This is a genomic window from Pseudogemmobacter sp. TB195 (genome assembly GCF_058313095.1).
The window spans coordinates 1-115,343 of record NZ_JBZEGG010000006.1 but is presented as its reverse complement, the minus strand read 5'-3'; the positions used below and the strand labels follow the sequence as shown (position 1 = coordinate 115,343).

The 115,343-nt window shown below is 62.3% G+C and carries 97 protein-coding genes, 1 tRNA gene and 1 pseudogene (1 of these 99 running past the window's edge); 54 read left to right on the top strand and 45 right to left on the bottom strand.

The window, feature by feature from the left end:
• Positions 1–419, top strand: the end of a protein-coding gene (locus AC4FS3_RS08240; RefSeq protein WP_491020136.1) for a LysR family transcriptional regulator. The gene continues 472 nt to the left of window position 1, outside the view; the window shows 419 of its 891 coding nt (coding positions 473–891); its start codon lies beyond the left edge, outside the window; it ends in the stop codon at positions 417–419.
• Between the two features lie 267 nt (positions 420–686).
• Here AC4FS3_RS08240 and AC4FS3_RS08235 read toward each other — a convergent pair.
• From AC4FS3_RS08235 to AC4FS3_RS08215, 5 genes and pseudogenes are all read right to left on the bottom strand, one after another.
• Positions 687–1,116, bottom strand: a pseudogene (locus AC4FS3_RS08235) (transposase); the annotation flags it as partial.
• A 122-nt stretch (positions 1,117–1,238) separates the two neighbouring features.
• On the bottom strand, positions 1,239–1,451 hold the full coding sequence (locus tag AC4FS3_RS08230) for a hypothetical protein (RefSeq protein WP_283176157.1): 213 nt from the start codon (positions 1,449–1,451) through the stop codon (positions 1,239–1,241).
• A gap of 29 nt (positions 1,452–1,480) precedes the next feature.
• Positions 1,481–3,256 carry an acyl-CoA dehydrogenase C-terminal domain-containing protein gene (locus AC4FS3_RS08225; RefSeq protein ID WP_491020135.1) on the bottom strand — a complete coding sequence of 592 codons (1,776 nt, stop codon included), beginning with the start codon at positions 3,254–3,256 and terminating at the stop codon, positions 1,481–1,483.
• Between the two features lie 50 nt (positions 3,257–3,306).
• Positions 3,307–3,717 carry a MerR family transcriptional regulator gene (locus AC4FS3_RS08220; protein ID WP_283176155.1) on the bottom strand — a complete coding sequence of 137 codons (411 nt, stop codon included), beginning with the start codon at positions 3,715–3,717 and terminating at the stop codon, positions 3,307–3,309.
• A gap of 230 nt (positions 3,718–3,947) precedes the next feature.
• Positions 3,948–5,930, bottom strand: coding sequence for a response regulator (locus AC4FS3_RS08215; protein ID WP_491020134.1), 1,983 nt, complete (start codon positions 5,928–5,930; stop codon positions 3,948–3,950).
• Positions 5,931–6,978: 1,048 nt separating this feature from the next.
• Here AC4FS3_RS08215 and AC4FS3_RS08210 point away from each other — a divergent pair.
• Both AC4FS3_RS08210 and pbpC read left to right on the top strand, forming a co-directional pair.
• The gene (locus tag AC4FS3_RS08210) at positions 6,979–12,441 is read left to right on the top strand and encodes an alpha-2-macroglobulin family protein (RefSeq protein WP_491020133.1); all 5,463 of its coding nucleotides are present in this window, start codon (positions 6,979–6,981) and stop codon (positions 12,439–12,441) included.
• 4 nt (positions 12,442–12,445) lie between these two features.
• Positions 12,446–14,497, top strand: coding sequence for a penicillin-binding protein 1C (gene pbpC, locus AC4FS3_RS08205; RefSeq protein ID WP_491020132.1), 2,052 nt, complete (start codon positions 12,446–12,448; stop codon positions 14,495–14,497).
• A 180-nt stretch (positions 14,498–14,677) separates the two neighbouring features.
• On the opposite strand, the gene AC4FS3_RS08200 is transcribed toward pbpC, so the two are convergent.
• Positions 14,678–15,415: a metallophosphoesterase gene (locus tag AC4FS3_RS08200; RefSeq protein ID WP_491020131.1), complete on the bottom strand. Its 738-nt coding sequence runs from the start codon at positions 15,413–15,415 to the stop codon at positions 14,678–14,680.
• A 186-nt stretch (positions 15,416–15,601) separates the two neighbouring features.
• Here AC4FS3_RS08200 and gnd point away from each other — a divergent pair, with 186 nt between their 5' ends.
• Entirely contained in the window at positions 15,602–17,011 is a 1,410-nt protein-coding gene (gene gnd, locus AC4FS3_RS08195) for an NADP-dependent phosphogluconate dehydrogenase (protein WP_491020130.1), read from the top strand.
• 136 nt (positions 17,012–17,147) lie between these two features.
• Here gnd and serA read toward each other — a convergent pair whose 3' ends face one another.
• The 3 genes from serA to AC4FS3_RS08180 form a co-directional block, all read right to left on the bottom strand.
• Complete coding sequence (gene serA / locus AC4FS3_RS08190; protein WP_491020129.1) at positions 17,148–18,743, bottom strand: phosphoglycerate dehydrogenase; 1,596 nt, start codon at positions 18,741–18,743, stop codon at positions 17,148–17,150.
• A 76-nt stretch (positions 18,744–18,819) separates the two neighbouring features.
• Complete coding sequence (locus AC4FS3_RS08185; RefSeq protein ID WP_491020128.1) at positions 18,820–19,974, bottom strand: phosphoserine transaminase; 1,155 nt, start codon at positions 19,972–19,974, stop codon at positions 18,820–18,822.
• Between the two features lie 113 nt (positions 19,975–20,087).
• On the bottom strand, positions 20,088–21,068 hold the full coding sequence (locus AC4FS3_RS08180) for a GlxA family transcriptional regulator (protein ID WP_491020127.1): 981 nt from the start codon (positions 21,066–21,068) through the stop codon (positions 20,088–20,090).
• A gap of 86 nt (positions 21,069–21,154) precedes the next feature.
• On the opposite strand from AC4FS3_RS08180, the gene bcoG reads away from it, so the two are divergent.
• From bcoG to AC4FS3_RS08150, 6 genes are all read left to right on the top strand, one after another.
• Positions 21,155–22,069, top strand: a complete 915-nt coding sequence (bcoG, locus tag AC4FS3_RS08175) for a 3-dehydrocarnitine:acetyl-CoA trimethylamine transferase BcoG (protein WP_491020126.1) — start codon at positions 21,155–21,157, stop codon at positions 22,067–22,069.
• Between the two features lie 107 nt (positions 22,070–22,176).
• Entirely contained in the window at positions 22,177–23,643 is a 1,467-nt protein-coding gene (locus AC4FS3_RS08170) for a carnitine 3-dehydrogenase (RefSeq protein WP_491020125.1), read from the top strand.
• Between the two features lie 4 nt (positions 23,644–23,647).
• A complete protein-coding gene (locus tag AC4FS3_RS08165; RefSeq protein WP_491020124.1) occupies positions 23,648–24,811 on the top strand; it encodes an acyl-CoA dehydrogenase family protein in 1,164 nt (387 codons plus the stop codon).
• Positions 24,812–25,129, top strand: coding sequence for an Rdx family protein (locus AC4FS3_RS08160; protein WP_283176146.1), 318 nt, complete (start codon positions 24,812–24,814; stop codon positions 25,127–25,129).
• 295 nt (positions 25,130–25,424) lie between these two features.
• Positions 25,425–27,416: an acetate--CoA ligase family protein gene (locus AC4FS3_RS08155; protein WP_491020123.1), complete on the top strand. Its 1,992-nt coding sequence runs from the start codon at positions 25,425–25,427 to the stop codon at positions 27,414–27,416.
• Positions 27,416–28,219, top strand: a complete 804-nt coding sequence (locus AC4FS3_RS08150) for a carnitinyl-CoA dehydratase (protein ID WP_283176143.1) — start codon at positions 27,416–27,418, stop codon at positions 28,217–28,219. Before AC4FS3_RS08155 ends, AC4FS3_RS08150 begins: the two co-directional genes overlap by 1 nt.
• Before the next feature lie 62 nt (positions 28,220–28,281).
• On the opposite strand, the gene AC4FS3_RS08145 is transcribed toward AC4FS3_RS08150, so the two are convergent.
• From AC4FS3_RS08145 to AC4FS3_RS08115, 7 genes are all read right to left on the bottom strand, one after another.
• Positions 28,282–28,797: an SOS response-associated peptidase family protein gene (locus AC4FS3_RS08145; RefSeq protein WP_491020122.1), complete on the bottom strand. Its 516-nt coding sequence runs from the start codon at positions 28,795–28,797 to the stop codon at positions 28,282–28,284.
• A 19-nt stretch (positions 28,798–28,816) separates the two neighbouring features.
• Positions 28,817–29,509, bottom strand: coding sequence for an SOS response-associated peptidase (locus AC4FS3_RS08140; protein WP_491020121.1), 693 nt, complete (start codon positions 29,507–29,509; stop codon positions 28,817–28,819).
• Positions 29,510–29,843: 334 nt separating this feature from the next.
• The gene (locus AC4FS3_RS08135; protein WP_491020120.1) at positions 29,844–31,628 is read right to left on the bottom strand and encodes a TniQ family protein; all 1,785 of its coding nucleotides are present in this window, start codon (positions 31,626–31,628) and stop codon (positions 29,844–29,846) included.
• Positions 31,625–32,572, bottom strand: a complete 948-nt coding sequence (locus AC4FS3_RS08130) for a TniB family NTP-binding protein (RefSeq protein ID WP_491020119.1) — start codon at positions 32,570–32,572, stop codon at positions 31,625–31,627. The genes AC4FS3_RS08135 and AC4FS3_RS08130 overlap by 4 nt, the downstream gene beginning before the upstream one ends.
• Before the next feature lie 2 nt (positions 32,573–32,574).
• Positions 32,575–34,725 carry a TnsB C-terminal domain-containing protein gene (locus AC4FS3_RS08125; protein WP_491020118.1) on the bottom strand — a complete coding sequence of 717 codons (2,151 nt, stop codon included), beginning with the start codon at positions 34,723–34,725 and terminating at the stop codon, positions 32,575–32,577.
• Positions 34,722–35,210, bottom strand: a complete 489-nt coding sequence (locus tag AC4FS3_RS08120) for a TnsA endonuclease N-terminal domain-containing protein (RefSeq protein WP_491020117.1) — start codon at positions 35,208–35,210, stop codon at positions 34,722–34,724. Before AC4FS3_RS08120 ends, AC4FS3_RS08125 begins: the two co-directional genes overlap by 4 nt.
• 239 nt (positions 35,211–35,449) lie before the next feature.
• Entirely contained in the window at positions 35,450–35,686 is a 237-nt protein-coding gene (locus AC4FS3_RS08115; RefSeq protein ID WP_491020116.1) for a helix-turn-helix domain-containing protein, read from the bottom strand.
• A 183-nt stretch (positions 35,687–35,869) separates the two neighbouring features.
• Between AC4FS3_RS08115 and AC4FS3_RS08110 the strand changes: the two genes are divergently transcribed.
• Positions 35,870–36,376 (top strand): hypothetical protein, encoded by a 507-nt coding sequence (locus AC4FS3_RS08110; protein ID WP_491020115.1) that lies wholly within the window; start codon positions 35,870–35,872, stop codon positions 36,374–36,376.
• Between the two features lie 103 nt (positions 36,377–36,479).
• Here AC4FS3_RS08110 and AC4FS3_RS08105 read toward each other — a convergent pair whose 3' ends face one another.
• Positions 36,480–36,728: a hypothetical protein gene (locus tag AC4FS3_RS08105; protein WP_491020114.1), complete on the bottom strand. Its 249-nt coding sequence runs from the start codon at positions 36,726–36,728 to the stop codon at positions 36,480–36,482.
• A 285-nt stretch (positions 36,729–37,013) separates the two neighbouring features.
• Between AC4FS3_RS08105 and AC4FS3_RS08100 the strand changes: the two genes are divergently transcribed.
• The 9 genes from AC4FS3_RS08100 (at position 37,014) to AC4FS3_RS08060 (ending at position 45,072) form a co-directional block, all read left to right on the top strand.
• Entirely contained in the window at positions 37,014–37,895 is an 882-nt protein-coding gene (locus AC4FS3_RS08100) for a hypothetical protein (RefSeq protein ID WP_491020113.1), read from the top strand.
• Positions 37,896–38,003: 108 nt separating this feature from the next.
• On the top strand, positions 38,004–38,423 hold the full coding sequence (locus AC4FS3_RS08095) for a hypothetical protein (RefSeq protein ID WP_491020112.1): 420 nt from the start codon (positions 38,004–38,006) through the stop codon (positions 38,421–38,423).
• A 693-nt stretch (positions 38,424–39,116) separates the two neighbouring features.
• On the top strand, positions 39,117–40,049 hold the full coding sequence (locus tag AC4FS3_RS08090; protein ID WP_491020111.1) for a hypothetical protein: 933 nt from the start codon (positions 39,117–39,119) through the stop codon (positions 40,047–40,049).
• Between the two features lie 572 nt (positions 40,050–40,621).
• On the top strand, positions 40,622–40,969 hold the full coding sequence (locus AC4FS3_RS08085; protein WP_491020110.1) for a hypothetical protein: 348 nt from the start codon (positions 40,622–40,624) through the stop codon (positions 40,967–40,969).
• Positions 40,970–41,132: 163 nt separating this feature from the next.
• Positions 41,133–41,927, top strand: a complete 795-nt coding sequence (locus AC4FS3_RS08080; protein ID WP_491020109.1) for an HNH endonuclease signature motif containing protein — start codon at positions 41,133–41,135, stop codon at positions 41,925–41,927.
• Positions 41,928–42,489: 562 nt separating this feature from the next.
• Entirely contained in the window at positions 42,490–42,762 is a 273-nt protein-coding gene (locus AC4FS3_RS08075) for a hypothetical protein (RefSeq protein WP_491020108.1), read from the top strand.
• 47 nt (positions 42,763–42,809) lie between these two features.
• Positions 42,810–43,919, top strand: coding sequence for a radical SAM protein (locus AC4FS3_RS08070; protein ID WP_491020107.1), 1,110 nt, complete (start codon positions 42,810–42,812; stop codon positions 43,917–43,919).
• Positions 43,910–44,503, top strand: coding sequence for a 3'-5' exonuclease (locus tag AC4FS3_RS08065; RefSeq protein WP_491020106.1), 594 nt, complete (start codon positions 43,910–43,912; stop codon positions 44,501–44,503). Before AC4FS3_RS08070 ends, AC4FS3_RS08065 begins: the two co-directional genes overlap by 10 nt.
• Entirely contained in the window at positions 44,500–45,072 is a 573-nt protein-coding gene (locus AC4FS3_RS08060) for an AAA family ATPase (protein ID WP_491020105.1), read from the top strand. Before AC4FS3_RS08065 ends, AC4FS3_RS08060 begins: the two co-directional genes overlap by 4 nt.
• A gap of 205 nt (positions 45,073–45,277) precedes the next feature.
• Here AC4FS3_RS08060 and AC4FS3_RS08055 read toward each other — a convergent pair whose 3' ends face one another.
• Positions 45,278–47,785 (bottom strand): S8 family peptidase, encoded by a 2,508-nt coding sequence (locus AC4FS3_RS08055; protein ID WP_491020104.1) that lies wholly within the window; start codon positions 47,783–47,785, stop codon positions 45,278–45,280.
• Positions 47,778–48,983, bottom strand: a complete 1,206-nt coding sequence (locus AC4FS3_RS08050; protein WP_491020103.1) for an AAA family ATPase — start codon at positions 48,981–48,983, stop codon at positions 47,778–47,780. Before AC4FS3_RS08050 ends, AC4FS3_RS08055 begins: the two co-directional genes overlap by 8 nt.
• 751 nt (positions 48,984–49,734) lie before the next feature.
• Here AC4FS3_RS08050 and AC4FS3_RS08045 point away from each other — a divergent pair.
• Entirely contained in the window at positions 49,735–51,399 is a 1,665-nt protein-coding gene (locus tag AC4FS3_RS08045) for an IS630 family transposase (RefSeq protein WP_491020102.1), read from the top strand.
• Positions 51,400–51,966: 567 nt separating this feature from the next.
• Here the strand turns inward: AC4FS3_RS08045 and AC4FS3_RS08040 are convergent.
• Positions 51,967–52,042, bottom strand: a tRNA-Ala gene (locus AC4FS3_RS08040).
• Between the two features lie 697 nt (positions 52,043–52,739).
• Positions 52,740–54,398, bottom strand: a complete 1,659-nt coding sequence (gene ettA, locus AC4FS3_RS08035) for an energy-dependent translational throttle protein EttA (RefSeq protein ID WP_491020101.1) — start codon at positions 54,396–54,398, stop codon at positions 52,740–52,742.
• 407 nt (positions 54,399–54,805) lie between these two features.
• Here ettA and AC4FS3_RS08030 point away from each other — a divergent pair, with 407 nt between their 5' ends.
• The 3 genes from AC4FS3_RS08030 to AC4FS3_RS08020 all read left to right on the top strand — a co-directional run bounded on the left by AC4FS3_RS08030 (position 54,806) and on the right by AC4FS3_RS08020 (position 56,953).
• Complete coding sequence (locus AC4FS3_RS08030; RefSeq protein WP_491020100.1) at positions 54,806–55,738, top strand: alpha/beta fold hydrolase; 933 nt, start codon at positions 54,806–54,808, stop codon at positions 55,736–55,738.
• Positions 55,739–56,148: 410 nt separating this feature from the next.
• Positions 56,149–56,319, top strand: coding sequence for a hypothetical protein (locus tag AC4FS3_RS08025; protein WP_491020099.1), 171 nt, complete (start codon positions 56,149–56,151; stop codon positions 56,317–56,319).
• Positions 56,320–56,746: 427 nt separating this feature from the next.
• The gene (locus AC4FS3_RS08020) at positions 56,747–56,953 is read left to right on the top strand and encodes a cold-shock protein (RefSeq protein ID WP_092899358.1); all 207 of its coding nucleotides are present in this window, start codon (positions 56,747–56,749) and stop codon (positions 56,951–56,953) included.
• Positions 56,954–57,065: 112 nt separating this feature from the next.
• Here AC4FS3_RS08020 and AC4FS3_RS08015 read toward each other — a convergent pair whose 3' ends face one another.
• Positions 57,066–57,497: a hypothetical protein gene (locus AC4FS3_RS08015; RefSeq protein ID WP_491020098.1), complete on the bottom strand. Its 432-nt coding sequence runs from the start codon at positions 57,495–57,497 to the stop codon at positions 57,066–57,068.
• Positions 57,498–57,694: 197 nt separating this feature from the next.
• Between AC4FS3_RS08015 and AC4FS3_RS08010 the strand changes: the two genes are divergently transcribed.
• A complete protein-coding gene (locus tag AC4FS3_RS08010; protein ID WP_283176133.1) occupies positions 57,695–58,441 on the top strand; it encodes a class II aldolase and adducin N-terminal domain-containing protein in 747 nt (248 codons plus the stop codon).
• Between the two features lie 48 nt (positions 58,442–58,489).
• Here AC4FS3_RS08010 and AC4FS3_RS08005 read toward each other — a convergent pair whose 3' ends face one another.
• The 4 genes from AC4FS3_RS08005 to AC4FS3_RS07990 are packed head-to-tail and all read right to left on the bottom strand — an operon-like array spanning position 58,490 to position 63,522.
• On the bottom strand, positions 58,490–60,163 hold the full coding sequence (locus AC4FS3_RS08005; RefSeq protein WP_491020097.1) for an ABC transporter ATP-binding protein: 1,674 nt from the start codon (positions 60,161–60,163) through the stop codon (positions 58,490–58,492).
• Complete coding sequence (locus AC4FS3_RS08000) at positions 60,160–60,972, bottom strand: ABC transporter permease (RefSeq protein ID WP_491020096.1); 813 nt, start codon at positions 60,970–60,972, stop codon at positions 60,160–60,162. Before AC4FS3_RS08000 ends, AC4FS3_RS08005 begins: the two co-directional genes overlap by 4 nt.
• Positions 60,969–61,925, bottom strand: a complete 957-nt coding sequence (locus AC4FS3_RS07995; protein ID WP_283176131.1) for an ABC transporter permease — start codon at positions 61,923–61,925, stop codon at positions 60,969–60,971. The genes AC4FS3_RS08000 and AC4FS3_RS07995 overlap by 4 nt, the downstream gene beginning before the upstream one ends.
• Positions 61,926–61,935: 10 nt before the next feature.
• On the bottom strand, positions 61,936–63,522 hold the full coding sequence (locus tag AC4FS3_RS07990) for an ABC transporter substrate-binding protein (protein ID WP_491020095.1): 1,587 nt from the start codon (positions 63,520–63,522) through the stop codon (positions 61,936–61,938).
• A gap of 666 nt (positions 63,523–64,188) precedes the next feature.
• On the opposite strand from AC4FS3_RS07990, the gene betC reads away from it, so the two are divergent.
• Entirely contained in the window at positions 64,189–65,694 is a 1,506-nt protein-coding gene (gene betC / locus AC4FS3_RS07985) for a choline-sulfatase (protein ID WP_491020094.1), read from the top strand.
• Positions 65,695–65,822: 128 nt separating this feature from the next.
• Positions 65,823–67,313 carry a D-alanyl-D-alanine carboxypeptidase/D-alanyl-D-alanine endopeptidase gene (gene dacB, locus AC4FS3_RS07980; RefSeq protein WP_491020093.1) on the top strand — a complete coding sequence of 497 codons (1,491 nt, stop codon included), beginning with the start codon at positions 65,823–65,825 and terminating at the stop codon, positions 67,311–67,313.
• Positions 67,314–67,383: 70 nt separating this feature from the next.
• Here dacB and AC4FS3_RS07975 read toward each other — a convergent pair whose 3' ends face one another.
• Both AC4FS3_RS07975 and AC4FS3_RS07970 read right to left on the bottom strand, forming a co-directional pair.
• A complete protein-coding gene (locus AC4FS3_RS07975) occupies positions 67,384–69,513 on the bottom strand; it encodes a vWA domain-containing protein (protein WP_491020092.1) in 2,130 nt (709 codons plus the stop codon).
• On the bottom strand, positions 69,510–70,049 hold the full coding sequence (locus AC4FS3_RS07970; RefSeq protein ID WP_491020091.1) for an RNA polymerase sigma factor: 540 nt from the start codon (positions 70,047–70,049) through the stop codon (positions 69,510–69,512). Before AC4FS3_RS07970 ends, AC4FS3_RS07975 begins: the two co-directional genes overlap by 4 nt.
• Before the next feature lie 189 nt (positions 70,050–70,238).
• Here AC4FS3_RS07970 and AC4FS3_RS07965 point away from each other — a divergent pair, with 189 nt between their 5' ends.
• On the top strand, positions 70,239–72,263 hold the full coding sequence (locus AC4FS3_RS07965) for a hypothetical protein (RefSeq protein ID WP_491020090.1): 2,025 nt from the start codon (positions 70,239–70,241) through the stop codon (positions 72,261–72,263).
• A gap of 230 nt (positions 72,264–72,493) precedes the next feature.
• On the opposite strand, the gene AC4FS3_RS07960 is transcribed toward AC4FS3_RS07965, so the two are convergent.
• The 5 genes from AC4FS3_RS07960 to ubiA form a co-directional block, all read right to left on the bottom strand.
• Positions 72,494–73,063, bottom strand: coding sequence for a peptidoglycan-binding protein (locus tag AC4FS3_RS07960; protein WP_491020089.1), 570 nt, complete (start codon positions 73,061–73,063; stop codon positions 72,494–72,496).
• Positions 73,064–73,336: 273 nt separating this feature from the next.
• Positions 73,337–74,815, bottom strand: a complete 1,479-nt coding sequence (locus AC4FS3_RS07955; RefSeq protein ID WP_491020088.1) for an NAD-dependent succinate-semialdehyde dehydrogenase — start codon at positions 74,813–74,815, stop codon at positions 73,337–73,339.
• Between the two features lie 230 nt (positions 74,816–75,045).
• A complete protein-coding gene (locus AC4FS3_RS07950; RefSeq protein ID WP_249499193.1) occupies positions 75,046–75,375 on the bottom strand; it encodes a hypothetical protein in 330 nt (109 codons plus the stop codon).
• Positions 75,376–75,447: 72 nt separating this feature from the next.
• Entirely contained in the window at positions 75,448–77,658 is a 2,211-nt protein-coding gene (locus AC4FS3_RS07945) for an OmpA family protein (protein ID WP_491020087.1), read from the bottom strand.
• 102 nt (positions 77,659–77,760) lie between these two features.
• Positions 77,761–78,690, bottom strand: coding sequence for a 4-hydroxybenzoate octaprenyltransferase (gene ubiA, locus AC4FS3_RS07940; RefSeq protein WP_491020203.1), 930 nt, complete (start codon positions 78,688–78,690; stop codon positions 77,761–77,763).
• Between the two features lie 141 nt (positions 78,691–78,831).
• Here ubiA and AC4FS3_RS07935 point away from each other — a divergent pair, with 141 nt between their 5' ends.
• From AC4FS3_RS07935 to AC4FS3_RS07925, 3 genes are all read left to right on the top strand, one after another.
• A complete protein-coding gene (locus AC4FS3_RS07935; RefSeq protein WP_491020086.1) occupies positions 78,832–79,557 on the top strand; it encodes a 16S rRNA (uracil(1498)-N(3))-methyltransferase in 726 nt (241 codons plus the stop codon).
• Positions 79,554–80,099: a hypothetical protein gene (locus tag AC4FS3_RS07930; RefSeq protein WP_491020085.1), complete on the top strand. Its 546-nt coding sequence runs from the start codon at positions 79,554–79,556 to the stop codon at positions 80,097–80,099. Before AC4FS3_RS07935 ends, AC4FS3_RS07930 begins: the two co-directional genes overlap by 4 nt.
• A gap of 131 nt (positions 80,100–80,230) precedes the next feature.
• Entirely contained in the window at positions 80,231–81,577 is a 1,347-nt protein-coding gene (locus tag AC4FS3_RS07925) for a glutamate--cysteine ligase (RefSeq protein ID WP_491020084.1), read from the top strand.
• Here AC4FS3_RS07925 and AC4FS3_RS07920 read toward each other — a convergent pair.
• The 8 genes from AC4FS3_RS07920 to AC4FS3_RS07885 all read right to left on the bottom strand — a co-directional run bounded on the left by AC4FS3_RS07920 (position 81,566) and on the right by AC4FS3_RS07885 (position 87,376).
• The gene (locus AC4FS3_RS07920) at positions 81,566–82,120 is read right to left on the bottom strand and encodes an NYN domain-containing protein (RefSeq protein WP_491020083.1); all 555 of its coding nucleotides are present in this window, start codon (positions 82,118–82,120) and stop codon (positions 81,566–81,568) included. The two genes, AC4FS3_RS07925 and AC4FS3_RS07920, sit on opposite strands and share 12 nt — an antisense overlap.
• Before the next feature lie 6 nt (positions 82,121–82,126).
• Positions 82,127–82,777 (bottom strand): glycerol-3-phosphate 1-O-acyltransferase PlsY, encoded by a 651-nt coding sequence (gene plsY / locus AC4FS3_RS07915; protein ID WP_491020082.1) that lies wholly within the window; start codon positions 82,775–82,777, stop codon positions 82,127–82,129.
• Between the two features lie 65 nt (positions 82,778–82,842).
• Positions 82,843–84,120, bottom strand: coding sequence for a dihydroorotase (gene pyrC / locus AC4FS3_RS07910; RefSeq protein ID WP_491020081.1), 1,278 nt, complete (start codon positions 84,118–84,120; stop codon positions 82,843–82,845).
• Complete coding sequence (locus AC4FS3_RS07905) at positions 84,117–84,776, bottom strand: hypothetical protein (RefSeq protein ID WP_491020080.1); 660 nt, start codon at positions 84,774–84,776, stop codon at positions 84,117–84,119. Before AC4FS3_RS07905 ends, pyrC begins: the two co-directional genes overlap by 4 nt.
• Before the next feature lie 345 nt (positions 84,777–85,121).
• Positions 85,122–85,733: a hypothetical protein gene (locus tag AC4FS3_RS07900; RefSeq protein ID WP_491020079.1), complete on the bottom strand. Its 612-nt coding sequence runs from the start codon at positions 85,731–85,733 to the stop codon at positions 85,122–85,124.
• Between the two features lie 3 nt (positions 85,734–85,736).
• Positions 85,737–85,862: a hypothetical protein gene (locus tag AC4FS3_RS07895; protein WP_491020078.1), complete on the bottom strand. Its 126-nt coding sequence runs from the start codon at positions 85,860–85,862 to the stop codon at positions 85,737–85,739.
• Positions 85,859–86,404, bottom strand: coding sequence for a hypothetical protein (locus AC4FS3_RS07890; RefSeq protein ID WP_491020077.1), 546 nt, complete (start codon positions 86,402–86,404; stop codon positions 85,859–85,861). Before AC4FS3_RS07890 ends, AC4FS3_RS07895 begins: the two co-directional genes overlap by 4 nt.
• Before the next feature lie 9 nt (positions 86,405–86,413).
• On the bottom strand, positions 86,414–87,376 hold the full coding sequence (locus AC4FS3_RS07885; RefSeq protein WP_092899310.1) for an aspartate carbamoyltransferase catalytic subunit: 963 nt from the start codon (positions 87,374–87,376) through the stop codon (positions 86,414–86,416).
• Positions 87,377–87,504: 128 nt separating this feature from the next.
• Between AC4FS3_RS07885 and AC4FS3_RS07880 the strand changes: the two genes are divergently transcribed.
• From AC4FS3_RS07880 to moaB, 3 genes are all read left to right on the top strand, one after another.
• Positions 87,505–88,404 (top strand): uracil-DNA glycosylase, encoded by a 900-nt coding sequence (locus AC4FS3_RS07880; RefSeq protein WP_491020076.1) that lies wholly within the window; start codon positions 87,505–87,507, stop codon positions 88,402–88,404.
• A gap of 328 nt (positions 88,405–88,732) precedes the next feature.
• A complete protein-coding gene (locus AC4FS3_RS07875) occupies positions 88,733–89,362 on the top strand; it encodes a LysE family translocator (RefSeq protein WP_491020075.1) in 630 nt (209 codons plus the stop codon).
• Positions 89,359–89,889 carry a molybdenum cofactor biosynthesis protein B gene (gene moaB / locus AC4FS3_RS07870; RefSeq protein ID WP_283176107.1) on the top strand — a complete coding sequence of 177 codons (531 nt, stop codon included), beginning with the start codon at positions 89,359–89,361 and terminating at the stop codon, positions 89,887–89,889. The genes AC4FS3_RS07875 and moaB overlap by 4 nt, the downstream gene beginning before the upstream one ends.
• 162 nt (positions 89,890–90,051) lie before the next feature.
• On the opposite strand, the gene AC4FS3_RS07865 is transcribed toward moaB, so the two are convergent.
• Both AC4FS3_RS07865 and AC4FS3_RS07860 read right to left on the bottom strand, forming a co-directional pair.
• Positions 90,052–90,975 (bottom strand): dimethylarginine dimethylaminohydrolase family protein, encoded by a 924-nt coding sequence (locus tag AC4FS3_RS07865; RefSeq protein WP_491020074.1) that lies wholly within the window; start codon positions 90,973–90,975, stop codon positions 90,052–90,054.
• A gap of 17 nt (positions 90,976–90,992) precedes the next feature.
• On the bottom strand, positions 90,993–92,591 hold the full coding sequence (locus tag AC4FS3_RS07860) for a zinc-binding metallopeptidase family protein (RefSeq protein WP_491020073.1): 1,599 nt from the start codon (positions 92,589–92,591) through the stop codon (positions 90,993–90,995).
• Positions 92,592–92,772: 181 nt separating this feature from the next.
• On the opposite strand from AC4FS3_RS07860, the gene AC4FS3_RS07855 reads away from it, so the two are divergent.
• The 6 genes from AC4FS3_RS07855 to AC4FS3_RS07830 all read left to right on the top strand — a co-directional run bounded on the left by AC4FS3_RS07855 (position 92,773) and on the right by AC4FS3_RS07830 (position 99,346).
• Positions 92,773–93,657 carry a LysR substrate-binding domain-containing protein gene (locus AC4FS3_RS07855; RefSeq protein ID WP_491020072.1) on the top strand — a complete coding sequence of 295 codons (885 nt, stop codon included), beginning with the start codon at positions 92,773–92,775 and terminating at the stop codon, positions 93,655–93,657.
• Between the two features lie 172 nt (positions 93,658–93,829).
• Positions 93,830–94,858 (top strand): ABC transporter ATP-binding protein, encoded by a 1,029-nt coding sequence (locus AC4FS3_RS07850; protein ID WP_491020071.1) that lies wholly within the window; start codon positions 93,830–93,832, stop codon positions 94,856–94,858.
• A 75-nt stretch (positions 94,859–94,933) separates the two neighbouring features.
• Positions 94,934–96,046 carry an ABC transporter substrate-binding protein gene (locus tag AC4FS3_RS07845; protein WP_491020070.1) on the top strand — a complete coding sequence of 371 codons (1,113 nt, stop codon included), beginning with the start codon at positions 94,934–94,936 and terminating at the stop codon, positions 96,044–96,046.
• A 69-nt stretch (positions 96,047–96,115) separates the two neighbouring features.
• Positions 96,116–96,928: an ABC transporter permease gene (locus tag AC4FS3_RS07840; RefSeq protein ID WP_491020069.1), complete on the top strand. Its 813-nt coding sequence runs from the start codon at positions 96,116–96,118 to the stop codon at positions 96,926–96,928.
• The gene (locus tag AC4FS3_RS07835; RefSeq protein ID WP_283176100.1) at positions 96,925–97,734 is read left to right on the top strand and encodes an ABC transporter permease; all 810 of its coding nucleotides are present in this window, start codon (positions 96,925–96,927) and stop codon (positions 97,732–97,734) included. Before AC4FS3_RS07840 ends, AC4FS3_RS07835 begins: the two co-directional genes overlap by 4 nt.
• A gap of 10 nt (positions 97,735–97,744) precedes the next feature.
• Entirely contained in the window at positions 97,745–99,346 is a 1,602-nt protein-coding gene (locus AC4FS3_RS07830) for a 5-guanidino-2-oxopentanoate decarboxylase (protein ID WP_491020068.1), read from the top strand.
• Between the two features lie 64 nt (positions 99,347–99,410).
• Here AC4FS3_RS07830 and AC4FS3_RS07825 read toward each other — a convergent pair whose 3' ends face one another.
• Positions 99,411–101,006: a phosphoenolpyruvate carboxykinase gene (locus AC4FS3_RS07825; RefSeq protein ID WP_491020067.1), complete on the bottom strand. Its 1,596-nt coding sequence runs from the start codon at positions 101,004–101,006 to the stop codon at positions 99,411–99,413.
• A gap of 347 nt (positions 101,007–101,353) precedes the next feature.
• Here AC4FS3_RS07825 and AC4FS3_RS07820 point away from each other — a divergent pair, with 347 nt between their 5' ends.
• From AC4FS3_RS07820 to AC4FS3_RS07755, 14 genes are all read left to right on the top strand, one after another.
• Positions 101,354–102,055 carry a response regulator transcription factor gene (locus AC4FS3_RS07820; RefSeq protein ID WP_283176097.1) on the top strand — a complete coding sequence of 234 codons (702 nt, stop codon included), beginning with the start codon at positions 101,354–101,356 and terminating at the stop codon, positions 102,053–102,055.
• A complete protein-coding gene (locus tag AC4FS3_RS07815) occupies positions 102,052–103,794 on the top strand; it encodes a sensor N-terminal transmembrane domain-containing protein (RefSeq protein WP_491020066.1) in 1,743 nt (580 codons plus the stop codon). Before AC4FS3_RS07820 ends, AC4FS3_RS07815 begins: the two co-directional genes overlap by 4 nt.
• Positions 103,736–104,224, top strand: a complete 489-nt coding sequence (locus AC4FS3_RS07810) for an HPr kinase/phosphorylase (RefSeq protein ID WP_491020065.1) — start codon at positions 103,736–103,738, stop codon at positions 104,222–104,224. The genes AC4FS3_RS07815 and AC4FS3_RS07810 overlap by 59 nt, the downstream gene beginning before the upstream one ends.
• A gap of 3 nt (positions 104,225–104,227) precedes the next feature.
• Positions 104,228–105,181 carry an RNase adapter RapZ gene (rapZ, locus tag AC4FS3_RS07805; protein WP_491020064.1) on the top strand — a complete coding sequence of 318 codons (954 nt, stop codon included), beginning with the start codon at positions 104,228–104,230 and terminating at the stop codon, positions 105,179–105,181.
• Positions 105,178–105,573 (top strand): PTS sugar transporter subunit IIA, encoded by a 396-nt coding sequence (locus AC4FS3_RS07800; protein ID WP_092899282.1) that lies wholly within the window; start codon positions 105,178–105,180, stop codon positions 105,571–105,573. Before rapZ ends, AC4FS3_RS07800 begins: the two co-directional genes overlap by 4 nt.
• A gap of 21 nt (positions 105,574–105,594) precedes the next feature.
• The gene (locus tag AC4FS3_RS07795) at positions 105,595–105,864 is read left to right on the top strand and encodes an HPr family phosphocarrier protein (RefSeq protein ID WP_283176093.1); all 270 of its coding nucleotides are present in this window, start codon (positions 105,595–105,597) and stop codon (positions 105,862–105,864) included.
• 74 nt (positions 105,865–105,938) lie between these two features.
• Positions 105,939–106,817, top strand: coding sequence for a lysophospholipid acyltransferase family protein (locus tag AC4FS3_RS07790; RefSeq protein ID WP_491020063.1), 879 nt, complete (start codon positions 105,939–105,941; stop codon positions 106,815–106,817).
• A 78-nt stretch (positions 106,818–106,895) separates the two neighbouring features.
• Positions 106,896–107,573, top strand: a complete 678-nt coding sequence (locus AC4FS3_RS07785; protein WP_491020062.1) for an HAD family hydrolase — start codon at positions 106,896–106,898, stop codon at positions 107,571–107,573.
• 10 nt (positions 107,574–107,583) lie between these two features.
• Positions 107,584–108,540 carry a sugar-binding transcriptional regulator gene (locus AC4FS3_RS07780; protein ID WP_491020061.1) on the top strand — a complete coding sequence of 319 codons (957 nt, stop codon included), beginning with the start codon at positions 107,584–107,586 and terminating at the stop codon, positions 108,538–108,540.
• A 129-nt stretch (positions 108,541–108,669) separates the two neighbouring features.
• Positions 108,670–109,983 carry an ABC transporter substrate-binding protein gene (locus AC4FS3_RS07775; RefSeq protein ID WP_491020060.1) on the top strand — a complete coding sequence of 438 codons (1,314 nt, stop codon included), beginning with the start codon at positions 108,670–108,672 and terminating at the stop codon, positions 109,981–109,983.
• Positions 109,984–110,064: 81 nt separating this feature from the next.
• Positions 110,065–110,937, top strand: a complete 873-nt coding sequence (locus tag AC4FS3_RS07770; RefSeq protein ID WP_198838073.1) for a carbohydrate ABC transporter permease — start codon at positions 110,065–110,067, stop codon at positions 110,935–110,937.
• Between the two features lie 3 nt (positions 110,938–110,940).
• Complete coding sequence (locus AC4FS3_RS07765) at positions 110,941–111,771, top strand: carbohydrate ABC transporter permease (protein WP_491020059.1); 831 nt, start codon at positions 110,941–110,943, stop codon at positions 111,769–111,771.
• Between the two features lie 8 nt (positions 111,772–111,779).
• Positions 111,780–112,775 carry an ABC transporter ATP-binding protein gene (locus AC4FS3_RS07760; protein ID WP_491020058.1) on the top strand — a complete coding sequence of 332 codons (996 nt, stop codon included), beginning with the start codon at positions 111,780–111,782 and terminating at the stop codon, positions 112,773–112,775.
• A 38-nt stretch (positions 112,776–112,813) separates the two neighbouring features.
• Entirely contained in the window at positions 112,814–114,232 is a 1,419-nt protein-coding gene (locus AC4FS3_RS07755; RefSeq protein ID WP_491020057.1) for a mannitol dehydrogenase family protein, read from the top strand.
• A 19-nt stretch (positions 114,233–114,251) separates the two neighbouring features.
• Here AC4FS3_RS07755 and AC4FS3_RS07750 read toward each other — a convergent pair whose 3' ends face one another.
• Positions 114,252–115,127: a 3-hydroxybutyryl-CoA dehydrogenase gene (locus tag AC4FS3_RS07750; RefSeq protein WP_198838076.1), complete on the bottom strand. Its 876-nt coding sequence runs from the start codon at positions 115,125–115,127 to the stop codon at positions 114,252–114,254.
• Between the last annotated feature and the right edge of the window lie 216 nt (positions 115,128–115,343).

Sequence of the window (115,343 nt, the reverse complement as noted above, 5' to 3'; positions counted from 1 at the left end):
AAATCCGTCCCGCCGATGTCGTGCTGTTTCGTGAGGGGCTGCACTGGGTGAAATCCCGCGAACTGGCGCTTGCGCCTGATGGACCGGTTCCATTCCTGTCTTTTGATGATGAGTGTTTCTATCGCCAATGGGCGCTCGATATCGGCCAGGATGGCGGCGCGATGCTGGAAACCGTCTTCGAATGCTCAAGCGCGGCGGGGATCATGGCAGCGGTCAATGCCGGGCTTGGGGTGGCACTGCTGAGCGACCGGTATCTGCGCGCTGAGATGGAGGTGATCGCGGACCGATTGCCCGCTCCGCCGGCGCTTGCCTATGTCATTCGGCGCGCGCGGAAGGCCAGAAATCCGGCGCTGGACAGCCTGATCGCTGAAGTGACCACCGAAATCAGTCGCAATGGCGGCCTGTCGCTCGCCGCCTGAGCTGCAGGCACGTATGGTGGGCCACAGGGAGAGCTTGCTTCAGGGAAAGCATGACGGCGCTGGGCGAGAATGAGAATGGTGGCGCGAAATTCGTCCACGGCAGCGGCGGCATGATGCGACTGCGGTTGGCGTGAAAGTCGCCAGATTTTCCCTTGCTGCGCCAGCAGGGAGGGTGTGGGGCTCTCCGGCGTGGAGCTATATCTCAGAGAGCGTCAGGCTTATGCGGAGGGCATGAGCCAGGGGGAAGCGCCGCGTGTATGTAACGTGTCGCGGGACAGGGTTCGGAAAAACATGCCGTTCTTGGTTACGCCAGGCTACCGGCGGCAGGCGGATATCTGGCGGATCGCCCGGATCGTCGTCCCCGTCCGAGGTCACTCGTTCCTTCGGCTGGAAACGCTTCATAGATGCGCGGGGTGTCATCGACCGGGACGGGATCGTCCGACAGCAGCGGTGCCACATCACGAGGCGCCAGAATAGCAGCCTTGTCCCGACGGGACACATCCGTGATCAGCAGCCGGTCGCGGTTTTTCGTGAACACAGTTGGGACCCGGGCAGCGTTGCCGACCCCAGGGCCCACGAACCAGAGAAACAGCAGGTTGCAATCCATCTGCTCCAGGAGCTGTCGCCCGGACCGGATCGGGCAGCGGATCCTCAGCAGGCTGGCCCGTATCAGCCGTTCGGGCGCGATGGAGGGGCGTCGGGGCCGGAATTGTTCAGCGACCTGCTAAGGGTTCGGGGCGGGAAGACTTGATGAGACATCTTCTCATGATTCACATCGCCCACCGCAGGCGGCGTTCATCGGCTGACGCCCGCGGGCGGTTACCGTTTGCGCGCGTCGAGCTCCGAGTTGAACAGCCGCAGCCGATGGGTGAGCTTTTCACTCTCGATGACCGAGTCGAAATTTTCGAAGAGGAAGGACAGGGCCTCTCCTTCATCAAGGCCTGCATCGAAGGCGAAGCGCTTCAGCCGGCGATAGCCGTCTTCGGTCATGGCGACAGGAAAGCGGCGGGTCAGGCGAAAACGTTTCGGCATCAGTCTCTCCAAAGCGGTCTGGCGGCAGTCTAGAACGCCTCGGCAGTCAATGCCATGACCGGATCGGCACCGCTCTCGATCCGGGCCAGATGCGTCGCGCAGTTGGGCAGCTGGCGGGCCATATAATAGCGACCGGTGGCGATCTTGGCGTCAAGATACTCCTGGTCCGCCGCGCCGGCATCAAGTGCGGCAAAGGCGGCGCCGGCCATTTTCGTCCACATCAGGCCAAGGCAGACATGGCCGGCCAGATGCAGAAAATCAGTGGAACCCGCCAGCGCCGCATTCGGATTTTTCACGCCGTTTTGCATGAAATACATTGCCGCGGCCTGAAGCTGTTTCGACGCGGTTGTCAGCGCGTCAGCGAAAGGTTTCATCCGCTCATCACCGTCATGGGCGCGGCATTCGGCCTTCACCAGGTCGAAAAACGCCATCACATGATTGCCGCCATCCGCCGCGAGTTTGCGCCCGACGAGGTCCAGCGCCTGTACGCCATTCGCGCCCTCATAGATCATCGCGATCCTTGCATCGCGGACGAACTGGCTCATGCCCTGTTCTTCGATATAGCCGTGGCCGCCGAAAATCTGTTGCGCCCCGACCGTCGATTCAAAACCCTTATCGGTCTGGAACCCCTTTATGACCGGCGTCAGCAACCCGATCAGCCCGTCAGCTTCGGCATCGGAATTGCGATGCGCGCGGTCGATCAGCGAGGCGCCCCAGAAGGTCAGCGCCCGTGCGCCTTCGACAAAGCTCTTCTGATCCATCAGCATACGGCGGATATCGGGATGCACGATCAGCGGGTCGGCGGCGCCTTTCGGGTTCTCCGCCCCGGTCGCGGCGCGGCCCTGGAGGCGGTCTTTCGCATAGGCGACCGCGTTCTGATACGCTGCCGCGGCCAGGGCATAGCCCTGGAGACCGACCCCCAGCCGCGCCTCGTTCATCATTGTGAACATGGCCCGCATCCCCTTATGGAGATCGCCCAGCAGCCAGCCCTTCGCGCCATCATAATTCAGCACACAGGTCGCGTTGCCGTGAATGCCCATCTTCTCTTCGATCTTGCCGGTCGAGATGCCATTTCTTGCCCCGAGAGAGCCATCATCGTTCACGAGAAACTTCGGCACGATAAAAAGCGAGATGCCTTTTGTGCCCTCGCCACCACCTGGCGCGCGGGCCAGAACCAGATGGATGATGTTCTCCGCCAGATCATGATCGCCTGCCGAAATGAAGATCTTCTGGCCGGTGATCAGATAAGAGCCTTCCTCCTGCGGTTCGGCCTTCGTGCGCAAAAGACCCAGATCGGTGCCGCAATGCGGCTCGGTCAGGTTCATCGTGCCGGTCCAGTCGCAGGCGATCATCTTCGGGAGATACTGCGCCTTTTGCGCCTCGGTGCCATGGGTATGGATCGCCGAGACCGCGCCATGCGTCAGGCCCTGATACATGTTTAAGGCCATATTGGCCGAGACGAAGATCTCGCCTACCGCGCAATTGATCAGATAGGGCAGACCCTGGCCGCCGTAATCCGGATCGCAGTCAAGCGCGGTCCAGCCGCCCTGTTTCATGGTCTCGAATGCGGCTTTGAACCCATCGGGCGTGCGCACAGTGCCATTTTCCAGCACGCATCCCTGGCGGTCGCCAATGGGATTCAGCGGGGCGAGTATGGCCGAGGCAACCTTGCCGGCCTCTTCCAGCACGGCGCCGGTGAAGGCACGGTCGAGATCCGCGTAGCCTGGAATGTCAAAGCCGGAGATCCCGAAAACATCATGCAAAATGAACTGCATATCCTTCACCGGGGCGGTATAGCCGGTCATCGTTTTCTCCCTTCGGTTCTGTGCCGCTGGGCCTCCTGGCCCGGCAGTGGTCATTTGCCTGGCGGGTCGGCATTCTGGTTGCGGGCGGCGGCGATCAGGCCGGCACCGGTCTCCAGCTCGGCCTTCAGATCGCCTATCGCAAGCGTCAGTTCGTCGCGCTGCTGCTCCATCGCGCGGAGCCGTTCCTGGGCCAGATCCCAGGTGCGTTCCATCTGCGCGAGGTTCGAGCCGTCGCGGGCATAGAGGTTCAGGACCTGGCGGATGTCTTCCAGCGAGAAGCCAAAGCGTTTGCCACGCAGGATGATGGTCAACCGTGCCCTTTCGCGCCTGGTGTAGCGCCGTTGCGACCCGATGCGGACCGGCGAAAGCAGCTCCTTCGCCTCGTAAAAGCGCAGCGTCCTCGGGGTGACGTCAAAGGCGTCGCACATCTCGCGGATCGTCATCTGCTCGTCGTTGGGCATTGTCCTCTTTCCTGGATAGTGGCCCCGGCGGCGGACCAGTGGGTTGGTTAAGACATGTGCTGTCATCTGCGGCGATACAATTGAGCTTACGTAAACGTCAGGATGACGTCACGTCACGCCTGCGGTATTGGCAGAGTGCTGCCTGTGGGCCGGGGCTGTCGACCCGGCGGAGCGGGCAATAGTGACCGTCTCGGGCCGCCATCGGGGAACGCGCAATCCCGGGAGACGGGTCAGCCCTGTCCGCCGCTCTCGGGCGGGCGGCACGCTTCGGCGGCAAAGGCCAGAACGGCAGCGCTGATTTCTGATTTGCGCAGCGGTTTCGTCAGATAGCGGTCCATGCCCGAGGCGGGAATTCCTCCCTCTTCCGCCTCCATCGCATGCGTGGTCAGGGCAATGATCGGAACCCGCTTCAGCCCGCGCGCCGCCTCGCTTTCGCGGATCGCCCGTGTGGCTTCGTGCCCGTCCATCCCAGGCATCGAGATATCCATGAAGATCAGGTCGGGCTTGTAGCTTTCCCATTCGGTCAGCGCTTCATGGCCATTTCCGGCGAAGCGCAGCTCGACATCGAGGCAGCGCAGCATTTTCTGCAAGACCAGCTGATTGGTCCTGTTGTCTTCGGCGGCAAGGATGCGCATGGCCCGCTGGCTCTGCGCGGCAGGGGGTGGGGCCTCGGGCAAGGCGGATTCAGGTGCAACCGGCAGCGTCAGGCTGGTCAGCAATCGATAGAGCTCCGCCCGGAGCACCGGCTTTTGCAAGATCGCATCGACCGCCGCGCCGCCCGCCTCCCGCGCGGCCAGCGGACTGGACGAGAGCAATACCAGCGGCTTGTCATAACCGGCCTCGCGCAGCTTTTTGGCAAGGACTGCCCCGTCCATGCCCGGCATTTCGTGACCGGCCAGCACGACATCCGGGACCATCCCGCCAGTGACATGATCCAGCGCGTCCTGACCCGAACGGCAGAGCAACACCTCTGCCCCACAGGCGGCGAGCTGGCGTTCGAGGATGGTGCGGTTGATGAACTGGTCCTCCACCACCAGCGCTTTTCCGATCGGGACGGGCAACCTCCCGGCCCCGCTCTCCTCGGCCAGAGGCAGGGCGAGCCGGAAGCCGAAGACCGAGCCCTTGCCATAATCGCTGTCGACCCAGACCGCGCCCTCCATCCGCTCGATCAGGCGCCGCGTGATCGCGAGGCCACGGCCGGTGCCTTCGAATTCGCGGCTCCGGTCATCATTGACCTGTCTGAATTCGCTGAACACATGGTCGAGCAGGTCTGCGGGAATGCCGATTCCGGTATCTTCGACCGTGACATGCAGCTGGTGGCGCCCGCCTTCGGCCTCCATGCCGACGACGCGGGTGAGCACATGGCCTTTGGTGGTGAATTTGACCGCATTCCCGATCAGAATGGTCAGCACCTGCCGGAGACGCGCCGGATCACCAGTGAAACGGGTGGGCAGGAAAACATCGTAATCAATCATCAGATCGATGCCCTTTGCCCGCGCGTGCGGCTGCAACAACATCACCACCTCATGGATGAGGCGCTCAAAATCGAAATCCCCGGGGCGCAGCGACAGCTGGCCGGCATCGATTGAGGAATGGTCGGGGATATCGTTGATGATCACCAGAAGCGCCTCGCCCGAGGACCGGATGGTCTCGGAAAAGAGGCGCTGCTCATCCGACAGAGCGTTGTGGCATAACAGATCCGCCATGCCGGCGACCCCATTCATCGGTGTGCGGATCTTATGGCCCATATTGGCAAGGAAGGCCGGTTTCGCCCGGCTCCCGGCTTCGGCGGCGAGGCGGGCGGTCTCGAGCGCCACTGCCTGTTCGCGCAGTTGCGTGATGTCGACACGCAGGCCGACGCGGCCGCCATCCGGGGTTTCCTTGCCGATGGAGCGCAGCCAGCGGCCGTCTTTCAGCTGATGTTCCCCTTCGGCCGCAGGGCCGCGATGTTCCGACATCCTGGCATTGACCGATTCCACTTCGCGTCCGCACGCCTCGGGGTACCCGCCCAGAGCGAGGCCGTAGCGCAGGATATTCTCGAAAGACACGCCCGGGGGCATCATCGGGGCCGAGGTCTTGTCAATATCGCGGTAGCTCTGGTTGCAGGTCATCATTCTGTCCTCGCTGTCGAAAAATACGAACCGATCGGGAATTGCCTCGCTTGCGGCGCAGATCCGCATTTGCCGGGTGATGTCGACCAGCTGGCAGAGCATTCTATCCTGGGCGTCGATTTGCGCGGCCAACCGCCTCCAGCCGCCATTGGCTAGGTGCAGCAGCAGGTCCGGAGGAGGCAGGAGCGCTGCCTTGAGCAGGTCCGGCGCATCCGGGAAGGGTGCTGCTGCGATCTGCTGTACCGATGGGAACGGGGCTCCGGGCCACGGTCTGTCGTCTTCGGGGCGCGATATGCCCGGAGCGCGCAGGCCGTTGGTCAGAAGATCGGGAGCCTCAGGTAGAGCTGTCAGAGCCGCCGATGCGCTGCGGGCGCGCGGCGGGGGCTGCGCCTCACTGAGCGCGTCTTCGGTGGTTTTGTCCGGCGCACACTCCCTTGCCTCCTCTGGCCCCGGGACATCAGATTGTGCTCGGTTCCGGGGGATATGGATGAAGGTCGCAACGGTATCCGATTTCTCGTCAGAGGCTGGTTCCGCAAGCCCTGGCCCGGTGTGATTCCCCGATGGGACCGGGGCGCCAGGCGGAGCGACGGCTGCCTGTGGGGTGGCTCTGGATGGTGGTGCCACGGTTGACAGGACATCGGAAGAAGGCGCCGGGGCCGAAATGGCCCCGGCCTGTGTGACAGACACCGCAGGGGATGCGCCGGGGGATAGGGAGGATGCGCCGGCGGCAGCGTTAAGGGCAGTTTGTTCGGACCTTGCCACATTGGGGGAGGTCAGGCGCGGGGCCCTGACGACGCTGCGGTTCTGGCGCGCCAGCCGCTCTTCGGCGGTGGCAAGGTCGCGGGTGCGCCGGGCCAGCAGACGCTCTGCCGCCAGCCTTGCACGCCTTTCCTTGGTCGGTCGTTCTGACAGATCCATCCCCGTCATGATCCAGGAACCAGTTTTTGCCGCGCCGGATCTGAGATTCTGCCCAGAAGTCCGGTATTCCGGACCACCTTCTCCGGTCAAAATGAAGCAGGAGTTAACAGGGGAGAAGTTCCTTTCTCCCGCATGCTTATTCGCGCCCGCCTGACCTGCCCGGCACTTGCCCGGGGGCCGGACGCGTGCGAAGCTGAAGTGGCGCCATGGCGGGCGGAACGGGAGTATTGTGATGCGTAATTTCGTCAGAAGTCTTTTGATGGCGGCCGCGATCGCCCTGCCTGGAATGGCCTCGGCCCAGGATCTGATCCCCGAGCGGCGCTCGGTCGTGATGGTCGATTCCGATCTTGTGGGCGGCGATATCGGCTCGGTCTTCGACACGACCATCCAGGCCTGCGAGCGCGCCTGTGTCACCAATACCCAATGTGACGCCTGGACCTTCAACAGCCGCAATGGCAGCTGTTTCCTCAAATCCGATCCCGGTGCCCCTGAAAGCTTTGTCGGCGCGCAATCCGCCTGGGTGGTCGCAGCGGCGCCAGGCGCCCAGACCCGGGCAAAAGAGCGGCGTGCCGAGCTGAGCTTCCTGCCGGATGACGAATTCACCACCGCGTTCAATCTTGCTACCGGGATTGGCCGGACTCACCCGACCGGCGACCAGAGCGCTGATGATCTGCTGCGCGAGGCGGCAGGAGATGAGGCGCGGTCCAGCTTTGCCGCAGCGGTCGACAAGACCGGCGCGGCGCTTGCCATCATCGATGATGCCGACACATGGGCGGAATATGCCCGTCGCGCCAAAGCCGCAGCGGATCAGCAGAATACGAGCGACACGGGCTGGTACAGATCCCAGGCTTTTTATGGGGCGCTGAACGCCTATCTGCGCGCCGAAAGCAAGGCGCAGCGCCATTCGATCCTCGTCTTTGCCGCGCGGCTGATGGAAGAACGCGGCAATGGGCGCGAAATGGTGCAGGCGTTGCGCCTCGCACAATCGCTCCAGTCGCGGGATGACACCGCTGCGATGCTTGACGAGGCGATCAGCAAATACGGCTTCCGGATCGAGGAGCATCAGGTCGAAGCCGATCTGGCCCGTCCGCGCATCTGCGCCGTCTTTACCGAAGACCTGAAACCTGTTGATGTCGATTACGGCGACTATGTGCGCCTGCCCGCCGGCGGCACTGCGGTTGAACTTGCCGATCAGCGCCGGCTTTGCGTCACCGGTCTGACCCATGGCGAACGCTATACACTGACCTTCCGCGAGGGTCTGCCGGCGGCTGATGGCCAGACGCTGGCCAGGGATATCGAGATCAATGCCTATGTCGGCGACCGCACGGCGGCGGTGCGCTTCCCCGGGCGCGGCTATGTGTTGCCGAAATCGGGCGATGCGGCGCTGCCGGTCGAAACCGTCAATCTCGATACGCTGGAATTGCAGCTCTACCGCGTCAGCGACCGCAACATGCTGCGCGCCATCCAGAACGACTATTTCGGCACGCCGATCAATTACTATTCGGAATGGTCCTTCACCGATGAGATCGGTGAGATGGTCTGGGAAGGCACCGCCTCGATGAAGATCGAGGTGAATAAGGATGTCACCACCCGTCTGCCGATGGTCGAGGCGCTGCAGGGCCGCGAGGCCGGGATCTATGCGTTGCGCGCCGCGATGCCGGGCAAGGATGCCTATGATTTTCCGCCGGCCTGGCAATGGTTCGTGGTCTCGGATCTGGGCATTACCAGCATGACCGGCGTCGACGGGCTGCATGTGTTCGTGCGCAGCCTCGGGACGGCCGGCGCCAAAGAAGGCGTGAAGGTACAGCTTCTGAACCGGGCGAACAGCCCGCTGGCCGAGACCGTGACCGATGCTCAGGGCTATGCCATTTTCGAGCCTGGCCTGATGCGTGGCACCGGCAGCGCGGCTCCGGCTTTGCTTGTGGTGACGGAAGGCGAGAAGGATATCTCGTTCCTGTCGCTCACTGATCCGGAATTCGATCTGTCGGATCGTGGCGTCGAAGGCCGTGAGGCCGCGCCGCCGGTTGATGTCTTCCTGACCACCGACCGCGGCGCTTACCGCGCGGGCGAAACCGTCTATGCCACCGCCATTGCGCGCGACCCGAAAGCCGAGGCTGTGGCCGGCCTGCCGCTGACCGCGATCCTGACCCGTCCCGATGGTGTCGAGTATTCCCGCAACCTGATCTCGGATCAGGGCGCGGGCGGCTATGTTTTCCAGCTGCCGGTTGCCGGCACGGCTCCGCGCGGCACCTGGTCGCTGGCGATCTTTGCCGATACCAAGGCGGAAGCGCTGGTGTCGAAAACCTTCCTCGTCGAGGATTTCCTGCCCGAGCGCATCGATTTCACCCTCGATGCAGGCGAGTCCGATCTGTCGCTGGCAGATCCCTGGATGAATATTGACCTGACCGCGAAATACCTCTTCGGGGCACCTGCCTCGGGGATGGAGATCGAGGGCGAGATCTATCTGCGCGCGGCCCAGGGGCTGAAATCCTGGCCGGGCTATGTCTTCGGCCGCTATGACCAGCCCTTCGACTCGCGGATGGACAGCTACCAGAGCGGCACGACCGATGACGAGGGCAAGGCGCGGCTCGACCTGGCACTTCCCGGCGCCGAGGGGCTGGAAGCCGACCGCCCGCTGACCGCGACCGCCGTGGTTCGGGTTGCCGAAGGCTCGGGCCGCCCGGTGGAACGCCGCGTCGAGAAGAACGTGACGCCTGCCAGCGCGATGATCGGCATCAAGCCGGAATTCGACGGTGTGGTGGGGCAGGGCTCTGAGGCGCGCTTCCTCCTGCAAGGCATTGGCCCCGATCAGAAACCGGCCCCGATGGAGGTCAAATGGACCCTCACGCGACTGGAGAATGACTGGCAGTGGTACCAAAGCTATGGCAGCTGGTATTGGGAGCCGGTGAGCACCCGCAGCCATGTCTCGGAAGGCTCCGCCACGCTGGGCGGCAGTGATCCGGTGGCGATCTCGATGCCGGTGAACTGGGGCGAGTATGAGCTGAAGGTGGAACGGATCGACGGCGAGACCGCTGTGACCTCCACCAGCTTCTGGTCGGGCTGGTATGCGCCCGCCGATGTGTCCTCGACGCCCGACACGCTGGAGCTGTCGCTCGACAAGCCCGCCTATAAATCGGGCGAGACCGCGCAACTCAGGATCGTGCCGCGCGCCGCCGGCACTGCGCTGATCACCGTGCTTTCGAACCGCCTTGTCCATATGGAAGCGGTCGAGGTGAAAGAAGGCGAGAACCTGATCCCGCTGAACGTGACCGATGAATGGGGTGCAGGCGTCTATGTCACCGCCTCGGTGCTGCGTCCGATGGATGTGGCGGCGGGACGCGTGCCGTCGCGCGCGCTTGGCCTGTCTTACGCCTCGGTCGATCCGGGCAAACGGGCGCTGACCACCACGATCGAGATGGCCGATGAGGTCGATCCGCGCGGCCCGCTGGATGTTGCCGTCAAAGTCGAGGGTGTTGAGCCGGGCGAGACGGCCTATGTCACCATCGCCGCCGTGGATGAGGGTATTCTGAACCTCACCGGCTTCAAGGCGCCGGATCCGCAGGGCTATTACTTTGGCCAGCGCAAGCTCGGCATCGGCATCCGGGACGTCTATGGCCGTCTGATCGACGGGCTGAACGGGGCCGAGGGCGAGGTGCGTTCTGGGGGCGATGCGGGCGCGCAGGCGCGGCTGCAAACACCGCCTCCGACCGAAGAGCTGGTGGCCTATTTCACCGGCCCGGTCGAAGTGGGCGCCGATGGCTATGCCCGCACGACCTTTACCCTGCCATCCTTCAACGGATCGGTGAAGGTGATGGCCGTGGCCTGGTCGAAGACCGGCGTGGGACAGGCCGACAAGAATGTCCTGGTGCGTGACCCGGTTGTGGTGACCGCTTCGGTGCCGCGTTTCATGGCGCCTGGTGACCAGAGCCGTCTGTTGCTGGAAATCGTCCATGCGACCGGCCCCTCGGGCGAGATGAAGCTTGCGGTAACCTCGGAGGATCTGACGCTTGGCGAGGTTCCTGCAACCCTGACCCTTGCCGATAAGGGCAAGGCGGAATTCAGCGTCGATGTGATCGCGGGCGGGGTTGGCCTCTCGGAGATCCGGGTTGCCCTGACCACGCCGGATGGCAAGGAACTGATCAAGGATCTGAAACTGCCGATCCAGGTCAATGACCCCGAGATCGCGAAAATCTCGCGCTTTGATCTGAAAGCGGGCGAGACTTTCACCTTCGACGAAGCGGTTTTCGCCGATATGGTCAGTGGCACCGGCAAATCGGTCATGGCCATCGGCCCGCTGGCGCGTCTGAATGCGCCGGGGCTTTTGGCATCGCTCGACCGCTACCCTTACGGCTGCACCGAGCAGATGACATCGCGCGCGATGCCGCTGATCTACTTTGATCAGGTGGCACGGGTGATGGATCTGAAACATGCCGCAGATATCCAGAAACGGATCGATGAGGCGGTGGCAGAGATCCTGATGAACCAGGGCTCGGGCGGCGGCTTCGGCCTTTGGGGTCCGTCATCGGGCGATCTGTGGCTGGACAGCTATGTCACCGATTTCCTCAGCCGGGCGCGGGCCCAGGGCTATGCGGTGCCGGATCAGGCCTTCCGCAATGCGCTGACCAATCTGCGCAATCGCGTCAATTACGCTTCGAATTTCGACGCCAATACCCAGGGCGGTGGCACCGATCTGGCCTATGCGCTGATGGTTCTGGCGCGTGAAGGGGCGGCGGCGATCGGCGATCTGCGTTACTATGCCGATGTGAAGGGCGATGATTTCGCCACGCCGCTTGCCCAGGCGCAGCTTGGTGCGGCTCTGGCCTCTTACGGCGACCAGACCCGGGCCGATGCGATGTTCCGCAAGGCGGGCGCGCGCATCCTCGCGCTGCCCTCGGATACGGCGACCCAGGTGCTGCGCGCCGATTACGGCACCAATTACCGTGACACGGCAGCGATCCTGACCCTTGCGGTCGAGGCTGGCAGCACGGCGATTGACCGGGAGGAACTGGTCAACCGTATCGCCATCGCGCCGCGCTATCTTTCGACCCAGGAAGCGACCTGGGCCTTGATGGCGACGAATGCGCTGATCGACGCGCCGGATGTCTCGGGCGTCACGCTTGACGGCAAACCGGCTGAAGGGCCGCTGGTCAAAGTGATCCAGGACGGCGCCGCGCCTGTCGTGGTCAAGAACGAAGGGCGTGACACCTATCTGACCGTCACCACTTTCGGCGTGCCGTCAGAGCCTGAACCCGCCGGCGGCAATGGCTACACGATCACCCGCAGCTACTACACTCTTGATGGCGAAGCGGTGGAACTCGACAAGGTCGTCACCGGCAATCGCTATGTGGTCGAGCTGGAAGTGACGCCCTGGGATTACTCGGATGGCCGCCTGATCCTTGCCGACCCGCTGCCCGCAGGGTTCGAGATCGACAACCCGAACCTGATCTCGGGCGGCGATACCTCGCAGCTGAGCTGGCTGAATGTGCTGGGGCAGACCGCGCATTCCGAATTCCGCCAGGACCGTTTCATCACCCAGGTGGACTGGTCGTCGCGCGATGCCTTCCGTGTGGCCTATATTGTGCGGGCGATCAGCCCCGGCAGTTACCACCACCCGGCGGCCTCGGTCGAAGATATGTATCGGCCTGACTTCCGCGCCCGCACCGACAGTGGCCGGCTGACGGTCAACGCCGAGTAACAACATGCGCGCGCGCTGGATCTTTGCGCTTGCGGCGGGCCTCTGGCTCGCCGCGGGTTCCCGCGATGCCTTTGACGGCTGGATCGATGCGACCGTGCTGCCGCCGCTGGCGCTGGCCACCTCGGTGGAGGTCAAGGACCGCGATGGCGAGTTGCTCAGGGCCTATACCGTGTCGGATGGGCGCTGGCGGCTGAAAGTCGATCTGGCAGCGGTCGATCCGCGCTATATCGACATGCTGCTGAATTATGAGGATCGCCGCTTCCGCGATCATGCCGGCGTTGATCTCCAGGCGCTGGCACGGGCGGTTTTGCAGGCCGCGCGGTCTGGCCGCGTTGTTTCGGGCGGCTCGACCCTGACGATGCAGGTGGCGCGGCTGCTGGAGGAAGGCACCACCGGCCAGGTTGGCGGCAAGCTGCGCCAGATGCGGGTCGCGCTGAAACTGGAGCGCGAGCTTTCAAAGGACGAGATCCTGTCGCTTTATCTGCTGCTTGCGCCTTTCGGGGGCAATCTCGAAGGGGTGCGGGCGGCATCGCTGTCTTATTTCGGCAAGGAACCGACCCGCCTGACCCCGGCCGAGGCGGCCCTGCTGGTCGCGATCCCGCAAAGCCCGGAAAGCCGCCGCCCTGACCGCGCAGCGGACCGTGCCGAGGCGGCGCGCGACCGGGTGCTGGACCGCGCGGTGCGCTTCGGGCTGATCGAGGACGAAGAGGCCCGGGCCGCCCTGACCGAAGCCGTGCCGGGGATCCGCAAGCCTTTCCCGGCCTTCGCTCCGCATCTCGCCGACCGGGCCCGGTCCGCAGATCCGACGCTGGGCGAACATATCCTGACGATCGACAAGGATCTGCAAAAGCGGCTTGAGACCCTTGCGGCGGAAACTGTCCGCGCGCGCGGCAGCCAGATGCAGATCGCGATCGTGGTCGCCGATCACCGTTCGGGCGAGATCCTCGCCTCGGTCGGCTCCTCGGGCCTTCAGGATGAAAAACGCCAGGGCTTTGTCGATATGACCCAGGCGCTGCGCTCTCCGGGATCGACGCTGAAGCCGCTGGTCTATGCGCTGGCCTTTGACGAGGGCCTCGCCCACCCCGAGACGGTGATCGACGACAGGCCGATGAGTTTCGGCACTTACGCGCCACAGAATTTCGACCGGCAGTATCGCGGCGAGGTGCGGCTTCGCGAGGCGTTGCAGCTTTCGCTGAACATCCCGGTGGTGGCGCTGACTGATGCACTCGGCCCGGCCAGGCTGATCTCGGCGATGGGCAAGGCGGGGATGAAGTATCGTATCCCCGGCGATCAGCCGGGGCTCGCGGTGAGCCTTGGCGGCGTGGGGGTGAGCCTGCAGGATCTGGTGCAGCTTTATGCCGCCCTGGCGCGCGGCGGCGTCGCGCTTCCGTTGGTCTGGCGTCTTGACGGCGAACGAGGCGAGGGCGCCCGCGTGGTCTCGACCGTAGCGGCCTGGCAGGTGGGGGACATCCTCGCAGGCCTGGCGCCGCCGCCTGGCGCGCCGGCGAACCGTCTGGCCTATAAGACCGGCACTTCCTACGGCCACCGGGATGCCTGGGCGGTCGGCTATGACGGGCAACATGTGGTCGGGGTCTGGATGGGGCGCGCCGATGGCACCCCGGTGCCGGGCGCTTTTGGTGCCGATGTGGCGGCCCCGGTGCTGTTTCAGGCCTTTTACCGTCTGAAAGCGGCCCTGGCCCCGCAACCGCCTGCGCCGCCGGCGACTTTGCTGGTCGCGAACCGCCAGCTGCCGCCGCCGCTGCAACGGTTCCGGCCCCGAAATGCGGCTTTTGCTGAAGTGAATGCACCGAAAGTCGATTTCCCGCCCGATGGGGCCGAGGTGGAGCTTTTGCGCACGAATGCGGATCAGTCAGGCCTGAAGGTGAAAGTCTCTGGCGGCACCGCGCCCTTCACCTGGCTGATCGACGGCGCGCCGATGGCCGTGGGCTCGCGGGATCGCGAGATCATCCTCGCGCTGTCCGGCACCGGATTTGTGACGCTGAGCGTCATTGATGCCGAGGGCCGCTCCGCCCGCTCGAGAGTGCGGCTCTGGTGACCCGCTCCGCCCGCGCCGGAATTTTTTAAAATTCCGGGCCGGTTTCCGGATCGGAAACCGGGGGCGCCGGTCACAATGTGCATTGCGGAAAGAAAACACCCTGGTCATCGGGGCATGCCGTTTCGCGGCCTTTCCGCAGTGGGGCATGGCGACCGGGCAGTGCCAGGCGGAAGACCGCGTTCAGGTGCGCTCTGGTCGCAGCGGAACGCGGCCCTGATCGGTCAGCAAAAACACCTCACGCCCGTCAATCGCAATGGCGGTGAGCGGCCCGCCATAGGCGGCAGAACTGTCGATATTCACCCGGTTGCCGTAATGTCTGGCCTGATCCAGTGCAGTATGGCCATGGACGATCAATGGCCCGTGATCGCGGTTGTCGTCGAGAAAGCCCTTGCGGATCCAGACGAGGTCATCCTCGGCCTGATCCTCCAGCGCAATTCCGGGCCGGATGCCGGCATGAACAAAGAACACATCCCCACGGCGAAGCGAAGTCGGGCGGCTTTCCAGAAAGGCCAGATGTGCGGGGTCGACGCTGTCGACCGCCTCGCGATGCACCGGATCGATCGGGCGATCCCCGGCGGCACGGATGCCGTAAGAGCGCAGCGTCTCAGCCCCGCCAACCGCCGGATGCAGCCAGTTATAGGGGTTTGACAGCGCGGGATCCGCCCACCAGGGATCATGGATGAACTGAGTGAAGAGCCGGTCGTGATTGCCCTTGAGCACCACCCAGTCCTCACCCCGTTCCATGCCGGTCTTCAGCCAGTCGATCACGCCGCGACTGTCCGGCCCGCGATCCTCAAGATCGCCCAGATGCACCACCGGCGCCGGACCGTGCTGCGCGATATCCGTCGCGATCCGCTCATGGGCGCGTTTCAGAAGGTCAAGGTGGCCATGTATATCGCCGATTGCATAGCTGCGCATGGGGGGGCTCCTGCATCCGTTCCGCATGCCCGGCATTGCCGCAGGCTGCGGGATCGGGCAAGGCTTAGGCCGACAACCCTCTCGCCGCAAGCCAATCCTGACCTGCACCGACAAAGATCCGCAGGGAGTGTTTGCGCTAACACTGCGCGGCAGCTAAACGGGGGCAAATCAGTTCAGGAGGCTCAGATGGCGCTTGCAGAAATCGGTCTGGTCGGGCTCGGGGTGATGGGCGCGGCCCTCGCACTCAATATCGCGGAAAAGGGACATCGGATCGCGGTCTGGAACCGCAGCCATGATGTGACCCAGAAATTCCATGCAGAAGCCGGGGATCTGGCCGCGCGTCTCACCCCGGCCGAGACGCTGGAAGATCTGGTGGCGGCGATTGCCGTGCCGCGTGCGATCATCCTGATGGTGCCTGCGGGCGATGCGGTCGATCAGATGATCGCGGCGCTGCGGCCGCTGCTGGGGCCCGATGATTTGATCATCGACGCCGGCAATGCCAATTTCCACGACACCGAACGCCGCGCCGCCGAGGCGGTCGCGCAGGGTGTGCCCTTTATCGGCATGGGGGTCTCGGGCGGCGAGGAGGGCGCCCGTCACGGCCCGGCGATCATGGGCGGGGGGCCGCGCGCCGCCTGGGACCGCGTCGCCCCGATCATGGAGGCGATTTCGGCGAAACATGACGGCACGCCCTGCGCGACCTGGATGGGGCCGGGCGGGGCGGGGCATTTCGTGAAAACCGTCCATAACGGCATCGAATATGCCGATATGCAAATGATTGCCGAAGTTTACGGCCTCATGCGCGACGGTATGGATATGGCTGCCCCTGGCATCGCCGCCGTGTTCGACGCCTGGAATGAAGGCGCGCTGCGCTCTTACCTGATCGAGATCTCGGGCAAGGTCGCCCGCGCGACCGATCCGGAAACCGGCGCCGCCATGCTCGATGTGATCCTCGACGCCGCCGGCCAGAAAGGCACCGGGCGCTGGACCGCGATCGAGGCGCAGCATCTCAGCGCACCTGTCCCGGTGATCGAGGCTGCCGTGATGGCGCGCAATGTCTCGGCGCGGCGAGATGAGCGCCAGGCGGGTGAGGCGGTCTTCGGCGCCGGGCCGCAGCCGCTCGGCGATGCGCTGAGCCTCAAGGATCTTGAAGGCGCGCTGATCGCGGGCAAGATCCTGTGTTACGCCCAGGGCTTCACCATGCTGGATGCGGCGTCGAAGACCTGGAACTGGGGCGTGCCGCTGCCGGAATGCGCTAAGGTCTGGCGCGAAGGCTGCATCATCCGCTCGGCGATGCTTGACCAGATGGCCCAGGCCCTGAGCGAAGACCCCGCACGCAACCTGATCCTCGCACCAGGTTTCACCGCGCTTCTGAAACAGCATCACGAGGCGCTGCGCCGCGTGGTCGCGACCGCCGCGCTCAAAGGCCATAGCCTGCCCGCGCTTTCCGCCGGCCTCGCCTGGTTCGATCTGATGCGCACCGCGCGCGGCACCGCCAATATGCTGCAGGGCCAGCGCGACTTCTTCGGCGCCCATGGCTTTGAACGGCTCGACAGAAAACCGATCCATCATGGTCCCTGGGGCAACCACGCCTGAAAAGGAAAAGGGAGCCAGAGCGGCTCCCTTTTTATTTCATCTGTCTTTAAATATCCCACGGGCAAGCCGACGGAGACGCCACCGGTTCAAGGCACCGGTGGCTTACGGGGGTGTGAAACCCCCGGCGCCAGCCGGTTCAGGCGACGTCGAACACCAGCGGCTTGACCTGCTGGAACATGCCCGTCGCCTCCAGCGTATCGACCACTTTCGCGTCAATCGGCCCGTCGAGATACAGAAGCGCGATCGCATCCTCGCCCACTGCCGACCGGCCGAGGGTGAAGTTCGCGATATTGACGTTGTTCTTGCCCATGGTCATGCCGAGAAGACCGATGATCCCCGGCACGTCGTCATTGGTGGTGTAGAGCATATGCGCCCCGATCTCGGCGTCGATATTGATGCCCTTGATCTGGATGAACCGCGGCTTCCCATCCGAGAACACCGTCCCCGCGGCCGAGCGCTCGCGCTTATCGGTCACCATCGTGACCTTGATATAGGCGTCAAACGAGCCCGACTTATCCTGACGCGTGGTCGAGATCTGGATCCCTTTGTCCTTCGCCACACTCGGAGCCGAGACGAGGTTCACATCCGGATTATGCGCCTTCAACACGCCCGCGATCACCGCCTGGTTCAGCGCCGGCAGGTTCATCTCCGCCACGCGGCCGTCATAGAGGATGTTCACCGCCTTCACCGGTTCATCGGTCATCTGCCCGATGAACGACCCGATATGCGAGGCAAGCCCGATCCAGGGCCCCATAACGGTGGCCTCTTCGGCGGTCACATTTGGCATGTTCAGCGCGTTTTGCACCGCGCCGGTCAACAGGTAATCCGACATCTGCTCGGCGACCTGCAGTGCGACATTTTCCTGTGCCTCGGTGGTCGAGGCCCCAAGATGCGGCGTCACAACCACATTCGGCAGGTTGAACAGCGGGCTTTCGGTCGCCGGCTCGGTCTCGAAGACGTCAAAGGCCGCGCCCGCGACATGGCCCGATTTCAGAGCTACGGCCAGCGCCGCCTCATCGACCAGCCCGCCCCGCGCGCAGTTGATGATCCTGACGCCCGGCCTGGTTTTCGCGATGGTCTCGGCGTTCAGAATGCCCCGGGTCTTGTCGGTCAGCGGCACATGCAGCGTGATGAAATCGGCCCGTGCAAGCAGCTCATCCAGTTCGACCTTGGTCACACCCAGCTGTTTCGCGCGCTCTTCTGACAGGAAGGGGTCAAAGGCCACGACCTTCATCTTCAGACCCACCGCGCGATCACAGACGATGCCGCCGATATTGCCGGCTCCGATCACGCCGAGGGTCTTGTTGAACAGCTCAACCCCCATGAATTTCGACTTTTCCCATTTGCCGGCATGGGTCGAGACGCTCGCCTCGGGCAGCTGGCGCGCCACCGCAAACATCATCGCAATCGCATGTTCGGCGGTCGTCACCGAATTGCCGAACGGCGTGTTCATCACGATCACGCCCTTTTTCGACGCGGCCGGAATATCGACATTGTCGACCCCGATCCCGGCGCGGCCCACCACTTTCAGCCGGGTGGCCAAAGCCAGCAGCTTCTCGGTCACCTTGGTGGCCGAACGGATCGCCAGACCATCATACTGACCGATGATCTCGGCCAGCTTTTCCTTGTCCTTGCCAAGCTTCGGCAGGTAATCGACCTCGACGCCACGGTCGCGGAAGATCTGGACAGCGGTTTCACTCAATTCGTCGGATACGAGAACGCGGGGGGCCATTGTGGGGCTCCTTGAATGGGGGTCTCAGGGGGAGAGAATTGTGAAGGGCGGGGGCGCGGACGCCCCCGAAGACCAATCAGGCTGCGACAGTCAGCGCCGCAATCTCGACGTTGAATGCGTATTCAACCCAGGGCATCAGCGCGCGCACATCGGCCTGTTCGACCGTCGCACCACACCAGATCCGCAGGCCCGGAGGCGCATCGCGATAGGCTCCGGCATCCAGCGCCACGCCTTCAGCCTCCAGCCTTTTTGCAACATTTTTGGCGAAAGCGGCGCCATCCGTGATGCGCAGATCTGTGAATTTCACACATACGCTGGTGCAGGAGGCCGTTGCCGGATCCACCGCCAGATTGGCGATCCAGTCCTTGTCTGCGATGAAGCTTTTCACCTCATTCGCATTGGCTTCCGACCGGCCGATCAGACCTTTCAGCCCGCCAATTGTCTTCGCCCATTTCAGCGCGACCAGATAGTCTTCGACGCAGAGCATCGACGGCGTGTTGATGGTCTCGCCAACAAAGATCCCTTCCGAGATCTTGCCCTTGGAGGTGAGGCGGAAAATCTTTGGCAGCGGCCAGGCCGGGGTATAGGTTTCCAGCCGTTCCACCGCGCGCGGCGAGAGGATCAGGACGCCATGGCCGCCCTCACCGCCCAGCACTTTCTGCCAGGAGAAGGTGGTCACATCCAGCTTCGCCCAGTCCATCTCCATCGCGAAAGCCGAAGATGTGGCGTCGCAGATGGTCAGGCCCTCGCGGTCGGCAGGGATCACATCGGCATTGGGCAGACGCACGCCCGAAGTGGTGCCGTTCCAGGTGAACACCACGTCCTTATCGAAATCGACTTCGGCAAAATCAACGATCTCACCATAAGGCGCCTTGCGCACAGTGGCGTCGAGTTTCAGCTGCCTGACCACATCGGTCACCCAGCCTTCGCCAAACGACTCCCAGGCGAGCATCTCGACGGGCCGCGCACCAAGCAGCGACCAGAGCGCCATTTCGACAGCGCCGGTATCGGAAGCGGGGACAATCCCGATGCGGTAATCCGCAGGGACGCCAAGAATCTCACGGGTAAGGTCGATGGCTTCTTTCAGCTTTGCCTTGCCAACAGCGGCACGGTGCGAGCGGCCCAAAGGCGCATCAGCAAGCATATCGAGGGAGAAGCCGGGGATCTTCGCGCAGGGGCCCGAAGAAAAACGCGGATTGACCGGGCGCGCGGCCGGGGCGGTGAGTGCCATATCTGGTATCCTTGCAGATAAATGCCTCTCGTTGGGGAGAGGTGTCCCACCGCCGGGATTACGCCTCTCGCAGGGGTGACGCAAGAGAAATCTGAAGTGCCGGTTTCAGACCTTTACGTCGTCGATTTGCGGGACTTTCTCAGCGCACCCGGGGCCTCGCCCCAGGCGTTGCGGAAGGCGCGGGACAGGGTGGAGGGGCCGGAAAACCCCGTGCGCAGGGCCACTTCCGCCAGGGGGTGCTGTGTATCCGTCAGCATCCTCCGCGCGGCCTGGAGCCGAAGCGTCAGGCACCAGGCCGCAGGGGTGGTGCCCAATGAGTCGCGAAACAGGATCTCCAGCCGGCGTGGCGAAAGACCGACGGCGCGGGCGGTCGCGGCGGCGGATTCGGGCTGGTCGATCCGCTCCTCCATCCGCCGCACGGCTGCGGTGACGCGCGGGTCGAGCGCAGGGTCGCGGCGCAAAGGCGCGATTTGTGGCTCATGGCCAGGGCGGACGCCGGTCAGAAAGCTGTTCGCGACCTGGCGCGCGAGGCCTGCGCCATGGCGGGCGCGGATCAGATGCAGCATGAAATCCTGCGCCGGTGCCGCGCCCCCGATCGTCACGCGGTTGCGGTCGATCACGAAGCGGTCCGGCACGACCTCGATCTGCGGATGGCGGGCGGCGAGATCTTCCAGATCTTCCCAATGAACGGTGGCGCGGTAGCCGTTCAGCAGGCCCGCGCGGGCGAGCACCCAGGGGGCGCTGTCAACCCCGCCGACCAGCTGGAACCGGGGCGCGATACGGGTCAGTTCGCGGATCAGGGGGCGGGTTGCAACCTCGTCAAGCCGGTAGCCCGAGATCACGATCAGCGCATCGGCACCGACCGCATGGCCGGGTGGGCCGTCAGAGGGCAGCGATAAGCCGCAGGTCAGGGGCACAGGCTGGCCATCCGGCGAGACCACGCGCCAGCGAAACAGCTCACGCCCGAGCTGGCGGTTGGCGTTGCGAAGCGGATCAAGCGCCGAGGCGACCTCGAGAATCGAGGCCTGGGGCAGCACAAGGAGCGCAATGGTCAGCGGGCCGCGTGCTGATGAGAAGATAGCATTTTCCGTCATGAAAAATTCGTAAATCGCAAAGCGTGCGCGGGCAAGCCGGATAATCTCGGGCGCAACAGGCCCCATGCTACAGGAAAGAGTCTCCCATGCCGCTGACCATGAACCGCGAGGTTTTCATCACCTGTGCCGTGACCGGGTCGGGGGGGACGCAGGATCGCAGCCCGCATGTGCCGCGCTCGCCGGAACAGATCGCAACTTCGGCGATTGATGCCGCCAAGGCCGGTGCGGCAGTGGTGCATTGCCATGTCCGCGACCCGGAGACCGGCAAACCGTCACGTGACCCGGCGCTCTATCGTGAAGTGACCGAACGCATCCGCGATTCGGGCACCGATGTGGTGCTGAACCTGACCGCCGGCATGGGCGGCGATATGCTGTTCGACGGCACCGAGACCATGAACCGCATGGCGGCGAATTCCGATATGGCGGGCGCTGCCGAGCGGGTGGCGCATGTGGTCGAATGCCGCCCCGAGATCTGCACGCTTGACTGCGGCACGATGAATTTCAACGAGGCCGATTATGTGATGGTCAATACGCCCGGGATGCTCCGGGATATGGCGAAGCGCATGGTGGCCTCCGGCACGAGGATCGAGATTGAGGCCTTTGACACAGGGCATCTCTGGCTCGCGAAAGCGCTGGCAGATGAGGGGATCATCCCCGATCCGGTGCTGGTGCAGCTGTGCATGGGTGTGCCGTGGGGCGCGCCGGATGACCTGAACACTTTCCTGGCGATGGTGAACAATGTGCCGAAATCCTGGCACTGGTCGGCTTTTGCGCTTGGGCGCAACCAGATGGCCTATGTGGCGGCGAGCGTGATCGCGGGCGGCAATGTGCGGGTCGGGCTTGAGGATAATCTCTGGCTCGACAAGGGCGTGCTCGCGACCAATGCGCAGCTGGTGGAGCGCGCGGTGACGATCATCGAAAATCTCGGCGCGCGGGTGATCACGCCGGCAGAGGTGCGGGCGCGGCTGAAGCTGGAGAAGCGGGCGCCTTTGCCGAAGTGAGGCGCCTCTGGCCGGGTGCGGATGCCTCCGGCGGGGATATTTAGAGACAGATGAAAAGGCTCTCCCGCAGCAATGGAGTGCCGGGGTCAGGGAAGGGAGCGCGTGCTATGGCGCGTAAGGCGGCGATTATCGGTGGCGGCGTCATTGGCGGAGGCTGGACGGCGCGGTTTCTGCTGAATGGCTGGGATGTGGCGGTGTTCGACCCCGATCCGGAGGCAGAGCGCAAGATCAATGCGGTGCTCTCGAATGCGCGGCTGGCTTTGCCGGCTTTGTCGGATGTGCCGATGCCGCCGGAGGGGCGCCTGAGTTTTGCGGGCACCATGGCCGAGGCGGTCGAGGGCGCGGAATATGTGCAGGAGTCTGTGTCCGAGCGGATCGAGCTGAAGCACAAGGTATATGCCCAGCTGCAGCAGGCCAATCCCGGCGTGCTGATCGGGTCTTCGACGAGCGGGTTCAAGGCGTCTGATCTGCAAACCGGCAGCCCGGCGCCCGAGAACATCATCGTCGCCCATCCGTTCAACCCGGTCTATCTGCTGCCTTTGTCGGAGATCTCCGGGTCGGAGAGGAACACGCCCGGGACGGTGGAAAAGACCGTGCAGATCATGAAAGACATCGGGATGTTCCCGCTGGTGATCCGCAAGGAGATCGACGCCTTTCTCGGCAACCGTTTCCTCGAGGCCGTCTGGCGCGAGGCGCTCTGGATGCTGAAAGACGGGGTCGCCACGACCGAAGAGATCGACGAGGCGATCCGCATGGGTTTTGGTCTTCGCTGGGGGCAGATGGGGCTTTTCGAGACCTATCGCATCGCGGGCGGTGAAGCGGGCATGAAGCATTTCATGGAACAATTCGGCCCGGCGCTGAAATGGCCCTGGACCAAGCTGATGGATGTGCCGGAGTTCAATGACGAGCTGGTTGAGCTGGTGTCTTCCCAGTCTGATGCGCAATCGGGGATGTATGGCATTCGCGAGCTGGAGCGGATCCGTGATCAGAACCTCGTTGGCTTTCTGCGTGCGCTGAAAGAGCGCAACTGGGGCGCGGGCAAGGTCTTGCGCGAACATGATGCGCGCCGCGCGGCAATTTTCCATGCCGACACCGATCAGGGTCCGAAGGCCGCGCCGCTCGTGCTGGCCCATATGCAGGTGCTGCCGGGCTGGATCGACTATAACGGCCATATGACCGAGAGCCGCTATTATTTCTGCAATTCCGAAGTGGCGGATGCCTTTCTGCGGCTGATCGGGGCCGGGATGGACTATGTGGAGGCGGGGCACAGCTATTATTCTGCCGAGACCCATATCCGCCATCTCGGCGAGGCGAAGCTCGGTGACAGGCTCACCGGTACGCTGCAGATCATCTCGGCCGATGAGAAACGGTTCCGGTCTTTCGTGCGCATCCTGAAGGGCGACGAGGTGGTCGCGACCATCGAGCAGCTTTGCCTGCATGTCGATATGAAGGCGGGGAAAACCGTGCGGGCGGCGCCCGAGGTCTGGGCGAAGCTGAAGGCGGTGGCCGAGGCCCAGGCCGGGTTGCCACTGCCCGAGGGCGCGGGCCGCGCCATTGGCCAGAAGAAGGGTTGACGTCATGGATTTTGGCCTGAACGAAGAACAGCAGATGATCGTCGAGACGACCCGCGCTTTCGTCGAGAACGAGCTTTATCCGCATGAGGCGGAGGTTGAGCGCTCGGGCGTGCTGGAGCTGGATCTGATCCGCGAGATCCAGAAAAAGGCCATCGAGGCCGGGCTTTATGCCGCAAACATGCCGGCCGAGGTCGGCGGTGCAGGCCTCGATACCCTGTCCTGGTTGCTTTACGAGAAGGAGCTGGGGCGCGCCAATTACGCCCTGCACTGGACCTGCGTGGCGCGGCCGTCAAATATCCTGCTGGCCGGAAATGCCGAGCAGCGTGAACAATACCTCATGCCGTGCATTCGTGGCGAGACCTGGGATTGCCTTGCGATGACCGAGCCGGGGGCGGGGTCAGACCTGCGCGGCATGAAGGCCTCGGCGCGCGAAGATGGCGACGACTGGATCCTGAACGGGACCAAACATTTCATCAGCCATGCCGACCTGGCGGGTTTCACCATCGTCTTCATGGCGACTGGCGAAGAGGACACCCCGCGCGGCCCGAAAAAGCGGATCACTGCGTTTTTTGTCGACAAAGGTACTCCGGGCTTCACTGTGCGGGAAGGCTACCGCAATGTCAGCCACCGTGGTTACACCAATGCCGTGCTGGAATTCGACGATTGCCGGGTGAACAGGCGGCAGGTGCTTGGCGAGCCACATAAGGGCTTTGAGGTCGCCAATTCCTGGCTGGGCGCGACACGGCTGCAGGTCGCCTCGACCTGTCTCGGCCGGGCGGAAAGGGCGCTGGACCACGCGATCTCTTATTCGGCGGAACGCAAACAATTCGGGAGCCAGATCGGCAAATTCCAGGGCGTGAGCTTTAAGCTCGCTGATATGGCGATGGAGCTGAAAGCGGCTGAATTGCTCACGCGGGAGGCCGCCTGGAAATACGACCAGGGCACGGTAACCGAAGCCGATATGTCGATGGCGAAGCTGAAGGCCACCGAAGTGCTGGCGATGGTGGCGGATGAGGCGATCCAGATCCATGGCGGCATGGGGCTGATGGATGAACTGCCGCTGGAAAGGATCTGGCGTGACGCGCGGGTCGAACGGATCTGGGAGGGCACCTCAGAGATCCAGCGCCACATCATCTCGCGCGAGCTATTGCGCGCGGTGGGGGGCTGAATGGCGGATCCGGTCGAAAAGGCTGCGGGTCCGAAAGTCCGCTTCACCTATTGCACGCAATGCAACTGGATGCTGCGAACGGCCTGGATGGCGCAGGAACTGCTGCAGACCTTTGGCCAGGATCTGGGCGAGGTGACGCTGGTGCCGTCAACGGGCGGAGTGTTTCGCATTGAGCTCGATGGCGCCGTGATCTGGGATCGCAAGGAACAGGGGGGCTTTCCGGATTCGAAACAGCTGAAGAAGCTGATCCGCGATCATGTCTGGCCCGAGCGCGATCTGGGCCATGTGGATCGCAGCACTGACATTGCTCCCGACTGAGCCGCTTCTGATTGCCCCCGGAGGCTCTGCCTCCGGACCTCCGGGATATTTAGAGACAGAAAATGCAGCAGACACAGTTCATACTTAACCGAACATTCACCTTTGATCATCAGGCTGGAGGCACAGTACAGGCGGGGACGCCGATGACTGTGACGGGAAATGGCATCCCGCTCTGGATGAAGGGGCGGGATGTTATCATTTTCTGTCTGAAAATATCCTCGGGGGGAGGCGACGCTTTGCGGCGCCGTGGGGGGCAGACAGCCCCCCTTGTCGGGCACGGGCTGGGGGTCTGGCCATGAACCGGCTCGACAGATTACTTCGCCCGCGGCATATCGCCGTTCTTGGCGCGGGCTGGGCGCTCAACGTGATCGAACAGACCCGCAAGATGGGGTTTGACGGGCCGGTCTGGCCGATCCACCCGAGTAAGTCCGAGATCGGCGGGCTGAAGGCCTATGCATCTGTCGCAGATCTTCCCGAAGCGCCGGATGCCACCTTCATCGGGGTGAACCGTTTCGCGACTGTAGAGGTCACACGCGAGCTTGCGGAACGTGGCGCCGGTGGTGCCATCTGTTTTGCGGCCGGCTGGACCGAGGCCGGCGAGCCGGAGCTGCAGCAGAGCCTCGTCGCGGCCGCAGGTGAAATGCCGATCCTCGGGCCGAACTGCTATGGCGTGATCAATTATCTCGACGGGGCGCTGCTCTGGCCGGATCAGCATGGCGGCGTGCGCGTTGAAAAGGGCGTGGCGCTGCTCAGCCAATCCTCGAATGTCGTGGTCAATATTGCCATGCAGCAGCGCGGATTGCCGATTGCCTATGTCGCCTGTCTGGGGAATGCCGCAGTGGTCGGGCTGGCCGAGCTGGCGGGGGCCTTGCTTGACGACCCGCGCGTCACCGCCATCGGAATGTATATCGAGGGGATCGATGACGCCCCCGCTTTTGCCCGTCTGGCACATCGGGCGGCAGAGATGGGCAAGGGTGTGGTCGCGATCAAATCCGGCAAGACCGAGGCCTCGCGCGTGGCCGCCGCCTCGCATACGGCCTCGCTGGCGGGGGGCGGTGCGGCCTCTTCGGCCTTTCTCGCGCAGCTGGGGATTGCCGAGGTCAACAGCCCTTCCGAGCTGATCGAGACGCTTAAGATCTTCCACCTCCACGGGCCGCGCCTTGGGACGAAGCTCTGCTCGCTGTCCTGTTCGGGGGGCGAGGCTGGTATGGCCGCGGATCTGGCTGCACCTTTCGGGCTCAGCTTCCCGCCGGTGCCCGAGGCCAGTCGCAAAAGGCTTTCGGAGACGCTCGGGCCGATCGTCACCATTGCCAACCCGCTGGATTACAACACTTTCATCTGGGGTGATCTGGAAAAGACCACCGAGGTTTTCAGCGCCATGCTGGAGCCCTACGATGCCGGGCTCTATGTGATCGACATGCCGAGGGACGACCGCTGCGACCCGTCGAGCTATTTCCCGGCGCTCGACTCCATCGTCGCGGCGCAGAAGGCAACCGGCAAGCCTGCCTTTCCCGTGGTCTCGATTTCCGAGAATTTCGGCGAGGCACGGGTGCAGGGGCTGATGGAGCAGGGGGTCTGCACGCTTCTGGGCTTTGAAACCGCGCTGGCGGCGATCCGCGCGGCGCAGACGCCCAAGGGCGCCCCCGGCTGGGAGCCGGTCAAAGCCCTCGCCCCACGCGAGACCAGGCTTTTGACCGAGGCCGAGGGCAAGGCGCTGCTGGCGGCAGCCGGCATCCCGGTGCCGCGCGCAGTGACCGGCGCCACGCTTGCCGAGGTGCAGGCCCAGGCGACGGGTCTGACGGCGCCCATTGCGCTCAAGGGTCTTGGTTTCGCGCATAAGACCGAGGCCGGCGCGGTGCGGCTTGGCCTTGCCTCGCTGGAGGGTGAGGCAGAGATGCCCGGTGCCACCGGCTATCTCGCCGAGGAAATGGTGACGGGGATCATCGCCGAGATGCTTCTCGGGATCGGCCGCGATCCGGTTTACGGCCTGACCCTGACCATTGGTATGGGCGGTGTCACAGCGGAAGTGCTGGCGGATACCGTCACCCTGGTCTGGCCCGCGGATGAGGCGCAGATCCTGACCGCGATGCAGCGCCTGCGGCTCTGGCCGCTGCTTGACGGCTATCGAGGCCGGCCAAAGGCGGATGTCGCGGCATTTGCCACGATTGCCGTCCGGCTGGGCCATCTGATGGCAGGCGATGACAGTCTGGAAGAAATTGAAATCAATCCGGTGCTTTTGCGCGAGACGGGCGCAGTGGCAGTGGATGCCCTGATACGGAGAGACTGATGGCTGAGATGCAGATGCGGGACGAAGGCCCGGTGAAAACCCGGCGCGAGGGCGCCATTCTTGAGGTGACGCTCGACGCGCCCAAGGCCAATGCGATCAGCCTGAAGACGAGCCGCGTCATGGGCCTTGTCTTCCGCGACTTCCGCGATGATGACAGCCTGCGCATCTGTATCCTGCGCTCGACCGGCGAGAAATTCTTCTGCCCGGGCTGGGATCTGAAAGCCGCCGCCGAGGGCGATGCCGTGGACGGCGATTACGGCGTTGGCGGCTTTGGCGGGTTGCAGGAGCTGCCCAATCTCAACAAGCCGGTGATCGTCGCGGTACAGGGCATCTGCTGCGGTGGCGGGCTGGAACTCGCGCTTTCGGGGGATCTGATCCTGGCCTCAAAGTCAGCGACCTTCGCGCTGCCGGAAATCCGTTCGGGCACGGTCGCCGATGCGGCCTCGATCAAACTGCCCAAACGCATCCCCTATCATGTGGCAATGGATCTGCTGCTCACGGGCCGCTGGTTCGACGCCGAAGAGGCCTTCCGCTGGGGCCTTATCAAGGAGATCTGCGAGCCGGATGAGCTGCTGCCGAAGGCATGGGAGCTGGCGCGGCTTTTGGAATCCGGCCCGCCGCTGGTCTATGCCGCTATCAAGGAAGTGGTGCGCGAAGCGGAAAACATGCGCTTCCAGGACGCGCTGAACCGCATCACCAAACGCCTGATGCCGACGGTGGACCGGCTCTATTCTTCGGAAGACCAGCTGGAAGGCGCGAAAGCCTTCGCCGAGAAACGCGACCCGGTCTGGAAGGGGCGCTGAGGGCGCGGGGTGCAGGATCGTATTGGCCCCCGCTGCGTCATTTTTCAGATATAATACTGATATTAATAACGATTATGGCGCCCGCATGGCAAGTGGCTGATGCGGGCGTCGGATATTTTGGACCTGGATCCAGTTGCCGATGGTGTTGGGGCGCGCGATGTGGGGCATCTACCAGCCAGTAACAGGGTTTCCTCGTTCCCTGCCCGAGAGGATGAAATGCTGCTGCCGGGGGCCATCGCCCCGTTCAATTCATAGGAGCCCCCGACCGGCATCTGGCAGCGCCCGTGCCGCCAGACGCGGCGGAAGGCGGGATTCTCCCGCGCCTCTTCGATCCGGGCGTTAAAGGTCGTCGCCTTCCGATCCTTCGCCTCCGGGCCGTCGAACCATGGGGGGATCAGCCACCAGCGCGCGAGCATGGCCCCAAGGGACTGCTTGCCGAGGATTAGCAGCGGCTCGGTCGGCTTGACGTTGAACCGGCGGGGGATCGGAGTGATCTTGAGCCAGCTCGCGTCCAGCCCCTCGGATCTCAGGTTCAGATCGACCACGCGCCCGCACATCACCTTGATCCTGCCGCTCACTGAGTTGCTGAGCGGACTATCATCCCTGTTGCGCGAATGATGGTTCTGGCCTTTGGCCGGGGAACAGCCCTTGGCCCCATGTTCCCCAACGGTTGACCCGAAATTGACAACGCCCCGCATCGTCGTTGGCTCCAAAAGATCTGACCGGCTGATGGATAACCCTCGCATCCGCGCCGAGGTTCAGATCCTCCGACCCGCCCAGCCAGGCGTCACGCTCTTCGACATCGAGGATGACCGGCATCCGGTCGTGGAGATCCCGCATGTCTTGGTTCGCGGCCCGAGTCAGGATCGTGCAGGTCAGCAGATCGCGCCAGCGGATTGCCAGCCCGGCGAGGAACAGAGTTTCCTCGTTCCCTGCTGAGCGGATGAATTGCGGCTGCCGCTGGCCCTTATGGCCGGTCCATTCATAGAAGCCGCCGACCGGGATCAGGCAGCGCCCGCGCCGCCAGACCCGGCGGAAGGCGGGCTTCTCCCGTGCCTCCTCGATCCGGGCGTTGAAGGTCGTCGCCTTCCAGTCCTTCGCCTCCGGCCCGTCGAACCATGAAGGGATCAGCCACCAGTGCGCGACCATAGCCTCAAGAGGGTGCTTCCCGAGGATCAGGAGCGGTTCGGTCGGCTTGACGTTGAACCGGCGGGGAATCGGATTGATCTTGAGCCAGCTCGTGTCCAGCCCCTCGGATCTCAGGTTCGGATCGACCACGCGCCCGCACATCGCCTTGCTCCTGCCGCTCACTGAGTCGCCTGGCAGCTTATCATCCCTGTTGCGAGAATGATGTTCTTGTCACTTGGCCGGGTATCGTAGCCCGCGCCAAAGTTACCCTGAGCGTTACCCCAAAGCAAAACCCCGCCTTTTTGGACGGGTTATTTGCATCTTAAGTCTTTGTTTTGAAAAGCGCCACGTAGATGTTCCATTTTCGCGTCGAAGAACCCAATGAAATCTGATGCCCACTTTCTGGATGACGCACTCGACCGTCCATTTTTGCCACATAGATTGTCCCAACCCGGCAAAACAAAAGGGCCGGTGAACACCGGCCCTTTGTTCTCGATCAGCCGATGTCGGCGCGACGATAGATGGTCTGACATCGCTCGGGCACTGGCAGGGGCACAATGCCGCGGTCGGCCTGAATGATGGCTTCAGCGCCAGGGTTGCGACGGGTTCGCGCGGCCAGCTGCGTCACGGTGATGTAGGTTCGCCGAAACTCTTCCAGGCTGTTTTCTGAAATGTACCGGCGATGCCGCCCGCTCTGGGGTTCGACTGCTGTGACGCTTTCCACATATGCCCCGCCGATCAGGGCGCGCAGCGTCCGGATGTCGACGCCGATCATTCGAGCTGCCGTTCCCGGTGGCAACGCCCCATCGACAGGACAGGAGATCGCCTCGCGCAGAGTGGTCAGGTGAACCCGGAATGCCCGGAACCTGCTGTCGCAGCCGATATCGCGGCGCAGGGGGATATGAAGTTTCAGGATCATAGCCGTGAGCCGGTCGGTCGGGCAGTGCAAACGATGCGCCGCCGTTGGGATATCGAGCCAGTCCTGGTTGATCTGACCACCTTCCGCCAGCCGGTCCAGGCCGTTGATAAAAGCATCCAGATCGCGCGGGTGGTAGAGCGGCGATGCATGTTTCTCGGTAAAAAACTTCTGCACCACGCCGCCATCGGTCAGTTTGGTCAGCAGAAACCGGGCGATGCCCAGCCACTTCGCGGCATCGCCCGCATTCATGAGCGCCGCGAAATCACCCGCGATCTGGCCCATCATTTCCGTCGGGACATAATCGGTCAGCCGGAAATCACGATCATCCGAGCTGCGCTGAGCCAGACCAAGCGCCGTGAGGCGCCGGCCGAGTTGCCAGCGGGTCACGCCATAGGCACGGCTTGCGGTAGAGATAGAATGCACCAGCTGGCGCGGGCATGGTTTGCCGAGGACAACGGCGCCTTCTGCAACCGGGTAGTTCTGGAAAATGAATTCCCGGACCAGGTCGCGGATAATGTCGAAATCCAGATCGTCATCGCGATACCGCAGCCAGTCGAAGAACAGGCGATACCGGGTTCGGTATAGTGCTGCATCGAGCGGGACCGCGCGTTGCAGCTCCTTCAGCGTGTCGCAAAAAGCGTCAGGACCGCGCTTCAGGATCGAAAGGCCGATACTGCCCGCCTGATGCCATTCTGCTTCGGTAATCAGATCGCGGGGTGCATCCGGGCCGAGCAGGATCAGCGCCCCGAGGTTTTCAGAGGTCTGGGCTGTGACATGGAAAGGCAGCCTATCTATCCAGTCTTCCCCTGCGCCATCCTGAATGCGGGCGAGCAGGTAGTTTTCCAGCTGGCTTTCATCCGCTGTGATCGTATCAAAGCTTCCCGCCCGCACGTGCGCGGCGTGGAAGGCGAAATCGAAGATCTCCTTGTTGCCGGGGAAGACAGGCAGCTCGATCAGCAGACAACCATGTTGGCTGCAGCGGCGTATTGAACTGAGCTGCCAGATTGCCTGATGCGCGGTCTCACCCTCGGCAAGGCAGGTGGGGCATGCCCGGATCCTGGTTCGGGCAAAGGCCGTGAACTTGATCCGCTCCTGCCCGAGGTGGAACCAGCTGTCGGCGGTGAGGCGTGGCGTCCAGTCGAGCAGCAGTTCGGGCGCGCAACCGGCCAAGGCGGCCAGGCGAAATATTTCGGTATCGCTGCCATTGGTCAGGCCGCGATGGTCCAGCCCCATATCTGAGCAGAACGTGATCAGCCTCGGCGCACCGTTGCGCCGCGCGAGGCGCGCGGCCAGCGATGTCGCGCTTTCGCCCGCGACGGGCAGCACCGACAGGGGCAAAGATTGCAATGCCGAAAACATCATTCGTCCCCCCGCTTGAAAACCTTGCGGCTGTCGATGCGGTGATAATCATCGACAACGAAGGGGTTGAATGCATCGGCGCAGGAGCTGCGCACCTCATATGCCAGTTTGAAATGCCGCCATTCCAGATGATCGCCGCCTTCCATCAGTGCCATCTCTATCGCGCCAATGATGATCTCGATGACAATGCCAAACTGGAACGCCGCGGCGTGGATCAGGCGCTCCGCCAGCGCGATTTCCGATGCGTCCTCTGCCAGACCCAAATCCGCGCGACGCGCATAACTCTCGATAAGACCTGCCACATCCGGGGCATGGCTGACTGGCGATAGCGCCCCGAAATGGACCGTGTCCATCCGGCGGGCAAGCTGGGGGTCATGATTCAGAATGCTCTCCAGCTCCTGCGTCCCGGACAGCAGAATGCCAACCGGCCAATCCTCGTCCGTCATCAGGGTCTTCAGCATCGAGGCCACAGCATCGAGTTCATGCCGGGTGCCACGGCTGCTCAGGTCTTGCGCTTCGTCGAGATGAAGAAAGAGAACTTCACGTTCGCGCAGCTGATGACGCACCAGATCCCAGATATACCAGGCCTGCCGCTCAGAAGAGAGATGATAGCCGAGCGCACGCAGGATTGTTTGGCCAACGAACTTCAGGGTGGCGGGAGAGGGCACCCTCAGGCTGATGATTGCGGCAGATGGCAGGGAAGATTGAGCAAGATCCTGGCGGGATCTGGCTATGAGTTGCGCGATTGCGCAGCTCTTGCCGGTTCCAGATGCGCCCGAGAGGGCAATGCCATGGGCCTCGGCATTGCGCCCGCCCGCGATATCGGCAAGCCGCTTTTCGACCAACAGCCGGAAGCGGGCCTGCAGGGGGTCAAATCTCTCGTGCCGGACATAATGCCCACGCAACGTTGCGATCTTCAGGGCGGTGCTACGGATGATATCATTCATGGTCAAAGCTCCGCTTCATCGTCAAAGGTCCAGGTTTTTCGGGATGTGGCTGGTTGCTCGGAGGGTCGTGGCGCTGGAACCTGCGCTTCGGTTGTTTCACCGGGCGCAGGCAAATCGATCGGGATGATATCGATGCCATCGGCCAGCGGATCGCCGGTGTGCATCCCGTCACCGACATGCCCTGCCGAAGAGGTCAGCGAGTAATGCAGGGCCTTTTCATTCCGGGCGACCTCGGCGTCGGTGACGTGGAACGGCGTCAGTTGCATCCGTATAGCGGCGGCGCGATTGGTGTCTGAGATGCGGGCAATAGCCCGATGCACCACGTCTTCCGCAAGGGAGGCCGCCCGCTGATGCTTGATCCGCAGGGCGCGGCAAGCTTCCTGCCAGTCCGTATACCTGATGCCATCAAAGCCCTGGTGATTGCAGATCGCGGCATGCCACCCAGCCCCGACTTTCACGGCGATCCATCCGAGATCGAAAAGATCAGCACGGATTTCCACATCGCGCTCTGGGGCATGCAGGAACATCTCCCGCAGTGCCGGACAGCTGTAGGACAAGCCCGCAAACAGCACGCCGTCACCCCGGATTTTCCGGCTCATGGGGCGGCCAAAGACCTTTCTGAGTGTCAGGCCATCTGGAATGGGCAGGAGACCTTGTTCTTTCGAAAGCCGTTTCCAGCAATCGGCCGGGGTTTCACCGTGCAACCCCCGATGGGGCTCATTGTGATAGATATCAACGAAGAAGGTCAGCAGGACACGGATCAGGTCGTCGTCATCGAGACAGGCCAACTGCTCAGAGGGGTAGTCGCCCCTGTCGACCGGATTGAAGAAAGTCCGCCCGGAAAGAAGGGGCATCAACTTATATCCAATCGTGCGGAACATGGTTTCGATGATGCCGCGCAGATGGGGCATGCCTGCGGGCGGGAAGTGCATGGTCAGGCCAAGTGCCGTTGCGGTGGCCCGGAAATCTACCGACATGAAGGCCGCTCCCTGATCAGTGACCAGCCCGCCAACCCCGCCTCGCTGGTCCCAGGTGCTTTCACAGCCAGCGGCTAGGGCATAGGGCGTCCGGTCGACAAAGACGTCCCGCAAAGTCCGGATTGCATCCTGTGCATTCGGGGTTTCCGCGAGGCGCATCGCCAGAATACACTTCGTGGCGCAATCTATCGCCAGATAGAGCCAGCGCCGCCCCTTCAGCCGTTCCACCTGATCCGCAGGCAGATGTGCCAGAACGCCCGTGGGGGCCAAAAAGGTAATAACGTCAAGGCGGTGCTCGTCCATTTCGACACGCTCACCTGGCACCAGTACCTCGACGCCAGTCTCAATGAGTCGGTACTTGCGGTTCGCGGCATCGATCCCGTAGCGTTTGGCGTATAAATAGTACTGATCCACCCCCTGCAGGCGACGGTGCAGACTGCGCGAGGATGGAACAGTCAGCGGAGGCAGTCCCGCCTCAAGCCGCCGCAGGTTTTCCACTTTGAAGCGGTTCAGTGTTTCGGCAATGGCCTGATCTTTGGTTGGCCGCTGCGCCGATGCATAGATATCGATGACCTGATAGGCGAAGGCTTCTGAAGCATGGCACCAGCGTAATCCCCGGTTGCCACAGCGATGCCAGCGTGGAAGCAGAGCGAGGGCATCAAGACCTCCTTTCTCGTACAAGCGGACCCATCGCAATATTGACTTCGCGCAAGGGAACTTGCGGGAAACAATCAGTGCTCCCGCCCTCCCAGCTTCACGGTCCTTGAGTTTCTGCCCATCAAGCTTTTTTGCCTCATGCTCCAATATCGGGAGCGCCGCTTTGACCGCGCGGTAGGTTCGTTTGACCTTCCCTTGCTGCTCCAGGAGCAAGAAGGCGTCGCAAGCCGCTTTTTGCCACAGCAGGACCGACCGCACATCGCCATCCAGTTCTGAGAACAGGTCAACCGGGCATGTTTGGCGCAGCCGGGCCCGTGCCGCCGTGTAATATCCCGGCGTAAAGCGCGTATCCGGCGCCCCAAGAAGGGCGGCTACCTCTTCATGCGTGAAGCTCTGGGTGATACCCGGCCTGTCGGCCTGTTCGAGGATGATAAAATCGTGCTGCACGTCCACCGGACGATAGGGGATACCGGAAAGGCTCAGCAGATCTGCATGTGAAAGGCGAAGCCGCATGTTCATGCTGCCACCTCCGTCAGCGCCGGGCGGTTCCGCATAAGTTGGCGCGCGGCGTCCGCTGCCGCCCGTTTGTCCAGATGTTCGTCCGTCACAAGCTTGATGCGATGCGCAAAATGCTTCGGCATCGCGGCGGCGATATGGCGCAGCTCCGTCACAAAATCCCGGCGGATGACGCGCTCTTCAGGCTTGATTGCCACCGCAACTCGTTCACCGTCCGCCATACGGAGCAGGAAGTCGAAGGTATGGTGCGCCCGGGTGCCATCCTGCCGTTGGTAGACAAGCGCGGGCGGCTGCTCGACGATATCGACGAGATCATCCCGCACCAGCATCAGGCACAGAAAGCGATATTCCAGCATGCTTTCGAACTGGATAACGCGAGGCCGCGTAAACGCGGGCAGCATGGCGATCATGCTGCCGCGAAGGCTACCCTTGGACCGGCGCACGGCGTCGCGGCTCGCGTGGCTCGGATCCGGCCCACGATAGATCATATTCTGAATCATGTAGTGTTCGGAGCGCAGGTGTTCCGGGCCGCTGCCGTTTGGCGCGGGGGGAAGAAGCGCTTCCGCCTCCTTTCAGGAAATGCAGGGACAGGCCCCGCCGAAACAATTCCGGCGGGTTGACTTTTTCTGCGTCTCGGGGGATGAAAGAAGAGTCGGTTCCAATCGACGCCTAATTTCGAAGGCCCTTCCTGTTCCACCAGGAGGGGCTTTTCCCTTTAGACGGTAGGCTATTGGTTCGGACTGCCCTCCTTTGCGGAATACCGTTCAGGAAACAGCTCTTGCGGGGTGGTGCCAAGCACCCGGGCTATTGCTGCTTGTATGCGATGAGAGCGCCGATAGCCCTGGCTCACCACGGTGACACTGGACGGCAGAACGCCTTCCGTCTTCGCGACCTGTGCAAACGAACTTCCGCTTGATCTCAGGCGAAACTTTATCAGCTCGTGACGTTGCAGATCGACAGACATGGAAAACCTCAGGCAAACTTCTTGGGCCACTGTCCCGGCACATAGATTCAGCGGTGATTCGCACCGTCAACTCTCTTGCGGTTTGCTCGTGTCGATTCTTCACCATACCCGCCTGCAAACCTGAGGTAATGTGAGAAGGCCCTGCCAAATATGCCAACTATGGTATCGTCAAAATCAGGCATAATGCTGCTGATACGCGTGGTTGGAAGTGACTTCGATATGCGGAAGCGCTGCTGGTATCGGCGCGACGTTATCGAAACCGGGCGAAGATTTGTAATGGAATCACGCCGCAGGGACGAACCCGTCCCAGCTGAGGAAATTCGCGCTGTGTTCATGCGCGACGGCACGATGGCAAGTTTCATGAAGCACTACGGGCTTGGCTCAAGAAAGGCTCTGAAGGTTCTGGAACTCTATGGCATTCCCTTCCGCGCCTATATCAGCAAAGAGTTTCAGGAAGGTGCTACGTTAGCGGACCTCCGGGAGCGTCATTCAGTCGGAGAGGCGACGCTGTCACGCTGGCTTCGTGATGCCGGGACAAAAGTGAGCTCAGGTCGCAAGATCCCAGATATGCCGGAAGGTCAGGTTCGCCAGCTTTGGATCGCTACGCGCTCGATCAACCACGTCGCAAATGCCTATAATGTGCATTGGAAGACGGCGCAGAAGCGGCTTCAGGAGTTGGGACTAGCGTGATCGTGCGCCCTTGGCGTGAACACTCGAAGGCTGCGTGCCCCGTCGGGAAACATCCTTGCCTGCCGGCCGATTGTTGAGAGGTTCACGGCTACAGGATGAATTTCTAGATGTTTCCAGACAAGTCATCCAGAAAGGCCTTTTCTTCTTGAAGATGCTTGAACCCGTCCTGACGAACCCGCTGCTGAAGTGCCGCAATACTTCCCCGCCGATGAGCGGGATGGCTCTCCGTGAGAGAACTCCCGATTCGAATGATGCTATCGAGCCTGCTGTTCAGGTCTTCACGCATCTCCTGCATCTCCTTCCGACATTCTCGCAGAAGCCGGATCGTATGATCGTAGCAATCGTCGCTCATCTTGAACTCCTTTCGCCAAGTATAGATGATGCAGCCGAGAAAATCGACGCTGATGCAGATCAGCTGTCGATGGCAAATGCAGCCGCGCGATGCCGTGTCACACAGACGAGTGGCACAGGGACTGACTGACAGCGCTGCGGCATGACGGCTGCAGCGAAGTTGAGAGAACGGCCACTCAGGCGGCGCGCAGCGGGACACGGCGGCTCGCGATCCAGATCGGGCGGAGGGAGGTCTGACGGGGCTGCGGCATTGCTACCGCAGAAACTGCAAGAAAGTTGCCGCTCGATGAGATTGGCAGAGCGAGGCGAAGAACACGGCGTTCTCGGACGTCTGACCGGCAAAAGACGGATTGTGCAGCAGGTCGCCGGCGATGCCGCGTTATTGGCGCGGGACCGGGATGTTGTTAGGGGCGAGATGATGACTGGTGATGTGAGGCAGCTCAGCCGCGAGAACCTTTTCGCGTTGGTCTGGGCAAATCCGGCGGAACAGGTCGCGGCGGGACTCGGCATTCACGAAAGCGCGCTGCGCAGCATTTGCTCTCGCCACTCCGTTCCATGCCCCTCGAATGCTTACTGGGCGCGTGTGAGCGCGGGAGAGCGATTCACGCAGCCGCCGCTGCGCGATCTCAAAGATCCAACGCTTCAACGGGTCGATATCGCTGCAAAGCTGCCACTTCGTGAAGTCCCACGAACGAAACCGGCCGATCGGAAGATGAGGGCGCCATCTACATCAGTCGCTGAGCACATTGATGAGCCCATCCATACAACCTTGCATCCAGGCCCCCTGCACCGATCGCTTGCCCTAACGGGTCGCGCCCTGCGCAAGGCGAAGCCAGATGACTACGGATGCGTTTCGGCACGGGGACCTGGCCTCTGTGGTGTTGTCGTACATCAGGACCAGGTAGAGCGCGCTCTTTCCGTATTGCACGGTCTCGCCTCATCGCTTGATGGCGAGGCGCTGCTACTGGAACCCGACGACGCCCGGATGAAGATCACGGTCGGCAAGGACACGATCACCTTCACCCTGATCGAGAAGTCCAGAAGGCAGAAACACATCCCGACCGCCCAGGAGCAGGACGTCTACGAGCAGCGCATAGCGCGGCGGCAGCGGGCCGCGGACCGGAGAAACTGGGATCTCTATAGCTCCCTCCCCCACCAAAGGCCGTAGCCTGAATTTGACACTATCTATCTTGGGCAGCTCTCGCTGACCGTCGATGGCTGGTCGCATGGGCTGCGCAAGACTTGGGCCGACGGGAAGACACAGCGCATAGAAGCCATGATCCCAGCGATCATCGATGGCCTGAAGGCGCTGCTCGCCAGCGACAGAGCCAAGCGCGAAAAACGCGAGGAGGATGAACGTCAGTGGGCCGAATTGAGCCGCCGGCGCGATCTGGCGAAGAAGCGGAAACAGCGCGAAGAAACGCGTGTAACCTACCTGCGGGAACTGGTCGAGCTGCAGCGCGAAGCAACCGACATTCGCACTTGGCTGTCCACCGTTCCCGATGAAGTCGAGGCCGACCCATCGACTGAATTGGGTCGAATGATCTGTTGGGCACGAGGGCGCCTCGCGTCCTTGACAGAAAGAACGACGATCCGTGCGGCGGCAACGCAGTTTGAGGGCAAGGCCCTCTTTCCTGAAGTCGACGAATTGCATGATCCGTTGGGTGATCCGCCGATGCCAAGCTACGGGTGGTGAACGGGCGGAAAGCAGTCTGACGGCGGCGCGGCATGGCAGTTGCGGCAAACCAGGCAGAGCGGCCGTTCATTCGTGCAGAAGCGAGATCTCGACCGGATCGACCGTCGCGCGCTGAACGAGTGTTTATCACGTTTGGCACGAATGCCGGAGTAGCGGAGCTGTGCACATATCGTGCGGTTGGATCAATCGGACCGTCATTACAGCACCCTAGCGGTTGATCACGATCAATAAACGCTGGCTGCTCAAAGGCTATTAAGAAAAACTTACAGAAACTTCTTTCGGCACTTCGAGTAGTTACGTGGGCCTTGCAGTAGGTGGAGCTCTTCTGCTGAAGTCTCACTGGTTCGTAAGGTGGGGAAGAAAATGCCGGTTAGGAAAGCGCGTGTACTCGGACTTGGCGTCTACGACGAGCTCAGGCAGGCAGATCTGCGGAGCCAAGACTGGCAAGACATTCGAACCAGGATCAATCACGCAAGGCCTGATCCATTGGCATTTTGCCTTGGATGCAATGAACCAGCGCATGTCAAGGCGGCCACATCTACTGTGCGCATCCCACACTTCGCTCATTACAAGGGAGGTGGTTTATCCTGCCCGTGGGGGGAAGATGGGGGCCGCAAGCCGGACGATGTAAGGGCATCAATCTACAACGGGAACCAAGAATCGCCACTGCACGCGAGCATCTGTAAACAGGTGTTGGAACTGATCAGCTTAGATCCTCGCTATGAACTTGGATCAGGTGTCGTTGATGGCTACCATGCGCCTAAAGACGGAGGCAGGGGCAGATGGCCTGATGTGAGGTTCAACCTCGACGGTCTAGGGAAGTTTGCGGTCGAGGTGCAGCTCGCGCCGAGTTTGGCGACGGAGGTGGTGGCCCGTAGCAAGTACTATCTCTCCCAGGGCGTTCACCTTATTTGGTTAGTTCCGTGGTATACCTTCGATCGTGTCACTCGTGCATTTACCGCTGACATCGCGCAGGAGGCAGGAGGGAATCTTTTTGTTCTCGACGAAATCGCAGTGGCAGCCTCACTGGAACGCCAAACACTATGCCTTTGGGCGGCCTGGCAGACCGACGCTGGGATGGAGCGAAGGCTTATCAGCCTCGACGATCTTGAATATCGATTAGACCGTCACCCCCTATTGAAGGACGTGGCAACACCTGCGGTGTTCAAAGAGGCCTCACTGAGGCGAGAAAGCCTGATCGGTGAGCTGATCAGGACCAAGGGAAGCTGGTCGTCCGCTAGAATTCATCCTGTCACCGGTGAACGAGACAGCGATTTCGACCGACTTCTGCGAGTTATGTTCTCGATATGGGCAGAGGCAGATGGCAGGTGGACGAACTTTTTGAACAAGCAGGAGAACATCACAGGACTCTTAAACGCCTACCTGAACTCTCAAGACGGTCAGCGTCGCGGACAGATTATCAAAGATATGCTGACGCGAACTCGGGCATTCGGCCAAATACGCGCAACAGTTTGGGATAAAATGAGAGATGCTTTGAGATGCCCCCAGCTGAGCGTGGAAGACCCGGCCATTTCAGAAGCGATGTCCTATTTTCCCGAGGTCTACCGAGCGGACCTAAGAGGAGATCCGATACGAACTAACATCCTGCCAGACTGGGCTACATGAGCCAGCCATTTGATCTTAGCAGGCACCGTGCCGTCTTTGCCACTTGCGCTCTGCTGCTACTTGGGAACGATATCTCCGAAATGCGCCGACACATCGCCAGGCGAGGGTTCAAGTTAATCGAGGCCTCCGAAGTTCATTTGCTGGGCCACAACACGTTGGTCGAAGTCCAGATCGGAACATGCCCGGTTGGACGATGGCCAGCTCCCCTGCGAGGCTGACATGGTACCCCGCGGCGAGTGAACGAGCCAGTTTCCTGGCTCCGATCCCGGCAGATTGACTACTGGTATCGGTCGTGCACTACCCCATTCGGCGCACTGCAAAGATCTCTTGCGCTGAACGATGACACTCGGCACCCTGCGCGCCGTCCCAATATATTGATCACGCACCCGACCATACCGATCAGCCAGCAGGCGATGCGGGACCGGATGAGGAAATCGAGCGATACGCGGACATTCAGAGCCATACCTTCTTCCAACACATGGGGCCGAGGGGCAGCCTATCGATTTTCAGGGCGATGTGATCGCCTCATGATTTTGCTTGCGTGAATCGGAGTGGCCTGCATCATGCGGAGTATGAACCTGATATTCCCCATAAATTTTATTGGCCACGACGAATGGCTTGAAAGCGGCTACGATCTCACCTTAGCGGCGGGCGAAGTGGTCACCAGAGACGGTGAACTGATCGGTCGATGGCAGGTGACTGATTACGACCCGAATGCCGAATATGGTGACGAGGACGGACGCTATGAGTTTACCCCTCAGGGCGAAGATGCTGCGACGATTACCGAGGAGTTTGCACACCTCGACTTCAGGGTCAGCCGCGGCTTCGCTCTATCCAACATCACCCGAGCGATCCGAGACTGGTATGACGCCGAGAACCCCGATTTTCCAATTTCATCGAGGCGTCACCCCGAGCAATAAATCGCCCACGTCAATCCGGGGGCACAAAGCCGGTAGCAGTTTTCGGCCTGATATGCGGTGATGGTTTTCATTTTTGGAAATGGCCCAGATCATTGCGAATGATCTGCTATGCGTTAAATTTAACTGTCTAGGCCCGACTCGCAGGGGCTCAGGAGAAAAATTGTTGGGACCATCAGAACGGACCATTCGTAGATTGTTTGGTCTATCGAGAAATGTATGTGCGTTTCCCGATTGCCCTTCACCGATTATCGAGGCGGAGGGCACAATAACTGGCGAAATTTGCCATGTACGGGCGCAAAGTAAAGGTGGCCCGAGATTTGAGGCATCCCAGCCAGTAAAGGAGAGACATGCTTTTGAGAACCTGATCCTCCTATGCCGACGGCACCACAAGATTATTGATACAGAGTCAGATATCTACTCGGTCGAGGTGCTCGAGGAAATGAAGGCAGTCCAAACGACGAGAATCGGCCGTGCTGAGCAGGCCAGCGACGCCATATTTGCTAAACTACTGCTGAACGCTAAACGCCAGGTTGAAATAACAACCAATAACAGCGGAAATATTGTAGTTGATAGCCCTGGGGCCATCGTGGGCAGAACGGTAAATGTAAGTACATCTCGAAAAATTGTCCACGTTCATCCTGCAGCAGGTACAATGGGCGCCGACCAGAATGCCAGCCGCTACATTCAGCACCTGATCAGCCGCTACAACGAGTTCGCCTCCAACGAGCCCACACGGGCATCCAAGTTCAGCTATGGCGCGATATCCAAGAACATTGAGCACAAATTCGGAGCGCAGTGGAAGCTGCTTCCGATGGCAGCTTTCGCCGATCTTTGTACCTACCTGCAGACCCGGATCGACAAGACGCGCCTAGCCAAGCTGAACAAATCCAATGGGCACTCCTCGTACTCCAGTTTCACAAAGCATGCTCAAGATGTGCAATCGCGAACAAAACGGTGACTGTGCATTGACGTGTGCCCATAAAGACCTAGGGTCTGCCGCATCACTCAGGCGATGAGTGCAATACGCAATCGAGAAGTTCCTGCAGCTTCTGGCCAACAATTGGATCTCCCGCTCGATGAGCCGTGCTGGTAAGGGGGGGGAGATCGCCGATAAATACAGGCAGTCACAGAGGAACAGACTTTGGAATGCGCCAAAAAATAGCATTGCAGGATGGCGACATAATTAAGTAAGTGTTAGGCAGTACATGCTCGAAAAACGCTACACTTTTCCTGGAAAATATCTGAACTAGATCCAATGCAAGATTCATGTATCGCCTTCTGAAAATTCAAAAGTATTTACTTCGGGAATGGAGATGAAGGATCTGATGCGGCGCCTCAAGTGAGAAATCACTTACATCATGCTTGTGAAAGAATGTAATTTTAGGAGGATGAGGGCTTTATCACAGAAGTGGTTGCAGGCTCTAGGTTAGTTTCTTCTTGAAAACCGACGATCTCTTCCATTAATGTAATTTGAGTAATATCGTCTTCATAACTTGATGGCGCTTGATTGGGAGGAAGGCATGAGCAACAGGCAGCTCGAGGAGCGGCAAGAGGAGTTTCTCGAAGCCGCGTTGGCTGAGGCACTGGGGATCTCTGTCGAGGATCTTGGCCTCCTGGAGTACGACCTTCAGGAGCATTCCAGCGAGGAGGGTCTGCACTACGGCTACAACGTCTACTTCCTAGAAGGATCCGACGCTGATGTACTCTCGCGTATTTCAGGGCTCGGCGATCAGGATTGGGTCCGGATCGGCCCGTTGGATACGGACTATGACGAGGACGAGCAGGACCGCTAGACACGGTCTTGGCAGAATCTGTTCGTCGTCGTGCGGAAGACCTATACATGAAAAAACTCAGGATCGCTGGCCACGAATTGCCTGCCTCCTTGCGGCAGGTTGTCGACTACCGGAAATCCGGCCTCAGTCTGAACCATGTTGTTGGCTGCCCGCTAGATTGCGGCTATTGTGTTCGGCATCTCTTCGACAACTTCGACATGAAAAAGCCTCACTTGGTCATGTCGGATGAAGAGGCTATTGCAACACTGGTAGGCCACTGGGCGTTCCGGGCGCACGGGACCCCGATCCAGATATTCAACCGTGCCACCGACCCCTTTCTCCCCACAGTCAAGGATCATCTCTTCCGCTGCCTGGAGAGCCTTGACCGGCGCGGACTGAGGAACCCTGTCCTAGTGATCACGCGATGGCACGTGCTGCTTGAGGACGTCGGCCGCTTGGCTCGCCTCAAGAATCTAAGAGTGACGGTGCTCGTAACTTGGTCCGGGATAGAGGATGCAAAGATTGAGCCTGTCGACTGCGCGATTGCCGAGGAATCCCTCCGGGTATTGGCGAGCGAAAAGGGCCGGGTGCACTCGATCCTCTACTGGCGACCAATCGTGGCGGGGTTGAATGATGGAGATGAACACATCGCGAGGGCAAGGGAGCTTGCCGCGCTCGCCGATGCCACGGTCTTCACCGGGTTGTTCTATCGTAACGAGATCCGCGACTATTTCGAGTCCATCGGAGTGCCCGATCTCTATGACGATGTTGCGCGGCGCAAGATCCTTCCTCAGGCCGTCGAAGCGAAGATCATCGCAGCCTTTGATACTCTACCAATCTTCCGGAAGACGTCCTGCGGTATCGCCTACGCTCATGGCATCCCAGACTACAATGGCCACTACGGAATTCGGGAAATCTGCGACATCTGCCCTTCGCGGCAATTGAAGGTTTGCAAGGATGCGCATCGTGTCCCCGACGGAGCGGAAATCCATGCCCTGGCGCTGAAGGCGGGCCTCGATACAGATCAGATCACTTGGGACGACCGAAGGATTGTGGTTGCCGAAAGTCATGAACAGCAGCGATACTTCATGCAGCACTCTCTGAATTTCCAGGTTCATGACCGTAATCAACCGCACTACTACGGACGGCACGGGAAGGCTGATATCGGATGGACTTGAGCCGAGAGACCTTCTGGGCGGTAGACGTTGAGGGCAACGGCGTCACCCCGCCGGAAATTGTCGAGATTGCAATTGTCGAAGTACGCGACCTCATGCTGGAGCAACGCCGCATGGAATGGCTCGTCAAGCCCCGAGGGCAGATCTCGCCGCAGGTTACCCGTATCCATGGCATCACCGATGAGGATGTAGCTCGGTCTCCCGACATCGAAGAGATTGCCGATGACGTAATGACCTGGACCAGTGGGGGTAAGATTCTTGGCCATAACGTGAAGGTCGAGGTAGACGCAATTACGCGGGCAATTCCGGAGTGGCGACCGACGATGGCCATCGACACGCTAAAGCTCGCCCGGATCGCCTTACCGGGACGGAGTTCCTACAGCCTTGAGAATTTGGGCGCAGATCTTGGCTTGAGCGAGATCGCGGCGAGGGAGAGCGGCAAGAGGCATCACTCGGCATTGTTCGATTCAATCCTGACAGGCCTTCTTTTCATCCGTCTAGTGTCCGAGCTTCCCATAGGTCGGCGGCAGTCGGCGCTGGCTGACAGCGACATCATGAACTCCAACCAAGGAGAGCTGCTGCTATGAAGCGCCCGTTCAAGATCGGAGTGGCCGGCACGCATTCCACCGGCAAGAGCACCTTAGTGAAGGCTCTCCGTGATCGTCTTGAGGGCCAGGGTTACAAGTTGGGCCAAGTCGATGATCTGGCGCGGCGCGCCCGTGACCTCGGGTTTCCGATCTTGCGAGAGCACACCTTCGAAAGCACGCTCTGGATCATGGCGGAGTGCATGCGGCAGGAAGCCGAGCAGTCCCTTTCTTGTGATATCATCCTGGTTGATCGGCCCGTTCCTGATGCTCTCGGTTATCTAAATGCTGCACTCGCCGTCACCGGCCGGGAAATCGATCCGGCTCGGCTGCTTGCGCTCGAGAGCATAGCGCGTGCCCATATGGGCGAGTATGATGTTCTCGTCGTCACCACGCTCGACACTTCGATCCCGCTGGGAGCTGGTCGTGATGATGATCCGGTCTTCAGAAAAGCTGCATCGGATGCCGTGGCGAGCTTGATCAACGAAGCTCGCCCGGACGCACTGCACATGACTTCTGGCACTCTTGAAGAGATGATTTGGTTGATACTCGGGAAGCTCGAAATGCATTGACCACTGGAATTTCAGTCAGTTGCGACAGGAGTCCCGTGGTTAGGCGGTCAGCCCCCCGGCCGTGGTCTACTTCAGCAGCATCTAAACCGATCAGCAGGCCAATGTCATAGCCTAAATCGGTCGGAAATCTTTCCAGGGGTCGGGGATTAGCTCAATTCGATGGATCACCCGCTCATCACCGCTTTGGATTGCCACTGTCCTCAGTTTATGTGCGCGACGTGATCCGCGCGGCAGTTCTGATATCAGCGATCTGCGTACCGAGAGCTTGAAGACTCTGGCGCATATCGTTGAACACGGGCTGCTCCGCATTGGGGTCACTGATGGTCACAATCGCAGTGAACGGCACGCCTTCCTCGGGCATCACTTCGCCAGCACGGGTCAGATAGTCGACAAACAACCGCCAGTTGGAGGACGCGCCAACGCCTTGCGGAAATGTGTTGGCAAGCACCTTTACAGGGCTCCATTTCAGATCGTGCTCGATCCGCTCCGCTTCTACGGCAGGGGATTGGCGCTTGGAAGGTAGATACAGCGGTTTCAGTTGCCCATTCCATCCGCCACGGGCTTGCTCCTGTTGCAAAGTTGCGTTGATGTTTACGCGGACAAACTCCGCACCGAACCGCGGGTCAAGCGGTGGTGTCGTTACAAGGGTGAGCTTTGCCCGCCCCCGGCACTTTCCACCGGGCCCGACGAGGGAAGCGGGCCACGAGAAGCGGAAGTTGATCTGCTGATCACGCCGAATGCGTGAGGCGAAAACAAGCGTGATCGAGTGCTCGCCGGTTTCAAGTATTCGATCCGCAGATGGCGGCATGCCGAAACCAACCATATGCCGCGCGATTGGGGACAGAGCCTTTTCCTGCAAGGGCACAGGCAACTCGGCGTGATGTACAAGAAGACCGATCAAGGTCTCACGGGAAACTTCACCCTCAATGGCATGATCGAGCACGGCAGCAGTCTTCGCAGCAAGAGGCGAAGCGTAACTTGTCCCGCAGCCGTCAATAATCGTGCCATCTGGCAGAATTGAAAACAGACCGTGACCAAGTGTCGAATGGAGGGAGCCTGCCCCGCCGACATGTGCCAAGTCCGGCTTTACGCCAGCACGCAGACCTGGCCCACGACGGCTGAAACGTGTAGGTGCAAAGGCAACGCAGCCGTCATGGCCGGGCGGATTGAGGGCGGCAACGGCGACGTTTCGGGCACTTTCGGCAGGCGTTAGCAGACCATCGTTACGGGCGTTAGCAAGGCTCGCGAGCGCTGCAGTGGCGTCAGCGGGCCACTCGGTGCGGAGGTCTTGAGGCTGGATGTTACCAGCTGAAATGAACACCACAGCGTTGTTGGCCTCAGCAATTTGGTCCAGTCGCGCTGCGTGGGGACTATATCGATCTGGCGCTGCTGGCTGAAGAATGTTGAGGCTCATGTTGAAAATCCGCACTCCGTGACGAGCATGAGCGTCTGAGACGGCCGCTTCCATCTCGTCGAAGAACTGTGGGAGACCATCAGGATAGTATGACGCAAATGCCCCGGATCTGCTTTCGCTCGGAAACACTGCAACGTCGACCAGTTCTGCGCCATCAGGTTCAGGGCAAATTTCCACTCCATTCAGCGCACCGCCAACAGCAGCAAGGCCTCCGATAAAGGTGCCATGGGCTAGGTCCGTGTCCGCGGCGGCAAGAACGTCCCAGCGGTCGATCACCCAGTCGGCCAGCGCCTCGCTGATACCGCCATCAATGATCCCCATTCTCGGATGGGTACGTCTGCTGTCACGGGGCGGTATAACTATTCCGTCGGGCCGTGTCCGCGGCATTTGGGTAGCAGGAAGAGATGCCCTGACCACTATTCCAGGTAGTTCGACCCGCCGCACAAGTGGATGGCTGTCAAGAAAAGCCAGAAGCCGAGCATGGCGGTTGATGTCGGGATTAAACAAGGCTAGCTCGCGCCGCCGCTCACTGGTCAGAGATTCACTGAGCCGCAGAACTGGTTGATCATTTGACTGATCGAGTCTGACGGACAGGATCGGCTGCTTGTTGCGATGATTTGGTAGCCGCTCAGCTGCAACACCACGGTCAAGTGACTTAAAACCCTCAACAAAACTCTCCACGAGACGCCGATGACCCGCGTCGAGGCGATCCCACTCCGAACGCGGCGGTGGGCTATCAAACAGTTCAACCTGATAACTGCTGCCTGTCATCGGGTTCGAAAGCCAAGCAACGGCCTCTTCGACAGAAAAACTGCGGCGGTCTGATGGCCCGTAGAGCTCGATGCGGTCAATCGCCCCAGCTTCGCTCTTCCTCGCCGACGGATTTGGCTCTTCTCTCTGCTTCTGTTCGTTGAATTTCATCGCAGTGAATGTCTCGGCCCTTGCTATATCGGTCGCGACTTGGAGAAGTGTCTCGGGCCGCGCCTCGACAATCATTACGCCGAGATCGCCCCCACCAACTACGGGAGTCCGATTTGAGCGAAAGAGGCTTACGACAGGACGATGGCTTTTTGCCCAAGCTTCACGTCGCAGAATAACCTTCACGAAGCCAACGTCGCCCTGAGACTGTGCGCTCAGGATACCCGAAATCGTCTTGATCTGACTTATCAAAGCGGTTCGGTGGGCAACAAACTCAGCATCCCTGTGGGCAAAAAAGTCCTTCTTACCTCCGCCTCCTCCAGCCTCACGAGCTTCTTCGTAGTTGTCAGGGTTCAGGATGATCTGGATCGGGCTAGCCATTAAACACCTCGTCTTCTCCGTATTTCACTGCCCGGCCAAGTTGACGGCTCACGGTAGATTTATCTCTACCTGCGATTTCACCGATATCCGCCATTGAGAACCCAAGGGTTGGATCATCGCGCATAGCCCTAAACAAATTGCTAGAATCATCGAACAGCAAAGCGCGACGTTCACTTTTAACGCGCGCGGCATTCAAAGTCGCAAACTGCCGCAAGGTATCAAGCAACCCGCGCCTGTCTTCTTCGCGGACAGTTGTCGCCTTTTTGTATGTTCGCACCAGTGACTCGATCTCTGCCCCAGTTGATCCTTCAGTAAACCAAGCGATCAACTTCAGGTGATTTTCAGGCGCCTTCACCGGGGGCATGAAATGCGCTGCAATTGCCTTTCGCACGTTGAAATCGGGCTTGGGAATCTCGAGCTGAACCTCAAACCGCCGCCAAACAGCGGTGTCCAGCAACTTGGGATGGTTTGTGATCCCTATCGTGAAGCCAATATCACGGCGAAGGTCAAGGTTTTGGAGAAGCGCATTCACCACGCGCTTGATTTCGCCGACCTCCTGCGGATCATCCCGCACCTTTGCAATCGCATCGAACTCATCAAGGAGGAGAACACAGCGATGCCGGTTTGCGAAAGTGAATAGATTTCCTATGTTGCGAGCGGTGGTGCCCAAGAATGAGGAAACCAAGCCATCCAGCTTCACCAGGACGACCGGGAGGTCCAGTTGCTGGGCTATCCACAGAGCAAGTCTGGTCTTTCCGGTGCCTGGCGCACCATAAATTAGACAGGTCTTCGATGGCCGAATGTCGATCTCCGACAAAGCGTCGAAATTTGCCCACTCATCGACGATGGTGCCGATAGCCTCGCTTACTGTCTCGTTAAACAGAGGTGCAGCCGACTGAATGTCTGCTGGGAAAATTACGTCCGCGAGGGCCGCCGCAGTCTCCCTGTCGACCGGAACTGGCGTATTGCGTGAGAGGATCTCGCCAGGCATCTGAGCCTTCGAGCGCTCGATTCGACTTGGCGAAAGCTCGTGGGTTCTTTCTGCTGTCGTCAGGATGCCGGAGAGTGCCGCTGCCTGCTTCGTCTCTCCATCCTTAACTAGCGCATCCCGCAAACGTTCGACTTGCTTGCGAAGCGCCGGCGACGCATCGGCCATGGCTGCTCTGCACAGTGCCTGTACGATAACAAAATGGTCCATGCCACTCCCCTGCGTCTAGATGCACCAAACTGCGCTCAAACTGCATCTACACTACGATTTATCGCAACACAATGAAAAATAGTGCACCCATACTGCCTTCTGATGCACCATCTTGGCGCTTTGTTGCGCACCATCTTCTCCAGCTCGCCTGCGCGGCCCGAACAAGCGAGCTGTGAAGGGGGGCGATCAGAGGGAAGAAATATGGAAGGCGTGTTTGCGATGTCAGCCATTGCAGTTGCAGCGCATTGCATGCACCCGCCTCCACCGGACCCGAGTGGCGCCACCTTCGGCGAGCCGCCAAGGGAGCGCCGCGCACCCTGCTTGCGTTCCATTGGCGCGAGCGCCCGGACGCCTGCGCGGGACAGAATGCGCAGCTGCGAGACGAGAACTCTAACGCGTTACGGCTTTTGGCGCATCGCTACCGACCTAGCTGGGTGTTTTGCTGCGAGGCAAGATGAGCGACAGCTTCCGGGAATGCGGCGAAGCAGCATTTGTCGAGGTCGACGGGCGGCTAAGGGCCGACGTTGCCGGTCAGACGGCGTATGATCGACCTTGGCGCCTGCCGGGCTCTTCCCAAAACTTACCTCACTTTCTTATACCGTCGCTGACGCCGCCATAGAATGCCAATAGGGCGAGGAAGCACGTAGTTTCTATGGTATGGTCAAAGTCGAAGCTTCAAATGCATCTGGAGCGCGTCGTTCCGCGGAGGTGACTGAAGCGGGCTAAATGGTTCGGGGATGGGAGAGAACCGATGTACACTGACTCGCTTCTATGGAAACGCGTTCGTGATCTTTCGCGGGATGGAGATACGATCAGAGGCATTGCGCAAAGAGAAAACCTAAGCCGTAAGACAGTTCGCAAGATGTTGCTGTTTGACCTTCCCCCAATCTTCAAGCGTGCACAACGATCCACTTCGGCCGACAGATATCGGGATGCGGTTCAAGCAATGCTTGCCGAGGAAGCTGAGAAGTCGGAGTCTGCTCGTAGCGTTGCCGAAGTATTCCGATCGTTTCGGATCGAGGCTGGGTACCCGCGCAGTTACAGCACATTTCTGCGCTTATGTCGTAGCCTCCAGATGCCGGAAGTTAACCTGTTGGCCCGATTGGACGGCGCCAAGGGTACTTTTGGTATCCTTACCATCACCGCCGCACCTAAGATCTACCGCCTTTCGATACAGGTGCCGCAAGAGCAGTGTAGAGGACTAAAGTTACAGATCTCCCGCAGCGTTCGTCAGGAACGCGCTCTGGAAACCCGCGAATGGCTCGAAGCACTTCGCGGAGGCAGGTTGGATCGATCTTCGTTCGAAGATGAGCTCGACATCGAAAAACTGCTCTGCATGGTTGATGACGGGCGCAAACGCATTCGCAACAGAGCGTTTGTTATCCTTGCGCACAAGCAGGGGTTTCCCATCAGGCGGATCAGCTCTGCTCTCTCTTTAAGCCGCAACGCGTGCCGACGGTGGTTGAAGATGTATATCGATGGCGATCTCGAAACGCTCGCCACACCTATGGCGAGGCGCACACGCTTGGCAGAGAACGAGGAGCTCAAAGCGGCGGTGTTCCAGCTACTACACGAGCCTCCCTCCGATCATGGTATTAATCGAACTACTTGGACAATGCCCGAACTTGCTTCTGTGCTTGCTGAACACGGCCATCAAGCGAGCCTGCACGTATTGCGTGAGATAATCCACCGCGCGGGATGGAAATGGAAAAAGGCGCGAATAGCACTGACATCCCAGGATCCTGATTACCGGGTGAAGTTGGCTGCGGTTCAGGCGATCCTATCGAAACTCACAGAAGATGACGCCTTTTTCTCAATTGACGAGTTTGGCCCATTTGCTGTGAACATGAAGCAGGGACGGATGTTGACACCTCCCGCGACTGAGCGCGTGATTCCTCAGTGGCAGAAGTCGAAGGGGTGCATGATCATGACCGCCGCCTTGGAGCTGCAAGGCAATCAGATCACTCACTTCTACAGCGAAAAGAAAAACACGGTTGAGATGATCAGAATGATGAAAGTGCTGCTTGAGCAGTATCAAGATCGCAAGACCCTGTATCTCTCATGGGATGCCGCCTCTTGGCATATATCAAAAGCACTGTGCAGCCGGATTGAGGAGCACAATTCGACTGCCGAAGAGTGTGGCAAACCTCGTGTTGAGCTAGCACCTTTGCCGGCAGGTGCGCAGTTTCTCAACGTTATCGAGTCCGTCTTCAGTGGCATGGCACGGGCAATCCTCCACAACAGCAACTATCCATCGGACAGCGAGGCACGACAGGCAATCGACAGGTATTTTTCAGAGCGAAATCAGAATTTTAGATCTCACCCAATGCGTGCTGGCAAGAAAATATGGGGCGCAGAGCGTGTTCCGCCGGTATTTCTCGCCAGCAATAATTGCAAGGAGCCGCTCTGGCGTTAAGGCGTGAGCTGGTTGATCGTTCCTGCCATTGACCGTGCCGGACCACACGTCACCAGAAGGGCCATCACTGAAGCTATAAAGATGGAAAACTGTCGTGGCATCTTCCAATCCCCTGCCTTATCGGACTCGTATGAGCCCTGCGGCTCCGGTCAGGAATGCGCGCCACCAGGGCCCACCAGCCCATTCTGGACCGTTTCGAACCCTGCTGCTTTCGAGCCGCGCCACGCCTCATCGAACGGCCGTCAGATTCCGCGCAACGGGAGCTGGTTCTCGCTGCAGCAGGAACTTGGGCGGCAGCTTCGCAGAGCCTCGACATATACATTTTTGTCGTCCGCAGACGGGGCGCTACGGGCCAATGCCATCACATGGGCCCGTTTTGGTGCCTTGAGTGCGTGCGGTGGAAGGGGGGCGACTGCGCCGAGGCTCGACCTCGTTTACGCGCAGCAAAAAGTCCAGCAGAGCGACCTCTACCGGCTTCAGGCTACTTCACGGAAGCATATTATCCAGCAGAATGGACAATCTGCTGTCATTAATGGAAGATCTATCTGGCACTTGCCATTTATTATTTGGTGGAGCCAAGGAGGATCGAACTCCTGACCTCTTGAATGCCATTCAAGCGCTCTCCCAGCTGAGCTATGGCCCCACCTTGAGGTATCGCTGATATCACATCTGCGATGCGGCGTTATTTAGTCTGGGCTTGGGGGAGGTGCAAGAGGAAAAAGGCGCCTTGCGTCACGAATTGATGGATCGGGTCAGCGGGGGCGTCCGGGGGTAAGCCGCTGATCTGCAGGCGTGTGCCGGCGTGCCTGTTGCGAGGATCCGACGCGGTCAGCGGTTCCTGAAAAACAGTCACGGTTACGTCCGGCGCGAGGGGGAGGGGTGGCTTTCGATGGGGAGTGAGGCAGGCATCGTGCCGCTAAGGCCCGGATCCCGTGCCCGGGCATTTGGTCTTGCCGCAGGACGTGGTGACGGGATCCTTCCGCGATCTGGTTGACAGTCATGCCTGCCTCTCGAAGCCGGAGAGGAGGAGCAGATGACTGCGCGAGGCCGGGACTTTCCGGAAGCTTTCAGGCGTGAGGCGGCTGATCAGTTCACGGGCGGCGGCCTGAGCTCAGGGGCTGTGACCCGTGCGCCTGGCCTGCACGACGGGTTTTTGTCGATAGATGCTGTGGTTCGGGGAGGAGGAGACGAGGGCTTCCTCTTCCAGGTGTCACGCTTTGCAGCAGAAACAGGCTGTTGCACCGTGAGCTACGAAAGCCATGCGCTGGTTCTTTAAAATCAAAAAAAAGCCGCTCCCGATCCGGCCGGATCGGGAGCGGCTTTGATGCAGATCGCCGGTATCAGCGGGTGAATTTCTTGTATTTCACCCGTTTCGGAGCCGCCGCATCGACGCCAAGACGACGGATCTTGTCTTTCTCGTAGTCATCGAAGTTGCCCTCGAAGAATTCGACATGCGCGTCGCCTTCAAAGGCCAGGATATGGGTGCAGAGCCGGTCGAGGAAGAAACGGTCGTGGCTGATGATCACCGCACAGCCCGCGAAATCCTCGATCGCTGCTTCCAGCGCCTGGAGCGTTTCCACGTCGAGATCGTTGGTCGGCTCATCGAGCAGAAGCAGGTTGCCGCCCGATTTCAGCAGTTTCGCGAGGTGGACGCGGTTGCGCTCACCGCCTGACAAAAGGCCGACCTTCTTCTGCTGATCGGTGCCCTTGAAGTTGAAGGCGCCGACATAGTTCCGGCTGGAGATCTGCGCATCGCCGAGATGGATGATCTCTGCCCCGCCCGAGATTTCCTCCCAGACGTTCTTGTCCGGGTCGAGCGCATCGCGCGACTGGTCGACGTAAGACAGTTTCACCGTATCGCCCAGCTTGACGGTGCCCTCATCCGGCTGTTCAAGGCCGACCAGCATCTTGAAGAGGGTCGATTTCCCGGCACCGTTCGGGCCGATCACGCCGATGATGCCACCGGGCGGCAGCATGAAGCTCAGATCCTCGATCAGGAGCTTGTCGCCCATCGCCTTTTTCAGACCCTCGACCTCGATCACCTTGCCGCCAAGGCGCGGGCCGTTCGGGATGACGATCTGGGCCTTGCCCACCCGGTCTTTAAGCGATGCCTCATCGACCAGCTTGTCATAGGCCTGGATACGGGCTTTCGATTTGGTCTGGCGGGCTTTCGCACCCTGCCGGATCCACTCAAGCTCCTTCTCCATGACCTTTTGCTTGGCCTTGTCCTCACGGGCCTCTTGCGCCATGCGCTTGGCCTTGGCTTCCAGCCAGGACGAATAATTGCCCTCATGCGGCAGGCCACGGCCGCGTTCCAGCTCGAGAATCCAGGTCGTGATATCATCGAGGAAGTAGCGGTCATGGGTGACCGTCAGAATGGTGCCCTTATACTCGATCAGGTGCTTTTGCAGCCAGGCGATGGTCTCGGCGTCAAGGTGGTTGGTCGGCTCGTCGAGGAGCAGCATGTCGGGCTCTTCGAGCAAGAGCTTGCACAAAGCCACACGGCGACGCTCGCCGCCCGAAAGGGTCGAGACATCGGCATCATCGGGCGGGCAGCGGAGCGCTTCCATCGCAATGTCGATCTTGCTGTCGAGATCCCAGAGGTTCTCGGCATCGATCTCATCCTGGAGGCGCGCCATCTCATCGGCGGTCTCGTCGGAATAGTTCATCGCCACTTCGTTATAGCGGTCGAGCTTCGCCTGTTTTTCAGCAACGCCCAGCTTGACGTTTTCACGCACATTCAGCGTCTCGTCGAGCTGCGGCTCCTGCGGCAGGTAGCCGACTTTCGCGCCCTTGGCGGCCCAGGCCTCGCCCTGGAAATCCTTGTCGAGGCCAGCCATGACCTTCAGCAGCGTCGATTTACCGGCACCGTTGACACCGACGACACCGATTTTGACGCCGGGCAGAAAGTTCAGATGGATGTTTTCGAAAACCTTTTTCCCGCCGGGATAGGTCTTCGAGACGCCGTCCATGTGATAGACATATTGATAGCTGGCCATGAGGTCGCTCCGAATGGGATTTCCGTGCCGGAATGGGGGCAGGAATTGGGCAGGATTGGCCCTCATGTAGCGATCCGGACGCGCGGGGGCAAGGCGCGCGCGCCGCGAAGCGCCGATCAAACCGGCGCCCGAACCGGCATGTCCCGGGGAATTTCCGGGGGGGAGGCGGGGTGACCGCAGCGCTTAGCGGCCACCTCGCCGGATTGTGTGGCAAAGACCGGGGGGAGGCCGCAGATGCGCGGTTGCGCCGGGGCAATGGCACCGGCAGGATCGCCACGGGGTGAGGCTGGACGGTCCGGGTGATGCAGCGCGGCAATGTGGTAAACGACAGGCAGTGTGCCGGGCCGGAGGGGGGGGCGCGCGGCGGGCGGGCCTCTTGGTGGCCGCGGGCCTTTCTTGTTGCGGCCATGGGGCTTTTTCTGGCCGGTTGCGGCGCGGCGCGTCAGCCCGCTGAGGTGACGCCACAGCCGGAGCACGGGGCGCTCAGCACGACTAAGCCCGTTCCGGGGCCTGCGGCGCTGATCCACGAGGTCGCACGGGGCAAGGGCCGTCCAGAGCGGATCACCTATCTCATCCCAGGTGCGCTTTCGACCGCGCATATTTTCGGGACGCTGCGCCGGCCATCGGGGCCGGGCCATCTGGTGATGGAATACCGCTTTCCGGGGCTCGAAGGCCAGCCGCTCGACCCGCCGATGCGCGTGGCACAGGTCGCGGCTGCCATCGCGCGCCATGCGGCGCAGTATCCCGGCGCCCGGATCGAGATCCTCGGCTTTTCCACCGGCGGTGCTATTGCCATCGAGGCGGCCGGCAGGATCGGACCGCAGCGCTCCGTGCGCGTCGTGGTCCTGTCTGGGGTCACACCTTTCCCCGGTGCCTACGAATCCGGGGCGCGGGGCATGCTGGCAGTGGGCGCGTCGGCGCTGACGGCGGGCTCGCTGGCGCCGCGCGCGGTCTGGGGCGAATATTACAAGGTGCTGCTTTATGGCTATGGCTGGCGCAAGGACCCGACGATCAGGCGCCTGGCCGAACGACGGGCGGCACGGGACCGCGATCACCTGATCCTGCCCGTGAAGGGCCTCGGCCGGGCACATACCGGCGATCTTCTGGGCTGGACCCTGTCGCCTGCCGCCCTCCGGTCGGGGGCCAGTATCCTTTTCCTGCATGGCAGTGTCGATCCGGTGTTTTCCCCGGGCGGGGTGGCGCGGCTGGCGAGACGGCTGGATGCCACCCTCTGCGTTGTGCCCGGCGGCGGTCATCTGATGCTGGTCACTCATCCGCGTATCGTCGGGCGGATCGGGGCCTTCCTGCGCGGCACCTGGCAGGCGGAGGAATGCCGCTGATCGCCAGCGCCGGGAACCCCCGGCGGTTGAACGCGTTAGATCTCTGTCCTGGAACCAATGCGAAAGGAGATCATCATGAAAGGAATTGGCGCCTGGTTGCTGGGTATCCCGATCCCGATCATCATTATTCTCTATCTGTTTGACGTATTCTGATCCGGGTAAGGCCAGACCCTGAGCTCAGGGTTCTCTGACCTGAGGCTTCCCTGACCAGAGCTGGCCTGCCTGACAATGCAGGCCAGCCCTCTGGGCAAGCATGGTGCAAAGCGGCAGCGGATCCGCCGCATGATGATCACCTCACTGCCCTGCAAAGCCCTACAAATGTCCCCGCCACAAATGTCCGAACTGTCCGCACATTATTTGCGGGGAGGGCAGGGTTTGCGGAGCGTTCACAAAGACAGCGGCAGCAGGCCATGGCACTCGTGACATTGATCTCTGGCGGAGTGGTCCGCTTCCTGAATGGCCCCGGCGCGCCGGTCCTCGGCTCAGGGCTTCCAGGCACTCTGCCTCTCTGGATCACTCTCGCGCCCGGGACAACGCTTCTGGCGGGGCTTTACGCACCGCTGCAGCGTCGCGACCTCTGAGCCGACGGGGCCTGAGCCTCTGTCGGTCTGACCCTGGCGTCAGATCTGACCTGCGATGGCAGTAAGGTGACGTCGTGAGCACGCCGTTTTGGACCTGAAGGGCCTTGCCTCTTTAATCGCCGCTCCCCACGCACCCGGCGCCCTTACCCGGGAGGCTTCGGTCTCTCACCCTGAGGCTCCGACCCAGGGCAACCTGCGGCAGATTTCAGGGCGCCGAGGGTGCGGCGGTTGCCCGCCGTGATCCGCCGGTAAACCGCGCAAAGCCCAGCTTTCACTTGCCCTTTCCTGCATTTCGGGGCATAGGACAATTGCGACGTTATCTTCTTTCGACCTGTCTCCGCCAAACGGCCTACAGCCATCGACTAAAAAGCTGACTGCGCCAGTCCGCCACATAACGTGGGCGGAGATACGATCAGGAGAGCTCACGATGGCAAATGGCACCGTGAAATGGTTCAATGAAACCAAAGGCTTTGGCTTCATCGCCCCCGAGGGTGGCAAGAAAGACGTCTTCGTTCACATCACCGCGCTGGAGCGCGCCGGTCTGCGCGGTCTGAAAGACGGCCAGGCTGTGACCTTCGACATCGAAGCCGGCCGTGACGGTCGCGAATCCGCGATCAATATCGCACTGGCATAAGCCTTCAGGCGCCAGTCGAAACAGAAAGGGCGGTCCCGCGGGACCGCCTTTTTTATTTGCATGTCGGGCACTGGTTCAGACCCGTTCTGGAGACAGCCCGGGCAGGGGGGCCTCAGGCGGCTGCCCATCGGGTCAGATCACGCAGCGCATGTTCGCAGCCGATCCGCAGGCTCAGATCTGAAACCGGTGCCCGCAGCAGGATCGGCTCTTCACGGGCGTCTGGGAAGACATGGGTCGGGAAACCGGCGCTGATCAACACCACCGGCAGCCGCGACTGGACCGCCCTGAGGTTGCGCGTGACCACCTGAGCCACATTATCTGCGCCCAGACTGTCGCAGTCGAACACCACCACATCGCAGCCGCCCGGATCGTCGATCACGACCGAGAGTGCAGCGTAAAGCTCGGCTTCGGTTTCGATCCGCCCCCCCAGAGCGCCCAGCCGTGCGGCAAGGGGCGCGGCCTCGGTGCCGGTGACGCAGAGCACCCGAAACGCATGACCGATCCTGACGGCGCCGCCAAAGTCAAAGGAGTGATAAGCCTGCATGGGGAAATTCCGGGGATGTGGGGGTGATCGGATGCCGGGAGGAAATTCACTGTCTCATGTGATCTTGCTGGCTGATTGCGCTGATTTCAGGGGCGGATTCAGGAATTTCCGCGTCAGATCTGCCTTGATGCTGCCATCTTGATTGTGGGGACGGCTCCGTGCAGGCTGCCTGCATCAATGACAGCAGGGAGGCGGAGATGAACCAGCACAGTAATCTGACCCATGAGATCCAGCGCTGTGACCTTGCAGCGGCCTTCCGCTGGACGGTGCGGCTCAATATGCATGAGGCGGTGGCGAACCATTTTTCGCTGGCGGTGAACCCGGGCGGAACCCGGTTTCTGATCAATCCGAACGGGCGGCATTTCTCGCGCATTACCGCCACCTCGCTGGTCGAGATCGACGCGGAAGACCCCGATACAATGCAGCGCCCCGATGCGCCGGACCCGACCGCCTGGGGGCTGCATGGCGCCATTCACCGCGCCTGTCCGCATGCGGTCTGTGTGATGCATGTCCATTCGGTCCATGCGACGGTGCTGGCGGCGCTTGAAGACTCGCATCTGCCTGCCATCGACCAGAATTCCGCGATGTTCCATGGCCGCCAGGTGGTTGATGGCCATTATGGCGGCATGGCATTCGAAGAGGAGGGCGCGCGCTGCGCCGAACTGCTCGCGGATCCCAAGATCCACACGCTGATCATGGGCAATCACGGTGTGCTGGTGATCGGCCGTTCGGTCGCCGAGGCCTTCAACCGTCTCTATTATTTTGAACGCGCCGCCGAGACCTATATCCGCGCGCTGTCGACCGGGCGGCCCTTGCGGCTGATGTCGGATGCGGTGGCGGAAAAGACCGCCGCTGAATGGGAGGCCTATCCCGGTTTTGCCAACGCCCATCTGTCCGAGATCCGCGCGATCCTCGACCGCGAGGAACCCGATTACGCCGGCTGAACTGAAACGGCCCGCCTGGTGACTGGCGGGCCGTATCTTTTGGCCGGATCAGTTGCCTGCGCCGGCCTTGCCGATCCCGGTCTGGCGGCGGTGTTCCAGGACGCCTTCCAGCCAGCCCAGCTCCATCTCGGGCACCGAGGACAGAAGCAGGTCGGTGTAATCGTCGAAGGGCGGTGCCAGCACATCGCTTTTCTGCCCGTAGCGCCGCACCTCGCCCTTATACATCACCGCGATCTTGTCAGCGATGGCGCGCACGGTTGCCAGGTCATGGGTGATGAAGAGATAGGCCATCCGCGTCTCGGCCTGCAGCGCGAGCAAGAGCTTCAGAATCCCGTCGGCCACCAGCGGATCAAGCGCAGATGTCACCTCATCACAGATGATCAGCTTCGGTTTTGCCGCCAGCGCCCGCGCGATGCAGACGCGTTGCTTCTGGCCGCCCGACAGTTCCGCCGGGTAGCGGTCGGCAAAGCCCTTGCCCATCTCGATCTGATCCAGCAGCTCCTGCACCCGCTTGTCGCGCGCGCTGCCTTTCAGGCCGAAATAGAACTCCAGCGGCCTGCCGATGATGGTTCCGACCGTCTGGCGCGGGTTCATCGCGGTATCTGCCATCTGATAGATCATCTGGATCTGGCGCAGATCGTCGCGCGTGCGTCCGGCAAAGGCCTGCGACAGCTGGCGCCCGTCAAAACTGATCCGGCCCTTTGACGGCGGCAAGAGGCCGGTGATCGCCCGCGCCAGCGTTGATTTGCCCGACCCGCTTTCGCCAACCACCGCGAGCGTCTGCCCCGGCGGCAGATCAATCGTGATATTCTTCAGCACATCGAAATTGGTCCCAGCGTAGCGCGCCGTGACGCAGTCGATTTTCAGAAGCGGCGCGGCCTCGGGCTTCTCATCGTGTTCGATGCTGCGGACGGAGACGAGGGCTTTGGTATAATCCTCGCCGGGGTGGTTGATGATCTGATCGGTGGTGCCGAGTTCGACCTTGCGGCCATGACGCAGCACCATGATCTCGTCTGCCACCTGCGCCACCACGGCGAGGTCATGCGTAATGTAAAGGGCGGCGACACCTGTATCGCGGATCGCCTCTTTGATCGCGGCCAGAACGTCGATCTGGGTGGTCACATCCAGCGCCGTGGTCGGCTCGTCAAACACCACCAGATCAGGCTTCGGGCAAAGCGCCATCGCCGTCATCACCCGCTGCAGCTGCCCGCCGGAAACCTGATGCGGATAGCGGTTGCCGATGGTCTCGGGCGAGGGCAGGCCGAGCTTGCGAAACAGGGTGATCGCCCGTGCCTGGGCCTCGGATTTCGACATGAGGCCATGCGACAGGCAGGTCTCGATCACCTGATCCATCAGCCGTTTCGACGGGTTGAACGAGGCGGCCGCCGATTGCGAGACGTAAGTCACCTCCTTGCCCCTGATCTTGCGCAGGCTGGCAGGGGAGGCCGTACGGATCTCGCGCCCGTTCAGCAGGATCTCGCCCCCGGTCAGCCGCACGCCACCACGGCCATAGGACATGGAGGAGAGGCCAATGGTCGATTTCCCGGCGCCGGATTCGCCGATCAGCCCCAGAACCTTGCCCTTTTGCAGCGTCACATCGACGCCATGCACCAGGGTCACGTTCTTTGGCGGCTCGCCCGGTGGGTAAGACGTGGCCTCGATCACGAGACCACGGATTTCAAGCAGCGGCCCGTCATGGTGTTTTGGTTTGGCAGCACTCATCCGCGGCCTCCTTTCAGGCTGGAAGTGCGCGACAGCACCCAGTCGGCCACCAGGTTGACCGAAATCGCGAGCGCGGCAATCGCCAGCGCCGGCACCATCGCCGCCGAGATCCCGTAGGTCAGCCCGTCCTTGTTTTCTTTCACCATGCCACCCCAGTCCGCCAGCGGCGGCTGCACGCCAAGGCCAAGGAAGGAAAGCGTCGAGATGAAGAGAACCGCGAAGATGAATCTGAGGCCGAATTCAGCGACCAGCGGCGACAGCGCATTGGGCAGGATCTCGCGAAAGATCACCCAGGTGCCTTTTTCCCCGCGCAGGCGCGCCGCTTCGACATATTCCATCACCGCAATATCCATCGCGACCGCGCGGGCGAGACGGAAGACGCGGGTTGAATCGAGCACCCCCATCACAAGGATCAGGACCGTAAGGTTCAGCGGCAGGACGGACAGCAGCACCAGCGCCACGATCAGCGACGGGATCGCCATCATCAGATCGCAGATGCGCGACAGGATCTGGTCGGTCCAGCCACCCTGGACTGCCGCCATGAAGCCAAAGAACGACCCCATCGAGAACGAGATGACCGAGGCCGCGAATGCGACAAAAATCGTTATCTGGCCGCCTTTGATCAGCCGCGAAAGGATGTCGCGGCCAATCGTGTCGGTGCCGAACCAATGTGTGGCAGAGGGGCTTTCCCACTGGCCTCCGACGGGGAGATCATAGGCATAGGGCATGATCAGATCGGCGAGGATAGCCGAAAACACAAAGATGCCGGTAAGGACAAGGCCGATAAGGGCTGAGGGCGGTATTCTCATTTCGGGTGCCTCAGTCTCGGGTTGGCGATGATCGAGGTCACATCGGCGATGATGTTCAGCCCGATATAGACGGCGGCGAAGATCAGCCCGACGGCCTGCACCACCGGCAGGTCACGTTTGGTCACATGGTCCACGAGATACTGGCCTAGCGCATTGTAAGAAAACACCACCTCCACGACGACGACGCCCACGACCAGGTAGGCGAGGTTGATCGCCACCACCGAGATCACCGGCGCGATCGCATTCGGGAAGGCATGTTTCCAGATGATTGTCATGGGCGAGAGGCCCTTGAGCTCTGCCGTCTCGATATAGGCCGATTGCATGACATTGAGGATCGCGGCGCGCGTCATCCGCATCATATGCGCGAGCACCACCATCACGAGGACGATGACCGGCAAAGCCACGGCCTGCAATTTCGCCCAGAAGCTCATGCCGGGAAAGACGATGGCGACGGGCTGGAAGACCGGGAAGACGATCGTGAGCAGGTAAATCACGAAATAGGCGGCGACAAATTCCGGCAGCGAGATCGTGGTCAGGGTGATCGCCGAGATCACCTTATCGGGCCAGCGCCCGGCATAGCGGGCGGCGACCGCGCCAAGGATCAGCGCCAGCGGCACCGCGATCACCGCGGCACATCCTGCCAGGAACAGCGTATTCCCCAGGCGTTGCCCGATGGCCTGCGCGATATCGACACCATTGGTGAGGGCCTTGCCCAGATCGCCGGTCATCACCCCGCCGAGCCAGTTGAAGTAGCGCGTCAGCGCGGGCTGATCGAGCCCCATCTGCGCGCGCAGGTTCTCCAGCGCCTGGGGGGTCGCGGACTGGCCGAGAATGGCCTGTGCCGTATCACCGGGCAGGGCCTCGACGCCGAGGAAGATCACCGCCGAAACTGCCAAAAGCAGCACGAGGCCCAGCGCGATGCGCTGGACCAGAAGTTTCAGGATTGGATGCACCGATGCGTCCTCAGACCAGCCAGCACTTGGACGGAGCGCGGTAGTTCATCATCTCGGCATTCGGATCGTCCACCCAGCCGCCGATTTCCGCGGACCGGATCCCCGCCACGAATTCGTTGAACATCGGCAGGATCAGACCGCCCTCGTCCCGGACAATATGCGCCATTTCCGAGTAATCGGCCTTGCGCTTGGTCTCATCCAGTTCCGCCCGTGCCGCCAGCAGCAGCTCGTCGAATTTGGCGTTCTTAAACCTGGTGTCATTCCATTCCGCAGTGGACAGGTAAGCGGTGGAATACATCTGATCCTGGACCGGACGCCCTCCCCAATAGCTGGCGCAGAAGGGCTGCACATTCCAGACATTGGTCCAGTAGCCGTCATCGGGCTCAAGCTGGATCTGCAGCGGAATGCCGGCGGCCTGGGCCGAAGCGGCAAAGAGGTTCGCCGCATCAACCGCGCCGGGGAAAGCACCCGGTGCCGTGCGCAGGATGATCGGGCTGCCGTCATGGCCGGATTTGTCATAAGCCGCCTTGGCCGCCGCCGCGTCATATTCGCGTTGCGGGATGCTGTCGTCGAACAGCGGATAGGCCGCATTGATCGGGAAATCATTGCCCACAGAGCCAAGCCCGCCGAGCACCTTTTCCACCATCTCGTCGCGCTTGACCGCAAGCTTCAGCGCCATGCGCAGATCGTTATTGTCAAAGGGCGCGGTGTCGACATGCATGATAAAGACATAGTGGCCGCGACCAACCGCGCGCCGCACTTCGACGCCTGGCGCACCCGCCAGCAGCTGCGCGATTTTCGGGTCGATCCGGTTTATGATATGAACCTGACCCGATTGCAGCGCGGCAGTGCGGGCGGTGTTGTCGTTGATCGAAAGAATCTCGACCGTATCTGCGTGACCCGTATTCGGATCCCAGTGGTTCGGGTTCTTTTGCAATACGTAGCGGACGCCCGGCTCGAAGGTCTCAAGGATATAGGGGCCGGCACCGATACCGGCATTGGGATTGTCGTATCCGCCACCGGGCTGGATGATCAGGTGGTAATCGGTCAGCAGGTAAGGAAGGTCAGCCGAAGGCGCATCAAGCGTCAGCGTCAGCTTGTCGCCTTCCGCCTTCATATCGGTAATGCCCTTGACGATCCCGAGCGCGCCCGACTGTGCCTGTTCATCGGTATGGCGTTTGAAGGTCGCAAGCACGTCTTCGGCAGTGACCGGCGCTCCGTTCGAGAAGGTCACCCCCTGGCGGATCTTGAAGGTCCAGACTTTCGAATCCGGGCTCGACGAGACCTCTTCGCCAATCCGGAAATCAATGGTTCCGTCCGGCTTCATATCAACGAGCTGCTCGCCCCATTGCGCATTGCCGACCTGCGGCACGACCGAAGCCGCCAGCGCCGGATCGAGCGTATTGGTGCTTTCGCCGCCTGCCAGGCCCACACGGAGGGTGCCGCCCTTTTTCGGCTCGGCCAGGGCCGCTTTGGTGAACAGCGCCGAGGCCAGCGCGGCAGAGACGCCCATCGCGGTGGTCCGGCCGATGAATTCGCGGCGGTTCATTTTGCCGGCGCGGGCACGGGCGACCATCCAGTCGAGTTTCTCGGACATTCATTTTCTCCCTGTCGGTTTTCTGTCGGTTTTTTTCCGGTCCGCCTTTTGGCATCACCGGATTCTGTTTTTGATTATTGAGTCAATAAAAGCGTGAAGCGCGGCATCGGGCAAATGTTTTCGTTGCGGACAAACCCTGCGGTTGTCCGTCGAGACCAGACAGAGGCAGATGCCCCGGAATATATCAGTCTCTGGTTGTCCATGCTGGCCGCACCTGTTCCGGCACAACCGCGATGATGTGAAAGATGAGGCGGGGCAAAGCTGCCCCCGGGCCAGGCCCGTCTGTCTTCAACCATATTGCGGCAAACATAAACGCGCGCCGTCCAGGAATGCAACCCATTGGCAGAAAAGACGTTCCTGGCGGCGTTTTCGTCAGCACAGCAAGGGCCGGGCCGATCCTGTCTCTGTTGGCATGGCACCTTTGCGGGCGATCTTGCCCGTTTTGCCTCGGTGATGCTGCCTTGCCCGGAATGCGTCATGGCTGCCTTTCAGAAGGGAGCGCGTAAGCCCGAGTAAATCCACGATCCTTCCGAAAAGTAGCCTGAAAGCGGCAGGTCTTTGTCTGAGAACGCCCTCGCGCCCGGAGGGAGCCGGAAATGATCTTGCGCCGCATCGGAACACGCGCCACCAAATTGCGAAATCAATACCGTCTGCAGGGGAATGAAGATGAATGCGCGTCCGAATATTCTGATCCTGATGGTCGATCAGCTGAACGGAACGCTGTTTCCCGATGGCCCGGCCGCCTTCCTGCATGCGCCCAATCTCAGGAAGCTCGCGGCGCGCTCGGTGAGATTCGCGAACAGCTATACCGGCAGCCCGCTTTGCGCGCCGGGGCGGGCTTCGTTCATGTCAGGCCAGCTGCCGCGCCGTACCCGCGTCTATGACAATGCCGCCGAATTCACCTCGGATATCCCGACCTATGCGCATCATCTGCGCCGCGCCGGCTATCAGACTGCGCTCTCGGGCAAGATGCATTTTGTGGGCCCCGATCAGCTGCACGGGTTTGAAGAACGCCTCACGACCGATATCTACCCCGCCGATTTCGGCTGGACGCCCGACTATCGCAAGCCGGGCGAGCGGATCGACTGGTGGTATCACAACCTGGGCTCGGTCACCGGCGCGGGCGTGGCCGAGATCACCAATCAGCTGGAATATGACGATGATGTCGCCTTCCAGGCGGTGCAGAAGCTTTACGACCTCTCGCGCGGAGGGGATGCGCGGCCCTGGTCGCTGACCGTCTCTTTCACCCATCCGCATGACCCCTATGTCGCGCGCCGCAAATATTGGGATCTCTATGAAGGCGCCCCGGAATGCGAGCCGCCCGGGACCATCCCTTTTGACCGGATGGACCCGCATTCAAAGCGTCTGATGGAGGCCTGCGATTTCCGCGCCTTTGACATCACACCCGACCATATCCGCCGCGCCCGTCAGGGCTATTTCGCCAATATCTCCTATATCGACGACAAGATCGGCGAGATCCTCGATGTGCTCGACGCCACGCGCCAGGAGGCGGTGGTGTTCTTCGTCTCAGATCACGGCGATATGCTGGGCGAGCGGGGCCTGTGGTTCAAAATGAACTTCTTCGAGGGCTCGGCGCGGGTGCCGCTGATGATCGCGGCGCCGGACCTTGCGCCGGGTCTCGTGGAAACCCCGGTCTCGACCATCGACGTGACGCCGACGCTTTGCGCGCTGGCAGGGATCGATATGTCAGAGGTGATGCCCTGGACGGCAGGATTCGATCTTTTGCCGGTCGCCGCAGGGGCAGCGCGCGGCCCTGTTGCGATGGAATATGCGGCCGAGGGCTCGATCTCGCCGCTGGTCTGCCTGCGTGAGGGGGCCTGGAAATACATCCGCTGCGCCGCAGATCCCGATCAGCTTTATGATCTCGCCCATGACCCGCTGGAGCGCCAGAATCTGGCCGGTGACCCACGCGCGGCTGAGGTTCTGGCCTGGTTCCGGGCCGAGGCCGACCGGCGCTGGGATCTGGCCGCCTATGATGCAGAGGTGCGCGAAAGCCAGGCCCGGCGCTGGGTGGTTTATGAGGCATTGAGGAACGGGGCCTGGTTCCCCTGGGATCATCAGCCGCTCCGCGCCGCATCCGAGCGCTACATGCGCAACCACATGGATCTCAACGTGCTGGAGGATTCCAAACGCTTCCCGCGCGGCGAATGATCCCTCGCCCGGCAGCCGTGTTTTCAGCAAATGTTCACAATGCTGTTATCAGGTAGTCCCGTTCCGGCGGCTGTGCGATCCGCGCCGGATAAGGTAAACACAGGCGGCATAACCGGGGGAATCGGTCCGTGATTTCAAGACGTGGATTGCTTGCGGCGATGCTCGCCAGCGCGGCGCTGCCAGCTTGCGGCGAGGTGATGACCTCTTCGCCGCGTCCGAAGCTCAGAGGCGATGGCCGCGGCGACGGCAAAGCGGCACCGGGGCAGAAAGCCGCTGTGACCACCGATGCCGAGGCGCTTGTCCAGGCGGCGAAACTGACGGGAACGGTTGGTTTCGTGCTGATGGATGCAAAGACCGGCGCGGTGCTCGAGGGGCGCGAAGCGGGGACAGCTCTGCCGCCGGCCTCGGTGACCAAGGCAGTCACCGCGCTTTATGCGCTGGAAAGGCTCGGGGCAGGGCGGCGCTTTGCGACCCGTCTTCTGGCCACCGGCCCGGTCCAGGGCGGCGTGATCCAGGGGGATCTGGTTCTTGCGGGCGGCGGCGATGCCACGCTGCAGACCGATCAGCTGGGCGATCTGGCGGCACGGCTGGCCAAACGCGGCGTCAGGGGCGTCTCGGGGCGGCTGCTTTATTGGGAGGGCGCGCTGCCCTATGCGGCGCGTATCGCCGCTGATCAGCCGGACCAGGTCGGCTATAACCCGGCGCTTTCGGGGCTGAACCTGAATTTCAACCGCGTGCATTTTGAATGGAAAAAGGCCGGCGCCGACTGGTCGGTCGCGATGGATGCCCGGGGCGAGCGGTTTATCCCCCAGGTCTCGATGGTCGGGATGAAGGTCGCCAGCCGCGAGACCCCGCTTTATACCTATAAGGGCGGCGCTTCGCGCGAGGACTGGACGGTCGCCTCCGGCGCGCTTGGCAAAGGTGGCTCGCGCTGGCTGCCGGTGCGGCTGACCGGGCTTTACACCGCCGAGGTCTTCCGCACCCTCGCGAAAGCCCAGGGCGTGACCCTGCCCGAGGGCCAGGCGGTCCAGGCCCTGCCGCGCGGCGATGAACTCGCCCGGGTGGAAAGCGAGGCGCTTCCCGAAGTCCTGCGCGGCATGCTGCGCTGGTCCACGAATATCACCGCCGAATGTTCGGGGCTGAGTGCCTCGGGCGCCGGCAATATCGCCGAATCGGGCCGGGCCATGACCGCCTGGGTGCGGCAGAGCTTTGGTGTCGGCGCGAGCTTTGCCGACCATTCGGGCCTCGGTGGGGCTTCACGGATCTCGGCGCAGGATATGGCGCAGATCCTGCTCCGCGCAGCCCGTGACGGGCGCGGGCTGAAGCCGATCCTGCGCGATGTCGGCATGAAAGACGCGCAGGGCAAGGTGATCAAAGGCCATCCGGTCAAGGTCATGGCGAAATCCGGCACGCTGAATTTCGTCTCGGCTTTGGCGGGCTATATTACCCCGCCAGGCGGGCGCGAGATGATCTTCGCGATCTTCACCGGAGACCCGGCCCGCCGCGATGCGGTTCCGGTCGCCGCGCGCGAGAACCCGCCCGGATCCGAAGCCTGGATCAGCCGCTCGCGCAAGCTCCAGGGGCAGCTGATCAGCCGCTGGGCCTCGCTTTACGCCTGACATCAAGGGCGCGGGGGACCCCGCGCCCTGTTTTACCTGTCTGCCCCTGTCTGTGTTGCGAGGCGCCCCCCTATTTTGCGAGGCTCTGCGCCAGTCGCATCAGGGTCACCGCTTCGATCCGGTAGCCGAAGTCATCCTCACCCCGCGCGGCCACCGCAAGTTTGATCGCATCGCCGTAACCCCAGTCGCCGGTATAGGCCGAACCCTGCAAAAGCTGGCCAAACCCGGCAATCGCTGCCGCGAAACGGGTCTCATCCGAGGCCGGTTCCATCCCGGTGATCGGGGTTTCCTTCAACTGAGAGATGCTTTCCCCCGGCTCTTTCCAGCGCAGCCGCAAAAAGCCCATCTCATCACTGCCGCCGCCGGTCACCGCCCCGGAGGAGCCATAGCGCAGCGGGTCATTTTTCAGGCCCGCCGAACCCGGCGCCGTCACCTCATAGATCGCCGTGACTTGAAGACCCGCACCGATCTCGCCGGCATCGACCTTGTCATTGTTAAAGTCTTCCCGCGCCAGCGCCCGGGTCTCATAACCGATAAGCCGGTATTCCGCGACCTGGGCCGGGTTCCACTCGACTTGCACTTTTACATCATCTGCAATCGGGAAAAGCGCCCCTGTCAGCTGGTCAACAAGCACTTTTCGCGCTTCTGACAGGCTGTCTATATAAGACGCTGTGCCATTGCCGTTCTGCGCCAGCGCCTGCATCACCGCATCATCCAGATTGCCGCGCCCAAAGCCCAGCACCGAAAGATAGGTGCCGCCGGCGCGCTTTTTCGCGACATAGGCCTCAAGCCCCTCAGGGTCCGAGACCCCCACGTTGAAATCGCCATCGGTTGCCAGCAGGATGCGGCTGACCTCGCCATCGCCCGCCATTTTCGCGGCCAGTTGGTAGGCGAGCTCCAGCCCCTCAGCCCCGGCGGTCGAGCCGCCCGCCGACAGGCTGTCCAGCGCGCTCAGGATCTTGTCACGCTCGCCCGCCGGGGTTGGCTCCAGCACGGTGCCGGCGGATCCGGCATAGGCGACGATGGCGACCTGATCCTCGGGCCGCAATTCGGGCAGCATCAGCGCGAGCGACTGTTTCAGCAGCGGCAGCTTGTTCATGTCCTGCATCGATCCCGAGGTATCGACAAGGAAGACGAGGTTCAGGGCCGGCCGGGCGGCGATCTCGGGCAGTGCGCCCTGGAGGCCGATGGTCACCAGCCGCGTGTCGGGGTTCCAGGGCGTCGGCATCACCGCGATTGTGGTGGCGAAAGCCTCGCCCCCTTCGGGCGCGGCGTAAGCATAGGGGAAATAATTCACCATTTCCTCGACCCGCACCTGATCCGGTGCGGGCAGCATGCCTGCGTTCAGCGTCGAGCGGATCACCGACCAGGAGGCCGTATCGATATCGGTCGAAAACGTCGAAACCGGTTCTTCCACGGTGACCCTGACCGGATTGGCCGCCGCATTGGCATAGTCCTCGGTCGCGGGGGCAGGGGCAGGCAGATAGGCCATGTCTCCGGCGGGCATGATGCCGTTCGAGACGCGCAGACGTGCCTCATTCATCGGCTGCGAGGGAGCCTCCATCAGCATCTCGTCTGCAGAGGAGGCCTCAGCCGCATATTCAGCCCTGCCGCCAGGAGCGGCCTCTTTCGCAGCCCGCGCGGCGGCCTCCGGTCCCGGATTTTCTGGCTGGGGGGCTGGTTTTGGCGAGCCGTCCTGAGCAGGCACCTCATCGGCGGCAATCTTTGCTGCGGCCTGCGGTGCGGGGTCTGGCGCCGTGACGACCGGCTCTTCCCCGGCTATTTCGGTCTGGGAGGATGCGGTAAGCGCCGGTTCGGGGGCAGGCGCATTCTGGGCGGGGATATCGCCGCCCGGACTTGCCGTGCCGGTGACGCCGGTCGTGCCGCCGCCGATCCCGGGAATATTGCCCAAAGGCAGGAAAATCGCCACGCCGACCACCAGGGCCGCCGCCGAAGTCGTTGCCAGCAAGGCCGGCTTTGAGCTGAGAAATTTCATCATCTGTCGCACTCCGCCAAAGAAGCCCGCCTGCCGGGGCGCATCTGCCCCCGGGCGGTCTTCCTTGTGACGCGACGCCTCTGCCGATCCCTGGAGCCGGTCGAAATTTTCCATCGCCAGGGCCAAAGCACGGGTGCGGGCCTCGGGGTCCGAAGCCGGCGCGCGTTTCAGCGCTGCATGCAGATCGTTCAGCTCATCGGTCATTTTCCGACCTCTCTTGCCGCGATCACCCGCAGGCGTTTTTTGACCTCTGACATCCGCCAGCTGATGGTGCCCTCGGTCACGCCAAGAACCTCTCCGGCCTGGGCCTGGGTCATTTCCTCGCCCAGGACCAGCGCCACCGTGTCCCTGAGTTCAGAAGACAGCTGCGCCATGGCCTGATGCAGCCAGATCTCGGCCTCGCGCCCGGTTTCGATCTCGTCCTGGCGCGCGATCTCCCAGTCCCCCCAGCCCTCGGCGGCCTTTGAGCGCGTTGCCTGGCGGCGGCGCTGGTCATGGGCGGCATTGACCACCACGCGGTATAGCCAGGTGGTGAACCGCGCCTCAGAGCGCCAGTTCCTGAGTTTCACCGGCAGCGCGGCGCAGATGTCCTGCGCCAGATCCTCGGCGTCAGAGCGGTTGCCGCTCAGCCGCCAGGCCAGGCCGAAAATGCGGTCATAATGCCGTGCAACCAGGGTCGCAAAGGCCGCGCGGTCGCCTTCGGCCGCGGCGCTGGCAAGGGTTTCGTCGGGCGTATCCATCAGCATGGTGCTAATCAGACGCGGCCCGGCTGGCAATCCCTGGAGGCGCGGGACATTTTTTTCCGCAGCGGCCTTCTGGTCCCGCAGTTTTGCCGCCTTGTCGCGCCGGCGGCTTTGCAGCAGGCTCGCCCGCGCGGAACCTCGCCGCAGCTTTTGGCAGACCACTCCGCTGCCCCAGGGAGAGATGACATGGTCCGCGTTGCGCGTTTCGCACTTGTTCAGGCCGTTTTGCTGCTGGGCGCTGCCATGCTGACGGCTTTTCTGGTCACCTTGCCGGCTTTTGCCGAAGAGGCGGGGCTCGAACGGGCGTCTGTCCCGGAATGGGTGGATTATCTTCCTGATATCACAGCGCTTTCCGGTATCGGAAGCGACGAGACCGACCGCCCGCGCTATCTGCTGAGGGAAATGCAATTCACCTGGGAGGGCGGCAGGCGCCAGATCTGGGAACGCCAGGTGATCGAGATGGCCACCGAAGGGGCCGCCACCGAAGCCGGTACACAGATCTTCGACTATAACAGTGCGCTTGAGGATTTTACGCTGACGGGCGCCTCACTCTGGCGCGATGGCGAGGAGATCCAGCTCTGGAACACACCGCAAATGGCGGTCGAGCTGTTCAGCGCAAGCTATGAGGCCAGCCCGCTCAATCCGCAGTATTTCGTCATGATGACCTTCCCCGGCCTGCGCGCCGGGGACAGTCTCGATCTGTCTTTTCTGCGCAGATCGCGCCCCGATCTGTCGGATCCGGAGCGCGGGCTTGACCTGGAGGCGGTGGCGCCGCTGCAATTCGACGACCGCGTCACGCTTGCACGGGCCGTGGTGAACTGGCCGGCGGGGCGAGAGATTTTCACCCCGGCCTTGCCCGATGAGGTGACGCTGGCAACCGGGCCGGTTGCGGGCGGGGGCACGCGCTATGACTATCAGCTTTTCGATTTCATCACGCCCCCGGGCGAAGAACTTGTGCCTTCATGGGTCGATGAACGCGCGGTGTTGCGGGTCAGCGGCGATCGTGACTGGGGACGGATCGCGACCATATTGGCGGGCCATTATGCGGCGGACTGGCCGCTTGGCCCCTGGCAGGCGCGGGTCGATGCGCTGCGCCCGGCCGATGGGGGCGCGATCACGACCAACGAGATCGCGGCCGCGCTTTTGCTGGTGCAAAACGAGATCGGGGACAGCGGCGTTCCCGGGGTGACTGGCAGGCGGCTGATGACCCCGCCCGCGGAAGTGGCGCTGAGGGGGCTGGGTTCGGCTGCGGAAAAGGCATTGCTCTTGCGGAGCATGTTGCGGCGGCTGGGGGTCGAGGCCGATGTTGCGCTGACCAGCTTTGACTATGGCCGCGCCCTTGACCGGCTGCCACCGTCGATGGCCTTCCTCGATCTGGCGCTGGTACGGGTGGAGCTGGAAGGGCAGGTCTGGTGGCTCGACCCGTCCCGGCCGCCGCAAGCGGCGCGGCTCGAGGCCATGAGCCCTCCCGATTTCGGCTTTGCGCTGCCGCTGGTGGCGGGCATCACGCAGCCGCTGGTGGCGGGCATCACGCAGCCGGTGGTGATGGAGGCGGAACCTGCCGCGATCTGGACCAGCGATGTGAAGGAGACCTGGCGTTTCACCCCGGCGGGCCTGTTTCTCGACGTGGCCTCAGAACATCGCGGCTCTGCCGCCGATGATCTGCGCTACCGCTATACCGAGCTTGGGATCGGGGACATTTCCGCCGAACTGCTCGGTTATTACCAGATCGTTTTTCCGCAGATGGCCATGATCCGGGAGCCCGATTTCACCGATGATGCGGAAAACAACATCGTGCGGATGCATGAGCGCTATTTCCTGCCGGCTTCGGTCATCAGGGATGAGGGGGTAATGACAGGGTTTGCGCTGACAGCCGAGGATTTCACCGCGCAATTCCCGGCGGGCGGGGCAGATTATCTTCGTTCCAGCCGGCGGAAATGGCCGATGATCGGGCTGAGCCCCGGCCATTACCGGCATCGGGCCGAGCTCCGGGGCCGTTTTGGCAGGCTGACGCCTCCGCAGGCGGTCCAGCTTGAGAATCCGGCTTTCAGCTACAGGCTTGAGGGGGCGGCGCCAGGGCCGGGCCAGCTGGTGCTGCAATGGGATTTCACCGCCATGTCGACGGATATCGCGCTGAGCGATCTGCCCAAAGTGCTGGACGACGCACAGACAGTCCATGAGACGACCTGGTTCAATTACGATCTGGATTAGGGGCGGGGCAGGTCTGACCTGAGTCCACCCCTCCATCGGGCAGGATGAAGGGGGGCGCCCGGTCCCGGATCTCAAAAGATCGTACTCCGGTTCCTGTCCTCTGGCCGGCCGGGGGAATTGCCGGCCAGAGGCCCGCCCGGGTCTCATCCGCCACTGCTCGTTTTCACGAGCGGGTTTCTTATGCCCGCCCGCTGTAACCCGCCGCAGCGGAGCCTGAGATCAGGCCGGGTTCAGAACAACAGCCCGTCATAGACGGCAAAGGCGCCGCCAGTGGTGCGCAGATTGCCGGAGGCGCCTGAATCACGCGCCCAGGCCGAAACGGCGTTATACGTGCCGGTGCCGAACACGCCATCGATGCCGCCATTGTAATATCCGGCGCGACGCAGCTGGCGCTGGATCGCTTTGCGTTCGCCAGGGCTATAGGTGTTGAACGCCTGGCCCGCCGGTGTCGAATAGACCGAGCTGTAGCTCTTGGTACTGCGGCGCGGCTCGCGGTAGACCGGCGCGGGCTCATAGTAGCGCGGCTGTTCAACATAGCGTGGCTGTTCGACATAGCGGGGGGGCTGGTGATCCCGGCGGTGCTGACCGTTCTGGATCAGCTGGTCGACGATGATCGCCGTGGCAACGCCGGCGACGAAACCCTGTTCCTTTTTGCCCCAGGCAAGCGCGGGCATCGAGGTCAGCGCGACCGAGGCGGCGGCCAGCGCCGCTACAATACCGGCCCGGAATTTGCCGCGTTGGTTTCTGGCGGTCCCGCTTTTGACGGTTTGATGTCTGTCATAACTGGTAACAGGCAGCATGGCATGTCCTTTCCTGGATTGGCCTGCGCTCTCCTCTCCGGTCGTGCAGAGAACCGGATCGGGGCGCGATGGGTCAAATCTGGGCCAGAGATGTCTGACAGGCAAAAACGCCCCGTTGATATCAGATAGCAGCCCTGAAATCAGGGGCTTGGCGAAACAGGAAAGGGGGCGCCCCGGCGCCCCCTTGAGTCTTTCAGATCCCTTCATCCTCCGGACATCCCAAGAGGCGGCGCCCATTGATGTCCGGGGGCCAGATGCCCCAGGCAGGCTGGCTCAGACGCTGAGGCAGATATACTTCATTTCGAGATAGTCTTCGGTGCCGTGATGGCTGCCTTCGCGGCCGAGGCCCGATTGTTTGACGCCACCGAACGGCGCCTCTGCAGTCGAGATCAGCCCGGTATTAACGCCCACGATGCCATATTCCAGCGCTTCCTGGACGCGGGTGATGCGACCGATATCGCGCGAGTAGAAATAGGAGGCGAGGCCGAAAATGGTGTCATTGGCCATCGCAACCACCTCTTCCTCGGTCTCGAACCGGAAGAGCGGCGCCAGCGGGCCGAAGGTCTCTTCGGTGGTGACCAGCATTTTCGAGGTGACATTGGTCAGGATCGTCGGCTGGAAGAACGAGCCGCCAAGCTTGTGCCGCTTGCCACCAAGCGCCACCACCGCGCCTTTGGCGGTCGCATCGGCGATGTGCTCTTCGATCTTTTCAACGGCGGCCTCATTGACCAGCGGGCCAAACTGCACCGGTTCGGAAAGCCCGTCGCCGACTTTGGTCTTCGCGACCGCCTCGGCAAGCTTTTCGGCAAAGGCATCATAGACGCCGGCCTGGACATAGATCCGGTTCGCGCAGACGCAGGTCTGGCCGTTGTTGCGGAATTTCGACAGCATCGCGCCTTCGACGGCGCGGTCGAGATCGGCGTCATCGAACACGATGAAGGGCGCATTGCCGCCAAGCTCCATCGAGCATTTCATCACTTGATCCGCCGCCTGGCGCAGCAGGATGCGACCCACTTCCGTGCTGCCGGTAAAGGTCAGCTTGCGCACGATGGGGTTCTCGCAGAACTCCTTGCCGATATCCGAGGACCGTTTCGAGGTGATGACCGAAAAGACTTCTCCCGGGATGCCGGCACGCTCGGCCAGGACCGCAATCGCCAGCGCAGAAAGCGGCGTCTCGGCGGCAGGACGCGCAACAAAGGCGCAGCCGACGGCCAGCGCCGGGCCACATTTGCGGGTGATCATCGCATTCGGGAAATTCCAGGGCGTGATCGAGGCGACAACGCCGATCGGCTGTTTGATCACCGTGATGCGCTTGTCGGGCTGATGTCCGGGGATGGTCTCGCCGTAAACCCGCTTGGCCTCTTCGGCGAACCATTCGATAAAGCTCGCGCCATAAGCGATCTCGCCTTTGGCTTCTGCCAGCGGTTTGCCCATCTCGGCCGTGAGGATGGTGCCGAGATCATCCTGGTTTGCCATCATCAGATCGAACCATTTCCTCAGGATCTGGCTGCGCTCTTTCCCGGTGCGCGCGGCCCAGGCCTTTTGTCCTTTTTCCGCCGCCGCGATGGCGCGGGCTGTTTCGGCGCGGCTCAGGTTGGGGACGCGGGCAATCACATCGCCGCGTGCCGGATTGATCACCTCGAAGGTCGAGCCGTCATCGGCATCGATCCAGGCGCCGGCAACATAGGCCTTTTCGACCAGAAGCGAGGGATCTTTCAGAAGCGAACGCAGATTGGTGACGGAATCAGGCATGAAGGCCTCCGCTGAAGGGTTTTCCCTCAGGTGGCATCCGTAAGGCCACTTGTCTACTGTCGGACGCACGATCAGTCCAGTTGCGGCGCAAATCCGGCAAGGGCTGGCGGCATTATGCGGGGCAGATCGGGACGCTCCTCGGGGAGTATTTAAGTCAGGGGAAATGCCGCTTTCCTCCTGCTCCGGATACTCCCGCCGGAGGCATCCGGAAAAGGAAAGGCGCGAAGGCCTCAGCTGTTCGCGTGCATCCGTTCGATATAGGCGCGCATCTCTTCGGCTTCCTGGCGGGCCTCGCGCAGCCCTTCCATCGCGGCGCGCAGTTCGGCTTCGGTCTGGCTGATCTGGTTGCCAAGTTCGGCCTCGCGGCTTTCCAGCCAGACAATTGCCTGATCACGCATTTCTTCGGTCTCATGCAGCGACTGCGCCAGGCGTTCCAGCTCGGTCAGGTCATTGCCGGCATTGCGCGAGAACCGGTGCAGCAGCCAGTGGCAGAACCAGCCAAGCGCAAAGGCCAGCAACAGGATGACCGAAGTGGCAATGATGAATTCTGTCCGGTTCATGCAAATCTTCTTTCCTGGTCCCGCTGGCGCCATCCGGGCGACGTATCCGGGGTTATCAATCGGGCGCGCGGCTCAGTTCTGGCCGGCGCTGGCAGGGCGGGTTTTCGGGCGGATGGTCTGCTCTGTCGGGGCCAGCGAGGGGCCGTTATAGGTATAGACAATTTCCGGGCCTGGCTCAGACGGCGCCTCCGCCGGAGCGGGGCCGGCTGCGACAGCCGATGCGGGGGCAGCGGGCGATGCGGCCTCCGGCTGAGCAGTTCCTTGCGCGGCAGGCACCTGGACATCGTGCTCGCCCGCTTCATCAGCCGGAGTTGCCGGATCATCGGGGTCGGAAGAGCCAAGCACCAGGTCTTCGAGATCTTCATCCTCCGGGGCGGTGGCGATTTCGTCACCTGTGGGGGCTGTTTCTCCGGCAGGTGCCGCTTTTGCCGGCGTTTCGGGGGCGACGGCGCCCTTCAGGCTGAATTCGATGCGGCGATTGGCTTCGCGCCCGGCCTCGGTTGCGTTATCCGCGATGGGGGTGCTTTCACCATAGCCGATGGCAGTCATATTCGAGACATCGACGCGACGGCCCTGCAAGGCCATCAGCACCGCCTCTGCCCGGGCCTGGCTCAGCGCCGCATTGCCGCTTTCAGAGCCCTGCGAATCGGTGTGCCCGGCGATTTCCATCTGCAGCGCGGGGCAGCGTTTCAGCACTTCGGCGATCTCATTGATCAGCGGCCCGGCCTCGGAGGCGATCTCGGCCGATCCCGGCGTGAAGGCGATTTTTGATTTCGCCATGATCGCGGCCACATCCGCAGCACATTCCGCAGGTGTCGGCAGCGCGGCCAGCGGGTCGAGCTTTTTGTCATAGGTGACTTCGACGCGGAAATTGCGGCCCTGGCCCAGTTTCGACGACAGGATCTGGGTGATACGGCCGCGCGCGTCCTGACTGCCGGTCACGCCGCGCAGCTCGACCGTATCGGCGCGGACCACAAGCGTGCCCTCAGCCAGCATCGACAGCGATTCGAGCCCCGCCAGCACCCTTGACGGCCAGCCATCGGGCAAAGCCGGGTCCAGCAGCGTCGCCACATAGACATTTGACGCGCCGAATGAGGCCCTTGCATAGGCATCAACCGCCGCCTGCTGCACCTCATCGACAAGGCGGCCACGCAGTTCGACCCGTCCCCCGGTCACAAGGCGGGCGGTGAATTCCTCGGGGCCACGGATCACGGCTTCGGTCGAGGGCGGCACCGGTTGCAGCGAGAACACATCCGGCAGGCCGGCGCGCAGATCGCCAAGCGCGGTGTCAAAGGCCTCCTGCGTCACGCCCTCGCCGGCTTCAAAGGTAATATCCGCGTCTGAGAAGGTCACGCTGCCCTGGCCCATGGCGCCAAGCTTGCGGATCGCCAGCGCGGCCGCGTCCGACCAGCGCGGCGTCGGGGTGCCAAGACCCACGGTGCAGATCGCCGGCCCCTCCATCCCGGTCGCGCCTGCGGCCGCCAGAATCAGGCTGCGGGCGCGTTCGGTATCTGCGGAACAGGCGTCAAACCGCGCGCCGCTGCCATCAACGACAAAGCGAAGTGTGAAGGGCGTGATCACGGGGCGCGGCGCCGAAATCGCGGCATCAAGCCTGACCGAGGCCGGTTTGCGCTTGCCAAGCTCCGTTTCAAAACGCCGCTTTTCCGCCGGGCTTTCGGCGATGGCGGTCACCCGTACCTCACCGGCCGAGACCGAGATTTTCGAGCGTTTCAGCAAAGACAAAGCCTCAAGCCCGAAGCGCAGCGAGGCGTCCCAGCCCTCGGGGGCCGGCCAGTTCGCGGTTTGCAGCATATTGGCGGGCGCGCTGTCTTCGGCGGTAAAGGAATTGGCTGCTGCCGCAAGGCCTTCGGAATCCAGCTCGCCCTCATTGAGGATCGCCGGGATCAGGCCGATCAGCTGGATCCCGTCATCATTTCGGAGCATCTCGACCGAGAAGCGCGGCGCCTCGATGGCGGTGGTGGGGGCGACTTCAAGCCCGTCGCGGATCCGCGAGCTGTCAACAAGGCTGCCGACAAGGTTCAGCGCCCGAAACCGCGCCGCCTCGTTTGGGGCGGTGCCGCTCAGTCCCACCTGCATCCCGTCGGTCGCCACCCCGACCCAGTCCATCCGCGCTTCGGTCAGGCGCTGACCCAGCACGGCCCGGGTTCGGTCTTCGATCACCAGCACCGTGCAAAAGGCGATGCCGATCATCAAAAGTCCGGCAATTGCGAAAGCAAGGGCACCGAGAGCGGCACGGGGCAGGGTGAGCAGACGTTGCGGCAAAGGAAGACCCGGGATTTGCGGAACCGTAGGAGTCCCGCAGGCCACGGGAACCGGGCCGCCGGGATCGTCCCTCTACCTAGGCGCTTGGGCGGCAGGGATCAATCAGAGGAAGACTGCGACGGCAAGAAACAGCACAGGGATCAGACCGGCATCACGGTTCGATTTGAAAAGCCTGAGGCAGATGGCCGGATCATCCGCATCCAGCTGCCGCAACTGCCAGAAGAGATGCAGTCCGAAGGCCCAGATGCCGCAAAGCCCCATCAGAAGCGGCAGGAGGCCCCGGCCAGCGGGTATGGTGAGGATCACCGCCGCCGCAAACAGCAGCACCGAAAGCACGAGAAAGCCCGCAAGCCATTGACCGGTCCGGTCGGCAAACAGCCGCGCGGTGGATTTCACCCCGATCAGCGCGTCATCTTCCTTGTCCTGATGGGCATAGATCGTGTCGTAAAACAGCGTCCAGGCGATACCCGCCAGCCACAGGATCACTGCCGCGATCGGCAGATCTCCGGAATGTGCCGCCCAGAGGAGCAGTGCCCCCCAGTTGAAGGCGAAGCCAAGAAAGACCTGCGGCCACCAGGTGAAGCGTTTGGCGAAAGGATAGATTACCACCAGCGCCAGCGAGCCCACGCCAAGCGTGATCGCCAGCCGGTTATAGCTGAACAGGATCAGCGCCGCGATCAGCGCCTGGGCCACCATCCAGATCACCGCGCCTTTCACCGTGACCTGGCCCGAAGGCAACGGACGCGAGCGGGTCCGCGCGACCGAGGCATCGAAATCGCGGTCGGTGATGTCATTCCAGGTGCAGCCCGCGCCACGCATCAGAAAGGCGCCAGCCCCGGAAGAGGCCACCAGCCACAGATCCCACCAGGAAAAACCAGACCCGTCATTCGCCGCCAGCGCCAGCGCCCAGAGACAGGGAAGCCATAAAAGCCAGGTCCCGATCGGCCGGTCTGCCCGCGACAGCCGCAGGAAGGGCCGCGTCACCGGCGGGGCGAGGTGATCCACCCAATTGCCGCGCGGCGCATCCGCCACCTGGCCGCTGCTGATCCTCGCAGCCGTGGCCTCCAGCTGATCGGCAAGCCGTGCCGCTTCGACCGGCGACAGCAGATCATCCCCTTCGGGCTGGCCGCTTCCCTCTGGCGTTCTGTCTGTGGGCGCCATAGTTTCGCCTCCATGTCCGGGCCGAAAGTCAGACTTCATGTAGATCAGCCCCTTGGGGAGGGGCAAGCCGTCGCAGTCCTTGAGGGGGCGGCGAATTATCTTTTTGCCGTGATGCGGCTGGGGGCAGGCGCCGAGGTGCTTTTGTTCAACGGGCGTGACGGCGAATGGCGCGCGCGCGTGGCCGAGGCGAATAAACGGCGCGGCGTTCTGGTCTGCGAAGCGCAGACGCGGCGGCAGGATTTCCCGCCGGATCTGTGGCTTTTGTTCACGCCGGTCAAAAAGGAACGTACAAATTTCATTGTTGAGAAGGCGGTAGAGCTGGGGGTGGCGCGTCTGATGCCCATCTCGACCCGGCGCATGAATGCCGAACGGCTCCGGCTCGATAAGCAGCAGGCCCATGCCACTGAGGCGGCCGAGCAATGCGGCGCGACCTTTGTGCCCGTGATCAGTGATCTGCAACCGCTCGACCGGATTCTGGCGGGCTGGGATCCGGCGCGGCGGATCTATTGGGCCGATGAGATCCGGGCGGGGTCTGATGGGATCTGGCCGGGCGCGCCGGGCGCGCCTGCGGCGATCCTGATCGGGCCGGAAGGCGGCTTCACGCCCGAGGAACGCGCGAAACTCGACAGTCTCGATTTTGTCAGCCCGGTCGCCCTTGGCCCCCGGATCCTGCGCGCCGAAACGGCGGCGCTGGCGGCGGTGACGCTCTGGCAGCGCACTTTCGGGGACTGGGCATGATCCGCCCCGGGATCATCGCCGGCGCGCGGCGCTGGCAGGGTGTGATCGAGGGCGCGGCTTTCCTTCTGTTCGGCAGCTGGATCTTTGCCGGCGGCACCCTGGTCTGGCAGCTGCCAGGGCTGGCGGTGATGGCGCTTGGGCTTGGCTGGGCGGTCAATGGCTGGCGGCGTATGCGCTTTCAGGCTGACCCTTCGGCGCCCGGGCTGATCGAGGTGGACGAGGGCCGCATCCGGTTTTTGCATCCGGTGATGGGAGGCGAGGTCAGCCTGAATGACCTTGCAGAGCTGAAGCTGGTCACGCTCCGGGGGCGCAGGCTGTGGCAGATGCGCGACCTCTCGGGGGCGCGGCTGATCGTGCCGCTCGAATCTGCCGGGGCCGGGGATCTCGCCGATGCGCTGACCAGCCTGCCAGGGCTGACGGCCGCAAGCCTCGTGGCGGCGCTTGATGCCGATGTAGCGCCGCAAGGCAGCACGCTGCCCTCGACCGGCGCGCGCGAACATCTGGTCTGGACGCGGCCCGGCAGCGGCATCCGGCCTGTGTGAGTGGCCAACCGACTGGCCCATCCGAAACGCCAGCTCACAGGACCTGTGCATCTGGCGGGCTTGACAATATCCCCCGGGACAGGACAGGTCAGTCGCCTGAGACCAGTTGACAGCGAAGCCGGAGCCAGCCCATGTCGATACCACAATCCGGAGGCGGCCCGATCGAGAGCCTTGACCAGCTCGCGGCCTTGCTGGAGAGCGGTTGTAAACCGAAGGAAGACTGGCGCATCGGGACCGAGCACGAGAAGTTTGGCTGGCTTACCGATACGAAGCAGCCGCTGCCCTATGACGGCCCGCGCTCGATTTCCGCGATTTTCGCAGGGCTTGAGATGCGTTTTGGCTGGGAGCCGGTGCTTGAAGGCGAAAACGTCATCGGCCTTACCCGCAACGGCGCAAATATCAGCCTTGAGCCCGGCGGCCAGTTCGAGCTTTCCGGCGCGCCGGTTCTGACCATCAACGAGACCGCGTCTGAGCTCGACAATCACCTCGCCGAGGTGGCGGCGGTGACCGAGGGCATGGGCGTCCGGTTCATGGGAATCGGGGCGGCACCAGAATGGTCGCATGACCAGATGCCGGTGATGCCCAAGGGCCGCTACCGGCTCATGACCGATTATATGGGCCGCGTCGGTACCCATGGCACGCAGATGATGTACCGCACCTCGACAGTGCAGGTTAATCTCGACTACGCGTCAGAAGCAGACATGGTGAAAAAGCTGCGCGTGGCGCTCGCGCTGCAGCCGGTGGCGACAGCCCTGTTCGCGTCATCCCCGTTCTTTGACGGTAAGCTGAACGGGCATAAATCCTGGCGTTCCAGGATCTGGCGTGGCCTTGATGACAGCCGCACCGGGATGCTGCCTTTCGCCTTTGACGAGGGCATGGGCTTTCAGGCCTATGTGGACTGGGTGCTCGATGTGCCGATGTATTTCGTCTATCGCGACGGCAAATATATCGATGCGCTCGGACAGAGCTTCCGCGATTTCCTCGATGGCAAGCTGCCGGCGCTGCCGGGCGAGAAGCCGACTTTGTCCGACTGGGCCGACCATCTGACCACGGTTTTCCCCGAGGCGCGGGTTAAGAAATATATCGAGATGCGCGGCGCGGATTGCGGCGACCGCGCGCATCTGATCGCGCTGCCGGCCTTCTGGACCGGGCTGACCTATGACGATGCCGCGCTGGATGCCGCATGGGAGCTGGTCCGCAATATCGACAGCGAGACCCGCGAAGGGCTGCGCGTTGCGGCCTCGGTCTCGGCGCTGCAGGGCGAAGCGAATGGGGTGAAGCTGGCCGATCTGGCCCATGCGGTGGTCTCGCTTGCCCATACCGGGCTGGCAGAGCGCGGGTATGGCGAAGAGATCTGGCTTGCGCCGCTGGTCACTTCGGTCAAGGCCGGAAAGGTCCAGGCCGACCGCTGGCTCGACCTGTATCATGGCGACTGGGCCGGCAGCCTCGCACCGGTCTATGACGCATCAAGCTACTGATTTACGGGCGCCCTGTTTCCTGGCCTCTTGCCCTGCCGGGGCAAGATCCAGCCACAGCGCATTGTCGCGATAGCCGCCCCGAACCAGACGGCCGGGGCGGGCGAGGTCGGGATATCCGGCGATCCGGTCGCGAAAGCGGTCATTGCTGATGATCACCGCATCGCTCTGATTTGCGAAATCCAGCAGGTAGGGATCGGCCTGCGCACCCCGGGGCACCACCAGAACATGGTCCTGTTCCAGCCCGAGCAGCTGGCAGAATTGCCGGTCATTCATATAGCGCCCGGTCAGCAGGTAGCCGGCATTGGCGTCAAAAACCACGCCGCAGCGATAGCCCATCAGATCAAGCCGGGTCAGCACCTCGGACAGGGTGGCGATCTGCGGCTTGCCGTCACGCCAATGCATCACATTGGACCCATCAAGCACCGCAAGCGGTCTGCGGGCCTTTGCCCGCGCCCGCCACCGCCGCCGCAAGCCCAGGGCAAGCGCCAGCAGCCAGGCGAGCAGCAAAAGCGGAAGCAGGACAGCGAGGCTGAGTTCAACCATCGCAGATCAGGCCTTCTTCCCGCCGATCTTCGGCTCGGTCCCGGATTTGATCCGCTTCAGATTTGCGGCGTGGCGGATATAGATCAGCACCGTCAGCAGCACGACGAGGATCAGCATTCGCCCCGCACCGGGTGAGGCAATCCAGACCGGCATGTCTTTCATCCCGGCGACCAGCACCCAAAGCGGCGTCAGCGCCGCTGCGATCAGGGCAGCCGCCGAGGACATCCGGGTCGCAATCGCGCCGATCAGCCAGGTCAGGCAGGTCAGAATGCCGACCGGCGGCGCCAGCGCCAGCAGGATCCCAAGGAAGGTCGCAACCCCTTTGCCGCCGCGAAAGCCGCTCCAGACCGGAAAGAGATGGCCAAGGAAAGCCGCCAGCGCTGCGACCTGGGCGGCATCTTCCGCACCAGCCCAGCTCCGCGCCAGGATAACCGCCAGCGCGCCCTTGCCGCCATCGAGCAGCAATGTCGCCAACGCCGCCGCCTTGTTGCCGGTTCTGAGAACATTGGTCGCGCCGATATTCCCCGACCCGATCTGACGCAGGTCGCCAAGGCCCATCGCGCGGGTGATCAGCACCCCAAACGGCACCGATCCCAGCAGATAGGCCAGGATGGCCACCAGAATCAGCGTCTCACGCCCGGTTACAAAATCCGGCATTTATTCTCTCTCCCCTGCGCTCACAGGGCCCGGGCCCGATGACAGCGTTTACCCCAGGCTGCGTTTCAGATTGCCGAGCGAAAGACTTCGCGCCCGCCGACCCAGCTGGCCAGCACGCGCCCCTCCATCCGCGCCCCGTCAAAGGGCGTATTCTTCGATTTCGATTGCAGCGTAAAGCGGTTCATCAGGAAAGGCGCATCCGGATCAAACAGCACCAGATCCGCCGGGGCCGAGACCGAGAGCCTGCCCTGCGGCAGGCCAAGCCGGTTCGCCGGGTTCAGCGCCATGGCGCGGAAGATCTGCGGCAGGCTCAGATGGCCGGCATGGTAGAGCCGCATCGCGGCCGGCAGGATTGTCTCAAGCGCCACCGCGCCGGGGGCCGCCTCTTCAAAGGGCAGACGTTTCGATTCCTCATCGGCAGGCGTGTGGAAGGACGCGATCACATCGATCAGCCCATCCGCCAGCGCCGCGATGATCGCCTGACGGTCTTCCTCCGACCGCAAGGGCGGCGTCAGTTTAAAGAAGGTGCGGTAATCACCCAGATCCAGCTCATTCAGCGTCAGATGGTGGATCGAGGTGCCTGCAGTGACATCCAGACCTGCCGCCTTTGCCCGCGCCAGCGCGGGAAGGGCATGCGCGGTGGTGATCTGATCGGCGTGATAGCGGGCGCGGGTCATCTCGACGAGCGCAAGATCGCGTTCCAGCCCCATCCGTTCCGCAATGGGCGAAACCGCCGGAATGCCGCGGAAGCTCGCGAATTTGCCGGAAGTCGCGGCGCCGCCCTTTGAGAGCGCGGGTTCCTGTGGATGGCCCACGACCAGCGCGCCAAGCGAACGCGCATAGGTCAGGGCACGGCTCAGCGCGCGGGTATCGGTCGAGACATGGAAGGCATCCGTGAAGGCCAGTGCGCCCGCATCAAGGAGAAAGCCGATCTCGGTCATCTCATGACCCGCGCGGCCCTTGGTCAGCGCCGCCATATGGCGGATGCGGACCGGCGCGGCCTCGGCGGCGCGCCGTGTGACGAATTCCAGCACTTCGGGCGTGTCGATCGCAGGCAGCGTGTCGGGCCGCGCGATCACAGTGGTCACGCCTCCCGCCGCAGCCGCAAGCCCTGCCGAGCGGAAGCTCTCGCGGTGGCGCTCGCCCGGCTCGCCGATCTTGACGCCCCAGTCGACGATCCCGGGGGCGAGGCATTTGCCGCCGCAATCGATGGTGACCGCGCCCTTCGGCAGTTTCTTCGCGGGCTCGGCGATCAGGCCATCCACCACGGTCAGGCTGCCCGGCGCATCGCTCAGCGTTTCGGGGTCGATCAGGCGGGCATTGGTGAAATGAAGGATGGTCATCCGGGATCCGTGTCGGGCTGGGATCTGGCCAGCTTTGCCTTGGCCAGCGTTGCTTTGGCCTGAATGTCGAGCACCAGCTGCAGGACCTGTTCTGCATCCGTCAGACGTTCAAACCCGGTGCGGGTGTAAGACGTGTCACCGTCGCTGTCTACCGTGACGAGCACCGCCAGATGCAGCGAGGCAGTGCCATGGCGCGGATCGCCGGTCATTTCGAGGATGCTTTCGGGCAGGATCGGCCAGGAGGTGAGCTTCGGGCGCGAAAACCGCGGCGCGGGGCCGGTCAGCCGCAGCAGCGCGCGCCGGTCGGTCAGCGCGTAGAAGCTGCGCTCAAAGTCCCGCTCACGCGTGAGCCAGCCGTGCCATAAAAGCCAGGAGGCGAGGAACAGGCTCAGCACTGCGACAATGGCGCAAAACACCATCACCAGCCCCAGGAGCGGCGCCTGGGCCGGTGCCATTGCCGGATCGCGCAGGAATGTCGCGGCAAAGGCGATCCACAGGAAAGCGAAAAGGGCCACCATCACGCCGATCAGCGTCATGCCCAGATCATTCCGGTCATAACGCCGCCCCGGCGCCGGGCGGCCGGTCCAGAGCAGCCGTTCTCCCGGCGCGAGATCGCGGCTCCAGTCGGGCGGGGCGGGGGGCGCGGTTGCGGTCATCGGGGCGGGTCTCGGGGCCAGGATGTCAGGTTCGGGGAGTGCGGATCAGTTCCGGGGCTCAGGTCGTGGGCAAAGCGTCACTGGCCTGGCGCATCCTCCTGAGGGGCGAAGCGCCGCCCCGGCGGGTTGCCGGCCAGGGCGTCGGAACGGAACCGGATCGTGCACCGGTACCCGTAGCAGGGGGCTTCGCTTCAGCGGTTTGTGCCAGACCAGAACGGCGCATTTCGAAGAAGGGACGCGCAGTGCAGGCGGGCCTTCCGATGAGCGCGACTTGCCAGAGCCAGGTCATGGCGATCAGGCCGCCCGCGAACTGTTGTCTGGTGGTAAGGCCTGCACGCTCCAGGCTCATCTGGTGCCACCTGTGATGTCACCTGGCCCGCTGATTGCGTCGAGGAGCAGGCGGTAGACAGTGCGGGACTCGGGGATTTGCTCGAAGCCGATCTTTTCTCCGAAAATCCCGATGCTATGGACAAAGCCGATGAGGCTGCCGCGCGTCAGGCTGACCACATCCCAGCTGCGGGTCGCGAACCAGACTGAACCTGGCAGCCCCTCTTCCAGCGCCGGATGCAGGCCGGAGTTCAGCGCAAAGCGCTGCAGCCGGCGGCGGCCAAGAATTTCAGTCGCGATAAAGGCATGACGGTCGGTCAGCGTGTAGAAGCTGCCTCTGAGCCGCAGCCAGCGCCCGAGCGGCGCACCGAAACACAGGGTCAGGCCGATGAAAAGCACGGGCAGGCCGAAGGCGATAAAGATCAGGTTGACCGGAAAGGGCAGACCAATGCCAGCCCCCGAGGCCATATAGATCCAGATCAGCGCGAAGCCGGTGAAAGGAAGGCCTGCGATCAGGCGGAAACTGAGGATGCTCGTCCAGTCGAACCGTGCTTCCGGGCGCCCCTGCCATAGAATCTCCTCGCCCGGGTCGAGAATATCCTCCCAGCCTGGCGGGGGGGCGGGGGTCATGGATCAGCCTCCCACCCAGACAAAAACCACGGTCAGCACCACGAGGCCCAGCAGCACGGCGGTGGCGACCATGCCGCCCTGACGCATCTCGGCTTTTGTGGGTTTGCGATTGGGGTCGGGCGTGGTCACGGAAAGGTTCCTTCCGGCAGCGCGCGGCGCAGGCTGTCACGATCGGCCGCACTGAACAGGGTTATGGTGGAGCTGGCAGGCCAGCTGCCGTCTGGGCCGGGTTTTCCGGCCTGAACCAGGCAGGAAAACCTGCGGATGCGAAAAAAGCGGAGCCCGGATACAGCATAGGCGCGGCTGCGGAGCCTGCCGAGAAACCGGCGCTCGACAAAGAAAGTCCCTTGCTCCAGGCGATATTCGATCACGAACCCGCCAGCCAGGATGACAACGAGTATGAAGACCGCGAAAACGAAGATTGCGGCCGCGATCAGCGCGAAGGCGATCTCGACCGGCGGCAGCGGTTCACCGGTTCCGGCTAGGGCTGTGGCAAGGCGCAGGACGGGGTAAAAGCCCATCACAGAGCCGAGGACCGCGATCAGGGCATAGATGCGCATATCCGGTCGGGCCTGCCACAGGGTCACAGATGCAGGCGCGGCGCCAGCTCCGGCCTGTTCCCGCGTCACGGCCTGCTCCTGTGCCCCGGTCTGCCCCTGTTTCGCGGTCATCCGGCCGCCTCAGACATAGCTCTCGGCGATACGGCGGCCGCGCTCGCTGCGCAGATTGCGCGCCAGCAGATCCATACAGGCCATCCGCACCGCAACCCCCATTTCGACCTGGTCCTGGATCACCGAGCGGTTGATGTCATCGGCGATCTCGCCGTCGATCTCGACGCCCCGGTTCATCGGCCCCGGATGCATCACGATGGCATCTGGTTTGGCATAGGCCAGTTTCTCGGCATCCAGCCCGTAGCGGTGGTAATATTCGCGCATCGACGGGATGAACCCGCCATCCATCCGCTCTTTCTGAAGCCGCAGCATCATCACCACATCGGCGCCTTTCAGGCCCTCGCGCATATCCTCGATGATCGTCGCGCCCAGTTCGGCAAAGCCCGACGGCATCAGCGTCGGCGGCCCGATCAGGCGCAGGTTATTGCCCATCTTGCCCAGAAGGATCAGGTTCGAGCGCGCAACGCGACTATGGGCGACATCGCCGCAGATCGCGATGGTGAGCCGGTCGATCCGGCCTTTCGCCCGCCGGATCGTCAGCGCATCCAAAAGCGCCTGGGTCGGGTGCTCGTGTCGGCCGTCGCCCGCGTTCAGCACCGCGCAATTCACCTTGGACGCCAGAAGATTGACCGCGCCCGAGGCGCCGTGCCGCACCACCAGCAGATCCGGATGCATCGCGTTCAGCGTCATCGCGGTGTCGATCAGCGTCTCGCCCTTTTTCACCGAGGAGGTTGCCATATTCATGTTCATCACATCGGCGCCAAGGCGCTTGCCCGCGATTTCGAAACTCGACTGCGTGCGGGTCGAGTTCTCGAAAAACATGTTGATCTGCGTCATCCCCGCCAGGGTGTCCGACTGTTTCACCGTACGGCGGTTCAGATCGACATAGCGGTCGGCGAGATCGAGGATGGTGGTGATCTCCATGGGCGAGAGCGGCTCGATCCCGAGAAGGTGGCGGGCATGGAAAGCCATGGCGTGATCCCTGTAATGTGCGTGATCTCTTATCGCAAAGCGGGGGAAAAGGGGCAAGCGCCGCTGACGGTGTCGCTTTGGCGGCGGCCGGCTTGTGGCGCGGCGCTGCGGGCATTAGCCTGCGCGCTATGGGAATCGAAACCGGGATCATGGCAGGGGCGGCGGAACCGGATGGCGAAGGCCCGGATCCGGAGGCATTTGCCGCAGCCGTGGCCGCTGACTGGAATGCCTCTTACGCCGCGCTGGACTGGCAGCTTGACTGCGGCATCGACGAGGTGATCGGCGAGGCACCCGTCAACCGCTATGAGGTTGTGATCGAAAAGCCGGTCCGCGCGGCAGCCCCCGCAGCCACGGCGCGCGGCCAGAACCCAACCCGCCAGAACGCCGTCTCTCAGACTTACGACCCATCGCCCGAGCCGCAGATTGATCCGGTTGCGGTCGCCAGCGCCACAGCCGCCTCGGCCACCACGCTGGAGGCGCTGGAAACAGCCATTCGCGGCTTTGATCTGTGCGATCTGAAACGCGGCGCCCGCAACACGGTCTTTGCCGATGGCAATCCGAAGGCACGGGTTCTGATCCTCGGCGAGGCGCCGGGCCGCGAAGAGGATATCGAGGGACGCCCCTTTGTGGGCGAGGCCGGAAGGCTTCTGGACCGCATGTTCGGCGCCATCGGCCTGACCCGCCAGAGCCCCGATCCGGCCGCCTCTTTCTACATCACCAATGTCATGCCCTGGCGCCCCGAAGGCAATCGCGACCCCAGCCCGGCCGAGATCGCCATGCTGCGCCCCTTTGTCGAACGCCATATCGCGCTGGCTGACCCGGATGTGATCGTGGTCATGGGCAATACGCCGCTTGTCGCGCTGACCGGCAATCGCGGCATCCTGCGCGCGCGGGGCAGCTGGACGACCGCGCTGGACAAGCCGCTTTTGCCGATGACACATCCGGCTTATCTTTTGCGCACCCCCGCCGCCAAGCGCGAGGCCTGGGCCGATCTGCTCGCTTTGCGGGCCTTTCTCGACAAGGGATGATCATGCGCCCTGCCGCAATTCTTACACTGGCGAAGATGCCGCTGCGCCCGCGCGCGCCGGGGTATGGGCGGACCCTGCCTGCAAAGGCCGTCGCCGCCCAGGGGGAAGAGGCAGAGGGCGCCGGCCTGGCAAATTGCAAGTGGTTAAAGCCAGGGCCCTATGGCGATCTTGCCGGGATGCGGTCTTATATCCCGGGCGAAGAATTCGGTGAAAAATTGCTGGCCGCGGCGAATGAGGCGCCGGCAAAGCCGCGCCGGCAGGTAATCAAACCCATGCCTGTCACCCTCATATCCGCAATCCGACATCCTCAGATACGGGGTGGGTTTTGATGTTTCCCGTTGATGCTGTGACATTGCTGGCCTTCCTGCCTGCCGCGCTGGCACTGAACCTCACGCCAGGGGCGGATATGATGTTCGTGCTGGCCCAGGGCCTGAAGGGCGGCGCGCGTGCGGGCATGGCGGCCAATCTCGGCATCGCGCTTGGCTGTTTCGTGCATGTTCTGATCGCCGGGCTGGGGCTGGCGGCGCTCCTGAAAGCGCATCCGTTGGCTTTTGAGGTGATCCGCTGGGGCGGTGTCGGCTATCTCTTGTGGCTGGCGGTCAGATCCTGGAATGCGGGGCGACCCGAGATCGCATCTGTCGCCCGCGCGCCCGCAGCCAGGGTGTTTCGCGAGGCGCTGGTGGTCAATCTGCTGAACCCGAAAGTGGCACTGTTCATCCTTGCCTTCCTGCCGCAATTCGTGACGGCGTCAAAGCCGGTGCTGCCGCAATTTCTGGCCCTTGGGGTGATCATCTGCGCCGGCGGCCTCGTGATCAACGGCGCGGTCGGGCTCTTTGCCGGGCGCCTCGGGCGGGCGCTGCTCGGATCGGACCGGCTGGCGCGGGGCATGAACCGCGCGACCGGCGGCATTTTTGCAGCGCTTGCCCTGCGCCTTGCCGTGATGGAGCGTGCCGCATGACCGAAAGAGAGTTCATTCCCACCCGCATCGCCGTGCTGACCGTGTCTGACACCCGCAGCCTGGCCGAGGACCGGTCCGGCGAGACGCTGGTGGCGCGTCTGGAAGCGGCGGGCCATATCCTCGCCGCACGCGCCATTGTCACCGATGACCGCGCGCGGATCGCGGCGCAGCTCAGCGCCTGGATCGCCGACCCCGATGTGGATGTGGTGATCTCGACCGGCGGCACCGGGCTGACCGGGCGCGATGTGACCGTCGAGGCGCATCATGACGTCTATGAAAAGGAAATCACCGCCTTTTCCACGGTCTTCACCATTGTCTCGATGCAAAAGATCGGCACTTCCGCCGTGCAAAGCCGCGCCTGCGCGGGGGTTGCGGGCGGCACCTATCTCTTCGCGCTGCCGGGCTCGACCGGTGCTTGCAAGGACGCCTGGGACGAGATCCTCGTCAAACAGCTCGACTACCGCCACGGCCCCTGCAACTTCGTGGAAATTTTCCCGCGACTCGAGGAACACAAGCGGCGCAAGTGAGCCCTGGCGCCTGGGCCTGACCCGGGTGAAACCCGGGAATGAAGGATGAGAGAAGGACGGGTTCGGATCTCTGCGCCGCAGATCTGAGGCCAGGTTCACGGTGCTGCAAGGTGGTCAGCCAGGCGCGGCAAAACCCGCGCGCGACTGACCAGCAGATCAGAATCAGCCCTCGCGTTTCAGTGCCTGGGCCATGCAATGGATGCCGCCGCCGGTTTTCGAGATTTCCGCCGTATCGACCACGGCCACGTCAAAGCCGCGCGCTTTCAGCTGACCGATCAGGGTTTGCGAGACCTGGGGCGCGATGATGCGATCCCCGCCAAGGCTCATGAAATTGCAGCCAAGCGCCATCGTGTCCTGGAAGGGCACATCGATGATCTCATGGCCTTTCGCCTTCAGCCAGTCGACAATTGCGGGCTCGGTGCAGGCGAGGCAGACGGCGGTGAGTTTCGGTGCGATCGGCACCACCATCAGGTCGATATGGACGTAATATTCGTCGATAAAGGCGAGGCGGACCTCCCAGCCCTCCTCCTCGAACCAGCCTGCCACCTGGCGGGCGCCATCTTCATTGGTGCGCGCGCCACCGCATCCGACCAGCAGCACGCCTTCCTCGATCACGTTGAAATCGCCGCCCTCGAAGGTGCCGGCGGTGACCATGTCATAGATCGGGATGCCGAGGCTCTCGTAATGGCGGATCGCGGCGTAGTTTTCGCCGCGCCGCCAGGGCTGGCTCATGGCGGTGATCACCGCGCCGTAAGGGGTCATCACCGACGAATCGCGGGTATAGACCTGCATCGGGAGTTCTGCCTCGGGCGGCACGGTATGAACGCGAACGCCAAAGCTTTCATAGGCCGCTTTCAGCTCTTTATGCTGGGCCTGGGCCTCCTGGATATTGCAGGGGTTTTCGCGCAGATGTTTGCGCGACAGAGACGAGGTTGCCATATGACGCAGATAGGCCGGATCGCCCAAAAGAACATCGGTCATACGGTCGGTCTCATTGGCAAAGCCCCAGTTCGCCAGCGGCGCGGTGCCGCCACCTGCCTTGCGGCGCTGGAGGGAAAAGGCTTCAGGCTTCGTTTGCACGTTCATTTTTCTCTCCTGTTGGGTCAGGCGCCTGGCATGGTGGACGGAATCCACCAGTCGCGCCCGCGTGGGGTGGTGACATATTCAGGCCAGCGGAAATGGATGGGCGGGTCGTAATCGCAAAGAGGCGGGATCGGCGCGGCGGCGCGGCGGGTCTCGAATTCGGCCCACATCGCGGCGCGGGCATCGGCATCTTCGAGGATGCGCAGCGCCGAGAGCGCCAGCACCCCGGCGGCGGTCTGCACCATAGGGTCAATGGTCTCGGGGATGCCGCCAAGCGCATTCATCACCCAGGACGGGTAGACATAGCCCTGTGGGGCGCTCAGCGCAGGGCGCGCGATGTAGAACCGCGCGGTGGGCGCGTGCCAGGTCATGTCGGTGTAATCATCCGAGGTGGAATTGGCCTGCGAAGGCGGCAGATCCTCGCGCAGGATCCGTTCGGCCTCCTGCGGGGCGATCAGCCGGGTCATCTCGGGGATGAAGGGCTCTGCCATGGGCGTGAGGCCAAGACCCGACTGGATCTCGCGGGCGATGTCTTTCGCGGCCTCGCCCCAAGCGGGGGCGCCGGTGGCCTGCATCGCTTCCCAGACCACATTTGCGATGGCGTGGTTCGCAAGACCGGGGCGCGATTTGCAGACCCAGTGCCGTTCCACGCGGCAGCCTGTCATCGCCGCTGCATGTTCGGCGTTGCGGTCAAGTGCTGCGGTCACCGCCTCGGCCATGGCAAGGGTCGGCACCCGCATCATATACTGGATTTCGGCGAGACCTGCGGGAAGGTTGTCGGCGGTGGCCTGGCCTGCGGTCAGGATAGCCTCGGAAATCGACCAGCCGCCCTGATGCGGCAACATCGAATCGCGCAGGGATTTTGACGTCAGGAACATCAGGTTCAGCGCGTCATTGGCGCCGGGCGCACGTACCGCCGAATGCGATTGCGGGATCGGCGCGCCGTCTTTTGCATAGGGGGCATGCGCGCCCCAGGTTTGCGGCTCATCGCAGATGAAACGGTAGATCAGCGCATATGCCGCGCCACAATGCGTGTTCCAGCGCACCGTGTTGCACATCGGCAGCATGTAGAACGGGTGGAACGAGAGGATCGCCGCCAGCCCGTCATAATAACCCTTTGCGGCATGGATCGGTTTTGAGCCACGCACCTTTTCCGCTGGTTCGCCGGTAAAACGCAGCCCGCCTTTGATGCCGTGCTTCTCCATCGCGGCTTTGGTGGCCAAAAGCCCCGCGAGCCCGGCAATTCCGAGGCCCGAATGCGGGTCGGTATGGCCGCCGGCCTGGAAGCCCAGGCCCGCGCGCGGCTCGCGCCGGGGGGAGGCCGCCTGGCAATTCCCCGGCACGGCGTCATATTCCGCATACATGCCGATCACCGGGGCGCCCGCAGATTCGGGTCCGTTCGACCAGGTGGCGCAGAAAGCGGTCGGCATCCCCGCCGATCCCTCTTCGACGTCGAACCCTTCGGCACGCAGTTTTTCGACATACCAGGCGCAGGAGCGGTATTCGCGCCAGGCGGTTTCGCCATAAGAAAAGATCGTGGCGCACCAGTCCGAATGCTCGGCTGCACGGGCTGTGACGCTGGCAAGGGCGGTGATCTGGGCGGCGGAAAGCTGAGACATGACCCGGGCTCCGGTTCTGGGGCAAGGGGGCGAAAGGGGCCGCCATCCTTCTTTCAGGGCTAACAGCGCGTCACGGTTGCGCGAAAGTGAAACCTTTTCCCAGGTTCGGCAAAGAAAATTCACCTTTTGCTTGTGCCGCGCGGGGAAAGCCGCAGACTGGCGCAAAGCCAGCGAGGTGAGCATGGCCCGTATCCCCTCGACCCAGGCGTTGCGCGCGCTGGAAAGCTTTGCCCGCCATGGCACGGTCTGGCAGGCGGCGGATGAGCTGAACCTGACCCGCAGTGCGGTCAGCCATCAGCTGCGGCTGCTGGAACGCGATCTCGGCTTTCGCCTGACCAGCCGCATCGGCACAAGGGTCGAGCTGACTCCGCAGGGCCAGGCCTATGCCACAGATATCCGCCGCGCGCTGTCGATGATTGCGGGGTCGGCCACGCGCAATGCGGCGCGGGGCGTGACCGGGGCGCTGTCGGTCAGTTGTCCGCCGGGCTTTGCCTCCAGCTGGCTTTGCGGCAAGATTGGCGGGTTTGTTGCGGATTTTCCGGATGTTACGCTGTCGGTGCAGACGCCGCGCCGGCTGGATGATGTTGCCAATCCCGATGTCGATATCTTCATCACCTTTGGTGAAGGCAACCAGCCCGGGATGGATGTCGAGCTGTTGAAAGAGGTGGATTTCACGCCGCTTTGCAGCCCGGCCTGGCTGAACCGCTTTGAATCGATGGCGGATACCGGCGCGCTTCTGGGTGCCACTTTGCTGCATCTGGGCGATTACGAGGATTGGGAAAGCTGGTTCCGCCTCGCCGGTCTGCCGGTCGAGGCGGCGCAGAACGGCATCCGCTTTGCCGATATGAACCTGGTTTACTCGGCAGCGCTTGGCGCCCAGGGCATCGCAATGGGGGACGAGTTCATCTGCCAGGACGCGATCCGCGCCGGCCATCTGGTCAGGCCCTTTGACCTTTCGGTGCGTTCGGTCCGGTCCTATTTCATGGTTGTGCCACCGGAAAAGGCCGGCAACCCGGCAGTTGGCGCCTTTCGGGACTGGCTTCTGGGCGAACTGATCGACGATTGACCCTTTTTTGATCGGCTGGCGGCGGTTCGGCAAATTCTGTTTCCCGAATGGGTGAAAAACTTTCTATTGTTTTTCAGAGCCCCGCATCTCAGGCTCAGGTGGATATTCTGCCCGGTTCCCGCCGCAACCTGCGGCCGGCGCCGGCACCCGGAACTCTGGCAAGGGATACCAAGTGACGCAGGCAGCAGAAATCGGAGCATCAGGGATCGGCAAGATGTTCGGGCGCTTCACCGCGCTGAAGGACATTTCCATGACCGTTGGCCGCGGCGAGTTTGTGACGCTGCTCGGGCCCTCGGGATCGGGGAAAACCACGTTCCTGATGATCCTTTCGGGTTTCGAGGCCCCCACATCGGGGCAGCTGACACTGGACGGGCGCGAGATGACCGAAACGCCGCCCGAGGCGCGCGGGTTTGGCATGGTGTTTCAGGGCTACGCGCTGTTCCCGCATATGACGGTCGAGGAAAACATCGCCTTTCCGCTGAAAGTGCAGGGGCGCTCGGGCGCGGATATTTCCCGGCGTGTCAAGGACATGGTGGAAATGGTCGGCCTTGGCGGGCATGGCCATAAGCGGCCCGCAGGGCTGTCGGGGGGGCAGCAACAGCGGGTGGCTCTTGCCCGCGCTCTGGCCTATTCGCCGCCGGTCCTGCTGCTGGACGAGCCGTTTTCGGCACTCGACAAGAACCTGCGCGGCCAGATGCAGGATGAGATGCGCCGCATTCATCAGGAAACCGGCACCACCTTTGTCTTCGTGACTCATGACCAGGAAGAGGCGCTCGCTTTGTCCTCGCGGATCGCGATTTTCGAGAAGGGACAGCTGCAACAGATCGCCCCGCCGCGCGAGGTCTATGAGCGGCCCTCGAATCGGTTTGTTGCGGAATTCCTAGGCGATATCAACATTCTGCCGGTGACAGCCTCGCAGATCGAAGGCCGCGCCATTCACCTGCCGGATGGCACGGGCGACAACCTGGCGATCCGGCCTGAGAATATGGGCCTCTCGCTGACCGAGCCCACTTGCGGCAATGCGCTGCCGGTCGAATTGCGCGACCTGACCTATCTGGGCGCCGAAACCCGCCTCGCGCTGGCCACCAAAGGCGGCGTGCCGGTCACCCTCCATATGCCGACTGCGAAACTCCCGGAGGGTCTTGCCCCGGGGGCGGCGGTCTGGACCAGCTGGGAGCCTCAGCGCGGTTTCATGCTTTAAGCGAACGATCCGGGACAGATCCGCCATCAGATGCGGGCGCCGGGAGACGAAAAATCCTCAACAGGGAGATGGATTATGAACGGACCTTTCCAGCGTGACCAGTTGGAAATCCTCGCGATGAAAGCCCGCAAGGGTCAGATTTCGCGGCGGAATTTCAACACGGGTCTCGCGCTTTTGCTGGGAACATCTGCGGTCGGGCTGGGAAGCCGTGCCGATGCGCAGACCAAAGAGCTGGTACTGGTGAACTGGGGCGGCGATGCCGGTACCGCCTATGATGCGGCCTATGGCAAGCCCTTCCTTGAGGAGACGGGCATCACCGTGCGTCAGGACGGATCGGGCCCGACCGAGGGCGCAATCCAGGCCCAGGTGGAAAGCGGCAAACCGACCTGGGACCTCGTGGATGTCGATCCGTTCTCGGCCGAAGCACTTGGCAAAAAGGGCATGATGGAGCCCATCGACTACACAGTGGTCGACAAGTCGAAATTCCGCGAGGGTTTTGGCTGGGACTATGCCGCCTCGACCTATTTCTTCTCTTACGTCATTGCCTATGATGCGAAGAAATTCGGGGACAACCCGCCGACCGGCATCGCAGATTTCTTCGATGTGGAAAAATTCCCCGGCAAACGCGCGCTTTACAAATGGGGCGTTGGTGTCTGGGAGGCGGCTTTGCTGGCCGATGGTGTGGCGCCAGCAGATCTTTACCCGCTGGATATCGAGCGCGCGCACAAGAAGCTTGCGGCCTTCCGGGACAATGTCGTGGCCTTCTGGGGTGGCGGGGCGGAAAGCCAGTCGCTGCTGCTAGATGGCGAGGCCTCGATGGCCATTGTCTGGTCGACCCGCGCGCGCCTGATCGAACAGGATTCGGGCGGCGACGTGAAATTCATCTGGAAGGATGGCTTCGTTTCGCCCGGCGCGCTTGGCGTGGTGAAGGGCAATCCCGGCGGTGCCGAAACCGCGATGCAGTTCCTCGCCTCGGTGCAGGATCCCGCTAAACAGCTGATCATGTTCGAGATGCTGGGCCAGGGGCCGGCGAACCCGGCGGCCGATGCGCTGCTGCCGGCCGAGGATGCCAGATATAACCCGGTGGCAGCTGATAACTATGCCCAGCAAATGCCGATCGATATGGCCTGGTATGAGACCAATTACGGCCCGGCGCTGGATGAATATCTGAAGATCATCTCGGCCTGACCTGAACCCGACCTGAACCCCTGACCCCTGGCCATCCCGGCCCGGGGTCTCTTGCCCGAGGGGGTGCCCATGCTCCGATCCCGCCTGTTTCTGCTGGCTCCGCTGCTGATTTTCCTGGCGCTGGCCTATCTGATCCCGTTCCTCGGCGTCATGCGCTGGAGCGTGACCCTGCCCGAGCCCGGGCTTGGCCAGTACAAGACCGCGCTGACCGATCCGCTGGTTCTGAGCGTGATCTGGCGTACGGTCAGAATCTGCGCGCTGGTCACGGTACTGGCCGTCGCAATGGCCTATATCATCACGCTGCTCTGGGTGCGGGGCGGGCCGGTGATGCGGCTTTTCGTCGAGCTCTGCATTCTGATCCCCTTCTGGATTTCTGTTCTGACGCGGGCCTTTGGCTGGCTGGCGCTGCTTTCAAACCGGGGCATCATCAACACCTGGGGCCAGGACCTCGGGCTGCTCGCAGAGCCGCTGACGCTGGTCCGCAATGAATTCGGGGTCGTGCTGGGGATGGTGCATTTCCTGATCCCCTTCGCTGTCTTCCCGCTGGCCTCAGGCATGCGCGCGGTGGATGAGCGTGTGCTGCTGGCCGCGCGCGGCATGGGGGCATCGCGGGCGCGCGTCTTCTGGCAGGTCTTCGTTCCCATGACCAAAACCGGCATTTTCGGAGCCCTTTTGCTGGTCTTCGTCTTTGCGCTTGGCTTCTTTGTCACGCCGGCCCTTCTTGGCGGAGGCCGTTCAGTGCTGGTCGCGGAACTGATCTGGCTCAGGATCTTCCAAAGCCCGGACTGGGGGCTTGGTGCGGCAATCTCGGTGATCATGATGGTCGCCATCGGGTTGTTGCTGATGCTGACGATGAAATATGCGAAAGGGCCGGGCCGATGATCACGCTCAAGCCGGGTCTCCTTGCGACAATCCTTGCGGCTCTGGTCGCGGTCTTCCTGCTGATGCCGCTGATTGCCGTGGTGCCGGTCAGCTTCACGCCCGGACGCAACCTTTCCATGGCCGGGGATGAATGGTCCTTGCGCCATTACCGGGCGCTGATCGAGAACCCGGTCTGGGGGCAGGGGGTCTGGCTCTCGATTCGCATCGGGCTTGTCGCGAGCCTGTTTTCCACCGCGCTCGCCACCGCTTTCGCACTTGGGATCTGGATGCTGCAGCCGAGATTTGCCGGGCTTTACATGGGGATCGCGATGTTGCCGATGGTGGCGCCGCCGGTCGTCTCGGCGCTGACGCTTTACTTCTTCCTGACCTCGCTCAGCCAGTGGAACGGGGTCATCGGCTATGACACGTTCTTTGGCGTGGCGCTGGCGCATTCGGTCATGGTCGCGCCCTTCGCCGTCGTGCTGATCACCGTCGCGCTCAGCCAGGTGGACCGCCGCATCGACCTCGCCGCGCGCTCGATGGGGGCAGGGCTGATGACGCGGGTGTTCCGCATCATCATGCCAAATATCCGCTTTGGCCTGATTGCCGCATTTTTCCTGAGCTTTGTGCTGTCCTGGGAGGAAATCGGCGTGACATTGTTCATTACCTCGGTCAATGCGGTGACATTGCCGCGCCTGATGTGGATGGGCTTGCGGGATAATATTGACCCGGCAATTGCCGCGATTTCGGTGGTGCTGATTGCGATTGTGGTCGCGGTCGTATTGATCAAAACCGTCGTGCAATTGCGGCAGGGCCAGCAAAGATAGGGATGAAGACGTGACTGCGAATATCTCAACCGGGGTTTATCTGACCCATCTTCTGCGCAGCTATGGCGTGGAGGTGGTGTTCGGCATCCCCGGCGTTCACACGGTAGAGCTGTATCGCGGGCTCGCCGGTTCCGGCGTGCGCCATGTCACGCCGCGCCATGAGCAGGGCGCGGGGTTCATGGCCGATGGCTATGCGCGTGCCAGCGGCAAGCCTGGCGTTTGTTTCATCATCACCGGGCCGGGCATGACCAATATCGTGACCGCGATGGGCCAGGCCTATGGTGATTCGATCCCGATGCTGGTGATTTCGACCGTCAATGCGCATGGGCGGATGGGGTCGGGCGAGGGCTGGCTGCATGAGCTGCCCAATCAGCAGGCGCTGGTTTCGGGCGTGGCGGCGTTCTCGCGCACCGTGAACCGGCCCGAGGAACTGGCGGGCGCGCTGGCCCAGGCCTTTGCGGTGTTTTACGGCGCGCGCCCGCGCCCGGTGCATATTGAACTGCCGATCAATGTGATGCTCGCGGATGCCGGTCATCTGCCATTGCCAAAGCCAATGATGCTGTCGCTGCCCGCGCCCGCGCCCGCGGCCCTGCGCGAGGCGATCCAGGCGCTGGAAGGCGCAGAACGTCCGGTGATCCTCGCCGGTGGCGGGGCGCAACGGGCCGAGGTCGGACGGCTGGCCGAGCTGTTCGACGCGCCGCTGGTGATGACGACTAATGCGCGGGGGCTGCTGCCGCCGGGACATGCGCTGGCGGTGCCTGTCTCGGCCTCGGTCGCGAGCTCGCGCGCGCTGATCGCCGGCGCAGATGTCGTTCTGGCGATCGGGACCGAATTGGGTCTGACCGATTACGACATGTATGAGGATGGCGGTTTCGCACTGCCGGGAACCCTGATCCGTGTCGATCTTGACCCGGTGCATATGGCGCGCGGGATCACCCCTTCGCTCGCTATCACTTCGGATGCGGCGGAATTTGTGGCGGCGGTGCTGGCGGACCCGCCCCCTGCGGCAAAGAAGGATGGCGCGGCGCGGGCCGCAGAGGCGCGCAAGGGGCGTGCCGGTCTGTCGGAGGCTTATCTTCGCGACCTGGCGCTGCTCGATATCGTGCGCGATACGCTGCCAGGTGTGCGGATGGTGGGCGATTCCACCCAGCTGACCTATGCCGGGAATATGGCATATGAAGCGGCCTCGCCCGGTACCTGGTTCAATTCGGCTACGGGTTACGGCACTTTGGGCTATGGCCTGCCAGCGGCGATTGGCGCGAAGCTCGCGGATGACCGCCCGGTGGTGGGGATCTCGGGCGATGGCGGGCTGCAATTCTCGCTCTCGGAACTGGCATCGGCCACCGAGGCCGAAGTGCCGGTGATCCTGCTCGTCCATGACAACAGCGGTTATGGCGAGATCAAATCCTATATGGTCGCGAAGAACATCCCGACACTTGGCGTGGATATCTATACGCCCGATCTGGCGGCGATCGCGGCAGCCTCGGGCTGGCATGTCGAGCGCGTGACTGAGCTTGAGACCCTGCCGGGCTTCCTGCGCGAGGGGGCTGCCCGCAAAGGGCCGACAATGCTGATCTTCGGTGATGATCTGCGCGCCCAGGTATCACTGTAAAATCAAACAAAACCGCCCGGAAACCTGTGTTTCCGGGCGGTTCTGATTTCACTTATCGAACATTTCAGCCAATCGCGGCGGCGCGGACATCGGCGTCGATATGTTCGACATATTGTCCGAAGTTTTTCGAGAACATTCCGACCAGAATCTGGGCCTGCGCGTCATAGCCTGCCTTATCCGCCCAGGTCTCGCGCGGGTTGAGGAGCACCGGATCCACGCCGGGCACATCGACCGGAACCTCAAAGCCGAAATTCGGATCCTTGCGGAACTGCACGCGGGCAAGCGAGCCATCCAGTGCCGCCGTCAGCAGCGCACGGGTCGCCCTGATCGGCATCCGACGTCCGGTGCCGTGCTTGCCGCCGGTCCAGCCGGTATTCACCAGCCAGCAGGAGGCGCCGTGCTTTGCGATCTTCTCTTGCAGGAGCTTGCCATATACCTCGGGCCGGCGCGGCATGAAGGGCGCGCCGAAACAGGTCGAGAAGGTCGGCGTCGGCTCGGTCACGCCGCGCTCGGTTCCCGGGGTTTTCGACGTGAAGCCCGAGAGGAAGTGATACATCGCCTGGGCCGGCGTCAGCCGCGAGATCGGTGGCAGCACCCCGAAAGCGTCGCAGGTCAGCATCACCACATTCTTCGGCATCCCACCCAGACCGGTGGGCGATGCGTTGGAAATATAATCCAGCGGATAGGCGCAGCGCATATTATCGGTGAGCGAATTGTCCTCGAAATCAAGCTCAAAGGTCTCGGGATCCCAGACCATGTTTTCGACCACGGTCGCGAAGCGATGGGTGGTGCCATAGATCTCCGGCTCGGCTTCGGCCGAGAGATTGATCGTCTTGGCATAGCAGCCGCCTTCAAAGTTGAAGGTGCCCGTATCAGACCAGCCATGTTCATCATCGCCGATCAGGATGCGCGAGGGGTCAGCCGAAAGCGTGGTCTTACCGGTGCCCGACAGGCCGAAGAAGACGGCCGTGTCATCGGGGTTGCCGATGGCGTGATTGGCCGAGCAATGCATCGGCATCACGCCCTTTTCGGGCAGCAGGTAGTTCAGGATGGTGAAGACCGATTTCTTGTTCTCGCCACCATATTCGGTATTGGCGATGAGCACGGTCTTTTCGTCAAAATTCAGCGCGATGACGGTATCGGTGCGGCAGCCGTGCCGCTCGGGGTCGGCCTTGAAGGACGGCAGGTTGATGATCGTCCATTCAGGTTCGAAAACGTCAAGTTCAGCGGCCTCGGGGCGGCGCAGAAGGTGACGGATGAACAGATTATGCCAGGCAAGCCCGCTGACCACCCGCACATCGACACGGTGCGCGGCATCGGCACCGGCATAGAGATCCTGGACGAAAACCTCGCGCCCCTTCAGGTGATCGAGCATATCGGCCTTGAGCAAAGCCCAGGCGCCCTCGGTCATCGCTGCGTTGTTCTCCCACCAGATGGTGTTTTCGGTCGAAGCCGAACGCACCACGAATTTATCCTTCGGCGAACGGCCGGTAAATTTCCCCGTCGTGCAGAGAAAAGCGCCGCCTTTGCCGATATGGCCCTCGCCGCGGGCAACCGCGGCTTCGACAAGTGCAGGTTCGCGATAGTTGTAATGAACAGGTCCAGCGCCGCTGATCCCCTGGTGGTCCAGAGTGCGTTTCGGGTTCACGCGTCCGTTCATAGTCATATCCGTGCCAAGCTCCGGTCGCCGCGCGCCTGGCGCGGCCTTGGTTGAAACTGCGCCCGGGCCTTGGGCGCAAGGGCAAATCCTATCCGTTTGTACTGCCCTCTTCGCGCCTATAACACGCGGCCCGGAAAGGAAAACAGCAACCTTTCAGGGAGTTAGCGCAACCATTCCAAGGTTAGCGCAACCACCGGCGGCAGCCTGCCCACAGTGAGGCATATTCGCCATGCTGCCGCATTTTCGTGACGCTTTTCCTGCCGGAACGGGTGGGTGATTCGTTTCTTGTTGATTCCTGCCCGCGCATTGAGGATTATATCCGGATAAGAAACAGAGCAGGATATATTATGTCGCGCATCGCCCTGGTGGACGACGACAGGAACATTCTGACGTCCGTCTCGATGACCCTCGAAGCCGAGGGGTTCGAAGTCGAAACCTATACTGACGGCCAGTCGGCCCTGGATGCCTTTAATCGCCGCATGCCCGACATGGCGGTTCTTGATATTAAAATGCCCCGCATGGACGGGATGGATCTCTTGCAGCGGCTCCGCCAGAAGACGGCGATGCCGGTGATTTTCCTCACCTCGAAAGATGACGAGATCGACGAAGTGCTCGGTTTGCGCATGGGCGCGGATGACTATGTCAAAAAGCCCTTCTCGCAGCGGTTGCTGGTAGAACGGATCCGCGCGTTGTTGCGGCGTCAGGATGCCGGCGTGGCGACGGATGCACCGGTTTCCGAAGAGAATAAGGTGATCGAGCGCGGCGAACTCAGGATGGATCCGCTGCGTCATGCGGTGTCATGGAAAGGCCGCGATGTCTCGCTGACGGTCACGGAATTCCTGCTGTTGCAGGCCCTGGCGCAGCGCCCGGGTTTTGTGAAGTCGCGTGACCAGCTGATGGATGTGGCTTACGATGATCAGGTCTATGTCGATGACCGGACCATCGACAGCCATATCAAACGGCTGCGCAAGAAGATGCGGACAGTTGATGAGGATTTCTCGGCTATCGAAACGCTTTACGGCATTGGTTATCGCTACAACGAAGAATGACAGCCTCGCCGCGCCTTGGGCCTGATAACCGCAACTCCCGCACCGGAAATGGCCGGCGCGGGGGGCAAGTGCTGCTGGGCGAAGACTGGGTCTCGCCGGAAAGCATTCCGGATGAACAGCGCGGCGCCCGTCCGCTGGGGGGGCTTGTCGCGCTGAACCGCAGCCCGCTGGCGCGCAAGATCGTCATTTTCAACCTGATGGCGCTGATCATCCTTGTGGCAGGGGTGCTGTTCCTCAACCCGTTCCGCGACAGCCTGGTCCTCAGCCGCGAGGCGGGACTTGTCCGCGAGGCGCGGCTGATTTCCGGCGTGTTCGAGGCCAGCCAGACGGGCCCGGCCACTGCACCGGATCAGGCCGGCCCGGAGGGGCAGATCACCCCGGCGGTGCCTTACGACTATTCCGCCGCGCTGCGTCGTGTCGACCTGGCGCCCGGCGTGGTGGCCTTTATCTTTGACGCCGAGGGCGCGATTCTTGCGACCCGCACCGGCCCTGAAAGCGATCTGGTGGCCCGTCGCCCGACGGTGATCACCGATTTCCTGAACTCGGTCTGGGACGGGGTTTCGGTGGTGCTTTCGCTGGGCCGCACCCAGCTGGAAGGCGAGGACAGCGCGACGCTGGCGCGCCGGCTATTGCCGAATGCGATGGCGGGGCAGACCGCCTCTTCGACCGGTCTGGGCCCGGATGGCGGCAAGGTCTTCTCAGTCGCGACCCCGGTGGCGGTTGCGGGCGAGGTGCGTTCGGTCCTGGTGCTGTCTTCGGCGGCGGGCGAGATCGACCGGCTGGTGCGCTATGAGCGGGAACAGGTGCTCCAGGTCTTCATCGTGGCGCTGCTGGTCTCGGTCGGGCTCTCGCTGGTGCTGGCCTCGACCATCGCCAATCCGCTCTCTGATCTGGCGGCGGCGGCAGAGATCGGGCGCGGCGGTGACGGCGGCAAAGTCTCGCCGGGGCGGGTGCGGATTCCGGACCTCGCGGCACGTCCCGATGAGATCGGGCGGCTGTCGGTCGCGATGCGCGGCATGGTGGCGGCGCTTTACGATCGTATTGATGCCAATGAACAATTTGCCGCCGATGTGGCGCATGAGATCAAGAACCCGCTCGCCTCGCTGCGCTCTGCGGTCGGCTCGCTGCGCTTTGTGAAAAAGGAAGAGCATCGCGAGAAACTGCTCGATGTGATCGAGCATGATGTGCGGCGCCTTGACCGTCTGGTTTCGGATATCTCGAATGCCTCGCGCCTCGATTCCGAACTGGTGAAAGAGGAGGAGGAAGAATTCGACCTCGTCCATACCCTGACCAATCTGACGCAATATCTGGGCGAACAGGCGGCCGGGTCGGAGGTCGATTTCCTGACCGACCTGCCTGCGGGCAAGATCATGATCCGTGGCCTCGAAGCGCGGCTGGCCCAGGTCTTCGTCAATCTGATCACCAATGCGATCTCGTTTTGCGAGGCCAGCGATGCTGTGCGGGTCTGGGCGCGTCAGCGCGAGAACCGCGTGCTGATCGTGGTTGAAGATACTGGCCCGGGCATTCCGGAACAGGCGCTGACCAAAGTCTTCAAGCGCTTTTATTCCGACCGGCCCGAGACGCATTTCGGCAATAATTCCGGCCTCGGCCTGTCGATCTCGAAACAGATCGTCGAGGCGCATGGCGGGGTGATCTGGGCCGAAAACATCCGCCACCCGAATGCCGACCCCAATTCCGAGCCGCTGGGCGCGCGTTTCGTGGTCGGTCTGCCGGTTTGACGATGTGACGGCGGCGCAGATCCTGCATGCCAGTTCGGTTGCCATCGGGGGCAGGGGGGTGCTGATCCTCGGCCCTTCGGGGGCGGGGAAATCGGCGCTGGCGCTGAAGCTCATGGCTTATGGCGCGGCGCTGGTCGCGGATGACCAGACGGCGCTGACCATGTCTGGCGGCGGGGTCGAGATCTCCTGTCCCTCCCAGGCGATCAGCGGGCTGATCGAGGCGCGGGGGATCGGCATCCTGCGGGTGACGCCCTCGGACCCGGTGCCGCTTGCTCTGGTGGTCGATCTGGGGCGGCCCGAGACCGAGCGACTGCCCCCCCGGCGCCACATATCTATACTTGGATATGAACTGCCGCTTGTGCTGCGCGCGCAAAATGACCATCTTGCCGAAGGATTGCTTGCCCTGATGACGGGCGGGCGACAGGAGTGAGCTATGGATGCCTCTCTGGCGGCCTGTTCTGAGGCGGCCCAGGCCCGGGACGCGGTGCCCGGGGAATTCAGACTGGTCCTTGTGACCGGGCCGTCAGGCGCCGGGCGGACCACGGCCATCCGGGTTCTGGAAGATATCGGCTATGAGACGATCGACAATATTCCCCTGAGCCTGATCCCGCGTCTGCTGGAGGGCACTGCCCCTGACCGTCCCGTGGCCCTGGGGCTTGATGTCCGCAACCGCGATTTCAACGCCACCGCGCTGATCGAGCTGATCGACGGGATGGTGCGTGACCCCGGGGTCTCGCCGATGGTGGTGTACCTGGACTGCGCCTCGCCCGAACTGATCCGCCGCTATTCCGAGACCCGCCGGCGCCACCCTCTGGCCCCCGATGAGACCCCGGCCGAAGGCATCGCGCGCGAGCTGGATCTGCTGACCCCGATCCGGGTCCGGGCCGATCTGCTGATCGATACGACCGAGCTGTCGCCCCACGATCTGAAAGCCGAGATCAAGCGCTGGTTCGCACCGGACAGATCCGGGCGCCTCGCGGTGTCTCTGCAAAGCTTCAGTTACCGCCGCGGTCTGCCGCGCGGCGTGGATATGGTCTTTGACTGCCGCTTTCTGAAAAACCCGCACTGGAACCCCGCGCTCCGCGCTTTGGACGGGCGGGACCCGGCCGTGCAGGCGTTTCTGGCGCAGGATCCGAATTTTGCCCCCTTCCTTGACCGGGTGCGGGATCTGGTTGAATTTCTGCTCCCGGCTCAGGTGGGCGAGGGCAAGGCGCATCTCGCAATCGGTTTTGGCTGCACCGGCGGGCAACACAGATCGGTTGCTTTAGCAGAATTGATGGGCAGTGCCCTTGCGCAGGCCGGCTGGCCGGTGTCAAAACGGCACAGGGAACTGGAACGCAAGGCCGGCGAGATGCCTGGCCCAGCTGACAAGGTGTCTGTGGCTTGATCGGGATCGTAATCGTCGCTCATGGAGGGCTGGCGCGGGAATATCTTTCCGCTGTGGAGCATGTTGTCGGCAAACAGGACGGCATGATCGCCATTGCGATTGAAGATGACCATGACCGCAACGCCAAACAGGCCGAAATCATCGCTGCCGCCAATTCGGTTGACAGCGGTGAGGGGGTCGTTGTGGTGACGGATATGTTCGGGGGATCGCCCTCGAATCTGTCCTTGCCGGCCTGTACGGCTTCGGGACGTCGCATTCTTTATGGCGCGAACCTGCCAATGCTGATTAAGCTGGCAAAATCGCGCGATATTCCTGTGCCAGAGGCGGTTGCCGCCGCGCTGGACGCCGGTCGCAAATACATCAACAGCCTTGATCTCGGCGGAGGGATCTGAGGCGGAATTTCGACCTGGGGATTGCTCTTGAGGACTTTCAAAATCGTCAATGAGAAGGGGCTTCACGCCCGCGCCTCTGCGAAATTCGTCGAGACGGTTGAGGCACATGATGCCCGCGCGCTTGTCTCCAAGGACGGGATGGAAGTTTCGGGGGATTCGATTATGGGTCTTTTGATGCTTGCCGCCTCGCGCGGAACCTCGATTGATGTGACGACGTCGGGCGCCGATGCGGAGAAACTTGCCGATGCACTGGAGGCCCTGGTTGCCGGGCGCTTCGGAGAAGACTATTGAGGGCTGTCCTCGTGGAATGAGGGGTCCGGTTTTCGGGCCTGTTCCGGGGAACACACGCTGAGGATCGTCGCTTCGTGACCGAGCAAAGCCCGCCCACCGCCAAACCCGCAGCGCCGGCTCCGGTGGACAAACCCTATGATATGCGCCGGCTGTCTTATGCCGGCACGTTCCGCAACCCGTTCAAGGCGAATTCGATTCGCGCGATTGAATGGCTGACGGCAAAGATCCAGCTTTTATCGCTGATCCGCAGCTTCGAGAAATCCGGTGCTCCCTTTGGCGCGCCCTTCTGGCCCAAGGCGATCCGCCATATGGGCATCCGCATTGACACGCCGTCCGAGGAAATCGCCCGTATCCCCAAAACCGGACCGGTCGTCGTGGTGGCGAACCACCCCTCGGGTCTGGTCGATGGCATGATCATGGCCGAGCTGATCACCCGCGTGCGGCCCGATTTCAAAATCCTCACCCGTTCGCTTCTGACCGGCATCCCCGAGGTCGAGGAATTCATGATCCCGGTGCCCTTCCCGCATGAAGACAATGCGCGCGAAGAGGGGCTGAAGATGCGCAACGAGACGCTCGCGCAGCTGAAAAACGGCGGCGTGATCATTCTCTTCCCCGCCGGCAAGGTCGCGATGTCCGAGACATATTTCGGCCCGGCGATCGAGGCGGAGTGGAATGTCTTCACCCATAAGATCGTGAAATCGACCGGCGCCACCATCCTGCCGATCTATTTCCCCGGCCAGAACAGCCGCAGCTTCCTGATCGCGAACAAGCTGTCGGATACATTGCGCCAGGGCCTTTTGCTGCGCGAGATCAAGCGCGCGCTGTTCAAGCCGCAGCGCCCCTTTATCGGTGAGCCGATCCCGGCGGATGAGCTGAAGAAATGGGAAGGCAATCCGCGCGGCTTCCTCGCCTGGCTGCGCGCGCATACACTGGCTTTGGGCAAGGCGCGCTGACGCGACCCGGGCTTTCGGCCCGCGCCGGAATGGGTAAGATATCCGCCGGCTTCGCTTCGGGGCATAGTGCGGGGCATGATGAGCGTTTCAACTGAGCTGCTGATCCTCGATTGCGATGGCGTGCTGATCGACAGCGAGATCATCAGCGCGCAGATGCTGGTGGCAGAGCTGGCGCAGCTGGGTGTCGAGATCGACCTGGCCTATGTCGCCCGCCATTTTCTGGGGCGCAGCTATCCGACGGTGATGGCAACGATCCGCGCTGATTTTGGCCTCGATCTGCCGCCCGAATTCGAAACGGGCTACCGCGAGGCACTGCTGGCCGCTTTCGGGCGCGATCTTCGCATCATGCCCGGCGTGGCGGCGATGCTGGACCTGCTGGCGGTGCCGGTCTGTGTCGCCACCTCGTCCAGCCCGCGCCGTGTCGAGACCTCGCTCAGGCTGGTCGGGCTCTGGGACCGGCTTGGCGCGGTGACCTTTACCGCAAGCGAGGTGGCACAGGGTAAACCGGCACCTGACCTGTTCCTCCATGCCGCAGCGCGGATGGGGGTGGCACCTGCGGCATGTCTCGTGATTGAGGACAGCCTGACGGGTTTGCGCGCGGCGAAGGCGGCGGGCATGGAGGTCTGGCGCTTTACCGGGGGCAGTCATATGGGCTCTGATACGCCGGAAGAGCCAGAAGACGCCCGACCCGCCCGCCGTTTTGACGATTTCTCGCGGTTTTTTGACATAGTGCCAGAGTTGAGGAGGCCGCAATGAGGAAACCACAATGAGCCGGGCCGATACAGAACCCAGCCTGCTTGACGATGCCGCCCGTGCCGGCTGGCTTTATTATGTCGGCGGCATGACCCAGGACCAGATCGCGGGCGAGCTGGGCATCTCGCGCCAGCGCGCCCAGCGGCTGGTCAGCCGCGCCATGGCCGAAGGGCTGATCCAGGTGCGGCTCAATCACCCGATTGGCGCCTCGATGGATCTGGCGGCGCGGCTGAAAGAGCGTTTTGGGCTGGCCACCTGCCGCGTGGTGCCGGGGCTCGGGCCGGGCGCTGACCCTGCCGCAGGGATCGCCGGTGCGGCGGCGGCTGAACTGGAGCGGGTCCTTCGGATGGAGGATCCCCTGACCATCGGCTTCGGCACTGGCCGCGCGCTGCGGGCCCTTGTTGAGGCGCTGGAGCCGATGGCCGCGCCGCAGCATCGGCTGGTCTCGCTGATCGGGAATATCGCGCCGGATGGATCAGCGAGCTTTTTCGATGTGGTGATGCGGCTCGCCGACCGGGTCCAGGCGCCGCATTACCCGATGCTGGTGCCGGTGGTGTCCTCGACCGCCGCAGAACGCGCCGAATTCCATGCGCTTGGCCCTGTGAAACGGGTGCTTGAACTCGCGCGCGGCGCGGATGTGGTCTTTGTGGGCGTCGGCCAGATGTCGGATGACGCGCCGCTGCACCGGGATGGATTTGTCAGCGATGCCGAGCTGCGCGAGATGCAGGCGGCGGGCGCCGCAGGCGAGGTCGCGGGCTGGGTGTTTGATTCGGACGGCCGCTATCTCGATTTCGGCATCAACACCCGCACCGGCGGCCTGAGGGTCGAACCTGGTCTCTCGCGCCCTGCCATCGGCATTGCTGCGGGTGCATCCAAGGTGCCGGGCATCCGCGCCGCGTTGAAATCACATATTATCAACGGTCTCATCACTGATTCCCCCACCGCCGAGGCGCTGCTGGCGCGCAGCTGAACTGCCGGTCCCCCTCGCAGCTGCGGCGGAGGAAAGGGATTGACGAAACATATCCAGATGTGAGCAATTGATCGCAATGCGATGAATTGCTCATTTAGGTGATTCAGACGCAGCCAGGGAGGAAAACCAATGAAACTGTCGCACCGCGCCATGTTTGGCGCGACGGTTGCGCTCGCCCTTTCCGGGGCGGCGATGGCCGAAACCACCATCACCGTCGCCACCGTGAACAATGGCGATATGATCCGGATGCAGGGGCTGATGGAGGCGTTTTACGCGAAACATCCCGACATCAGGGTCGATTGGGTGACGCTTGAGGAAAACGTCCTGCGCCAGCGCGTCACCACCGATGTGGCGACCAAAGGCGGCCAGTTCGACGTCATGACCATCGGCACCTATGAGGCCCCGATCTGGGGCAAACAGGGCTGGCTTCTGCCGCTGAATGACTTGCCCGCCGATTACGATGTCGATGACCTGCTGCCGGCGATCCGGGGCGGGTTGACCGTTGACGGCAATCTCATCGCCGCGCCGTTCTATGGCGAAAGCTCGATGGTGATGTATCGCACCGACCTGATGGAGAAGGCCGGGCTTACGATGCCAGAAGCGCCGACCTGGGCTTTCATCAAAGAAGCCGCCGCCGCGATGACCGACAAGCCGAATGAGGTTTACGGCATCTGCCTGCGCGGCAAGGCGGGCTGGGGCGAGAATATGGCCTTCCTTTCGGCCATGGGGAACAGCTTTGGCGCCAAATGGTTCGACATGGACTGGAAGCCGCAATTCGACCAGAAGCCCTGGAAGGATACGCTGGATTTCTACCTTGATCTGATGGGCAATTATGGCCCCCCGGGTGCCGCGAATAATGGCTTCAACGAAAATCTCTCGCTGTTCCAGCAAGGCAAATGCGGCATGTGGATCGACGCGACGGTTGCAGCGAGCTTTGTGACCAATCCGGCGGAATCGACCGTGGCAGATAAGGTCGGATTTGCGCTGGCGCCGGATAACGGGCTGGGCAAACGCGGCAACTGGCTCTGGGCGTGGAACCTTGCAATCCCTGCGGGCACGCAGAAGGAAGAGGCTGCGAAGAGCTTTGTCGCCTGGGCAACCAGCAAGGACTATCTCGCGCTGGTGGCGGAAAAAGAGGGCTGGGCCAATGTGCCACCCGGCACCCGGCAGTCGCTTTACGACAATCCGGAATACCAGAAGCTGCCCTTCGCAAAGATGACGCTTGAATCGATCAATGCGGCCGATCCGAACAATCCTGCGGTGGATCCGGTGCCCTATGTCGGGGTGCAATTCGTGGCGATCCCGGAATTCCAGGGGCTCGGCACGGCGGTCGGGCAGATGTTCTCTGCGGCTCTGGCGGGGTCTGATACCGCAGAGGGCGCGCTGGCGAAGGCGCAGTCCTTCACCACGACCGAGATGACCCGTTCGGGCTATATCAAGTGATCGGTTAAAAAGTTCCTCCCGGCGGGGCTGCCTTCTTTACGCGGCCCCGCCACCTTCTTCACCGTATTTCAGGACCACATCATGGCGACCGAACAGTCCAGGACGGCTGCGCGTCTTATGGTCTCTCCGGCGGTTATCCTGTTGTTTTTGTGGATGATCGTGCCGTTGGGCATGACGCTTTACTTCTCATTCCTGCGCTACAACCTCCTGATGCCGGGGATGGAGAGCTGGACCGGGTTCGACAATTACTACTATTTCATCACCCAGCCCGCCTTCTGGCCCGCCCTGACCAATACGCTGCTCCTCGTGCTGGGCGTGCTGGCGATCACGGTGATCGGGGGCATCGCGCTTGCGCTGCTCCTGGATCAGCCGTTCAGGGGCCAGGGCGTGGTGCGGGTCATGGTGATTGCGCCCTTTTTTGTTATGCCGACCGTGGCCGCGCTGGTCTGGAAGAACATGTTCATGAACCCGGTAAACGGGATGTTCGCGCATCTCTTCAAATCCGTGGGGCTGCAACCCTTTGATTTCCTGAGCCATGCGCCGCTGGCCTCGATCATCCTGATTGTCGCCTGGTCCTGGCTGCCCTTTGCCACGCTGATCCTTCTGACCGCGTTGCAAAGCCTTGACCGCGAGCAGATGGAGGCCGCCGAGATGGATGGCGCGGGCTGGCGCAGCCGCTTCTGGCACCTGACCCTGCCGCATCTGACGCGGCCCATCACGGTCGTGATCCTGATCCAGACGATTTTCCTGCTGTCCGTCTTTGCCGAGATCCTCGTCACCACCAATGGCGGCCCGGGCACGGCCTCGACGAACCTGCCTTTCCTCGTCTATTCGCAATCGCTTTTGTCCTTCGATGTGGGCGGCGGTGCGGCCGGAGGCATCATCGCGGTCATCCTCGCCAATATCGTTGCGGTCTTCCTGATGCGGATGATCGGCAAGAATCTGGAGGTCTGAGCCATGGCGCGTACCACAAGCCCCGCCCGGACATGGGCCGTCACCACCCTGGCCTGGACGATCGGTTTCCTGATCTTCTTCCCGATCCTGTGGATCTTCATCCTCTCCTTCCGCACCGAGGGCGATGCGATCAAAGCGCCGCTTGAGGTCCTGACCGCGCCCTGGACGATGGAGAGCTACCATGTCGTGCAGGAGCGCTCGAACTACTTCCTGCATTTCATGAATTCGGTGATCATCTCGCTTGGCTCGACCGTGCTGGCGCTGGTCATCGCGATCCCGGCGGCCTGGTCGATGGCCTTTGTTCCCGGCAAACGCACCAAAGACCTGCTGATGTGGATGCTCTCGACCAAGATGATGCCGGCGGTCGGCGTGCTGGTGCCGCTGTATCTGTTGTTCCGCGATTTCGGCCTTCTGGACAGCCGCATCGGTCTGGTCGGCGTGCTGACCCTGATCAACCTGCCGATCGTGATCTGGATGCTCTACACCTATTTCCGCGAGATCCCCGGCGAGATCCTCGAAGCCGCGCGGATGGACGGCGCCAGTCTGGGCCGTGAAATCCTCTATGTCCTGACTCCGATGGCCGTGCCGGGGATCGCCTCGACCATGCTTCTCAACATCATCCTCGCCTGGAATGAGGCCTTCTGGACGCTGCAGCTGACCACCAAAAACGCGGCCCCCCTGACGCAGTTCATCGCGAGCTATTCCAGCCCCGAGGGCCTGTTCTACGCAAAACTCTCGGCGGCCTCGACCATGGCGATTGCGCCGATCCTGATCCTTGGCTGGTTCAGCCAGAAACAACTCGTCCGCGGCCTGACCTTTGGCGCGGTGAAGTGAGGTAAAGAATGGGACAGATTACCCTTTCCTCGGTCACGAAAAGCTTTGGCGAAGTGAATGTCATTCCGCCGCTGGATCTGACCATCAATGACGGCGAATTCGTTGTCTTTGTCGGGCCTTCAGGCTGCGGCAAGTCAACATTGCTCCGGCTGATCGCAGGGCTTGAGGATATATCCTCGGGCCAGGTCGTGATCGACGGCAAGGACGCGACCGATACCGCGCCGGGAAGCCGGGGGCTGGCGATGGTGTTCCAGTCCTATGCGCTTTACCCGCATATGACGGTCCGCAAAAACATCGCCTTCCCGCTGAAAATGGCCGGGCTCAGCCCCGATCAGCAGAAGGCAAAGGTCGAGCAGGCGGCGAAAGTGCTGAACCTGACGAATTACCTCGACCGCCGTCCGGGCCAGCTGTCGGGCGGCCAGCGCCAGCGCGTCGCGATTGGCCGGGCCATTGTGCGCGAACCGGCGGCGTTCTTGTTCGACGAGCCGCTGTCCAACCTGGATGCGGCCTTGCGCGTGACCATGCGGCAAGAGATTTCCGAGCTGCACCAGTCGCTGAAGACCACGATGATCTATGTGACCCATGATCAGGTCGAGGCTATGACCATGGCCGATAAGATCGTGGTGCTGAATGCCGGCCGGATCGAACAGGTTGGCTCGCCGCTGGAGCTTTATCGCCAGCCGAAGAACCTCTTTGTCGCGGGCTTTATCGGCAGCCCGAAGATGAATTTCATCACTGGGGTCGAGGCCACGCGTGAGGGCTGCACCACATTGGGGGTGCGGCCGGAACATATCGCGGTGGCGCCGGGCGGGCGGTGGACTGGCGTGGTGGGCCTTGCAGAACATCTCGGCTCTGACACGTTCCTCAAGGTTCAGACCGCTGCGGCGGGCGAGCTGACCGTCCGCGTCTCGGGCGAGATGGCGCTGCATCACGGCGACCGCGTCAGCCTCAGCCCGCAAGAGGGCAAGCTTTACCGCTTCGACCATGAGGGAAGGGCACTTTGATGCGGGGGTCGGAGACGGAGCCTGATCGGTCGGTGCAAATGCCCGGCTATGACCGCAAATCCCTGACACCGGGAATCGTCCATATCGGGCTTGGGAATTTTCACCGCGCCCATATGGCCGTCTATCTCGATGACCTGTTCGGCCTTGGCCTCGGGCATGACTGGGCCATAATCGGCGCCGGTGTGCGCCCGGCGGATGCGGCGATGCGCGAGGCCCTGCTGGCCCAGGATTGTCTTTCGACCGTGATCGAGCTGGACCCGACGGGGCGCAGCTGTCGCCGCATCGGCGCGATGGTGGATTTCCTGCCGGTTGAGCCTGGCAATGCCAGCCTGATCGCGGCGATGTCGCGGCCAGAGATCCGCATCGTTTCGCTCACCGTGACCGAGGGCGGCTATTTCATCGACCCGGCCTCGGGCGCGTTTGACCCGACCGCCCCGGCAATTGCCGCCGATGCGGCGCAGCCTGATGCGCCGGGCACTGCGTTCGGCGCAATAGTGGCCGCGCTGAAGGCACGCCGCGCCGCTGGTATCGCGCCATTTACCGTGATGTCCTGCGACAACCTGCCCGGAAATGGCGAGGTCACCCGCAACGCGGTCCTGGGCCTGGCCCGCCTGTCGGACCCGGATCTGAGCGCCTGGATCGAAGCGGCGGTCGCCTTCCCGAATGCGATGGTTGATCGCATCACGCCCGCGACCGGCCCGCGCGAACGCGCAATGGCGGCGGCTTTTGGTCTTGATGATCCGGTGCCGGTGACCTGCGAGCCCTTCCGTCAATGGGTGGTCGAGGATCACTTCCCCGCCGGGCGCCCGGCGCTGGAACGGGTCGGCGTGACCTTCAGCCGCGAGGTGCATGCCTATGAGATGATGAAGATACGGATTCTTAACGGCGGCCATGCGATCATCGCCTATCCGGCCGGGCTGATGGATATCGAATTTGTCCATGAGGCGATGGCCGATCCGCTTATCGCGGGCTTCCTCGACCGGGTCGAGACGGAGGAGGTGGTGCCCTATGTGCCGCCGGTCCCGGATACGGTGATCACCGATTACTACCAGGTGATCCGGCAGCGGTTTTCCAATCCCGAGGTGGCCGATACCACGCGGCGGCTCTGCCTTGACGGGTCGAACCGGCAGCCGAAATTCATCATCCCCTCGCTGCGCGATGCGCTGGCGGCGGGCGGGCCGGCGGAGGGGATGGCGCTGGTCTCGGCGCTCTGGTGTCGCTATTGCGCAGGGGTGACTGACGGCGGCGCCGTGATTGCGGCGAATGATCCCGACTGGCATCGGCTGACGGTGCTGGCGCAGCAGGCAAAGGACCAGCCCGGGCTCTGGCTGGCGCAAAAGGCAATCTATGGCGAGACCGGTCAGGATCCGCGTTTCCGGGCAGCCTTCTCACAGCACCTGACGCGCCTCTGGGCCGAGGGAACGCGGGCGGTTCTGGGCGCGTATCTGGCGCGGTAAGCCCGGGCCGGGTCGGGGCTCAGCGGGTCGGAACCGGCACCTCGCCGCGGTAATCGTAAAAGCCGCGCTGCGATTTGCGGCCCAGCCAGCCGGCCTCGACATATTTCGTCAAAAGCGGGCAGGGCCGGTATTTGGTATCGGCCAGGCCGTCATAAAGCACGTTCATGATCGCAAGGCAGGTGTCGAGCCCGATGAAATCCGCAAGCTCCAGCGGGCCCATCGGGTGATTGGCACCAAGCTTGAGCGCCTCGTCGATGGACCGCACATTTCCGACGCCTTCATAAAGCGTATAGACCGCCTCATTGATCATCGGAATCAGGATGCGGTTCACGATGAAGGCGGGGAAGTCTTCAGCCGAAGCCGCTGTCTTTCCGAGCTTTTCCACGACTGCATGCAGCGCGCTATAGGTCGCCTGATCGGTGGCGATACCCCGGATCAGCTCGACCAGCTGCATCACGGGGACCGGGTTCATGAAGTGGAACCCCATGAATTTCTCGGGCCGGTCAGTGCGAGAGGCGAGCCGCGTGATCGAGATCGAAGAGGTGTTCGAGGTCAGGATCGTCTCGGGTTTCAGATGGGGCAGCAGCGCGTCGAAAATGGCCTGCTTCACCGTTTCACGTTCGGTCGCGGCCTCGATAACCAGATCCGAGGGGCCCAGATCGGCGAGGGTCATGGTGGTCCTGATCCGGCCCATCGCCGCCTGCTTGTCCTCGGCCGAGACTTTGCCGCGTGACACCTGGCGTTCCAGATTACGGTCGATGATGGCGACGGCCTTTTGCAGCGAGTCTTCATTCACGTCGTTCAGCAGCACGTCATATCCGGCGAGCGCGAAAACATGCGCGATGCCGTTGCCCATCTGCCCCGCGCCTACGATGCCGACCGAACGGATATCCATGATGAGCCTCTTGCTGTTGCGGCTGTGAGATTAGGCGCGGGGGCCTGCGGGGGCAATCCCTGCTGCGGGCGCTGGCCGGTCCGGCAATGGAAAAGGGCGCCCGGGGGCGCCCTTTCGTACCTTTTCTGCGTTTTGCAGATCAGAGTTTTTCTGTGAGTTCGGGGAGGATGGTGAAGAGGTCTCCCACCAGGCCATAATCGGCGACCTGGAAGATCG

Bases quoted from the DNA above. Each gene is read 5' to 3' on its own strand.
- AC4FS3_RS07890 (WP_491020077.1), bottom strand. From the start codon at position 86,404: ATGACCGCGAAACAGGGGCAGACCGGGGCACAGGAGCAGGCCGTGACG.
- AC4FS3_RS08025 (WP_491020099.1), top strand. From the start codon at position 56,149: ATGGCACTCGTGACATTGATCTCTGGCGGAGTGGTCCGCTTCCTGAAT.
- AC4FS3_RS07960 (WP_491020089.1), bottom strand. From the start codon at position 73,063: ATGCTGCCTGTTACCAGTTATGACAGACATCAAACCGTCAAAAGCGGG.
- AC4FS3_RS08015 (WP_491020098.1), bottom strand. From the start codon at position 57,497: ATGCAGGCTTATCACTCCTTTGACTTTGGCGGCGCCGTCAGGATCGGT.
- AC4FS3_RS07930 (WP_491020085.1), top strand. From the start codon at position 79,554: ATGATCCGCCCCGGGATCATCGCCGGCGCGCGGCGCTGGCAGGGTGTG.
- AC4FS3_RS07845 (WP_491020070.1), top strand. From the start codon at position 94,934: ATGAACGGACCTTTCCAGCGTGACCAGTTGGAAATCCTCGCGATGAAA.
- AC4FS3_RS08210 (WP_491020133.1), top strand. From the start codon at position 6,979: ATGCGTAATTTCGTCAGAAGTCTTTTGATGGCGGCCGCGATCGCCCTG.
- serA (WP_491020129.1), bottom strand. From the start codon at position 18,743: ATGGCCCCCCGCGTTCTCGTATCCGACGAATTGAGTGAAACCGCTGTC.
- AC4FS3_RS07780 (WP_491020061.1), top strand. From the start codon at position 107,584: ATGAGCCGGGCCGATACAGAACCCAGCCTGCTTGACGATGCCGCCCGT.
- AC4FS3_RS08225 (WP_491020135.1), bottom strand. From the start codon at position 3,256: ATGACCGGCTATACCGCCCCGGTGAAGGATATGCAGTTCATTTTGCAT.
- plsY (WP_491020082.1), bottom strand. From the start codon at position 82,777: ATGCCGGATTTTGTAACCGGGCGTGAGACGCTGATTCTGGTGGCCATC.
- AC4FS3_RS08000 (WP_491020096.1), bottom strand. From the start codon at position 60,972: ATGAGAATACCGCCCTCAGCCCTTATCGGCCTTGTCCTTACCGGCATC.
- AC4FS3_RS08130 (WP_491020119.1), bottom strand. From the start codon at position 32,572: ATGAATGATATCATCCGTAGCACCGCCCTGAAGATCGCAACGTTGCGT.
- AC4FS3_RS08110 (WP_491020115.1), top strand. From the start codon at position 35,870: ATGCTGCTGATACGCGTGGTTGGAAGTGACTTCGATATGCGGAAGCGC.
- AC4FS3_RS07875 (WP_491020075.1), top strand. From the start codon at position 88,733: ATGTTTCCCGTTGATGCTGTGACATTGCTGGCCTTCCTGCCTGCCGCG.
- betC (WP_491020094.1), top strand. From the start codon at position 64,189: ATGAATGCGCGTCCGAATATTCTGATCCTGATGGTCGATCAGCTGAAC.
- AC4FS3_RS08020 (WP_092899358.1), top strand. From the start codon at position 56,747: ATGGCAAATGGCACCGTGAAATGGTTCAATGAAACCAAAGGCTTTGGC.
- AC4FS3_RS07815 (WP_491020066.1), top strand. From the start codon at position 102,052: ATGACAGCCTCGCCGCGCCTTGGGCCTGATAACCGCAACTCCCGCACC.
- AC4FS3_RS07970 (WP_491020091.1), bottom strand. From the start codon at position 70,049: ATGGATACGCCCGACGAAACCCTTGCCAGCGCCGCGGCCGAAGGCGAC.
- AC4FS3_RS08215 (WP_491020134.1), bottom strand. From the start codon at position 5,930: ATGCTCTGCCAGCTGGTCGACATCACCCGGCAAATGCGGATCTGCGCC.
- AC4FS3_RS08160 (WP_283176146.1), top strand. From the start codon at position 24,812: ATGGCGGATCCGGTCGAAAAGGCTGCGGGTCCGAAAGTCCGCTTCACC.
- AC4FS3_RS07750 (WP_198838076.1), bottom strand. From the start codon at position 115,127: ATGGATATCCGTTCGGTCGGCATCGTAGGCGCGGGGCAGATGGGCAAC.
- AC4FS3_RS07855 (WP_491020072.1), top strand. From the start codon at position 92,773: ATGGCCCGTATCCCCTCGACCCAGGCGTTGCGCGCGCTGGAAAGCTTT.
- AC4FS3_RS07825 (WP_491020067.1), bottom strand. From the start codon at position 101,006: ATGAACGGACGCGTGAACCCGAAACGCACTCTGGACCACCAGGGGATC.
- AC4FS3_RS08070 (WP_491020107.1), top strand. From the start codon at position 42,810: ATGAAAAAACTCAGGATCGCTGGCCACGAATTGCCTGCCTCCTTGCGG.
- AC4FS3_RS08230 (WP_283176157.1), bottom strand. From the start codon at position 1,451: ATGCCGAAACGTTTTCGCCTGACCCGCCGCTTTCCTGTCGCCATGACC.
- AC4FS3_RS08115 (WP_491020116.1), bottom strand. From the start codon at position 35,686: ATGTCTGTCGATCTGCAACGTCACGAGCTGATAAAGTTTCGCCTGAGA.
- AC4FS3_RS07885 (WP_092899310.1), bottom strand. From the start codon at position 87,376: ATGGCTTTCCATGCCCGCCACCTTCTCGGGATCGAGCCGCTCTCGCCC.
- AC4FS3_RS08220 (WP_283176155.1), bottom strand. From the start codon at position 3,717: ATGCCCAACGACGAGCAGATGACGATCCGCGAGATGTGCGACGCCTTT.
- AC4FS3_RS08125 (WP_491020118.1), bottom strand. From the start codon at position 34,725: ATGAACATGCGGCTTCGCCTTTCACATGCAGATCTGCTGAGCCTTTCC.
- AC4FS3_RS08155 (WP_491020123.1), top strand. From the start codon at position 25,425: ATGAACCGGCTCGACAGATTACTTCGCCCGCGGCATATCGCCGTTCTT.
- AC4FS3_RS07955 (WP_491020088.1), bottom strand. From the start codon at position 74,815: ATGCCTGATTCCGTCACCAATCTGCGTTCGCTTCTGAAAGATCCCTCG.
- AC4FS3_RS07905 (WP_491020080.1), bottom strand. From the start codon at position 84,776: ATGACCGCAACCGCGCCCCCCGCCCCGCCCGACTGGAGCCGCGATCTC.
- AC4FS3_RS07900 (WP_491020079.1), bottom strand. From the start codon at position 85,733: ATGACCCCCGCCCCCCCGCCAGGCTGGGAGGATATTCTCGACCCGGGC.
- AC4FS3_RS07880 (WP_491020076.1), top strand. From the start codon at position 87,505: ATGGGAATCGAAACCGGGATCATGGCAGGGGCGGCGGAACCGGATGGC.
- AC4FS3_RS07775 (WP_491020060.1), top strand. From the start codon at position 108,670: ATGAAACTGTCGCACCGCGCCATGTTTGGCGCGACGGTTGCGCTCGCC.
- AC4FS3_RS07760 (WP_491020058.1), top strand. From the start codon at position 111,780: ATGGGACAGATTACCCTTTCCTCGGTCACGAAAAGCTTTGGCGAAGTG.
- AC4FS3_RS08050 (WP_491020103.1), bottom strand. From the start codon at position 48,983: ATGGACCATTTTGTTATCGTACAGGCACTGTGCAGAGCAGCCATGGCC.
- ettA (WP_491020101.1), bottom strand. From the start codon at position 54,398: ATGGCCAGCTATCAATATGTCTATCACATGGACGGCGTCTCGAAGACC.
- AC4FS3_RS08030 (WP_491020100.1), top strand. From the start codon at position 54,806: ATGGGGCTTTTTCTGGCCGGTTGCGGCGCGGCGCGTCAGCCCGCTGAG.
- AC4FS3_RS08165 (WP_491020124.1), top strand. From the start codon at position 23,648: ATGGATTTTGGCCTGAACGAAGAACAGCAGATGATCGTCGAGACGACC.
- AC4FS3_RS08105 (WP_491020114.1), bottom strand. From the start codon at position 36,728: ATGAGCGACGATTGCTACGATCATACGATCCGGCTTCTGCGAGAATGT.
- AC4FS3_RS07835 (WP_283176100.1), top strand. From the start codon at position 96,925: ATGATCACGCTCAAGCCGGGTCTCCTTGCGACAATCCTTGCGGCTCTG.
- AC4FS3_RS08170 (WP_491020125.1), top strand. From the start codon at position 22,177: ATGGCGCGTAAGGCGGCGATTATCGGTGGCGGCGTCATTGGCGGAGGC.
- AC4FS3_RS08180 (WP_491020127.1), bottom strand. From the start codon at position 21,068: ATGACGGAAAATGCTATCTTCTCATCAGCACGCGGCCCGCTGACCATT.
- AC4FS3_RS07975 (WP_491020092.1), bottom strand. From the start codon at position 69,513: ATGACCGATGAGCTGAACGATCTGCATGCAGCGCTGAAACGCGCGCCG.
- AC4FS3_RS07965 (WP_491020090.1), top strand. From the start codon at position 70,239: ATGGTCCGCGTTGCGCGTTTCGCACTTGTTCAGGCCGTTTTGCTGCTG.
- AC4FS3_RS07785 (WP_491020062.1), top strand. From the start codon at position 106,896: ATGAGCGTTTCAACTGAGCTGCTGATCCTCGATTGCGATGGCGTGCTG.
- AC4FS3_RS08185 (WP_491020128.1), bottom strand. From the start codon at position 19,974: ATGGCACTCACCGCCCCGGCCGCGCGCCCGGTCAATCCGCGTTTTTCT.
- AC4FS3_RS08065 (WP_491020106.1), top strand. From the start codon at position 43,910: ATGGACTTGAGCCGAGAGACCTTCTGGGCGGTAGACGTTGAGGGCAAC.
- AC4FS3_RS08100 (WP_491020113.1), top strand. From the start codon at position 37,014: ATGAGATTGGCAGAGCGAGGCGAAGAACACGGCGTTCTCGGACGTCTG.
- AC4FS3_RS08120 (WP_491020117.1), bottom strand. From the start codon at position 35,210: ATGATCTATCGTGGGCCGGATCCGAGCCACGCGAGCCGCGACGCCGTG.
- AC4FS3_RS07990 (WP_491020095.1), bottom strand. From the start codon at position 63,522: ATGTCCGAGAAACTCGACTGGATGGTCGCCCGTGCCCGCGCCGGCAAA.
- AC4FS3_RS08095 (WP_491020112.1), top strand. From the start codon at position 38,004: ATGATCCCAGCGATCATCGATGGCCTGAAGGCGCTGCTCGCCAGCGAC.
- pbpC (WP_491020132.1), top strand. From the start codon at position 12,446: ATGCGCGCGCGCTGGATCTTTGCGCTTGCGGCGGGCCTCTGGCTCGCC.
- moaB (WP_283176107.1), top strand. From the start codon at position 89,359: ATGACCGAAAGAGAGTTCATTCCCACCCGCATCGCCGTGCTGACCGTG.
- AC4FS3_RS07860 (WP_491020073.1), bottom strand. From the start codon at position 92,591: ATGTCTCAGCTTTCCGCCGCCCAGATCACCGCCCTTGCCAGCGTCACA.
- AC4FS3_RS07950 (WP_249499193.1), bottom strand. From the start codon at position 75,375: ATGAACCGGACAGAATTCATCATTGCCACTTCGGTCATCCTGTTGCTG.
- AC4FS3_RS08045 (WP_491020102.1), top strand. From the start codon at position 49,735: ATGTACACTGACTCGCTTCTATGGAAACGCGTTCGTGATCTTTCGCGG.
- bcoG (WP_491020126.1), top strand. From the start codon at position 21,155: ATGCCGCTGACCATGAACCGCGAGGTTTTCATCACCTGTGCCGTGACC.
- AC4FS3_RS08135 (WP_491020120.1), bottom strand. From the start codon at position 31,628: ATGATGTTTTCGGCATTGCAATCTTTGCCCCTGTCGGTGCTGCCCGTC.
- AC4FS3_RS08055 (WP_491020104.1), bottom strand. From the start codon at position 47,785: ATGGCTAGCCCGATCCAGATCATCCTGAACCCTGACAACTACGAAGAA.
- AC4FS3_RS08150 (WP_283176143.1), top strand. From the start codon at position 27,416: ATGGCTGAGATGCAGATGCGGGACGAAGGCCCGGTGAAAACCCGGCGC.
- pyrC (WP_491020081.1), bottom strand. From the start codon at position 84,120: ATGACCATCCTTCATTTCACCAATGCCCGCCTGATCGACCCCGAAACG.
- AC4FS3_RS08200 (WP_491020131.1), bottom strand. From the start codon at position 15,415: ATGCGCAGCTATGCAATCGGCGATATACATGGCCACCTTGACCTTCTG.
- AC4FS3_RS08140 (WP_491020121.1), bottom strand. From the start codon at position 29,509: ATGTGCGGGCGCGTGGTCGATCCGAACCTGAGATCCGAGGGGCTGGAC.
- AC4FS3_RS07865 (WP_491020074.1), bottom strand. From the start codon at position 90,975: ATGAACGTGCAAACGAAGCCTGAAGCCTTTTCCCTCCAGCGCCGCAAG.
- AC4FS3_RS08010 (WP_283176133.1), top strand. From the start codon at position 57,695: ATGAACCAGCACAGTAATCTGACCCATGAGATCCAGCGCTGTGACCTT.
- AC4FS3_RS07925 (WP_491020084.1), top strand. From the start codon at position 80,231: ATGTCGATACCACAATCCGGAGGCGGCCCGATCGAGAGCCTTGACCAG.
- AC4FS3_RS08005 (WP_491020097.1), bottom strand. From the start codon at position 60,163: ATGAGTGCTGCCAAACCAAAACACCATGACGGGCCGCTGCTTGAAATC.
- AC4FS3_RS07810 (WP_491020065.1), top strand. From the start codon at position 103,736: ATGCCGACCCCAATTCCGAGCCGCTGGGCGCGCGTTTCGTGGTCGGTC.
- gnd (WP_491020130.1), top strand. From the start codon at position 15,602: ATGGCGCTTGCAGAAATCGGTCTGGTCGGGCTCGGGGTGATGGGCGCG.
- AC4FS3_RS07920 (WP_491020083.1), bottom strand. From the start codon at position 82,120: ATGGTTGAACTCAGCCTCGCTGTCCTGCTTCCGCTTTTGCTGCTCGCC.
- AC4FS3_RS07770 (WP_198838073.1), top strand. From the start codon at position 110,065: ATGGCGACCGAACAGTCCAGGACGGCTGCGCGTCTTATGGTCTCTCCG.
- AC4FS3_RS07765 (WP_491020059.1), top strand. From the start codon at position 110,941: ATGGCGCGTACCACAAGCCCCGCCCGGACATGGGCCGTCACCACCCTG.
- rapZ (WP_491020064.1), top strand. From the start codon at position 104,228: ATGGATGCCTCTCTGGCGGCCTGTTCTGAGGCGGCCCAGGCCCGGGAC.
- AC4FS3_RS08060 (WP_491020105.1), top strand. From the start codon at position 44,500: ATGAAGCGCCCGTTCAAGATCGGAGTGGCCGGCACGCATTCCACCGGC.
- AC4FS3_RS07935 (WP_491020086.1), top strand. From the start codon at position 78,832: ATGTCCGGGCCGAAAGTCAGACTTCATGTAGATCAGCCCCTTGGGGAG.
- AC4FS3_RS07840 (WP_491020069.1), top strand. From the start codon at position 96,116: ATGCTCCGATCCCGCCTGTTTCTGCTGGCTCCGCTGCTGATTTTCCTG.
- AC4FS3_RS07820 (WP_283176097.1), top strand. From the start codon at position 101,354: ATGTCGCGCATCGCCCTGGTGGACGACGACAGGAACATTCTGACGTCC.
- AC4FS3_RS07755 (WP_491020057.1), top strand. From the start codon at position 112,814: ATGCCCGGCTATGACCGCAAATCCCTGACACCGGGAATCGTCCATATC.
- AC4FS3_RS08075 (WP_491020108.1), top strand. From the start codon at position 42,490: ATGAGCAACAGGCAGCTCGAGGAGCGGCAAGAGGAGTTTCTCGAAGCC.
- AC4FS3_RS08085 (WP_491020110.1), top strand. From the start codon at position 40,622: ATGAACCTGATATTCCCCATAAATTTTATTGGCCACGACGAATGGCTT.